Origin of the sequence: Methylococcus geothermalis (assembly GCF_012769535.1) — a bacterium.
Taxonomy (GTDB): Bacteria; Pseudomonadota; Gammaproteobacteria; order Methylococcales; family Methylococcaceae; genus Methylococcus; species Methylococcus geothermalis.
In genome coordinates this window covers 3,234,923-3,348,791 of the sequence record NZ_CP046565.1, presented here as the reverse complement: position 1 = coordinate 3,348,791, position 113,869 = coordinate 3,234,923, and the positions used below count along the sequence as shown (strand labels likewise).

Sequence of the window (113,869 nt, the reverse complement as noted above, 5' to 3'; positions counted from 1 at the left end):
CCGGCATGGTGCATCAGGCGGTGGCCATAACAGAAAAATATCTCTTTGGTGACGCTGTACATGCGGAATCTATTCGCTCTTGATCCCCTTGATGGCGCCGGCCACATGGTGGAAGCCGGGTTCCGGCGCAGGGGTGCAGCGTACCACCTCGATGTTGGCCGTCAGGGGGGGGGCGAGCCGGTCGTCCGGCTCGATGTGGATTTCCAGGGCGCGGCCCGGCTTGATGATTTCATCGGTCCGGAACAGGATGCCGGAGCCGCTGATATTGACGCATACGCCGGCGCGTTCTCCGTCCTCTCCCGCGATCTTGTATTTGATCGGATAGCTCACTGGTATGCGTCGAGAGCGGCGTCTCTCGATGAAATCCGGCATAGACTCGCCCCTCATGGTTGTCTCGGGGCGTATTCTAAACGAATGGCGCGCGGGATGGTGGTTTTGAGCCCCGGCCGCGTGTGGCGGTGCCCGGCGTTTTGTGTCATAGTGCCGCCCGCGCCGGCCGGCGCGCCGTTTCTTGCCGTTTTTTCCACCACTTCGTCCGCATGAGCACCAAATCAGTCGTCCTGACCGGCATCACCACCACCGGGACTCCCCATCTCGGCAATTACGTCGGCGCCATCCGGCCCGCCATCGAGGCGAGCCGGGATCGAAGCGTGCAGCCCTATTATTTCCTGGCCGATTATCACGCCTTGATCAAATGCCACGATCCCGAACGGGTGAGGCAATCGACCCTGGAAATCGCCGCGAGCTGGCTGGCCCTGGGGCTCGATACCCAGAACGCCGTGTTCTACCGGCAGTCGGATGTTCCCGAGATCGTCGAACTGACCTGGATGCTGGCCTGCGTGACCGCCAAGGGCCTGATGAACCGTGCCCATGCCTACAAGGCCGCGGTGCAGGCCAACCAGGAGGCGGACGAGGCCGACCTCGACAAGGGCGTCACCATGGGGCTGTTCAACTATCCCGTCCTGATGGCCGCGGACATCCTCATGTTCAACGCCCACAAGGTGCCGGTCGGACGCGACCAGGTACAGCACATCGAGATGGCCCGTGACATCGGCCAGCGCTTCAACCATATCTTCGGCGAGCATTTCGTGCTGCCGGAGGCCGTGGTCGGCGAGGAGACCGCGGTGCTCCAGGGTCTGGATGGCCGCAAGATGAGCAAGAGCTACGACAACACCATTCCGCTGTTCGCGCCGGAAAGGCAGTTGCGCAAGCTCATCATGAAAATCAAGACCAACTCCCAGCTTCCGGGCGAACCCAAGGATCCAGCCCAGTGCACGCTGTTCTCGATCTACCAGGCCTTCGCCAACAAGCACGAGGTCGAGGAAGCCCGGCGCTGGTACGCCGAGGGCATCGGCTGGGGTGACATGAAGACCAAGCTGTACGAATACTTGAACGACCACCTCGCAACGGCCCGCGAGCGCTACGAGGCGCTGCTCCAGGAACCGGAACGGATCGAACAGGAACTCCGGGCCGGCGCGGCCAAGGCGCGGGCCCATGCCGTCCCCTTCATGCAGCGGATCCGGGAGTCCGTGGGCATCCGGCCGCTGGGGCGCTGATTCTTTCGCCATGGCCGCCGGCGCCGAACGGGTGATCCGCGCCCGCGCCTGGTTCCTCGGCAGCCGCATCGACTACCGGGAGATCGAACGGGGCGGGGCGGTCGCACTGGGACCGCTGACCGTGGTGGTCGGCCGCGAAGGCTACCGGATCACTTTTCGTTTCGGCGTCGTGGTGCTGGTCGGGCTCAGCGCCGAGCAGGAAGCGGAAATCCTGCAGGGCCTGCGCGCGACCGTCCACAACCCCTTGCCGGAACCCGAGCTGGAGGAGGTCGACCTCCTGATCCACCCGGCACTGCCGGAGCGGCTGGACAGCGAAGGCCGTCTGGTTTTGCGCGAGGCTTCGGTCGCCCGCCTGCAGGTCGTCGCCCACGTCCTGGCCAAGAGCTGCGTGCTCTCCTACTACGAGCGCAACGTGGCGGAGGAGTTCGACCGCATCGAGCAGATTGCCCAGCGCCTGACCCGCGCCGCCGGCCCCCCCCGCGGCAAGCGCGAAATCCTCAATGAAATCGGCAAGGCCTTGTCCATCATGGGGCGCATGGTGGGGCGGGTCGAGGTCGCGGAAAAGCCGGAGATCGTCTGGGACGATCCCCAGCTCGACCAGCTTTACGAGCGCCTGGCGACCGAATACGAACTGCGCGACCGGGACAGGGCGCTGTCGCGCAAGCTCGAACTCATTTCGCGCACCGCCGAGACTTACCTCGATTTGGTGAACCACCGCCAGGCGCTCCGGGTCGAGTGGTACATCGTCATCCTGATCGTCGTCGAGATCGCGCTCAGCCTGTACGAAAAGCTGAGCTGAGCTTATCGGCCGGGCGTCTTCCCGAACGCCGGGACGTGGCGCCAGCGATACCGCTCGACCGGTTCGGGTGCGGACAGCCCGGCGGCCATGGCCAGCCGCGCCTGGGTGGCGACGGTTTCGGGCGGATCGTTGCCGGTGACGTGAGCGCAGATCGTGGCCATCGCTTCCGGCGAGAAGTCATGCCATTCCTTGGGAGGCGACATTGGCCCGGGCTTGGGCCAGCGCGGTTTCCGGGAGGTCGCGGACCGAGCCCGGGCCGCCGAAGCGTGCCGCGAGATACTTGCCCCCGTCGGCGGAGATTTCACGGTGAGACAGGTCGTGAGGGGAGATGACGTGGTCATGGAGCCACCCGGTGTCGATGAAAACTTCGGCGGCGTCCCGATGTCTCGTGGAAGTCGTGGCGGATTCCCTAACGGCTTTTCACGGTTCGCAGTTCCCGGAGCTTCATCAGGGCATAGACCGATTCCAGGTGCGGGATCGCCACGCCGGCCCGCTGACCGGCGCGCACCGCGTTGCCGAGGATGGCTTCCGTCTCCATCGGCTGGCCGGCTTCGAAGTCGACCAGCATGCTGGTCTTGTACGGCGGCATCTTGTAGGTGCTGGCGATGTTCTTGTCGACGATGTCCTCAGGCAGGGGATGGCCGTTGGCCGCGGCGACCGCGCGGATCTCCTGCATGATCGCCCGGACGAAACCTTCCTGGGTCGACAGGATGTCGCGGGTATCGAGGCCGCCGGAGAGCACCGACAGCGGGTTGAAGGCGGCATTCCAGACGCATTTCTGCCAGCGCGCGGTCGTGATGTTCTCGGTGGCGACGCCATTGATGCCGGCCAGTTCGAACGACGCGGCCAGCGCCTTGACGCGTTCCGATGCGCCGCCGGGGTAGTTGCCCAGCATCAGCCGGCCGTAGGCTTGGTGCCAGATTTCGCCGGGCGCGGTGCGGGTGACGCCGATGAAGGCCAAGCCGCTGACGAGTTCGTTGTCGGGGAAGGCGGCGGCGATTTCCGGCTCGATGTCGATGCCGTTGGAAATCAGCACGATGCTGGTGCCGGGACCGACGGCATCGCGCAGCAGCCCGACCCGGTCGGCGCCTTCCACCACCTTGACGCAGAGCAGCACGCCATCCGGCCTGCCATCGAGTTCGGCGGCGGAACGGACGACCGCCGCCGGCCGGAAAGTGGTGTCGCCCAGCGTTTCGCTGCGAATATGGATGCCTCTGGCCTTCACGGCCTCGTAGTCGGAGCGGGCGACCACCGCCACGCTGTGTCCGGTCTTGGCGAGCAGGGCGCCGTAGAAGCTGCCGATGGCGCCGGTGCCGATCACGAGTAGGTTCATGCGATGTCTTCCAGGTAACTCTTGACGAAAGGGATGGTGAGCCGGCGCTTGGCGGCCAGGGTGGCGCGGTCCAGTTCTTCCAGCAGCGCCTGCAGCGAGGCCATGTCGCGGCGGCAGTGCGAGAGCAGGAACCGCCCGACCTGGGGGCTCAATTCGAGCCCCAGTTCGCCGGCGCGGCGCTCGAGGGCCGCCAGCTTGTGTTCGTCGGCCAGCGGATGGAGCCGGAGAGTGAGGCCCCAGGCCAAGCGGGTCTTGAGATCGGGCAGGGCTACCGGCAGTTCCGCGGGGGGCATCGAAGCGGTCACCACCAGGGTGTTCCCGGCGTCGCGCAGGGCATTGAAAAGCCCGAAAAGCTGCCGCTCCCAGTCGTCTCGGCCGGCGATCCGTTCGATGTCGTCCAGGCAGACCAGGTTCTGGTTTTCCATGCCGTCCAGCACGGCCGGGCCGTACTCGCCGACCAGCGCCAGCGGCAGACAGGCGGCGCTGCGCCCGCTGCGGAACGCCTCCCGGCAGGCGGCGTTGATGAGGTGGGTCTTGCCCAGGCCGGTCTCGCCCCAGAGATAGAGCAGCGGTTCGCCTTCGCCCCGGGCGCAGCGCCGCGCGGCTGCCGCCGCTTCGGCGTTCGGCCCCGCGCAGTAAGCCTCGAAGGTCTGCAGCGGATCGACGGCGAAATGCAGCGGAATCTGCTGGGCCATGGGGGAGGCCGCGAATGTCCTTGGGGGCTTATTCGGCCGCGTTTTTCAGCGCCTTGGCGACCCGCGCCAAACGAGCGCCGAAAGCGCGACAGAGGGCCCGTTCCTCGTCGCTCAGCGGCGAGGCATCGCCGGTGTGGCGGCTGGGGCCGTAGGGCGTGCCGCCGCTGCGGGTCTTGTGCAGGGCGGCTTCACTGCTGGGGATGCCGACCAGGATCATGCCATGATGCAGGAGCGGCGGCAGCATGGTGAGCAGGGTCGCCTCCTGGCCACCGTGCATGGAAGCGGTGGAGGTGAACACCCCGGCCGGCTTGCCGGAGAGCGCGCCGGAAAACCACAGGGCGCTGGTGCCGTCGAGGAAATGCTTGAGCGGCGCGGCCATGTTGCCGAAATGGGTCGGGCTGCCCAGGGCCAGGCCGTCGCAGTGCTTGAGATCGTCCAGGCTGGCGTAAGGCGGCCCCTCGGCGGGAACGGCGGGCGCCGTCGCCTCACTTACGGCGGAGATTTCCGGCACGGTGCGCAGCTTGGCGACCGCGTCCGGGACTTCTTCGACCCCGCGGGCGATCATGCGCGCCATATCGGCGGTGGAGCCGTGGCGGCTGTAATAGAGGATCAGGATTTCAGCTCTGCTGCGCTTCGAGTCGGTCATGGATATCGGGGGTTGGGCAAAGGATGTCAGCCGAGGATGGCCAGCACGTTCTCCGGCGGGCGGCCCAGCGCCGCCTTGCCGTGGGCCACGACGATCGGGCGCTCGATCAGCACCGGGTGGCTGGCCATGGCCGCGATCAGCGCATCGTCGCCGAGTTCCGGATTCGCCAGCCCCAGCTCCTTGTACGGGGCCTCGCCCTTGCGCAGCAACTGGCGCGGCGTGATGCCGAGAAGGCCCAGCAGTTCGCGCAACGTCGCCGCGTCGGGCGGGGTCTTCAGGTATTCGATCACGGTGGGCTCGATACCGCGGTCTTGCAATAGTTTCAGGGTTTCCCGCGACTTGCTGCAGCGCGGATTGTGGTAGATGGTCACGGACATGATGTGGCTTCCTCCGGGGTCGTTCAAGGCGATCAGGCGTCGGGCGAACTGTGGGCGTCGAACTCGACGAGCTCCCGCAGCACCGTGGTGGCATAGGCCCCGGCGGGCAGCGAAAACGCCAGCTCGCAGGCATCGGCGCCGATCGGCGAAAATTCGAGATCCGCTACTGGCAGCCGCAGGGCCCGCCGGGCGAGTTCGAGCCCGCAGCGTTCCAGACCTTCGCGGAATGCCGCGCATTGTGCCAGGGCTTCCCGCTCCATTTCGAGCGCCGCGCCGGAAATCGCCGGGTCGCCGGTGCCCCACAGCGTGCCGCTGGGATGGATCGCGAGCGCTTCGATGCGCCGCTCGATGGCTTCGTCCAATCGGTCCGCCTTGAAGAAGCTGTTGGAGCCGGTGAACATGAAGGCGTCGCCCTCCAGCGCCCGGTTCCAGCTGCCGTTCCCGACCCGATGGGCGAGGATGCGGTTGAACAAATAGGCGCGCGCCGCCGACAGATACAGCGAGCGCTTGTTGCGGTCGATGCGCCGGCGCGGATCGGCGAACAGCCGCAGCGCCTCCTGCAGATTGCGGCCCCCGTGGCCGAAACGCTGCGGGCCGAAATAGTTCGGCACGCCGGCCGCGCGGATCGCGGCGCAGCGGGCTTCCAGGCTATCGAGCGCGCCTTCCAACTCCCGCACGACGATGCGGAAGCGGTTGCCTTCCAGGGCGCCGCGTTTGAGCTTGCGGTCGTGCCGCGCATGGCGCACTACGGCGATGCTTTCGCTTGCCAGCGCGCTCCAGTCGGGATCGGGTTTGCCGGGCAGTCCTATGCTGAACCACTGGGTGGTGACGGCGTGGCGGTCCTTGAGGCCGGCATAGCCCACGTCCATCGGCTTGACACCGGCCAGCCTGGCGATCCGTTGCGCCACGTGGTCGGTGTTCTCCCCGGTCTTGCGGATGAGCACGAAGGCATGTTCGCCCTGGCCGCTGGGCTCGAAGCCGAGGATTTCGTCGACCCGGAAGTCTTCCGGAGAGACCCGGATGCGGCCGCGGCATGTCACTTCCCCGTGTGCCCGCGGCAGCTCGTCGAGTCCGAAGCGGGAAATGGTTTCGCTCATCGGCCGACGAGCAAGGCGACCGCGTGCGCCGAAATGCCTTCGCCGCGTCCTTCGAAACCCATGCCTTCGGTGGTCGTCGCCTTGACGTTGACGCAGCCGGCGGGGATTTCCAGGTCCTGGGCGATGTTTTCGCGCATCGCCTGGATGTGCGCGGCCAGCCGTGGCGCCTGGGCGACGACGGTCAGGTCGACGTTGCCGATGCCATAGCCCTCCTCGGCCACCTTCTGTCGGACCTCGCGCAGCAGCAGGCGGCTGTCGATGCCCTTGTAGCGGCTGTCGGTGTCGGGAAAGTGGCGGCCGATGTCGCCGAGAGCGGCCGCCCCCAGCAGCGCGTCGCACAGCGCGTGCAGCGCCACGTCGCCGTCGGAATGGGCGGCGAATCCCCGGTCGAACGGGATCGTCACGCCGCACAGCACGACGTGGTCGCCCTCCTTGAAACGGTGGGCGTCGTAACCTTGGCCTATTCGAAACATTGTCGCTCCAGATAGAAGGCGGCCAGGGGGAGGTCCTCCGGCCGGGTGATTTTGATGTTGTCGGACCGTCCTTCGACCACCCTGGGGGATTGCCCGGCCAGTTCGAGGGCGCTGGCCTCATCCGTCACCGCGAGCCCGCCTTTCGCCGCCGACTCCAGCGCCTCCTTAAGAGCCCGGTAGCGGAACATCTGGGGGGTGAGGGCGCGCCAGATGCGGCTGCGGTCCGGGGAGCCCTTGATCGTGCCGTTTTCGACCTCCTTGAGGGTGTCGGTGACCGGCAGCGCCAGGATGCCGCCCACGGGGTGGTCTTCCAGGATTTCCATCAGGCGTTCCACGTCCGCGGGGGTGATGCAGGCCCGGGCGGCGTCGTGCACCAGCACCCAGTCGTCGTCCGCGGCGTGGGCGGACAGGGCGCAAAGGGCGTTCAGCACCGAGTCGGCGCGCTCCTTGCCGCCGGTCGCCGTCAGCACCCGCGGCTCGCGCGAGCAGGGCAGCTCCGGCCAGAACTCGTCGTCCGCGCCCAGCGCAACCATGACGGCGGACACGCGGTGCACTGCGAGCAGGCGTTCGACGGTGTGTTGCAGCACCGGCTTGCCGGCCACCTCCAGGTATTGCTTGGGAACGTCGGCTCCCATCCGTTTGCCCACGCCGGCGGCGGGGATCACGATCCAGAACCGCGTTTCGGCTTCGCCGCTCTTCGGGTCAGTGCTCATGTGCCGGGACTTCGATGGCGGATGGGGCCGGTGTCGCCGGCTTGCGCGGCTTACGGGAAGGCGGCGGTGTAGGCGCAGGACTGGGCGTGGGATGCGCCGCGTCGATGATCTGTACCAAGGTTTCGCCCTCCTTGATCATCCCGAGGTCCCGCCGCGCATACTCCTCGATGGCATCGGTGCCCTCCTTGAGGTCCAGCACTTCGGCTTCCAGCGCCGCGTTTCGCTGCCGCCGCTTTTCGCCTTCCTCGGTGAGTTCCACGATGCGCTCCTGCAACCGATGCATTTCCACCAGGTTGCCGTCCCCGAACCACAGCCGGTACTGGAGCAGGGCGATCAGCACCAGCAGGAATGCGATCAGTTTGTTCACCCCCGCTCCGGGCCGCCGGCCGCGGCTCAGGCCAGGTTCCTGACTACGCTGCGGCCGCCATAGCGCGCCGTCTCGCCCAGCTGTTCCTCGATCTTGAGCAGCCGGTTGTACTTGGCGATGCGGTCGGAGCGGCTGAGCGAGCCGGTCTTGATCTGGCCGGCGCAGGTGGCGACGGCGAGGTCGGCGATGGTGGCGTCCTCGGTTTCCCCGGAGCGGTGGGACACGACCGCGGTGTAGCCGGCTTCCGCGGCGATGCGGATGGCTTCCAGGGTTTCGGTCAAAGTGCCGATCTGGTTGACCTTGATTAGGATCGAGTTGGCGATCCCGGCCTCGATGCCTTGGCTGAGGATGGCCGGGTTGGTCACGAACAGGTCGTCGCCCACCAGCTGGATGCGGCGGCCCAGCTTGTCGGTATGGATGCCCCAGCCGTGCCAGTCGTTTTCCGCCATGCCGTCCTCGATGCTGACGATGGGATACTTGTCGACCCAGGCGGCCAGGTAGTCCGAGAACTCGTCGGAGGTGAAGCGCTGGCCTTCCGAAGCCAGGGTGTAGATGCCGTCGGCGTAGAACTCCGAGCTGGCGACGTCGAGGCCGAGGCAGATGTCCTCGCCAGGCCGGTAGCCGGCCTTTTCGATGGCTTCGAGGATGATCCCGATGGCGGCCTCGTTGGACGGCAGGTTCGGCGCGAAGCCGCCTTCGTCGCCCACGCCGGTGGCGAGTCCCCGCTCCGACAGCACTTTCTTCAGGGTGTGGAACACCTCTGCGCCATAGCGCAGGGCCTCGCGGAAGCTCGGCGCGCCCACCGGCAGGATCATGAATTCCTGCATGTCGATGCTGTTGTCGGCATGGGCGCCGCCGTTGATGATGTTCATCATCGGCACCGGCAACAGGAACTCGCCGCTGAGGTTGAGGTAGGCGTATAGCGGCTTTTTCGCATTAGCGCTAGCGGCACGGGCAGTAGCCAGCGACACCGCCAAAATGGCGTTGGCGCCGAGCACGCCCTTGTTGTCGCTGCCGTCGAGTTCGATCATGCGCCGGTCGATCGCCGCCTGGTCCTCTGCGTCCATGCCGGTCAGTGCGGCTTTGATCGGACCGCGCACGTTTGCGACGGCTTTGAGCACGCCTTTGCCGAGGTAGCGGGAGGTGTCGCCGTCGCGCAGCTCGATGGCCTCGCGGGCGCCGGTCGAGGCGCCGGAAGGCACCATGGCGCTGCCTTCGGCGCCGGAATCCAGGATCACTTCCGCCTGGACGGTCGGGTTGCCGCGGGAATCCAGAATCTCCCGGGCCAGGATGTCGACGATCTTGCTCATGGGATCACCAATGGGTATGCGTTGGATTGTTCGGGCCGACGACGCGAGGCTACGCGTCCCGGACGCCGATGTTAGGCGGCCTGGATTACAGCAGGGGGCTTGCCTTGACGGTGCGGTCGAGGCCAGCCAGCAGCTCCAGCAAGGCTTTCATGCGGTCCAGCGGCCAGGAATTGGGGCCGTCGCTCAGCGCGCGGTTGGGGTCGGGATGGGTTTCCATGAACAGGCCCGAGATACCCACCGCCACCGCCGCGCGCGCCAGCGCCGGCACGAATTCGCGCTGGCCGCCGGAAGCGGTGCCCTGGCCGCCCGGCAATTGCACCGAATGGGTGGCGTCGTAGACCACCGGGCACCCGGTGTCGCGCATGATGGCCAGCGAGCGCATGTCCGACACCAGGTTGTTGTAGCCGAAGGATACCCCGCGTTCGCACACCATGATGTGGCGGTTGCCGGTGGCGAGCGCCTTGGCGGAGACATGCTTCATGTCCCATGGCGCCAGGAACTGTCCCTTCTTGATGTTGACCGGCTTGCCGGCGCCGGCGACGTTCTGGATGAAGTTGGTCTGGCGGCACAGGAAGGCCGGGGTCTGCAGCACGTCCACCACCGAGGCGACTTCCTGCAGCGGCGTGTCCTCGTGGACGTCGGTCAGCACCGGCACGCCGATCTGCCGCTTCACCTCGGCCAGGATGCGCAAGCCCTCTTCCATGCCCGGGCCGCGGTAGCTCGCATGAGAGGAGCGGTTGGCCTTGTCGAAGGAGGACTTGTAGATGAACGGGATGTCCAGCGTTCCGGTGATTTCCTTGAGCGTTCCTGCGGTGTCCAGCGCCATCTGCTCGCTTTCGATGACGCAGGTGCCGGCGATCAGGAACAGAGGGTGTTCCAGGCCGACGGGGAAACCACAGAGTTCGAACGGCCGCGCCGATCCTTCGATGTTGCTCATGATGATGCCGTGTCCTCGCTATGGGCGCAGGCCGCGCGGACGAAGCCGCTGAACAGCGGGTGGCCGCCGCGCGGGGTGGAGGTGAATTCGGGGTGGAACTGGCAGGCCAGGAACCAGGGATGGCCGGGAATCTCCACCATCTCCACCAGGCGCCCGTCCAGCGACTTGCCGGAGACCCGCAGGCCTGCCGCTTCCAGGGTCTTGAGGTAGTGGTTGTTGAATTCGTAGCGGTGGCGGTGCCGCTCGGTGATGACATCTTTGCCGTAGGTTTCATGGGCCAGGGTGTCGGGTATCAGCCGGCATTTCTGTCCGCCCAGCCGCATGGTGCCGCCCAGGTCCGAATTGCCGCTGCGGTATTCGGTGCTGCCGGCCTCGGTCTTCCATTCGGTAATGAGGGCGATGACCGGGTGCGGCGAGGAGGGCAGGAACTCGGTGCTGTGCGCGCCTTCCAGCTTGGCCACGTTGCGGGCGAATTCGATCACGGCCACCTGCATGCCCAGGCAGATGCCGAGGTAGGGGATGCGGTTCTCACGGGCGTATTTCACCGTGGCGATCTTGCCTTCGATGCCGCGCTCGCCGAAGCCGCCGGGGACCAGGATGGCATCGACGCCTTCCAGGGCCTCCGTGCCGTGGTCTTCGATTTCCTCGGACTCGATGAAGCGGATGTCGACCCGGGTGCGGGTATGGATGCCGGCATGGATCAGGGCTTCGCTCAAGGACTTGTAGGCATCGGAATGGTTGACGTACTTGCCCACCATGGCGATGGTGACCGAGCGTTCCGGGTGCTTGAGCGCGTCGACCACGTGATGCCATTCGCTCAGGTCGGCGGGACCGGCGTCGAGACGGAGCTTGCGCACCACGATCTCGTCGAGCTGCTGCTCGTGCAGCAGGCTGGGGATGCGGTAGATGGTGTCGGCGTCCACCGAGGCGATAACCGCGTCTTCCTGCACATTGGTGAACAGCGCGATCTTGCGGCATTCGCTCTTCGGGATCGGCCGGTCCGAGCGGCAGATCAGGATGTCCGGCTGGATACCGATGGTGCGCAGTTCCTTGACCGAATGCTGGGTCGGTTTGGTCTTCAGCTCGCCGGCGCTGGAGATGTAGGGCACCAGGGTCAGGTGGATGAACAGCGAGCGTTCGTCGCCCAGATCGACCCGCATCTGGCGGATCGCCTCCAGGAAGGGCAGGGATTCGATGTCGCCGACCGTGCCGCCGATCTCGATCAGGGCCACGTCATACCCTTCCGCGCTGAGGCGGATGCCGCGCTTGATCTCGTCGGTGATGTGCGGGATGACCTGCACGGTAGCGCCCAGGTATTCGCCCCGGCGTTCCTTGCGGATCACGTTCTCGTAGATCTGGCCGGTGGTGAAGCTGTTCGTCTTGCTCATGGTGGTACGAACGAAGCGTTCATAATGGCCCAGGTCGAGATCGGTCTCGGCGCCGTCCTCGGTCACGAACACCTCGCCGTGCTGGAACGGGCTCATGGTGCCCGGATCGACGTTGATGTAGGGATCGAGTTTCGTCAGCGTCACTTTCAGCCCGCGCGCCTCGAGGATGGCGGCGAGGGAGGATGCGGCAATGCCTTTGCCCAGCGACGAAACGACTCCGCCGGTGATGAAGATGTATTTCGTCATGAAAACTCGAATCTGTGCGATTGAGGAGATGTCCGGGAGGGCTCGGGGGACGCCCATCGGCATGGGCTGGGCGGCACGGACAATGCCGGTATTGTAACCAAAGGCGTGGGGGGACGTCACGGGCGGGAAGGCGTTACGGCCTTCGGCAAAAGAATCGGGCAGGAAACGCTGCGCGAAGCTATTGGAGTGTGGGTTTTCGGACCCACGGCCGAAGCACTTTACTTTCGTGCGGCCCAAAGAAAGTGCTCAAAGAAAAGGCCGCCCGGCATCCGCGAAAAAGCCCTTGCGCTTCTCGCTTGCCAGGCAGGGTCGACAGAAGGGACATCCATTCCCCTCTGTCGATGCGCCGCCTCCACGCGGCACTCCTTCGGGCTGATCTGCCTGGCAAGCTGCGATGCTCGGCGCGGCGGAACGGGATTGGGGATCAAGAGCGGATCGCCACGCCACGCGCGGCCTCATGAGCCGAAATCGAAGGCGTTGCTCAAATCCCCGGCGTTCGGGCGCACGCCCGGCAGCGGTTCGAGGCCGAAGCGGCGGGTGATGAATTTGATGATCGAGGTCGTGTCGTACATCGTGTGGTCGACCTGCCCGCGCTTGGCGAACGGGGATACGATGATGGCCGGGATGCGGACGCCGGGGCCCCAGCGGTCGCCCTTGGGCGGGGCGACGTGGTCCCAGAATCCGCCGTTTTCGTCGTAGGTCACGATCACCGCGGTTGAAGACCACAGCGGGCTTGCCTGTATCTTCCGGACCAGTTCGGCGATATGGGCGTCCCCGGAGAGGACGTCGGCATAGCCCGGATGTTCGTTCAGCTTGCCCTGCGGCTTGTAGAAACTGACCTGGGGCAGGCGGCCGGCTTCGATCGCGGCCAGGAAATCCGCGCCATCCTTCAAATGCTCGGCCCGCTCCGGCGTGCCCGGCGCATAGCGGGCGAAATAGTTGAACGGCTGGTGATGGGCCTGGAAGTTGGGCGAGCCCTGTGCCTTGCCGTAGATCACCTGGCGTGGCTGCGTCCCCTGCATGCCTTCTTCGACGGCGGCGTTCCAGGCGCCGGCATACCAGGCCCAGGTCACGCCCTTGGCGCTCAGGGTGTCGCCGATGGTCTTGAAAGACTGTGGCGGCAAGGGGTGTTGGGACGGATCGGCCAGGCGGCGGTCGCCGCCGGCAGCGGGCGGGATGCCGCTGGGCTGGTAGGGCGGCTGTTCGTTGAGCACCGCGTAGCCGTCCGGCGTGATGCGGGAGGCAGTGTACCTGGCCGGTCCTTGCAGCGCGCTGGGCGGGGAGTCGGGTGCGCGGAGCAGCCGGCCGGAAGCGTCGAGCTTGGCGACCCGCTCCGCCGGCGCGTCCGGGAACACGGGGGTGCAGGCGCAGACCAGCCAGAAATGGTTGAGGAAGGAGCCGCCGAAGGCGCCCATGAAGAAATTGTCGGCCAGGGTGAATTCTTTGGCGATCTCCCACATGGGGAGTTTCGATCCGTCGTAGTAGCCCATGGCGAGTCCCCCGGCGTCGGAGACGGCGGCGAAGCGGTTCATCTTGCCGCCGTTGATCTGTTCCTGGTTCTGGTAAAAGGCGTGGATCAGGTCCCGGGTCTGCTGCGACAGCGCCATGCCTATGGGCGGCGCATCCAGCCGGAACGGGCCGTTCGATATCCGGGCAGGAAAAGCCGGATCGGGTTGGGCGCTGCCATTTCGCCACACCGGCGGCAGATGGGGCAGGACGGAGCCGTCATGGTCGACCTGACGCTTGGCTTCGTCACTGGCGTTGGCGATGCCGTTGGCGCCGGGGAAAAGTCCGTACAGGTTGTCGAAGCTGCGGTTCTCGGCGTAGATGACGATGATGTGCTCGATCCGGCCCAGCGGGCCGTCCGCGGGTGAGGCGGGTTTGGACTGTTGCGCGCCGGAACTGCAGCTGTTCAGCAGCGCGCCGATGAGGCAGGCGATAGGCCAATGCTTGAATTGCGGCATGGACATGGGGGTATCCTCTTGCAGGTCTTCCAAAGGTGTCGGCGGCGGAGCGAATCCTGAAGTAGAGCCCATTGGCCACCACAATTCAAACGCACTGGATGAACAGGAATGCATGGGCTCCGGCGGTTCGAACTTAGGAGGCAGGTTTGAGGCGTTCGAGAGTCGATTTCCCGCTCGGAGCATCGCTGCTGCTGGCATCGTGCCTATCGCCCGAGGCGGCCGGCATCGACGGCATGGCCGGTGCCTGGACGTCGCTCAGCTTGATGGGCAGCCTAGGCAGCGTTTCTCCGGACGGGCGCAAATTCAAATGGTATGTGAGAGATCAGGTCCGTCTGCGCGACGACGATCCGCCGAACGCCTGGCGCATGTACGAAGATTTGCTGTGGGTGGGGCTGGGCTATCAGATCGAGCCGCACTTCCTGGTCGGTATGGGCTACGCCCATACCTGGCTCCATCCGTTGGGTCAACCTTCGTATCAGGAAAATCGCCCCTATCTGGAAGCGGTGTTGACTCACGAAGCGGGCGGCGGAAAGCTGGTCAGCCGGACCCGGCTCGAGGAGCGGGTGCTGCAGCAGGGCGGTGAAGTCGGGGTCCGCTTCCGCGAGGCGCTGACCTGGAGCCATCCCTTGCGCTTCGTGGCGGAAGGGATCGACGTTTACGTTGGGGAGGAGCTGATGGTCTGCCCGAATTTCAGCGTATTCGGCCCGGCCGGCTTCTGCCAGAACCGTCTTCTGTCCGGACTGACCTATCGCCTGAGCCGGAGTCTTGGCTTGGATGTCGGCTATCTGGGCCAGTACATGGCGGGTACGCCGGGTACTGCCAATGTATGGACGCACAACGTCCAGTTTGACCTTCACTATGCCTTTCCGGATCACTGAACGGGAACGCTTCATCCGGTTGAACCGGGATCGGCGGCATCTGCTTCCCCGAGCCTTGCTGCTGGGCCTGCTGGCCGGGGGCACGGCGGTGGTATTCCACCTTGGGCTGGATGCCGGCGAAGCATGGCGCGCGCGCATGCTGCGCTTCGCGCACGGCTGCGATACGTCCGGGATGGCCATTCCCGTGGCGGTATCGGCCCTGTGCGTCTTTCTGGCGGCCTGGCTGGTCGAGCGGTTCGCACCGGAGGCATCGGGCAGCGGCATTCCACATGTCAAGGCCGTGCTGCTGGGCGTGCGCGGATTCCGCTGGGTCAGGGTGCTGGCGGTCAAGTTCTTGAGCGGCTTGATCGGCATCGGCGGGGGGCTCGCGCTGGGGCGGGAGGGGCCGACCGTGCAGATGGGCGCGGCGGTTGCGGCGGGATTGGCGGCGGGGTTGTCCTCCTCGCCCGATGAGCGCCGCGCCCTCGTCGCGGCCGGGCCGGGCGCCGGCCTGGCTGCCGCCTTCAACGCGCCCCTTTCGGGATTGATGTTCGTGGTGGAGGAGTTGCGCGGTCAGTGTTCCTCCCTGGAGTTTTTTGCCGCGGCGATCGCCTGCCTCGCGGCCGACATGGTCTGTCGTCTGGTCCTGGGCGAGTTGCCGGCGTTCCGGGTGATGATTTCCGCGACGCCCGCCCTCGACTTGCTGCCTGCCTTCGTGGTCCTGGGCATGTCGTCCGGCGTGCTCGGCGTCGCTTTTAACCGGGCCTTGCTGGCGGTGCAGTGCTGGCGCCCGCATCGGCCGGCATGGCGCAAAGTGGTCTGGCTGGGCTGGGGATGTTCGATCGGGGCGATCGGCTGGCAGGCGCCGGCGCTGTTGGGGGGCGGACAGGGTTTGGTCGGGAGAATCCTGGACGGTGAAGCCGGCTTGGCTTTGAACCTGATTCCCCTCTATTTTGCGGCCCGTTTCGCTCTTACCATCGGTAGCTATGGCACCGGCGCGGCGGGCGGCATCTTCGCGCCGATTCTGGTGCTGGGGGCGCTGCTCGGGTTGGCGGCAGGATCGGCGATTCAATCGTTGGCGCCGGCCTTGATTGTCGAACCCAAGGCTTTTGCAGTGGTTGGCATGGCGGCGTTTTTCACCGGCGTGGTGCGGGCACCGCTCACCGGCGTGGTGCTGATGATCGAGATGACCGGCAACTACCTGCTCATCCTGCCGTTGCTGGCAGCCTGCTTCGCGGCGCTGGTGGTCGCCGACCGCCTGCACGACCTGCCGATCTATGAAGCATTGCTGGAGCGGGAGTTGCATGGATCTAGGGCGCGGCGTTCACGTTGAAGGGATCGGCATAGATATCCTTCATCGAAGCACCCGCCAGGAAGGCGCGCTTCTTCGCCGCGCTCACCATCGCCGGGTGGCCGCACAGAAACAGCCGCTTGTCTTTGAAGTCCGGGACTTCCCGGAAAGCGACTTCGTGAGCGCGTCCTCCCGCCAAGCCGGTCGACGGTTCTTCGCCGGACACACAGGGTACGTAGTCGAAATTCGTATGGTCCCTCGCCAGCGTCCGCAGTTCATCGATCAGATAAAGGCCGGCACGGCTCCGGCTGCCGTGGAACAAGCGGATCGGCCCACGATGCCCCCGGTTCAGGGCATCGCGCAGGATGCCGTACAGGGGAGCGAGGCCGGACCCCGTGCCGATCAGCACGATTTCCTGCTCCGGCCGGCCGGGCACGTAGAAACAGTCGCCGCTGGGCCCGCGGAGGTCGACGGTTTGGCCGGGGCGCAGCTCTTCGTGTATCCAGCCGCTGACTTTGCCATCCGGCAGCCGCCGGACATGCAGGTGCAGGTGCTCGTCATGCTGCGGCACGCTGGCGAGGGAATAGCTGCGTCCCAGGGTCGGGTCGCGGAACAGGTTGATGAATTGTCCGGGCCGGTATTCCAGGGGCTCGTGACATTCGAGCGCCACGTGCATGATCTCGCCGTTGAGCGGTTTCAACGCTTTGACGGTCGCGGGAACCGAGTTCTGCGCGTCGTGCGGAAGCACCGCTTCGATATCTTCCGTCGGACGGCAGACGCAGGCGAGGAAATAGTTCTGGAGCTTCAGGGAGTCCTTCAGGCCCTGCTGTGAGGATGCCGGCGGAGTGCCGCGGACGGCACGCATCAGGCAGGTCTGGCAAACGCCGCTCCTGCAGGAAAACGGGACAGGCGCGCCGTGCTCGACGAGACAGTCGAGGACGGACTGGTCTTTGCCCAGCAGGTAAGTGTCTTTACCGTACTTGAGGTTCGTCATGCCGGCGCTCCTGTGGGTCCTTGCCGTTAGCGGCCCAGCACGTCGTTTCGGGTGCTTTCGGCGATCGCCGCCGCCTGCGCGATCAACTCCTCCGGCACGTTCAATTCCTTCAAGGTGGCGCCCAGATGTTCCATGACGGCATCGAAGTGGGAGTCGTTCAGGCCCTGTTGAACCAGGTGCGCATGTCCGCGCCTCATGTCCATCCCGGTGTAGTTGTGCGGGCCGCCGAATGCCATGGTCAGGAAAGCCTTCTGCTTGGCTGCCTGCTTCTCCATGTCCACGCCTTCGAAAAAGCGGTTGATGCGCGGGTCCGCCAAAACCTTGCGGTAGAAAATCTCCACGGCGGCGTCGACCGCCGCTTCTCCCCCGATTTGCGCATAGAGCGAAGCGTGGGATTCGGTCCACCAGTCGGCGAGCTTCTTTTCTGTCATGATCTTCTCCTAAGTCGAAATACAGTGCATGAACTGTTATAAGATGCATTGCAAATACAACTTTAGAGTCGATACCGGCGGATGTCAAGCCTCCTCTGAGAGCGTGGTATGCTATCGATCGCAGCTTTAACAGGTACCAGCCATGCAACTCACGCAGTTTACGGATTTCTCGCTGCGGGTCCTGATCTATCTGGTGCGCTCGCCGGAGCCCGGGATGGCGACGATCCCCGAGATCGCCGAGTACTATCGGATTTCGCGGAATCACCTAGTGAAAGTGGTGAACAACCTGGCGAACAGCGGCCTTCTCGTGACCATGCGCGGCAAGGGCGGGGGCCTGAGGCTGGCGCGTCCGGCCGACACGATCACCATCGCCGAGGTGGTTCGCCTGACGGAGCCGAACATGAACCTGGTCGAATGTTTCGACCCCAAGGCCAGCCACTGCCGGATCGACCGGGGCTGTTTCCTCAAGGCCATCTTGTACGAGGCGCGGAAAGATTTTCTGGCGGCGCTTGAGCGTCACACGCTGGCCGACGCCGCTCGTATGGGCTTGGGGGCGGAAGGCAAGACACGGGCCATCGGGTGATCCGCCCATGCAAGCGAAAAACGGGGCTGGGCAGTCCTTTCCAATCCAGAGATGAGCCTGAAGGAGGGTTGAGGAAGCAGCGGTTCAGGCGGCGTTGGTTTGGGATTGGTTGATGAGTTGAAAGAGTTCAGCCCGAGCCTGATTCAAGCGTTGGGCGGCTTCATTATCGCTGTATCGGTTGGCGATGGCATCCAGTGGTTGGAAGGTGATGCCGGGCTTGAGGTATTCGGAGGCTTGGGGCAAGGATTTCCATTTCTCGTAGGGCGTCATCATGTCCTGGTAGCGGTAGTGTTTGCGAAGCTTACCTTTGGCATCGACCGATTCGGTGGGGAAGTGGCAGGGCCTGTGGAAGTTGAGATACTCGGTGAGCATGCCGCTGGTGAAGCGATTGACCGCCGCGGCGAAGCGGCCGGGGATATGGCTGTAGCCGAGGTGTTTGCGGAGGGTGGAGCCGTTTTTGGATTCGACCAGGGCATTATCGTTGGTCTTTCGAGCGCGAGACTTGGTCTGTTCGATACGGAGCTTTTCGAGCAGTTTGGCGACTTTCTTGTTGATGTACTCCGAGCCGTTGTCGGTGTGAAACCCCTGGATGGTGAAGGGGAAGCTGTTGAGGAGTTGGGTGAGCACCGGCACCAGGAAGTGCTCGCTGATCTTGGCCGTGGCAAAGACGGCTTGGAACGGGGTGACTTCATCCACCGCGTGGATCAGATACAGCCCCTTGATGCCGTCCAGATCGCCCTGATGGACCGAATCGATGCGCAGATAGCCGGGCTTGCCTTGGGGTGTGGGCTTGCGCCGTTCGCCGATCTGGACATGAACCGGGCGGGTCTTGTCGAAGCTGCCGCGCTGAGTCCGGTAGGTCTTGTGCTGGCGCAGGTTGTAGAGGTGGCCGTTTGAGATTCGCGCCAACCGTTCGAAGCGGGCGTCGCCGAAGACCTGGTGCATGCGCTCGCACAGCTTGCGTATCGCGGGGCCCGAGAGCGTGCCATGCAGCGCATCCGTCTCGGCCAGCAGGCGAACATCCTCCGCCGTGTAGCGCCGCGCCAAGGGCTTGGCGGGAGCTCGGCGGCGATCCTCGATGACACCCGCGCGGCAGAACTGAGTGATGGCGCGGGTCAGCTGGGCTCGGGACAGCCCGGTCACCTTGGCCAGGTAGCGGCGCAGCAGGCCCTTATCGGTCCGTGTGCAGTGCATGTAGCGAAAGCGCTTGAGCGTGTCCGTCATCCACAGATGGGCGACGGTGCGGTCGGTGAGAGTGAAAGAAACGGGCTCATTGCCCTCCACGAAGGCGCGTACCTGCGCCAGGGTTTGAAGTCCTGCGGTCTGCAAAGTCACGATCACCTCTCCATGATCCCAACTTCGCCGCCTCCAGGCTCACCTCACACTGGAAACACGGCCCTCCCTTCAGGCTCATGTGTCATTGGACAAGGCTGTCCCGTGAGGTGATAAACCTTCTTGTGAAAGAGATCGGGGTGTGATGCTTGCCATTGTTTCAGGGCCTGGACCGGCGTTTGATGGTTGAGGGCTCGCTGCGGCATGTGGTGATTGTAGAGGTTGGCATAACGCAGCAAGGTGGTCGCCAGGTCTTCGGTCGAGTCGAAGCGATGGGTTTGCAGCACCTCGGCAATGCGGCCCTTGAACCGTTCGACCATGCCGTTGGTTGGTGGCTTTCGGGGTGGAATCAAGCGGTGTTCGATAGTGTGCTCGGCGCAGGCTTGATCGAAGAGGTGGGTGCCCGTCGGTTGCTTGGCCTTAACCAGGAAGCGGTCAGTGAACTCCGAGACGTGATCGGTCAGGCATGTCGGGATGCGGAACGGTGCCGCCTCGACCACGGCCTTCAAGAACGCCTTGGCGGAACGCGCGGTGCGGTTGGGTTTCAGAGCCACGTAGACCCACCGCGTGGCGCGATCGATGGCGGCGAACAGGAACTGGCGGGCTTCGCCCTGGATGGCGGGGAGGTACTTCACGTCGACGTGGAGGAAGCCCGGCTCATAAGCCTTGAAGGATTTGTGGGGTGTGGCGGCGGGTATCGGTTGCAAGGCCTTGAGATGAGCGACGCCATGCCGCCGCAGGCAGCGATCCAGCCCGGAGCGCGAGACGCCGGATTGAGGCATTCCCGCGTGACGGCCAGCAGGTCATCCAGCGGCAACAGCAGGTGTTGCCGCAGGTAGACGACGATGGCCTCCCGCGCCGGGGTCAACGTGGTATGCAGCATAGGCGGCCGGTGGGAGGCGTCTTCGACCGACGTCCGCCGGCGCCACTTCTGCACGGTGGCACGGGCGAGGCCCTACTGCCGGGCCAGGGCCCGCGAACCCTGGGTGGACTCCTGAAGTTCCCGCCGCACCGCGGGCGTCGTACGGGCACGGGGATGCAAACGAATCATCATCGGGACGCTCCCTTCTTCGAGGACGGACCAAACACTTCCCGGAGCAGACTTCGGGCTTCGAATAGCGCCTAACTCCTTCGAGGAAGATGATCACGCGGGACGTAACACCTACTCACCCGAACTCAATGCCATCGAAATCCTGTGGAAGAAGATCAAGTACGAGTGGCTTCCGTGGCTGGCGTACCACAGTTTCGACGCACTTCGCGCCGCCTTGCGGGACATCTTCGAAAACTTGGGCGGAAAATACCAGGTTAATTTTGGGTAGGTACTTAGGGAACCTCTGAACAAACCCGATTTGGCCGGTAAAAACACATCCCGCTGATAATCAGGCTTTGAAAATGGGTGAAGGGTACCGAAATTCCTTACTTACCGTGGCGATCCCCCCCGGATGCGCCCGTCGGGGCGGATTCCGGGCGCACCTCGCCCGTCAGGTCATCAATGCGTACCGCTTCAGGTAGAGATTGGTCAACCCTATCAGGGTAAACACCTGGGCGGCGTTCTTAGCCAGACCCCGGTAGCGCGTCTTGGTGTAGCCGAACTGCCGCTTCATCACCCGAAAAAGGTGCTCGATGCGGCTGCGCAGCGAGGACATCTTTCGATTGCGGCGTTTCTGTGCCGACCCCAGCCGCCGTTTCGGACGGGCCTTCAGGGCCACGCCCCACACGACCCCGGCCTGCCGCGCAGCGCGCTTATAGGTGTCGTTGACGTAGCCGGCATCGCCGAGGATCAGCCGGTCGTCCTCGCGCAGCAGGTTCGGCAACTGGCTGATGTCCGAGGCGTGGGCCGGTGTGACCGAGACCGTGTGGGCGACACCGGTGTGAACATCCGCTCCCACGTGCACCTTCATGCCGAAGAACCACTGATGGCCCTTCTTGGTCTGATGCATCTCCGGGTCGCGCGCTTTGGCCTTGTTCTTCGTCGATGGCGCGGCATGGATGATCGTCGCATCCACCATCGTGCCCCCCTTGAGCAGCAACCCTCGCGCTTCCAACACGTCATTGATGGCGTTCATCAACTTCGCCGTCAGCTCGTGACGTTCCAGCAGGCGCCGGAAGTTGAGGATCGTGGTTTCATCCGGCAGCGCGTCATCGGCCAACTCCAGACCCGCAAAACGCCGCATCGATTCGATCTCGTACAGGGCGTCTTCCAGGCCCGGGTCGGACAAGGCATACCATTGCTGGAGGAAGTAAAGCCTGAGCATCGTCGCCAACGGGTACGGTTGACGACCGCGCCGACCCGCTTTCGGGTAATGCGGTTCGATCACCGCCAGCAGTTCCGGCCACGGCACCGCCCGCTCCATCTCGGCCAGGAACTTCTCACGCCGGGTCTGCTTCTTCTTCCGGTCAAAGGCTAAGGAGGCGAAGGTGGTCTGTTTCATCGGGGCTCCGCGTTCAGGGGTTCTGGGCAGGAATAGCTTACCCGCAGGGTTTGTTCAGAGGTTCCTTAGCTGCAAGCTGGATGGTCAGTTTCATTACTAGAGTTGCTTCCAATGATAACCACATGATCACAAAGACATTTTTAGATTCCAAAGGCCAGCGGCAAGGCCGAAAAAGCTATCGATGAATATGTCGAGTCGGTTTCTAATCCGATGCATCAAGCAGTGAAAGGTCTTCATTCCTCCAATGGAGTGCTCGACTGAGATTCGGGTTCGTGCTTGCTTTTTATTCTCTCGTATTTGTTGAACTGTCAACGCGGCATGAGGATTGTTCTTGGATGCCCTGGGTTTCTTGTGAGGAAGGTGAATTCTGGCTTTATTCCCATCATCGGCAGTGGCACCAAAGAACCCCAAATCCAACCAGACATCGGCGCCATCAAACCACGATAATGCGGGATCGAACAGTTGCTTCATCAGCGCATAATCATGAACGCTGCCGGCCACAACACCTCCAACGAATAGAATTTGCCGCTCAAGGGTCGAAATGACTAAGGTTTTAACCGTATGTCGTTTTTTTTGCCGCTATAGCGGGCTTTTTGCTGATCGTCATCCTGTGGCCTGACGCAACCGCATTCCACTCCGTCAATGATGAGATCGCCATGTTTTTCAATCAGTTTCATCATCTCTCCCGGTGTCGTCAGCGCCCGCTCTGGCAGCAGATCGAGCTTCGCCAAGCTGCGCCGCAACACGGGCAGAAGTTGTTCCACATGTCGATGCGCATGCCCCGAACTCAAGCCAAAATGAAAGCCCAGGACATCGAAGGTACAGTAGGTTTTGAGGTAATACAAAATGAAGAACAGCTTCTTATCCATCCGATCGAGATAGCCAACATGACCTCCTTTTTGTACCCGTTTTATTTCGCCTTGCCTAACACGTTCTTGCTGAATCTCCGCATAGGCCTCTTCAAAGATAGGGTAGAGCTTGGCGAATTGAGCCTTGTTCATTCCGATCAGGGCTCTGACAGTACGTTCGCTGGTTTCTTCCATGAACTTTTCAAAAATCACTGACTGACACCATTCGATTGTTGTTAATGGGTATATTTATACCACAATAAATCCATTTTTATCATCGGAAGCAACTCTACTGAATTGAGTAAAACTTTCTGAATTCATTGGCCACCGCTTGAGACTCTTCCGGTTCGATAGGTCTGATCTTTTCGTACATTACAACACGCACGTCGTTATCAAGGTGGAAATCCCCGGGAAGCGCCTTGAACGCAGCGCCTATTGTTCTCCCCGTTTGAATGGCTTCCGCAGGAATAGCTATGACGCGTTGGTCCTCGGGGCGGAGGTGGTACTGTATTGGTGTCGCCAATATTATGTATCTGGCCGTGAAAAGCGAGGGTGATAATCCATCTCTTTTATCTACATGAGCGGATGGGGAAATACGTGCGCAGATATCTGAAGGATGGCCGAACTGGTAGCAGGCGTTACGCAGGATATCATCATTCAGAATAATCGAGCTTGCAATGACGTATGCTTGATCTTTGTTGTTGTTCAAATGGAACGCTATGGTATCTACAAGCTTCCTGAGCTCGTCAAGATCGTATCTTTGCAACGGATAATGACGCGTGCGGGAAAGAAAAGGTGCAGCAGCGGAGGCAATGTTAGCTGTGGCAGGGAAAAAAACGATAGCAAACTGGACGGCTAATGTTAGAAAATAACCTGCCGCCGCGACTCGTCTGATGGCTACGCAGTTAATGTACTGGATTGCGTCAACAACAAAAATGGAAGTCACGATAACGATGGTAGGGATAAGTAGATTCACATGGTGAGGGCCAAAGTCCTGAACCCGCGTGAACAGCAGTAGAATCACTACGAATTGTGTAGTAAGAAACAGGAAGCAGGCTCGATAACGTCGGTTGGCGAATCCATAGAATATGCCTAGAGCGAATATAAAAGAAGTCGCTGGTCCGAGGGTAGAGAATAAAAATTTGGCTGCGTTAACAAGCGCTGGGCCATTTCCCTTGTAGGCCGAATAAATCTCGGCATAGTTGGTCGTTGCCATCTGAATAGCTATCGGCGTGGCAACGGCAAAAAAGCTTGCGACCGCTGTAGCGCCGACCCCGGACAAGAATGCCGCCGACCTCCATATCGCTTTTCCATTCTCCTTAGGCAGGCAGAGAGCCAAGATGGTCTCCGTAATTACCGCCCCTCCAAAAAATCCCACGACCCAGAATGCGTACCATCGTCTAATTAATATTAGAAAGGCCAGAGATATTCCTATTATCAGGATATGTTTGAAGTTTCGTTTAGGGGGTGGGTGTCTAAAATATGAAAGAAGTGCAAAGCCTATTATGACTAATCCTGCAATATCAGGGTAACCCCATAGTACAGGCAAGAAAACCGCGGGAAGAAGAAGAAATGAAAATAGTGCAACTATGAAGGTATTGATGCGTTTGTGATGTAAATCACCGCACCTAATTTGAGTCGTGACGATTGCAATTATAACGGCAGATGGAACAAGGTAGAGTGTTGCCGTGGCTGAAATGAAAGAGACGCGATCGTCTCCAAATAGAATCGAGAAAGGAATAAGAAATGCCGCTTGAAGCAAGTTGTAATCATCGTATCGTATTGATTGAAAAATCTCAGATAGTGATGCGGAGGGTGCGTTGGTTACAGCCGCAGCGAGATGTTTAAATTTGAGCCAATAGTTTGCGTAGTCCCAGAAATAGATATAATTCTCTTGATTTACAAAATAATATACGAAAAAATTTGCGCCAACTAATGATGCCAGTGTTGCAAGCAGGTTATGATTACGGAATGACATGATTGGATGAGGGGGGCTTCGTCTGTGATATTATTCATTCAATGGGCACCTCGAATAACCCTTAATTTCCAGTGAACCTGGCCATCAAGTCATGCTTTTGACCGAATCCGGCTCAAATTCCTCAACAACCTGCCGCTTTTTCTTGCGGCCTTGCCCTGTTTTTACCCCGAGTGGGCATGGACGGCGGCCATTCGACCCATTCCAGGCTTCAAAAAGCCACGATGCCCGATCGCTGGAAGTACGCCAGCCGTTTCAGGTGGTAACAGGCAGCCCAATACCGTTAAGTTAAAGACTCGTGATAAAATGCGGTTTCTAACACATTGAAATTAAAGGATAAAATATGAAGGCCGCTTAGCAGGTTCCATGCCACTAGGGTCTCCGACATCGCCCAAACGCTCCATGATCCGGCTTTCATCGCCGCGCATCGCACCCACGAAACCGCCTTTTCCCGCCAGCGCATCCTCACCTTTCCGGTCCTGGTCGCCTTATCTGTTGTGTGCCTTCAAAGGCAGCCTGCAATCCCTGCTCGATGAGTTGTTCGCCACCCTCAACGGCTCCTTGGCCCGCGTGGCGAGCCAAAGCGCCCTGTCGCAAGCCCGACAAAAGCTGAAGGCGACCGTCTTCGATGCCTTAGAACGAGCGCCTGCCGTGTTCCCTGGCCGCCTTGCTGCCCGAACCACGCTGGCGCGGCCTGCGCCTGGTCGCCGTGGATTCCATCACCTTGCGCCTGCCGAACTGGCTAGCGAACCAAGACGCATTCGGCGTGCCGTTCGACAGCGGTGGTCAACCCTATGTCCTGGCGCGGGCCTTGGGGCTGTTCGCGACGACCTCGCGTCTGATGCTCAAGGCCACCCTGGCGCCGCTTGCCCGTGGTGAGCGCGCGCTGTTGGCCTCGCTGCTCCCGCATCTGGCCGGTGACGATCTGCTGATCATGGACCGCGGTTTTCCCGGCCTCTGGCTGTTCACCGCGCTGCAGCTGCGCGCGTGTCACTTCTTGGCTCGGAGGGACGGCACTCCGTGGCCGGCCGTCGTGCGTACTGGCCGTATCAGTCTCGATCTTGCGGATCACCTTGGACATCCGGTCGACGTTCACCGACAGCTTGGAGCCGAAGTGGCTCTTGCCGTGCCCCTTCGTCCAGGTCGCATCCAGAGCCTTCTGCCGCCGCTTGTCAGGCTTCCGGTCGGCCGGCATCGCGTCCTGCCCGATCAGTTCCTTGTCTCGCCGGCTGGTGTGCTGCCTGGCCGCCGCGTGCGATGAAATCTTATCTTGAGCAGGTGCGCCCAGGCGCCGTCGAATATCGCCTGGGCGCCGGCTTCGCCGATCCGGTCGAAGGTCCATACCGTCGTCCGGTCCGGCATGTTGCTGGCTTGAGCCGGACCGCAGAAGCGTTTGTAGCTCATCCGGTCCACTTCCGTCGCCAGGGCCGCAAAGTCGATGCTCGACTCGATCTCGGCCAGCGGATCGCCCAGCTTGTCGAGCTTCGCGCGGTGGTGGGTATCGGCGAACAGGTCGGTTTCGATGGCACTGCGTCGTGTCATCGCGGTCAGGTCAGGCTGGAGTCAGGTACGGGGAATTTTACCGGGAGCAGGCATGGCGAGGTTTTTCGAGGCGCCCCTGCGTGGCTTTCTTGTTACAAAAACCTCAATATACTCTCCATCAATACCTAAGGTTCTATCTCGAGTTACGTATGTAGTCGTAATGCCGCCTGACCATCCGCCGATTAAATCTTCGAAATCATCCCCATAATTCCAGGTAACGAGCGCCTTGCCATCTCCTACGGGACTTCCGTGATAGACGGGATCATCGAGATATACAATTTCTGAATTAACCAGTCTTGCCCTGGGGCGGCTGGCGGATAGACGTTTTTCCTTTGGAACAGTGAAGACATGAGCGCCACCGGGTTTCAGTACCCTCATAATCTCCTTGGCTGCAAGATGTGGAGAAAAAATGTGCTCAAATACATCTTGGGTTATAAATAAATCAAAACTCTCATCTGGGAACGTAAGGGACTCCAAATTTTCGCAGCGGACTCCATCAATAATTGCGCCCCTCTCTTCGGAGGCAAAATATTGAGAGAATGAGTAGGAATTGCAGTATCGAGAGATGAAATTATTTGACGGGGATGATTCATGAATCTCCTGCTGCTCCCAGCATTCGAAATGCATGTCAAGGATGTATTGAATGTGGCGCTGACGCGGAAGCGAAAGGCAATTAACGCAAACGTATTGGTCCCTTAGCCAGTCGCCGTCTAACCTAAATACCGTTTTCTGTCTGCAACAGTGGCAATATCCATCATTACTGGCTCCGGCCAATTTTTTGAAATGGTCACGCTCTGATGAGATCAATGACAATTCTTCGAGGAGACGATTATGTTCACGAGAAAGCGCACTGATCTCGGACCGGATTTGATCCCGCTCAGAGACGATTCGTCCGAGGACTGGCGTATTCGAAGCGATTTTTTTTAAAAAATGGGGGTACGTCATTTGGGTGCCGTGTCTCGAATTATCCAATCGCCGGGCTTAAAGTCGTCAAGCACATGAGGCCTCGATGTGCGAATTAAATGGCCGGATCGATCACTTTAAGGTGGGATCGATATGTTTGTCAAACATATCAAGATAAAAGTCCCCGAGCCTTTCAATGCAGAAGCGCTCTCCGGCCATGCGGGCCTGCCGCCTTGCAGAATTCATTCTTCGCTCGTCCTTTATTAACGTGCTTATGGCTTGTACCATCTCATCGACAAGTGCTTCTTCATTATGGTTCCTGGAAAGGACATAGCCGGGCATCTCTTCTTTGGTTATGCTCATTATATTTGGGATTTCTCCGATATCCGTTGCGACAACGGGAAGACCATTCTGAAGGCATTCCAAAACGAAAAGGGGGAACGATTCTCCAGGATAAGTGCTTGGAAAAACACCAATATCACATTCCTTTATGATTGGGCATGGGTTATCAAGGCGTCCGAGGAAGTACAAATAGTCCTTATCGAGATTGGCCGATCTGATCGCTTCAAAATCAGGTCCATCGCCGATGAGTAATAGTCTGCAGTCGCGTTCGATTTGGCGTCTCAATCGTCTTGTAGCTTCAATTGCTGTCTGCCACCCTTTTTCGTAGACCGCGCGCGAAGCGATGACAAGAAGAACCGTGTCCTTGTTTGCATTAAGGCTTTGTCGAATGTTGAGGTCTAAGCCGGCGTTTGGCGGACGCAAGGTAATCGCGTTAAATGACTTGGTAAAGCGCGCATGCCGCAGTCCGCGGATTTTTAGAGGTGTGGTGTTCTTGTTAGATAAATATAACCATTCGTTTACATTCTTTCCAACGTACGCCATGAAATCCTTTGTCAGAAGTTTTTCGTCCACTGATTCATAGCCGCCATGAAGAGACGCGATATAAGGGAGTTTGACATCAACGCCGGTGTGGGAAAGGCAATATTCGACACCGAAATTATGAGAATTGATAATTTCGATTCCATACTGATCCAAGAAATATTGAAAACAATGTTTGACGTCATCCCAATAGAAGACGGGAATATCGTTACGCAAGCGGTGGCGAAGTACGGGTGGGTCATCTGGAGAATTTTTTACCATCGCCAGAAATGTAATATGATGCCCGCGCGCGCGGAGTGTGTTTGCGATGTCGACAGGTACGATCTCCCCGCCTCCCACGGTAAAGCCGTAGCTCGCTATGCAGATGCGCAAGCTTTCAGTCCTTGATACGGGGACATTTTGTAAATGCGCCATATCAATCGCTGAACTATCTGATAACTCGTGTTCAAATACTTTTTGAAGTGCCTCGATGTGGTCTTGAGTAACTTCCTTTGTTATCCCATACAATTTGCGCAGATCATGAAGGATCATGCCATGTTCTAAAAGATGCCTATCAGAGAAGAATGCCTTCCTTGACGTCCCCCCGTGATTGATGCGGAAATACGACTTGGCTTCCTTGCGGAAGGCAATTGAACCTCCGCGCGCGATCAAGGCATAAAAATACCAATCACCCGCAAAAGTGTATGAAGTCAGGCGGCTCTTTTCGCTTTCTGTGAGAATCGGCTTTCGGAATACCGCGCCTGAAACATTCGGAATGATGTTCTTGATCGCGAATGCACCGGAAAATGCGCGGTAGGCGGAAACAACATGGGAGTGATCCCAATTGAGGTCGTTCAGATCGTCGTAATAGTGCCGGAGGCCGGGGTCCGGCATGCCCTTCGTGTCGATATAACTTATGTCGCCGTATGCCAGAAGAACGTCCTCTTGGTCGAATTCAGGGAGGATATTGGCGAGGAAATCGTGCGGGGCGTCGTCGTCACTTTCGGCTATCCAAATCAAGTCCCCGGTCGCATGTTCTAGTCCTTTTATCCACTGCTTGAATACATTGCCAGAATTACTGGAATTTGTAAGGATGACGTACCTTATATTTGACTTTGATAGCATCTCGCGTGCTATTGTTATGCTGTTATCAGAGGATGCGTCATCGAGAAAAATAATTTCTTCTGGTTTCTGGCTCTGCTGAATAATGGATGTGAGTCTCCGTTCAAGAAACTCCGCATGGTTGTAGTTCGGTACAATTACTGTTAGGCGTGGCTTATTGTCGGCGCAGGCGTTCAATGCTTTTTTGGTTGCTTCCAGGTATCCAAAGCCATACTTGGTATCAGGTTCCAAATATGTGCCTTCGCCCCATTCATTCCAGGCATTGATAAAGACAAGTTTTTCATTATCAGCCAATTTCGGATTTGCGGATGTGGTTTTACAGGCCGTCAGCAGCCATCGTGAATAACTGGTCAGGGAAAAATTGCGAAAGACAGTTGCACGCTTGCCGCGTCTGCCCGTGTTGTCCCATCCAAGCGTGATGCCCGGGAAAAGCTTATAGTCCGTGACCAAATTGTCACAGAAAAGGTGCGCCGTATTGTCGTAATCAACGATAGATCCTTCAAAGTCTTGCAGGAGATTGGGTGTTTGACCGTTTATCGAGGGCAAAGGGGTGGGGGAATGAGGGGGGAACTGTACCGCGGCATCGAAATGGAAGTCCCGTGGGTCCATTTGACCAAAAGTCTGTGCGGAAACCAGGTAAAGTCCCGGCCAGCCAAGTTCCATTGCTCGCCTTCGCCATAGGTCCTGAATGCGTGTGATCTCGGGAATGATTCCTGCTCTATAGACTATGAGCAAGGGTCGTCCATCGATTTTTATATATCTGTCGTCGCAGAAATAGTCGTTGACATAATTGAGAAAAGCTAGTGCATCGTTTTCACTATGCCGTTGTGCGATCAGTATCTCATCATCAAGTCCGTCCCAGCGGCGGGTCCAGTTTTCGTTGGCCCAGCAAAGGCAAAATGGTTGGTTGATCTGCGTGTTGGCGAGCATGTTACGTAAAGGCTTTTCGAGTAATGTCTTGCCTGCAAACCAGTAAAAATAAAAACAGAAGCCGTAGATGCCTGCTTTCTTCGCGAGCTTGACTTGTTCCTCATAAACGCCGACATCATCCAAACTATAATAGCCAAGATGCAATGGAACGCGTGGCTGATGGTGCCCCTCGAACAGAGGCTCTCCCCTCCTGGTATTGTTCCATTCGGTAAATCCTTTGCCCCACCATTCATCGTTTTCAGGAATGGCATGGAATTGGGGAAGGTAAAATGCAATGGCCTTGACTGGACTGTGGGCAACGGGTTCCGCTGAAAGGTCAAAGTAATACTTCTCTGGAAGTTCTAGCGACGTGGCATTTGCACTGTGTGCCGCTGTGACCTCGCGGCCGCCATGATCTTTAGGTGTTTGCGATGGCGTTACGTCAGTCAATTTGAGCCGGTGTTTCACAGTTTCGCTGAGATGGCTCGGGATTATTATTTTTATTGGTGGTGGCACATAACGCCAGAAGTAAGGAAATGCTGCACTGATTGCGCGTGTGAACTGTCCGGTACCAAGCCACCAGCTCAGCATTAGTGCGCGGCGGGTGTTCCGCAGAAGCCATCTCAAGGTGCGGGAGATGGCGCGGAGCGGTGCGGTAACGCGCCAGCTAGTGGAACCATAGAGGGCGGCGAGTAGAGTTTCAAAGTGAGCTGTTGTTTGATGAAGGGCAGCGATTTGGCTATCACGGTCGAAAAGGACTTGGTGGAGCGCCCCGATTTGGCTATCACGCTCGGAAATGAGCTGGTGGAGCGCGCTTATTTGCGCAATCTCGGAACGGCATTCCTCAAACGCCTTTTGGGCCTCTATCAGCTCCGTGACGACCTTTTGAAGGTCGAATTCGCGGATGCCTATCTGTTGCCATGATGCCTCTGTGTCCGTGAGGAGGCGGTTGACGTCGGACCGGAGGTTGTCGAGATCACAAATGCCCGTTTCAAGTCTGGCGGCGGCTGAGGTGATGGTATCGTGGTGGATCCCGCCCAGCTCAGCTATGCGTACTTCCAAGGCGGAAAAAGCTGGACCGATTTGCGCCGATATCTGGTCAAGCTGCATCTTCAGAGACGTAATGGGTGGTTCCGGCGCGGTGGGTGCCCGGTGAGCAAGCTCCAGCTCCGCCGCCCTAAGGCGATTGACTACGGCCAACAGATGTCTTGCCACGTCGGCATTGAAGAGATGGCGGTTCTTCTCGATGAGCTTATCGTAGCCGGTGATATGCAAGAGGGGCGCATGACCGGTTTGGGCAAAATGATCGTAAAAATTTTGATGATCCCTGCTCCACTGGTTGTACTGGGCGGTCACACGAGGCAGGTGATAGAAAGGATAACGGCTGCCGACGCGCAGCAGAAGGTCCCAGTCCTCGTAGATATCAAACTGGGGATCGAATCCCCCGACCTCCAGCAGCACTTGGCGATCAAAAAGCAGGGTGTTGAGCGGAATATAATTGCCGCAGAGCAATTCAGCGAGGTTGAAGTCTCTGGAGCCGAATTCCTGACGATTGACGATCTCAAACTCGCCTGCTTCTACGTTGTAAACCTGCCAGCACAGCTCTGCATCCGAATAGCAGACCCGATGCTCAATGTGCTCGAGGCAAGAGGACAGAAGCTCTATATGGTCAGGCAGGAATCGATCGTCATCATCGAGAAAACATAGATACCGCCCTGTTGCCGCTTGCAAGCCCGTATTGGCCGATTTGGCCCGGCCTTGGTTCTGCTCAAGTTGAATCAGGACAAGCTCGACATCACCGGCATGTTCCTTGAGCGTTTCCTCTGATAATGTCCATCCGCCGTCGTTGACAACGATCACCTCCAACGGCCTGTAAGTCTGCTCGCTTACGCTTCTTACCGCTTCCACAAGGCGCTTGGGGCGATCTTTCGTTCGGATCACTACTGAGACCAATGGCTTCTCAGCGCTCGGGTGAGTCGGGTCAACAGGAGTATTGTTCATTCTGCTTTTGCTGGTCGGAAATCAATATATCAAAAATAGATCGGTGTTTCGTGGATGGGATTGACGCCAATGGGCGATCCCTGATATGTCGGAGCTCTATCGTTGAGTGGCCTAGGGTGTATCGTGGCAATATTCGTCATGCCCATTGCGTAATGATTGTTACAGTTCTGGCTTTGAAGAGATAAAAAGTAATTGTTGGCTCGAAGTGATGTAAAGGCTGCCTGGAGAGGCATTGGGCATTTTTTGCAGGACATTGCTATTTATTTAATTTAAGGCGTGTCGGTGCGGAGGAGATTTTCAGCGATAGGTGTGGCAAGATTCTTGGCAAGAAGGAGAAATTTTCCGGCCGAGGAGATGATGCGGTTGTTCTGGCTTCGGTTGGGTAACAAGTGACCTAACAATAATGATGATGCGGGCGCAGAATGAACCGCGGTTCCACCGGCCAGTTGTCTTCACTAGCCAGCCTTCTGCCGTATCGGGGTCTGTCAGCATTGGACAGCCTTGTCCCGATTAGGCGCGACGGAGTTTGCATGCGTTTCAAGCCGCGGCAGTTCCGTCAGCACATCGCGGCAGGCTTTGTCATCGGTGTGCGATTCCACAGTCACGAACATGGCCAGCGGGAAGTGAGCCGGAACAGATATTTCGCCTTTTCTTTAGCGAGACCCGAGTAAGAGAAATGTCCATGAGCGGTGATGCGCCCCTGCATCTGATCATCCGGGATCGAAACGCTGTCGATGGTTGTCCGTCTCTCTCTCGGGTGATGTTCGTATGTTTCTTTCGGGGTGATGCCAAGTTCACGTCTCCAGCGTTCATAATCATCAAATCCGGCGAACATCGGTCCGAAATGACGATAGATAATGCGAATTAAAGGATCGGCTAAATGGCGTGGCAGGGTCTTGTATATTGTCCGTCCCGCCGGCCGGATGCCGTGGCGCAACGAGTCCCATGCTTTCCCGTATCGTCCTCGAACCAAGCGGGCGCCAAAGCGTAACGGTGCCGAACTGGCCCATGATGGCGATTCGTGGACAGCATCGCAGCCAAGCCGCGACCGGTTGGCTGATGTGGTGGCTGGGTTCAATTTTCCCTGAGTCTTGAGCTGAGCAGCCAGGAGCTCGTGTATCGACCGTCGCAGGCGATCGAGTTCGACGTTGCGTACTTCTCTATCAGCATTTTTTGCTTCAACCAGGGACTGGTGGTTCGCAAGCTCGGCTTCGCATTTGGACAGGCGGTCGCGAAGTCGATCGAGTTCGGCATCCCTTCCGGGCGGGTGGCTGCCGGAAAGATTCGTCGTACTTGCGTGACCGTTGAAACCATTTTCAACGGTATTCGACGATGGGACGTTTTGTGTCAACGGCATGTCCCGGGCCAATAACGTATCGGCCTCATCGATTTCCTTCCGGTCATTCTCTCTGTTGCCGAAAGCGGTCGCTGTGACTGCCTCCGAAGGACACCCGTCGGCTTTTTCTTCGAAACCGGAGCTCTTGTGATTGCGATGACGGAGACCGACTTTGTCGACATGGATAAAAGCCGTGTGCCGCATCGCCTGAAGCAAGAAATCCCAATCTTCCAGCATGTTCAAATTTTCGTCGAAACGGCATTGCAGGTCGAGCAGCGACCGATGAAACAGGATCGCGTGGAGCGGGAGGGCGTCGGGTTTCCACGGTTTTTCCGCCTGGGGCGGTTCATGGAAAACGCTTTCGCCTGGCTGGGGTTCTGTCGAAAAAAGCTCTAGCCGCGTGCCGGCGTAGGCGCAGCGGACTGCGCTCTGGCCTTGGAGGGCTTCGACTAGACAAGCGATGTGGTCTGGTTGAAAGAAGTGATCGTCGTCGAGAACAATGAGGTACTCGCCATCGGCGCGATCGAGCCCGATATTGGCGGTCCGGCTGCGTGACAGTGGGACATTCGAGGGAATGAACCGAAGAGGGAAGCGGCCGCACCACGGTGCCAGCGGAGTATGGCCGTCCCCTTTGGCATTCACCACGATGACTTCAATGCGGGGATAGGTTTGCAGTGCAACGGAGTCGAGGGCTTCTCTCAGTTGGGCTCTGTCCATGCTGCGTATGATGACGGAAACGAGGGGGCTGGCCGGTGCGGGGCCGTTTTCACCGCGCACGGCCAGACGGTCCTTGCGAGTCATAAGGCTGGGCATGCCGCCTCTGAGCTCTTCCGCGGCCAGGACGAGATAGCCTTCGGCAGCCTCGATGGTCCGAGGCAGCGTATAGGTGCGGAATCGGTTGAGCGCCGCGATCTGCTTGTCGTAATTCTGTTGCGCCAGTTGGCTGGAGAAGCAGGCCACGGCTGCGGCCTTGCGCTCGGTCAGGTCGGTGATGTCCAGAAGCGCATTGGGTTGCAACGGCACGCCAACCTCATACATGGCCAGGCGGATCGGCCGTGGGCTGCGTCGCACTGCTTCGGCAGTCGCAAGCGCCAGGACACGGTGATCGGGATGAATTTCCCACCAGGAGGGGGCGTAGACGAGTTCTGCGGCGCATGCTTCTATGCTGGCCAGAATGCGCTGGATCAGGCGTTCGCCATATTCCAGCCCCCGATCGGGGAGGTTCCAGAATTCGGGAACGCCGTATCCCAAAATCTCCGCCGCCAGGATGCTTTCCCGTTGCCGCGTCAGCGCATATTCCTCGAAATCTGCCGCGGAACCGTACGCGCCATCGGTGACAACGATGACCCGAACGGAATCGCCGGCCGAGATGTGGCGCATGATGGCGCCGCCGCAGCCAAACACCTCGTCGTCGGGGTGGGGGGCAAAAACGATGGCCGGACCTGGCCCAATGAAGGAAATTGCCGCATAGGGGAGAAAGTCTTGCTCGCTGGATTGCATGAACTAGATAGGGATGGGTTGGGATCGCATCTTAATCAGAGGGCGGGCACGCCGACACGCCGGTTCCGAGGGTCAGGGGGCATGACGCCATTCCCGTGGCGTCAACGAATGCTAGCATTTCGGACGATGTCTTGAAATTGGGTCGTTCCTCTATAGAGTATGAAAGCGGCGGACTTTCAGGCTGTTAGGGCGGTGTGCTCCGGTTGCCAGGGAGCTGAAGTCCCCGCGCCGCGAAGCGCGGCCATCGGCCCTGTCCCTATGGCGTTCATGCGCTTGACACCGCGAGTCTCTTTGACTCGCCGAGGGGCGGTGAGTCTTCCGCCCGTCACGCGGATATGGCGATCCGACGCGGCGCTTGGTGCCGTTCTTGCGGCGCACTCCTGTCGCGACATCCGGCGTTGCATCCATGAAAATCCCAACAAGGTCGACCTATTGGATGAGGCGATTTCCCGGGGCCGCCTCGACCGGCGGTCTGGCCCCCGGGGTGACGATCGGGCGGACCGCCGGGCATGGGTTCGCCATCAGAGCGTCGAATTGCCGCCTGATGCGGCGATGCCACGCCGCTCATCTCGTTTTTACAACAAAACAGTCATAGTTTAGCGACAAAAATGCTTGACACCGCTCGCGGCGCGGCTTAGCTTATCCCCCGCATGGAGCTGCGGGAATGCGTGAGCCCTTGTTGCGTTTGGCAAACAGCGGCGAAACGTTCATAATTCCCGGAGGACGTCTTGGGCGTCTGGCTTGGCCCTGGTCTCACGCAGTTTTAGGGCAAAGGATTGGGGTGCTCCATTTCCTGGGTTAACTGTCGACTTCAAAGGGAGATCTTCTCATGAGTATGAACTTCAAAAAGACCGCAATCGCAGCGGGCATGTTCACGGCTCTGGCCGCGACGAGCATGTCGGCACACGCAATTATTGAGGGCGATGCGGGCGAAGCCAACCTCGTTCCGTTTGTAATATGGGACGATCAAATCGTGGGTCCGCCTACCGATGGCCCCTTCAGCATCAACACCGTGGTGAAGATCACGGTGCCGATGTCCGTGGGCAACAAGACCATCCCGAATGTCTGGACGGCGCAGCACAGCACGCCTACCAATGGGAGCTTTCCTGCACCGGTCGGTCCAGAAGCCCCGGCGGATCCGGATATCAAGCAGATCCATTGGGCTTTCCTCAATCAGCGCAGTGTCCATAGAGCGAACGGTACCATCAATGTGACGCCCGACGATGTGGCGATCATCGATTGGGGTGACACCATTCGTAGGGGCGGTTACCAGACCGCGCTGAACGGTGTTCCCGGTTATCTTTTGCTGACCACCGAGCAAGGCTGGCTCGGCAAGGCGGCCGATTTCAGCTTTTTTGCCGAAGCTTGGCTGATCACGGGAGCTGATTTCGAGTCTCAGAACGGCGGCGGCACCATCGGTCTCCTGGATGCCAAGATCCCGGTGCTGCCGATGGCGGACGGCGCGGATTCGCCGCCCAACAAGAAGGTGTCGGTGGCCAATCAGGTCATCGAGATCGGCGTGAACGGCAATCCAATTGCATCGCCGTTGATCAGCGGCATACCGACCACTTGGTCGGACGGTTCGGTCGTTCCGGATCTTAAGATCGTCGACCTGACGCTGGGCAACCGGTCAATCACGGTGGGTAACGTCACCAATCCGTTCCAAATCCCGACTCTGTTCGTGGTATGGAACGACCGGAATGCGGACGCAGCGTGGTCGAATCTCGGTGTGGTTATCTACAACGACAACGAGGAACCCTGCTCCGATACCATCAGCCTGCCCAATCAGCTGAACGTAGTCTGGGCGCAGACGGACGTGAGTGCAGCCTACCCCGTGCCGAGTTTCATCCAGGCCTACGGTCAGGCTCGACCTTTCTGCGTCCCGCCGATCGCTAACGAACCCGGTCTGGATCCAGCGGCTATCCTGTCCAAGCTGCTCCAGGGCGGCTTCATTAAGCTGATGCTGCCAGAGCTGATTGACACCGGTATCGGTGCGCCGGAGGCTGCGATGATGGCCTTCAGCATTCCCTTGCAATACCAGGTCAACTTCGATGCCGGCGTGCCCGTCGGGGCTACCGTGATCCCGATGGAAACCGCGCTTGGGCATGATCGTGGTTCCTTCACTCCGTAATAGCGGATGCCGCTGATTCTATCGGCGGCGGGACGGCGTGGGTTGATACCCACGCCGTCTTTTCTTGCGGTGGAAGCGGTCGGTTGAATTCGGGCCGTTCTCCCAACAGGGCGCATTCGCAGTCCTGTTCCGTTCAGATGATTGAAGAATGATTTGACTGAGCCGGCTTTGCCTCCAGAGTGCTCGTGAAAAGGTTGCCGGATGAGATTTGGCCACCGCCTCACCAGCAGCAGCTACTGTGGGGGCTAAGTGATGCCCATGGCTTAGTGACTACCCTCGTTGAACCCATGAACTACTTTTATTGGATCGTGTTGGCTGCGCTGTCTTCGGTCGCGCTGGCTGCCTGTCGATCACCGTCGCCGTCCTTGCATGCATTGAGTGAGGATGTCGCATCGCTGCAACAGTCCTTGCCTTTCGATGCCCCTCCGTTTCATGTGGCGACAGATGACGTCGATGGAGACGGCAGACTCGATGTGATTGCAGTTGCTCACGGCGGAAATTACGCCCAGGCTTTCTTTCAAAAGGAGCCGCGGGTCTTTTCACCGGGCCCGACTGTCCCGGAAGTGGGTTTCCACCCGGGCGACTTCGTGCGCTTGCCTTCCAAAGAGCGCCTCTATGCGGCGGCCGCCGAAGGCGTAAATCAATTGATCGTCTTGGAACCGACGCTGGCAGGCGGATTCCGGGTGCGGAACCGAGTGCCGGAGACTGCGCCGCGTCACCTTTCGGTGTTCCGTTGGCCAGATTGGGGAACGAGCCTCGCTGTCAGCTCGTTCCACGAGGATGAGGTGTCCTTATGGAAGGGCTTCGACCCAGTCACTGGAAAAGCGGTAGGCCGTATCGCCGTGCCGCTCCGCGAGCAGCCGCAGAAAAAATCGATCCGGAGGGCGGACCGTATCGTCCCGGTGGACATCGATGGCGACGGCATCGAGGAACTCTTGTTCACGATTCAGCAGAACCATTCCCTTTGGATGATCCGTCATCCGGAAAAGATCGACGATACCGTCACACCGATCCAGGTACGTGACTTCGTCAGGGGTGCCCCGAACCAAGTTGCAGTCGCCGATCTCGACGGCAACAAGGCCCCCGATCTGCTCATCCCGAATCAGTCTCAGCCGTTTCATATCCATGTGCTTATTAACGAAGGCCAGGGTGCCTTCAAGGATGCGGCACCGCTGTCATTCCCGACCACGATGGGGATACGACAAGTAGCCGTTGGCCAAGACCGGGATGACGCGACGTGCCTCATGGCCGTGGGATACGGAGCATTGGCGATCTATCGATTCCCCCCGTCATGGGATGGCCATGCCGCAGTGCCCATGCGGTCTGTACCGATGGCGAGGAATGAGGGGAGCCAGATATTGCTCCTTCGGGATATCGACGGCGATGGTTGGCTCGATGGGGTTCTAGGGCGTGGGAAAGGCGGAAATGGGGTTTGGATCGTCTATGGTCCGTTGTGGCAGCACTTCGAAGATCTCGCCGCCGGACAATTCGTATTAAGATGAAGGAGTGGAAATGCAACAAGTGAAACGTTCTGTAGTCGCAGTGTTGGGGTTGGTCATGCTCTGCGGATTTTCCGTGGCAAGCATGGCCAAACCGGAGGCAGCGGCGAAGAAAGAATCAGCGACGGAACGACCGGTCGCAGGGGAACACGTGGCTCCAGCGCAACCTGTCAAAGTAGTTATGTTGAAAGTCGACGGCGAAGAAATCACCGTCCAGGATTACGTCAATTTTCTACAACGTAACCAATCGTATATCGCCACCTCCATGACGCCGGCCGGCCAAGCGGAGGCACTGCGTGCTATGGTCAGCAGCCAGTTGTTACGAGGCGACATGGTGCGTAAAGGACTCTTACCCAAGGATCCGGAAAAGGCCAAGGCAGCATTGAACAAGGCCTACGAAAAATTAGCCGAAGAACATTTTCCACTGCCGCCTCCTCCCGATGAGAAAGCGGCTTATCAGTTCTACCTTGATCACCAAAACGAGTACGGGATACCGGAGATGGTGCGCGTCAGCCAAATCCAGTTTCGTTTCCCTGAGAAAGCGAGCGAAGAGCAGAAGATGCAGGTTCGAAAACGCGCCGATGAAGTGCTCAAGCGCCTCGATGCGGGTGAACCCTTTGCCAAACTTGCCGGCGAACTCACGGAGAATCCGAGGGCTAAGGTTACGCAGGGGGATCTCGGTTTTATGGCACGGGAAGGCGATCCATGGCTATCGGCGGCTATCAAGAACTTGAAGGTGGGCGAACATACCCAGGTCGTTGAATCGTCCGTCGGGTTTGAAATCCTTAAGTTGACAGATATACGCCCGTCCTTGGTTTCTCCCTATCCCAATGTGCGAGAAAAGGTGATCCAGCGCATGCGGCTCGAGGGACAGGCTAAACAACGCGATGCTTACGTGCGGGAGCTGGCCAAACATGCCAAGATCGAGGTCGTGCAGGACGAGCTGAAGACCCTTTTCCCACGCGGCGTCTTTCCCTGATCGGCAAGCGGCTTGGGCTTTCGGAATGGTCCGGCTTAGCCGGCAAAATGAACGAGCGAAGGGGATGAAAATGAAGGACGCAAAGACGATATTTTGTAGCTGGGTACTCTTCGGCGAGCTAATGGCGGCTGCCGTGGCGTACGCCGGAGACCAGCGCCGAGACGAAGCTCTGCGGGAACGGGCTACTGCCTACTGGGAGGCTTGGCGTGCGAATGACCTCCATACCGTTTACCAGATGGAGACGGCCAGGGTCGAAGGCAAAATGACGCCAGATCAAATGCAGCAGGCGCGATTCCAGCGCCTTCGGGTGGTCGGCTACAAATTCAAGGAGTTCAAGATCGACGGGGATTCGGCGGAGATCATCGTGGAGACCGAACTTACCATGCCGGGTTTGCAAGGGAAGAGCTTTGGCGGACCGCCAAAGAAGGATCACTGGACTTTCGTCCAGGGGAGCTGGTACCACGGAAAAAGTGTCAAGACGGCGGGCGACGCGAAAGCGACTGACCAAGCGGAGGATGAATAAACTATGGGTCGACATTGATTGATTATCGTGTCGAATAATAGAGTTGCTTCCGATGATAAAAATGGATTTATTGTGGTATAAATATACCCATTAACAACAATCGAATGGTGTCAGTCAGTGATTTTTGGAAAGTTCATGGAAGAAACCAGCGAACGTACTGTCAGAGCCCTGATCGGAATGAACAAGGCTCAATTCGCCAAGCTCTACCCTATCTTTGAAGAGGCCTATGCGGAGATTCAGCAAGAACGTGTTAGGCAAGGCGAAATAAAACGGGTACAAAAAGGAGGTCATGTTGGCTATCTCGATCGGATGGATAAGAAGCTGTTCTTCATTTTGTATTACCTCAAGACCTACTGTACCTTCGATGTCCTGGGCTTCCATTTTGGCTTGAGTTCGGGGCATGCGCATCGACATGTGGAACAACTTCAGCCCGTGTTGCGGCGCAGCTTGGCGAAACTCGATCTGCTGCCAGAGCGGGCGCTGACGACACCGGGAGAGATGATGAAACTGATTGAAAAACATGGCGATATCATCATTGACGGAGTGGAATGCGGTTGCGTCAGGCCGCAGGATGACGATCAGCAAAAAGCCCGCTATAGCGGCAAAAAAAACGACATACGGTTAAAACCTTAGTCATTTCGACCCTTGAGCGGCAAATTCTATTCGTTGGAGGTGTTGTGGCCGGCAGCGTTCATGATGATGCGCTGATGAAGCAACTGTTCGATCCTGCATTACCGTGGTTTGACGGCGCCGATGTCTGGTTAGATTTGGGGTTCTTTGGTGCCACTGCCGATGATGGGAATAAAGCCAGAATTCACCTTCCTCACAAGAAACCCAGGGCATCCAAGAACAATCCTCATGCCGCGTTGACAGATCAACCAATACGAGAGAATAAAAAGCAAGCACGAACCCGAATCTCAGTCGAGCACTCCATTGGAGGAATGAAGACCTTTCACTGCTTGATGCATCGGATTAGAAACCGACTCGACATATTCATCTATGGGTTTTTCGGCCTTGCCGCTGGCCTTTGGAATCTAAAAATGTCTTTGTGATCATCTGGTTATCATTGGAAGCAACTCTAATACATGACATCGCGTTTTTTCCTCCGGGTAATATCCCGTTTTCCTGAAGCGTCAGCAGCTGGTTTTCTGGGGCCGCTCAGGGTATTGGTGCAAGAAAGGGAACTTCTGTATCTGCTGCTTCGCCGCGAAATCGTCGCACGCACCAGCGGCACTCTTTTGGGAGGGGTCTGGCTGCTCTTGCAGCCCGGTTTGCAAATCCTTGCGTTCTGGTTCCTGCTAGATTTCGTATTGCGAATCAAGGTCCCTGGCAAAGTGGCGTTCGTCGATTATTTCCTGACCGGCATGTTGCCGTGGTTGTTCGTGAGTGAAGTTCTGCTACGGAATCTCTCCGTGATGAACGAGTTCAATATGCTCTATAAAAAGACGGTATTTCCCCTCAAGGCGTTACCTCTTCTTCCAGCGTTGGTTGCCGGGATCGTTTACCTCCCCGTGTTTATTGTGGTGGCCGGATTCCTGATAGGCCCAGAAGGTGCGATCAAGGCGGTTGTGGTCCTGATTGCTCTATGGGTATGGTTGATTCCCTTCGGTTATTTGCTGGCGGTGCTCGGTTGTTTTTTGAAAGATTTGCGGCAGGTCTTCCCGTTTGTGTTGACAATGATTTTTTACTTGACGCCGATTTTGTATCCTCCAGAAATGCTGCCTTCAGATTTTCGATCAGCCTTGAGCTTGAATCCGGTGGCTGACGTGATGGCATTGATTCATGGGTTACTCCAAGATATGCCTATTACCACTGGAAATTTTTTGCGACCCGGGCTGTACTGGGTTTTACTATTGGCACCGGCTTGGGTTTTGTATCATCGTGCGGAACCATACATGCGTGAAGTTTTGTGATCGCGGTTGATTTACAAGACGTTGGCAAAAGCTACCGCTCGTATGGATATGCGCGGGATGTGCTATGGGAAATCATCACCAAGAAGAAGAAAGTTCGGGAGTGGATTGCCTTACACCCGTTGACATTGAAGATTCCCAACGGCCAAGTGGTCGGGATCATCGGTACAAACGGGGCAGGGAAAAGTACGTTGCTCAAGCTGATTGCCGGCACTCTAATCCCGTCGAGCGGTGAGATTCGCGTCCGTGGACAGGTTGCCGCGCTGTTGGAACTGGGCGCAGGCTTTCATCCGGATATGAGTGGGCGCGAAAACGTTTATCTGGGTGGCTCGGTGATGGGGTTGCCAGCGTCGCGGATGGAGCAGCTCTATAGTGAGATCGTCAATTTCGCCGGGCTTGAAGGCTTTATGGACCAGCCTGTTAAGACGTATTCTTCGGGTATGTATGCGCGCCTGGCATTCGCTGTTGCCACTGCTGTCGATCCGGACATCCTGATCTTGGATGAGACATTGTCGGTGGGGGACGGTGCCTTTGCCAGAAAGTCCTTCGACCGGATCACTGGATACAAGAAAGCTGGCAAGACTATCCTGTTTTGTTCGCATAACTTGTACCAAGTGGAAGCAATTTGCAATCGCGTCATCTGGTTGGATCGGGGGCGACTCATCATGGATGGGGAACCGGCTCGTGTGACCGCTGCCTACGTGGAGTTTCTGAAATCGATCGAATGCGACATTGGCGACGGGGGGGGGCGGGTGTCGCCGTTTTCGCTGATAGAGGGTTCGGGGAGGCTGACTAAGGTAGAGGTGAGCGCAGACGGTATTGCCGGGCATGAGTTGAGCATTGAAACCGGCGGTACTGATTTGGGTATCGGTGTCAGTTTTGAGTCGGACCCGGCACTCCCGCCGCCAAACGTGGCCGTGACGATCCTCGACGCCAACGGGTGGGCGGTGACCAGCGCCTCCACGGAGAACGATCGAGTGATACCCGAAAGGAACGAATACGGCCAGGGGGAAGTCTGCTTGACATTTCCCCGCCTGCCGCTGCTTAAGGGAAATTATTGGGTAAACGTTTTCCTGCTTTGCGAGAACAGTATTCATATTTACGATCGTGCTGAACGCGTGGCCGAACTCCGGGTGGTGCAAAAGGGACTGGAGCGGGGCGTGGTAACTCTCCCACGGGAGTGGTCGTTTGCCAAACCGAAACGGGATTTTTCCCAGATCAGCCAGCAGATGTGAAGGATCGACGTCGATCGGAAGTCGGGATCGCAACGCCCCCCGTTCGCGACTGATTTCTTCGTGCTCTAGCGGGGACTCTATGTGCGAATGCGTATGGGTAGGCCATGGCTCCCTATGTCTAGTTGGTGCCGAGGGAGAGTGGGGGTTTCTTGGGGAACGGATCGCAGACTATGTCGCCATTCATTTTTCCCTGGAGGAGTTCCTCGCCCAAGCCCCGCGCGACGATGGTTCATTTGTCGGCCCAGCTTCGGCCATCCTTGTTACGTTTGAGTGGGCGATGGTTCAGCCATCCCTTCTCTTCGATCGGGCACACCAGTTCCTCAGCGAAGGTGGTTTCCTAGCCATCTCGATCGCGCGGGATGTGAATGAAGAACTTCGCATGCGCAAGATGTTCTACTTGCGGTCGCTGGCCGAGCACCATGGATTCCGCGTTTGCGACCCGACGTGCTTAGGGTTTCCACGCCGCATCGTAGCGTTCCGGAAGTCCGGTGCTTCACGCTGGCGGTTGGTCCCCCTCAATGTGACTCACACCGAAGGATGCTTGTCCCTGTTTCATAAGGTCTTCGGTACCGAGATGAGCCGCGAACTCTGGGCCTGGAAGTATGGGGACGGGCGTGGAAGAGCCATGATTGCTTGCCGCGGCAAGGAAGTGGTGGCTCACTATGGCGCAACGACCCGACGCATATCCTTCCTAGGACAAGAAACGCAGGCTTTGCAGATATGTGATGTCATGGTTGACCCGAAGGAGCGCGGGGTGATGACCCGAAGGGGGGTATTTTTCCAAGTGGCCAGCGCTTTTCTGGAATCGTATTTCGGCTACGAGAACGACCATCTTCTCGCTTATGGTTTCCCTAATGAGAGAGCAATGCGGGTCGCTGAAAAACTTCAACTATATGCTGAGGTGGGCCGCGTAGTGGAGATTCGTTGGCCAGCGCTCCCGTACCGTCCCCATGTTGCCACTGTGCTGCGGCGGCTTTGGCGCGTTCGAGAGGAAGAACGTTCTCTTGGTGACCTTTGGTCCAAAATGAAGCGAGATTTGGCCGCTGGAATCCTCGTGATGAGAGATTCGAATTATTTGCACTATCGTTATTTCGAGCACCCTTGTTTCGATTACGTTGTACTGGTGGTCGCGAACCGTCTGGGAGGACGTCTCCGCGGTCTGATCGTACTGCGTCGGGAAAGAGATGAGTGCAAGCTAGTGGACTTGGTGGCGCCCCTCAGGGAGATTCCGTTGTTGATCGATCATGCGCGCCGCCAAGTGACGCGCTGGGGATTGCCGGTGCTTACCGCTTGGGTTTCGGCCACCTATGCCGGCTTTTTCCGCAGTCCTGGCGTCTACAAGACGGGTACCGAGATTCCGATTCCGACTAATGTGTGGACCGAAGGGCCACGTTTCGAAGAACTTCAGGATCGCTGGTGGTTCATGATGGGAGATACCGATTTCCTATGAAGGTTAAAACTCCGGAGAAAAAACCGAGGTTACTGGTCGTCCTACCCGCAAATGTGATCGGTGGAGCTGAAACCCGTACCTATAATCTCTTGAAAGGATTACGTGCGTTCGACCGCGCTCTCTTGACACATGCGTCCATCAGTGGCTTTTATGATAATTTATCTATACCAATCCATTGTTTCGACGAGTTTGGTGCTTCGAGTCCTTACGAGTTCACATATCGCAACATCGTACGCTATGCGTGGGCCGTGAGAACCGTCGCCCGGCGGGAAAAGAGCCAACTTGTCCTTGCCTTAATGCATAATGGAACGCTATTTGCGTCGATGGCGAAAGATATTTTCTTTCTCGGCGTGCCGGTCGTCGGGACGATACTCGGGAATGTATCCGCATATTTTGCCGCTTTGGACCGCGCGCCGTTTTTGCGGGAGCGCTGGATTGTGCGCCGTTGCTTGCGGAGTCCGAGCGGTGTCATCACGCCATCTTGCGGTGTTAGGGATGATCTCATCAAAAACCACGGCGCTTTGGAAGAAAAGCTTCGAGTCATTCATAACGGCGTGGATATCGATCGCTGCCGACGGATGGCACGAGAGGATATTTTGCTCCCTGCCGTCAAGGATCTTCCGTGGATCGTCTCTGCTTGTCGGTTCAGCATGCAGAAGGATTTCCGCACGCTGTTGGCAGCCTTCAAGGTGATCCTTTCCGTAAAGCCAGCCAAACTTATTCTGGTAGGAGATGGGGAGCTCCGTGACGAAGTAACGAAAATGGCTTCGGACTTGGGAATCCTAGGTAATATCGTCCTGACCGGCTTTCAGGAGAATCCCTTTCCTTATCTAGTTCAAGCTGATGTGTTTGTGCTGTCATCCTTTTTCGAAGGTTTCGGCAATGTTATTGTGGAGGCGATGGCGCTCGGAGTTCCAGTGGTTGCTTCCGATTGCCCGTCCGGGCCGGGGGAGATCATCGTCGACGGAGAAAGCGGTTTTCTCGTTCCTGTCGGTGACTGGGGCGCGATGGCGGATCGCTGTCTAGTTCTTCTCGGTGATCGCGAGCGTCGAGAGTCATTGATTCAGGCTGGTCTGCATCGGGCGGAGGTCTTTGGGGCCGATGCCATGGTGGCGGCCTTCGAAGACTATCTGATGAGGACATTGAAACCGAAGGACGAGCTGGAATGGGGGCGTAATCGGCCGTCGCAGAAGTCATCGGTGGGCGAAAAGGAAGAATTTTCTTGCAGTGGAATCGGGACGCACCATGAGTAGCTATGTAGTATTCAGACGGGGGAAGTTTAGCGTAGATCAGGGGCAGAGGCCAGCCACTCTTCTCACCAACGAGATTATATTGCGGAAGTTGATCCAGTTTCTTCACGAAAACTTCAAAAAAGGTAGTGGAAGGTTGTTGGATGTGGGCTCAGGATCCCTCCCCTATTTCCCAGTTTACAGAAACTACTTTTCATCGACTTACAGCGTGGATGTTCCATGGTCGCCCCACGATATTACCTCCGTTGATGTGACCGCGTCCATCCTGCAGCTCCCCTTCCGCGATGGCTTTTTCGACTGTGTGCTGTTGACAGAGGTTCTGGAACATATCCCCGAGCCAGTTCAAGCACTCGAGGAATGCCGACGGGTCCTGAAGGAGAACGGCAAGCTGTTCCTGACCACGCCTTTGCTAGTTCCCTTGCACGAGATTCCTCATGACTACTTCCGCTATACTCCATTCGCCCTTCGCTACATGGGACAGCGCGTTGGCTTGCGTGTCGAATCCATCGCCCCTAAGGGTGGATTCTGGGCTTTTGCACTGTTGTTCATGCAGTTTCCGTGGGTACGGCTTTGGCAATGGCTCGCTGGAAGGTTACGTCTGCCATTGTTACATCCCTACAATCCTGTCGTTTATTTGACGATCATTCTCCCGCAGCTGTTTTATATCGCCCTCTGGTCTCGGAGGATGCAGCATGGAGGCGGCGAGGGTGACGAAGAGTCCACGGTGACGCTGGGATATGTGACAGTGCTCAGCAGGTCGTGATGGTGGGGTGATCTTGCAACCTTTTTGTGAACCCCGTCCCCGCGAAGTGGCCATCCGAGCTTTAAACCCAAATAATCCATTAGCCATTTTTCCTGATTTTGATGCAAGCTATTGGCGGGCGTATCGGCGTTTGGGCGAGACGGTTTCTAATGGCGGTCATTAGAGAAATCTTTTGTGGATCATTGGGATAGGGGGTGCGCATGGCAGGTTCTGTGCTACAGGGAGAGGGATTTTCGGTCAGTTTCAGCCACCGTGAGGTGACGGCCTGGGGTGGTTTGGCGCTGTTCAAGCAGATGCTTGACAGCATGGGATTTCGGGAAGCAGCGGCGCGCTGGGGATTGCCCGAGCCGAAGTCGAACCGGGGCTATGCGCCGCTGCAACTGATCGAGCAGTTCATCGTCTCGATCTGGTGCGGCGCCTGCCGCTTCGCGCATGCCGAAACGGTGCGCATGGACAGCACGCTGGTGCGGCTGTTTGGCTGGGCACGTGCTGCTGGCCACAAGGCCATCATGCGCCTGTTTGGCCGCTTTGACATGCTCACCAACGAACGGGTGCAGGCCGAGGCCTACCGCTGGTTCTTTGGCAAGATCAGCGCCTTGAAGCAGGTGACGCTCGACGTGGATTCGACGGTCATCACCCGCAACGGCGAGCAGGAAGGGGCGGCGCGTGGCTACAATCCCAACCGGCACGGTCGGGCCAGCCATCACCCGCTGCTGGCCTTTGTTGCCGAAGCGCGCATGGTGGCCAACTTCTGGCTGCGGCCGGGCAATGCGCACAGCGCCAACAACATCCTGCCATTTCTCGAATCGACCCTGCACCATCTGGGCGACAAGGCCGTTGGCCTGCTGCGTGCCGATAGCGGCTTCTTCGACGAGGCCATCCTGTCGGCCCTGGAAGGCAAACGGATTCCCTACATCATCGCAGCCCGGCTGACCCAGCCGCTGCAACGGACGATCTATCAGGCCACCGGCTGGTGGGCGCTGGAAACGGGGCTGGAACTGACCGAACTGCGCTACCACGCGGCAGGCTGGCAGAGTGAACGGCGCTTGATCGTGGTGCGTCAATCGGTCAAGCGCAAAACGGCGCCGGGCAAGACGCTGTCGTTGTTCGCCGACGATCCGGACATTCAGGGCTGGCGCTATGGAGCCTTCGTGACCACGCTTGATCTGCCGATGGTGGAGGTCTGGCGCACCTATCGGGGACGAGCTGACTGTGACCAGCCCGTAGGGCGCAGGACGCCACGCCGTGGCGGTCCCGAGCGTAGCGAGGGATGCGGCGCAGCCGCACAGAACCGGATCAAGGAACTGAAAACCGACTTCGGACTGGATGCGTTCAACATGCGCGACTTTTGGGCCACGGAAGCCGCACTGGGCTTTGCCATGCTCGCCTACAACCTGATGAGCCTGTTTCGACAGGCCGTCTTGCGCTCCCGGATTCAGCACACACTGTCCACCCTGCATGGCCTGGTGCTGGCCATCGGTGGCGCGTGGCATCACGATACCAGCCAGCATCGTTTGATGCTGTCCGTGCCACGTAAAAAACGCGCCTGGTTCGCCGGCCTCTGGGCCAATGCCTCCGCTCCCCCCTTCATCCCGGGGCTGCAAAATGGCTAATGGACAATTTGGGTTAAAGTCACAGGGTGACAGGGGGTTGAGCGTCTAATGCCGCCGTTTCCGGTTGTAGTAAGACTTGAGGTACCCGGCCACATCGGCCTTCGTCGCCTGCCCGGTGGCGTAGCAGGTTCCGTGAATCTGCTCGACCTTCAGCGAGTAAAAAAAACTCTCCACCCCGCGACCCGCATAAAATCGTTACTCCTAGTGTAACGTCCCCAACGTCACTTTAGCTTTGGCGACTTTTGCCAAAATCGCGTCGGGCTTAGCAGTCCAATGGTACGGCTTTGGATTGGCATTGTGGTGCTCCAAGTACTCCATGATGGCGGTCTTCAGTTCCTCAACGCTACGAAAGACGCCACGACGGATGCGTTCCTCGGTGAGGTCGCGGAAGAAACGCTCCACCCCACCAGATTCACCCAGGATGCTGACGTCGGCGTAAAGTGCAGATGAAAACGTGGATGCTTGCCTAGCCCATCTCTCACGTTGGGATGTTTATGGGAGTCCTTTCCAATCCAGAGATGAGCCTGAAGGAGGGTTGAGGAAGCAGCGGTTCAGGCGGCGTTGGTTTGGGATTGGTTGATGAGTTGAAAGAGTTCAGCCCGAGCCTGATTCAAGCGTTGGGCGGCTTCATTATCGCTGTATTGGTTGGCGATGGCATCCAGGTGGTTGGAAGGTGATGCCGGGCTTGAGGTATTCGGAGGCTTGGGGCAAGGATTTCCATTTCTCGTAGGGCGTCATCATGTCCTGGTAGCGGTAGTGTTTGCGAAGCTTAGCTTTGGCATCGACCGATTCGGTGGGGAAGTGGCAGGGCCTGTGGAAGTTGAGATACTCGGTGAGCATGCCGCTGGTGAAGCGATTGACCGCCTCGGCGAAGCGGCCGGGGATATGGCTGTAGCCGAGGTGTTTGCGGAGGGTGGAGCCGTTTTTGGATTCGACCAGGGCATTATCGTTGGTCTTTCGAGCGCGGGACTTGGTCTGTTCGATACGGAGCTTTTCGAGCAGTTTGGCGACTTTCTTGTTGATGTACTCCGAGCCGTTGTCGGTGTGGAACCCCTGGATGGTGAAGGGGAAGCTGTTGAGGAGTTGGGTGAGCACCGGCACCAGGAAGTGCTCGCTGATCTTGGCCGTGGCAAAGACGGCCGGGAACGGGGTGACTTCATCCACCGCGTGGATCAGATACAGCCCCTTGATGCCGTCCAGATCGCCCTGATGGACCGAATCGATGCGCAGATAGCCGGGCTTGCCTTGGGGTGTGGGCTTGCGCCGTTCGCCGATCTGGACATGAACCGGGCGGGTCTTGTCGAAGCTGCCGCGCTGAGTCCGGTAGGTCTTGTGCTGGCGCAGGTTGTAGAGGTGGCCGTTTGAGATTCGCGCCAACCGTTCGAAGCGGGCGTCGCCGAAGACCTGGTGCATGCGCTCGCACAGCTTGCGTGTCGCGGGGCCCGAGAGCGTGCCATGCAGCGCATCCGTCTCGGCCAGCAGGCGAATATCGTCCGCCGTGTAGCGCCGCGCAAAGGGCTTGGCGGGAGCTCGGCGGCGATCCTCGATGACACCCGCGCGGCAGAACAGAGTGATGGCGCGGGTCAGCTGGGCTCGGGACAGCCCGGTCACCTTGGCCAGGTAGCGGCGCAGCAGGCCCTTATCGGTCCGTGTGCAGTGCATGTAGCGAAAGCGCTTGAGCGTGTCCGTCATCCACAGATGGGCGACGGTGCGGTCGGTGAGAGTGAAAGAAACGGGCTCATTGCCCTCCACGAAGGCGCGTACCTGCGCCAGGGTTTGAAGTCCTGCGGTCTGCAAAGTCACGATCACCTCTCCATGATCCCAACTTCGCCGCCTCCAGGCTCACCTCACACTGGAAACACGGCCCTCCCTTCAGGCTCATGTGTCATTGGACAAGGCTTGGGCTTGCAAATCTGGAAATCGAGGTTATAATTTCCGCTCTCAATCGCGGGGTGGAGCAGTCCGGTAGCTCGTCGGGCTCATAACCCGAAGGTCGTAGGTTCAAATCCTGCCCCCGCCACCAATCAACCATCCAGCAACAACCGATATAGCCCACGAAGCCCGCGCCACGCGGGCTTTTTCGTTTATACTCCGTCCAGTGTTGTCGCATACCGTCCCGCAACATCTACCGTCAAAAGACAGTAACTTCGACAGTAGCCACACCAACAGCCATAGGTGTTACTGCCATGCCGCTGACCGATGCCGTAATCCGCAACGCCAAACCCAGAGGCGACAAGAATTCCAGGCTATCCGACGAAAAAGGTCTGTACCTGCTCATCGTGCCTTCTGGAGGTAAGTGGTGGAGGCTGGATTACCGGTTTGACGGCAAGCGCAAGACTCTTTCTATGGGAACTTACCCTGAAGTGAGCCTGAAGGATGCCCGCGAACGGCGCGACCAAGCCCGGAGGCAAATCGCCCAAGGCGTCGACCCCGGCGAGAGCCGCAAGGCGATGAAGGCGGCGCAAGCCGACCGATCCGCGAACAGCTTTGAAGTGGTGGCGCGGGAGTGGTACGCCAAGCAAGCACCTTCCTGGGCAGGGAGCCACGGCGACCGGATTATTCGCCGGCTGGAGCGGGATATTTTCCCCTGGCTGGGCGGGCGGCCAATCGCCGAAATCAACGCCACCGAATTGTTGGCGGCGCTGCGGCGAATCGAAGCGCGTGGCGCGGTGGAAACGGCGCACCGGGCATTGCAGAACTGCGGCCAGATTTTCCGCTATGCCGTGGCGACCGGAAGGGCGGACCGTGATCCTTCCGGCGATCTGAAAGGGGCGCTTCCGCCGGTGAAGGGCGGGAATTTCGCGGCCATGACCGAACCATCACGCGCGGCGGAATTGCTGCGAGCGATTGACGCCTACCAGGGAACGTTCACTGTGCAATGCGCCTTGAAGCTGGCCCCGCTGGTGTTTGTGCGCCCTGGCGAGCTACGGAAAGCGGAATGGGCACATATCGACCTGAACGCGGCAGAATGGCGCTACACCGTGACCAAGACCGGCACGCCGCACATCGTTCCCCTGGCAACCCAAGCCGTGGACATCCTGCGTGCGCTTTATGCGCTGACCGGACGCGGGCGCTATGTGTTCCCTTCCGCGAGAACACCGAACGGTTCCCGGCCCATGTCTGACGTGGCCCTGCTGGCCGCACTGCGGCGCATGGGGTTCGGCAAGGACGAAATGACCGTTCACGGCTTCCGGGCGCTGGCGCGTACCGTGCTGGATGAAGTACTTGGATTCCGGCCCGATTACATCGAGCATCAGTTAGCGCATGCCGTGCGCGATCCCAACGGGCGAGCCTATAACCGCACGGCGCACCTGCCCGAACGCCGGAAGATGATGCAGGCATGGGCAGATTACCTGGACGGGCTGAAAAAGGACGCGGGCCGCCTCGCGGTACTCGCCCCGCGAGCGGCGTGATTTCATTTCATCCGGCTGTGGCCGCGACGTGCAGATACCTATAAAGAGTAGCCTCCCCAATCCCGACCGCCCTTGCCGTCGTCCTCTTACTGGCCCCGGACGCCAAAAGCGCGTCGATCTTCGCGCACAGCTCCGGGGTCAGCTTGGCCGGCGCCCCGAACTTCCGACCCCGCGCCCGTGCCGCCGCCACGCCTTCGCGCCGCCGCTCGTTGATCAGCTCCCGCTCGAACTGGCCGAACGCGGCTAGCATGCTCAGCATCAGATTCTTGAACGGGTCATCGTCGGACCCTGAAAAGGTGAGGTTCTCCTTCAGAAACCGGACCGTCACGCCCTTACCCGTGATCTCCCGGACCAAGCCCAACAGCTCCGCCGTGTTCCGCGCCAGCCGGTCCAATGAATGGCAGACCAGCGTATCCCCGGCCCGCACGTAGGCCAGGCATTCCGCCAGCACGGGCCGGGCCGTGACGGTCTTCGCGCTCGCCTTCTCCTCGAAGACCCGATCCAGCGCCACGCCCGCCAATTGCCGGTCCGTGTTCTGTCCTACCGAGCTGACCCGGATGTAACCCACCACCTGGTGCTTCATGATGACGACCTCCCAAAAATGACGAATGGAACACGATCATAAGTCTATCATAAGTCTTAAAAGAGTTTCCATCTGTCTATCAAAAGTCGAAAAACAAACTTTTGATCGACGGTGAAATGCGGCTTCCAGCCCGGTCTATCACGTCTATCATGTGTATACAAAATGATAGACTCGGGAAAGGATCGGCGAAGGCCTCGGGGCCCGGCACGGCCTGGAGGTCGGCCACCGCCTCGGGGCCCGGCACGGCCTGGGGGTCGGCCACCGCCTCGGGGCCCGGCACGGCCTGGAGGTCGGCCACCGCCTCGGGGCCCGGCACGGCCTGGAGGTCGGCCACCGCCTCGGGGCCCGGCACGGGCTGGAGGTCGGCCACCGCCTCGGGGCCCGGCACGGCCTGGAGGTCGGCCACCGCCTCGGGGCCCGGCACGGGTTGGAGGTCGGCCAAGGCCTCGGGGCCCGGCACGGCCTGGAGGTCGGCCAAGGCCTCGGGGCCCGGCACGGGCTGGAGGTCGGCCAAGGCTGGAGGTCCAGCCCGCCGCCAGCGCCGGCACCGTCGAATGATTGGACCGTTTGAGGTGTGGCGCCTAATGGGTAAAATGAAATCACGCCACTCGCGGGGCGAGTACTGCGAGAGGATCAGGCACGGCCTGGATGTCGGCCACGGCTGGAGGTCCAGCCCACCGCCGGCCTGCATCGCGTCACGGCCACAGCCGGGTGATTGGACCGTTTGGGGTGTGGCGCCCTATGGGTAAAATGTCGGCACGCCACTCGCGGGGCGAGTACTGCGAGCGAAGACCCCACAAGGAGATGGAGTCCTTTCCGAAGCCGACGAAGAGGGCCAAACACCGCCGAAGAGTGCCAAGCAAATGTTTGGCACCCTTCGGGATATTTGGCACCCTTCGAAGAGTGCCAAGTCTTGGCCCCCTTTGGGTTACAGAGCCCAGACCCAGCCGCCCTCCATGCCTGTTTTGGTCACGGTCAGCGCCAGTTTCTTCCTTGCTCGTTTCAGCGTCCTTTCCGAAACACCCGCCGCCTCGGCCTCCATCTTCACTTCCGCCGCCGCCACAGGCCCAGCCGCCAACAGCTCCTGAAGAAACGCGCAGGCTTCGTCCAGCGCCGACATGGCTTCCGGATCACACGCGGCCTCCGCACGCGCCAGCAGCGCCCTTGCCGAACCGGCTACCGCCGTGCCCCAGTCGACCCGTGTCGCCGTCACGCCTGGGTGCTCGGCCAGCGCATCGAGAACCAGCTCGTAGAGAAAGCCGCCCTCGTCCGGCCCGAGGTTCGACTTCACCCGCGCCAGGCAGCGACCGCCGCCGTCCTCCTCCGAGCGCTTGAAGGCCGCGAACACGATCCGGGCCAGCGCCCCGAACGCCAGCGAACCGGTCACCCGCTCCAGCGGATCACGGCCCGCCGAGCCCTTGGAGAAGTGCGAGATGCCCAGCAAGGCGCAATCAAGACGCTCGGCCAGCGTCACCAGCGGGGCCAGCCCGCGCCGCACCTCGGCGTTCTTGTGGCTGTCCGCCGCCACCGCCGACACGATCGGATCGACCAGCAGCAACCGCACCTCGCCCACCTCCCGCGCCGCACGCAGCAGGGCGGGCATGTCGCGGGCTGGGTCGAACGGGCGCCGCCCGTCTTCGGCCTGCACGTCGGTGATGAAGAAGCAGCGTTTCGGATCCGCCCCGCAGGACAGAAGGCGCGGCATCAGGGTATCCCTCACGTCGTCCTCGCCGGACCAGATCAGCACGTTGCCCGGCGCCGCCGGCGTGCCGTCCGGCCAGCGTCCGCCCGCCGTCAGCGTCGCCGCTAGGGAAAGCGCAAGACTGGTCTTGCCCGTGCCGGGCTGCCCGGCGATGACGTGCAGCTTGCCTTTCGCCAGCCAGCCCGGCCACAGCCAGCGGACCGGCTCAGGCTGCACGCTGGCGCCCTGCAACAGGTTCACCCCCAGCGTCACCCGGCCACACTGCGCCACCGAAGAAGCCGAAGGCCTGGGCGGCACGGGTGAAGCCGAAGGCCTCGGCGTCACCGGCGGAGCCGAAGGCCTCGGCGCCTCCCGTGCCCGCGCCGCCATCTCGGCCACCCGCAGCGCGAGGTTCCCCACCGCCACCGGCCTACCGCTGCGCCGGGTCACGCGCCGTCTCCTCGGCCTGGGTGCGTAGCATGTGCATGGCCATATCCAGCACCTCGGCCACCTCCATGACCGATTGCTCCAGACTCCAGCAGAACGCCTCGTACTCATCGTCGTTCAGCCCAGGGTCTTCGCTGCGGTTCATACGCAGCAGCACCAGCCCCGCCGCCACCGATCGGGCCGCCATGCCTGCCGTTTGCAGTGCCCCGTTCATCCGTTCAACCGCGTTCGCGTCTTTCATAGTCCACCTCCCGCCAGCCAGCCGGCCAGCATGTTTGCAATGGAAAAAATCACGTCGGCCATGCCCAGCGCCGCCAGGGTCGTTTTGATTTGCTCAATCATGGCTGGGCTCCTCCTGGTCGCCGGTGACCGTGGCCGAACCTTCCTCCGCGTGCGCCTCGATCCAGACTTGTCTGGCCGGGTTCTTGGCCTTGGACATGGCCCGGCTGGCGGCCCGGACGCAGCGGGCGACTTCACGCAGCGCTTCGGTTTTGTGGCACTGGTTTACCCAGTCATCGCAAATCAGTGCCAGGTGTTCCAGCTCATCGGCAAGCCGTCGCACATCGCCATCGAGCCGATGCGCATGGGATAGGGAAATGATCGGGCGGTGTGCGCCCGTGGTAGGGGATGTCATGGTGTTGGCTCCTTTGTGTTGCTTGGAAACCGTCACCAGCACTTTCCACAGTGCAAGGGTGACGGACGATGCGAGGGTGGAAAACCGGCACAAAGGAACCGGCCACGGACGTACCGTGCCTCGCACCGCCCGTCATGGGAAGCCGACCGGCATAAAAAAGCGCCGGTCAGGGCGCGAGGGTGCGCCTTTGTGCTATCGGGTTTCCACGCCCGGCCCCGGAACCGTCCGGGGACAGTTGAAAGTGTAGCACAGCCCGCCGGCGTATGGTTACAATAAGGTCACGCCACTCGCGGGGCGAGTACTGCGAGCTGTTTTACGGCTTGGTCGAGAACGGTCGAACAAGCGCCACTCGCGGGGCGAGTACTGCGAGGAAACAAACGCCACTCGCGGGGCACGTACCGCGAGGATCTGGGAAGGACGTCGGATTCATGCCGGCGTCCGCCATACCTCCCGCCGCCACTCGCGGGGCGAGTACCGCGAGATCACCGCATCCCGCTGGCCAGGCCCGAACCCAGGCTACCGCCCAAGGCCGCCCCGGTCGCCCCTGCCGACGCCAAGGCCGCGCCCGTCAGACTGAAGCCCAGCCCGCCGGTCATCAGCCCCAGCGCCGCGCCGCCCACCATACCGGCCATCTTGCCGATGCCCTTGGCGTTGTCCGCCTCCATCTCGCTCGCCAACGCCGCCCGGTTGCGCTCCCAGTCGCTGGATTTCCTGGAAAGGTTGGAGAACGTATCCACCGCCGATCCCAGCCGCTGCCGCCCGGCGCCGATGGCCGCGTTCATCAGCCCGAGCCGCGCATCCAGATTGCCCATGCGCCCCTGCATCGCCCCGCGTGCCCGTGCCTGCGCGTTGGCCTGGTCCAACTGCGTCTCGGTGGCCAGGAACCGCCCACTGCCCGGCGCCGCACCGCTGGCCATCGTCTGGTACATCGTCTGCTGCCGCAGCGGGTCCCACTGCTGCAAGGCCGAACTCAGCCCCAGGCCGCCCGCCGCGTCGTAGGCCAGAGGCGTGTTCATCGCCTTCATGTTGCGGACCGCGAACTTCTCCACCGGCGCCGTCAGCGCGTTCGACGACTGCAGCACATTCTGCAGCACATTCGCGTATTCCAGCTCCTGCGCCGTAATCTGAGGGGTCAAAGACCCGCCACCACCGCCCATCGTGTTATCTCCATCATGGTTTGTTAGATCAATCAGCTATATGAGTGCCCGTTACGGCCCTCGCCAGGCATATCAAACCCGTTGGCGTCCAGCCTGTGCGCTTCGCCGCATGGCATATATCCCTTTCGGTGCAGGCTGCAAGAAGCCACGCCGCCTCCCGCCGCGCCGCCTGCGCCGCCTGGTCGAGTTGCTTTGAGTGTTTGAGCAGCCGGATAGCCTCAATAACCTCTGTCTTCATGCCAGCCTCGCCATCGGGAAGCCCTGCCCGCCGGATCGGGCAGGGTGTGTGGGTAGAATCAAGCCGCCCGGATCGGACGGCCGTACATCGTCGTTTCGCGCTGGCTCAGGACATGCGCCGGCGCCAGGTTACGACGGGCTTTGAGGTCCGCCGCTCGATCCTCGTACCTAGACCGGAATAGCTCCGTGCGGGCGGCCCATTTTTCATGCTCCGTCAGCACACGGCCAATGAATTCGGGGCTCCAGTCTTGGATGAACCTGATTTCCTCACTCAGGGCCTCGATTTCATGCTTCATCGCCTCGTCGCCGGACTCAAAGTATTTGAACAGCAGCTCACCCCGCCGCCGCCGCGCCACGGACAGCCGATGCTGTATGCCGTCGGCGGTGTGAAGGCACGGGCTCAGCGCCGCCGCCCATTGCCGCACCCGCTCACCCCGCTCCGCCAGTTCGGCGGTAGCATCTTCGATACGCTCCTGCAGGTCGGCCAGGTCGGCCTCGATCAGCTCTTCGTTGTAAACGATTGAATCATCAGACATTTTTTCACCTTATGGTTGCCGGAAGGGAACCCCCCTCCGCAAAACTAGGAAATGTTACGTTATAACATCACTGCTTTTTATTACCACCCGTTATATCGGACAGCTCGGCCTCAAGTTCGGCGACACGGGTTTTAAGTTTGCCAATGTCTTCGAGGAGGACGTGAAGATACATTTCCTTCGTTTCGATGGCCATGACGAGGACCCATTTAGGCGACCTCATGAGCCACTCGTGGTGTGTCTCGTCGCCCCTGCAATGCTCCGGTATATGATTTCTGTCACTCATTGTTTTCGCTCCATCGCGATTGTTGTGCCTCCCGGCACGATCTCGCCCGGCCATATGGCCGGACGCCAAGGCCGGACTACGCCGGCCAATCTCAAAAATCAAACTTCACCCCCAGGACATGGGACAAAATGACAAAATTCGCCGCCACGCTTTTTGAATTTTGGCATTTTGTCCCACGATTTCCGGCCCGGATGCGCATTTTGCATGTATGTATATGATTTTTAAGGTTAAAAAAACCTTTAGGACGAAAATGACGGTGTGACAAAATTCGCCCGATTGTTGTTCGATCGTGTGCAAATCGCCGGAATTTTGTCCCAAACCCTTGGTGACAGAATGGGACAAAATTAAAAATCCGCCGAATTTTGGCATTTTGTCCCATTGTGTCCGCCCGCCTGTGGGACAAAATTCCGGCTCAGGCTGCATCAAAAATCCGCTCATTTACGATGTACGTGGTTGTGGGCCTGCCAGCCCCTCCACCCGCCACCGTCTGCCGGGCACCCACCACCACTTTCCAATCGCCGAGAAACGCAAGGGCCTGGTCGAGCTTTGGGCGAGATGGGAAGCGAACACGCATCGCTCTCTGAGCTTCACGGGCGGTGAACGTCAGCCGCCGCCCGGCTCGAATCCACGCCAACAGCGCATGCGCGTCGTCCTCAACCGGCGCCCGCCCCATCAGCCCAAACGCGGCGAGAGCGTGAGGAATAAGAAGCTTGCCTAGCTCAACCGCCCGCTCGACCGCATCGCGCCCGATCACCTCCACCGCGCCGCCGCGCGTGGCAAGGTGCAGCAAGCCTGCAATCCTAGCCACGGCGCCAGGAAGCTTGGCCGACCAGTCGGCCACATGTCCCAGCGGCCCGCCGTCGCCTTGCTTACGCTCGATCTCAGCCGAGAAATTTAGCCAACACTCACGCGCCTCTGGCCCAAAAATCAACGTCCTCGGCGCCTCCACCGGCTCAAGGCGACCATCCAGAAGCCGAAATAACCCGGCCTCCCAGTCCTCTTTGATGTACTCCGGCACGTCGAGGTGTTGTCTAACATCGCGCGCGCCAACGTTGCTCTTGGGCACAACAAAGAGGCACCGGCCAAGCAATCCCGAGTCCCTGAATCTTTTGTTTTTGCCTACCTCGGCCAGAACGCCCGGCTGCATCATCAGGCCCAAACTTAGCGCCGGCCGATCTATGTGGGCACACCGCCCGCCACGGTCTACTCGCATGGCTGAGCCCGCGTGCCCTTGCAAAAACACATCCAAATTAGCCATCCCGCCGGAATATGCTCCCGACAAAACTTGGAAGATGCCGCCTTCGTCGCTCAGCACTGACATCGCCTCCCCGTGCTCCACAAGAAGCCCCTGCAACCTCTCCGGCGTGCAGTCTCCGGTGAATAGGCGCGGGGGGATCAGCTCCGCCGGCATAAATTCAGACTCCGACTGGATCGCCGCGACCAACTCGGCCCGCGACTCAGCGTCCTCCACCCGCAGCGCCCGCTTTTTCAAGCCCTCGATCCTTTTGGCCGCAACTTCTCGCGCCGCTGTCCGCCGGGCGATTTCGGGGCGAAGCCGATCCCTCTGAAGTTTTTCCCACCGGATCAACGGCGCGGCCAAAGCCGCAAGCACGGCGCTTTTGCGGCTGCCCGGCGGCATCGCGGTTATAGTCCATAATGCGAGGGGCTCCACATATCCAGACGCGTGCGGCGCCACCTGCCACCGCCTCTGACAGCAAGTCGCCAACGCCGCCAGCGCCACGGCGACGGCAGCCGCGCTCGGCGTCTGACAACTGACCGAGACCGCCTCGGCCATCGCGCCGACCCAGCCCGGTAAAACAATGTCCGGAATATTCGGAACGTCCACGCCCTCCGGTATCATCGGCTCCGGCCATCCCGCGCCTCCGACTTCAACCGCCGGAACGGCCTGCACCTCTTCGCGCTTGCCAGCCGCCGCCGGCCCGCCGGCCTCGGCCAAGGATTGCGCCGCCAGCCTCTCCCTCACCGCCCGCTCCTTCGCTGGGTTAGTCCACCCGCGTCGCGCGGCCTCGGCAAAGACAGCCCGATGATCTGCCGCCGCGCCCGCGAAGCTCTCCCATTTTCTTGCGGCTGCCGCCGGCTCGAACTTGCTCGAAGTGGCAGACCAGGCAAGCCAAAGCGCCCGCCCGGCATCGCCCAGCCCGGCCAAGGCAAGGCCGATCTTGATCCAGGTGTCATATGCATCCGCTGGTATAAAAAAAAGCGCCTCACGCAGGTCGGCAAGCTGCCCGGCATCCAGCACCGCCGCCGCCGCCTCGGCCTTCGCGACCTCATCCGGCCTGTGCGAAGGCGCCGCCAGCTCGTCCCACACTTTGAGCAGCGCCGCCGGCATGTCGGGCAGCCGCCACCACCTGCCTGAGCCGCCCCAGGCGTAGGGGTTACCCGTGTCTGGATGGACCGAAGGAGGCAAAACATCCTGTACGCTAAGTCCTCCAGCCGCGCCGCATCGCAGCTCCAAGACCACTTGGCCCGCATCGTCTACCACTTTTACACTTGGCCTCGGCTCTGCCAGCCGGTAGAGAAGTTTCGCCTTGCCGGGTCGGCCAGAGGTGATCTGAACTGCATCACCCGAGCCCAGCAACGCGGACAAATTGATCCCGCGTGCCTCAAGCCATCGGTCCGCCTCCTCAAAGTCATCCACGTCGAGGGCCGCCGTGCCTGACCAAGCGTGCAGCAGTCCAGCCGCCTCAAGCCGCCCAGCCCGCGCCGGATCGTCGATCGCAGCCTCCCTCCGGTTCCAGCCTTTTCCAGCCGGCGCCTTGGTGCCAGGTTTAATCTCACACAAACGCCACCCGCCATAGCGGACATACGCCTCAAATGGGCTGCGGTACTGTTTAACCCTCCACCGTGGCTTCACCCACCGCCCGGCCTTCACCGTCGCCACCGCCTGATTCATGCTGACTCCCCGCGCCGGATGCGGTTTACCAGCTCCCGGATGTCTTCTACGGTCCAGACGGTGGTGCGCGGCCCAATCTTTATAGGCTTGGGGTATCTACCGTCTTTGACGCCCGCCCACCAGGTTGAGCGGGAGACAGGAATGATAGGGGGAATGGGAGGGTTGGCTTTTCGATCTCCTACGATCTGATGGATGCGCAGAAAGCCGGTTTCGGTAAGTTGATGCATTCGGGCAACTCCATACGTTGTTGGACGTTGCCATGCTCAAATAATCCTCGCTATATCTCGCATCGCTTTGCTTAGTCAGTAGGCAGCACTACTCCCATGACAGTAACTTTGTCAGTAACTCATCCTGCATCCAGCCGACAACCCGAGTAACTGCGCCATTTACGCCGTGTTGTTCGGTAGATGCCCCCGCTACCATTCTAGATACGGCTCGGCATGCGCGTGAGAATGTGCATGCCGGGTTCGTCCCTTTCGGCATAGATCGCGTCCCCTTCGGGAACGATCCCAATCCCTCCCAAGATTTCCGCCAGCGCCGCGCGGTCGATGTCCTGCTTCAGCGAGTCTTTCAGGTTCGACAGATGACGCTTGTAACGCGGCAGAATGTCGTCGATCGCGGCCATGCGGGGCTGGCCTTGGGATGCCTGGGCTTGTAGGCGGGCGCAGACGGCGGGGGGCGTGGTCTTTGCGGTTCACGCAGCCGTACCGCTGAGCATTGACGGCGATGAGGGGGCCGATTTGCCATTTCTTTGAGACCGTCGAGGTGGAAATAAGTATCCCGTATTTGCGACATGCCTCGCTTGAAGCGCGGAGTGGAATCTACACAACTTGGTTTCCGAAACCGGCATCGGCATCCAGGCCGCCGTTTACCGCGTATCAACGATGGATGGCACCTCCATGAACAGAACAGACGGCGGCGACGCGGACGAAGTGCCGACATCGGCGGTTGAAAGTCCCGACCGAATGGAACCGGGCGGGGTATCGGATGACGTTGCTGCGGACGCCGCTCTTTGTCCGCCGAGCCAAAGCGGGCGCTCCGCCCCCGACGAACGCCAACTGGGGGATTGGATCGCCCGTGTGGTGGACCGCGATGCGAATGCGCTGGCCGCGCTGTACGATGCGCTGGTCGGACGGGTCTACGGCTTGGCCTTACGGATCACACAGCGCGCCCCGCTGGCCGAAGAGGTGGCTCAGGACACCTTCTGGCAAATCTGGCGTCAGGCCCCCCGGTTCGACCCGGAAAGAGGTACTGCCCTGGCCTGGATCATGACCATCGCCCGCAGCCGGGCGCTGGACGCCCTTCGCCGAATCGAGACGAACGAATGCGAACTCGACCCGGAAATACTGGACCGGTTGGAATGCCCCGGCGAGGATGCTCCCCCGGACTTGCTGGCGGCGGTCCAGGATGGGCATGTCCTGCACGCCGCCCTGGCGAGCCTGGATCCGGTGCCGCGACAGCTGGTGTCCTTGGCATTCTTCCGCGGGCTCAGCCACGACGAGATTGCCGGGTATGCCGGCCTGCCTCTGGGCACGGTCAAATCCCATATCCGGCGAGCGTTGATCGCGTTGCGGCAAAGACTGGCTCCCGATGCCAATTCAAGGCTTTGAAAATATGAGCACCCGACCAGAATTCCCGAATCTTCCCGCAGAATCGGAGCAAACCGAGCTGAACGAGCTTTTGGCGGAAAATCTGGCTCCGATAGAACTCTCCTCCGGAACGAGGGCAGCCTTGCGGGCTGGCCTGATGGAACGAATCGCTCGCAGTGTCGCCGAACACGCGGGATTGTTGACTGTGCGGCTCAAGGACGGCGCGTGGCAAACCCTCAGGAGAGGCGTCCGTTTCAAGCCGCTGTGGACCGGACCGGCGGGGAGTTCGGTATTGATCGAATTTGCCCCAGGCGCGTCGCTGCCGGCGCATCGGCACAACTGGATGGAGGAGGGCATCGTGTTGCGGGGTGGCCTGCAGATGGGTTCATTGGACCTGGGACCGCTCGACTATCACGTATCCCCCGCCGGCAGTCGCCACGAATCCATTCGTTCCCGCCAAGGTGCGCTGGCGTATCTGCGCGGAACCTCCCTTGGCAGCAAATCATCGGTCCTGCGCGAATTGATGGGAGGATGGCTGCCTTTCGCCGGCCCGGCGTCGGCAACGGTTTTTGCCGGCAAAAAGGACGATTGGGTCGAAGTGGGGGAGGGGGTGATGAAAAAGGAGCTATGCTCCGACGGGACGTTGGCATCCCGTTTCTACCGGCTGGAGCCTGGGGCCAAGGTTCCCGGCCATTCTCACCTGCAAGACGAGGAGTGCATGATGCTGGAGGGTGAGGTATTTTTGGGAGATATCCTGTTGCGCGCCGGGGAGTACCAACTGGCTCCGGTCGGCAGTCGGCACGGTGAAGTTTATAGCGATGTCGGTGCCACCCTATTCGTGCGCGGGGCCCGGGATGACTGAGGCTGAATCAAGTGCGGCGGTTCCACACACCGGTAGCCATTGGCATGGCCCCGTCCGGACCTAAGTGGATCGGGTGGCAAGTCCGTTTGGCCTTGACCAGCAACGCCGTTCCTGGATCGGTCTCGACAAAATCGATCTGCTCGCCGCCATCCGTGATCGCGGCCTTGAAGGTGAAGCCCACTTCGAAAGACATGTTCAGCCGGCAGTCGGCCTCGACCGAATAGATGAAGCTTCGGCGGTGGGGGATCCACGCTTCAAACACCTGCCAAACGCAGTATGAGCCAACCCAAACCCGCCGCCATGACGCTAAGGGAAGCCGCGATTTCCGCCCGATGCGCCCAGGCGAAACGTTCGGAGAAGCGCAACAAGGGGAAAGCAAGACTGACCAGGAGCAATTGCAATGTTTCTATGCCCAAATTGAAACTGGCAAGATTCAGTAGCCAGTTACCGCCGCCATCGGAGCGGGAGGCGAGACTCTCGGAAAGGGCTCCAGCAAAGCCGAACCCGTGCACCAGACCGAAGCCGAAGGCCAGCCACACGCCATGCCCGAGGTGTCGACGCCAGGCACCGAGCGCTCCGACGTAGACTATGGTCAAGGCGATCGCCGGTTCGATCACCTCGCCGGGCGCCGTCACCCAGCCATGGGCGGCCAAGCCCAGCGTGGCGCTGTGGGCGAGGGTGAAGGCGGTGACTACCTTGACCACATCCCCAAGGCGAGAGGATAACAGCAGCAGCCCGAACAGGAAGGCCAGATGGTCGAACCCCATGGCAATATGGTGCATGCCCAGCCTAAAGAATGCCCAGGCCTCCCGCCATCCACCGTTCCGAACGGCATGGAAAGTTCCGTCGGATGCCGCGGGAAATCCAGCGGAATTTTCCCCAGCAAGCGGATCTTGCCCAGGGCCCGCCGTCCCGGCGGAAAAGATCAGTTCGGCCGAGGCGGAAAGCTCCTGCGGCGCGCTTAAACCGAACGGAAGCCCGAAGTCGGTGAGGCTCCGGCTGCGGTCTCTGTCCGGTACGTTGGAAGCGGTGACAACCACGCCCTCCAGCCCGGAGAGGCAGATTTCTTTCCAGCCCGGTCGGGCGGTTTCGTAGCGATCCTGATACCTGAAACTGACCCGCATTGGCGGCGCCGCCGGGGAAGCGGCGTAGCGTATGCGCATGCGCAGGATGGGCAGCCCCGCATCGCCGGGCGCAAGATGCCACGCCAGCCCGTCCACTCGCAGAGCCAATGCCTGATCACCGAGCTTCAGATCGAGCAGTGGCCTGATGTCCTCTGCCCTGCGCCGGGCCCAGCCGTCCCATTCGGCATCGGAGGTCTGGCCGTCGCGATCGGCGTCCGCGGCGATGCCCTCGGCCAGGGTGGGGATCTCGGCCAGATCCAAGTGGTAAGTAACTCTCGTTTCTTCCGGAGAAATGGCAATCACCGCTTGGCGGTTGACCGTGTTGTTGCCGAGGGGATGGGCGACGGCCGCCTCGGCGACGACTACGAGCAGACCCAGGAAAAGCCGGAATCGACTCATGGCGCCTCCTCGGGATTGAACGGAGCAATGCCGTCGTCGTCCGCGATGGAACGCTTCGCCGCCACGGTGGGCGTCCTTGCTGCCCGTGGTGGTCGGGCCCACCGTTCGAGGCGCCTGTCCGCCGTACCCAGCCTGAGCGCGGTTTGGCCATGCCGGTCCGCCTCTCGATGCTTTCCCGCCTGCCTCAGCACAAAGGCGAGCAGCGCATGACCGTAGATATCCGGCCGCCTCAGGCATTCCTCGCGGGCGAGACGTTCCGCCTCGCCGTAGCGGTGGCCTTGAAGTGCGTAGTATTCGGCAAAGGCGCGGCGAAACAGCTTGTCTCCGGCTTCGTCCAGCCGTGCCATGCCGTCCAGCAGCAGCGCCAACCGGCGCATGGCCTCATGATCGCCCACGGAGCGCGCCAGCCGCCAAGCCATGACGGCGTCGTCGGGGCTGGGGTATTGATCCAGCGCTTCCCGGAGCAGCGCCAGCGCTTCCTCCCGCTTACCCTGTGCTTCCCGCACGCGGGCCCGGAGGGCCGGGTAGTCCGGCCGGCCGGGAAAAAGAGTTTCCGCCCTGGCCAGTGCGTTTTCTGCTCGCTCGAACTGCCCACCATTCAGGTGGAGTTCGGCCAGTTGCACAAATGCCCAGGCATGAGCCTCGGAACCCGGCGGCGCCACGGCGAGACTCTCGTTGAGAAGACCGACGGCGCCCTCTATATCGCCATGGAGAAAACGCAGATGAGCGGCGCGGGAATAGGCAGGAAGGCCGGGAAAGGCATCCAGCAGCTTTTGTGTCACCGCCAGCGCATCCTCGTAACGGCCTAGTTCGACCAGGGCGTCCGACTCCAGCCCTAGCGTCATGGCCGAAGGAACGCCCAGACCATGGGCCTGACGGACGGAAACCAGGGCTTCCCGAAAGCGGTGCCGGTTCATCTCGTCCCATGCCTTGAGCGCCCAAGCGCGCGAGTCACGGGGCGCCAGAGTCAGCGCCCGCTGGATCAAGGCCTCCGCACGGGCGGCCTCCCCCGCATCGCGGCTGGCACGCAGACCTTGTAGCAAGGCTTGTGCAAGGTTCAGCATGGGACGCGGATCGTCCGGGCGAGCGAGGAGAGAACTTGCCAGGCTCCGAACCGTTTCGTCCGCGACCTTGGATTCTTCCGCGCAAACTCCCGTAGCCACCATCAGGAGCCAGGCAGCCGCCAAAATCCGGTCTGTTACGCGTCCCGAGCCAAACATGCCGTCGTCCTCTAGCTGCGGCCGGGATAGGGCGTGGGCAGGAAAGGAAACTCGCTCGCGATGCCGGTCGCGGTGGTGCCCAGGTGATTTCCCGGGCCCTGCGGTAGGCCCGCGCCCGGCGCTCCCTCAAGGAAGTTCACGCCGTCCCCTGCCTTGATGGCGACGTAGTCCGCCCCGCCCACCACCCGGATGGCGATGTCCGTCACATCGTCGTTGGGACGGCGGCCGTTGGGAAAACCGGCCGGATCGCCGCCCAGCGCGGCGCCCAGCCGGCGTTGCCCGAGCGGAGGGGTGGGCGGCACGGACAAATCGAGGCGCAGCAGTTCGGAGCAGGGGCTGCCGCAATCGTTGCCGGCCACGGCTTGGCCGGGATATTTGAGAAACACTTGCAGCAGGTCCACGCGTGGCGTGGCCGGCGCTTTGACACCGAAGCTGCCGAATACCAGGTCGAAAGCGGCAGCGACGACAGGCGCTTTGTAGAACTCCTGGAACTGGACTTCCTTTTCCGGCTCCTGGGCATTCCAGAAATCCTTGGCCGGCGTGTTGATGATCAGTTCGTTGATCAAGGGATTGGCGAGCCTGGCCACTTGCACCTGGTCGCCGGAATTCCTGGGCATTCCCCGGCTGCGCAGGACACGCGTCTTTTGCCGGCTGGTGCTGGCGTAGAGTCCCAGGTACTTGTTGGCATCGTTCGCAGCCTGCCCGTCGCTGGTAATGCGGCTGATCGGCACTTCCAGGGCGATGGTGCTGATATTGGCGCCGGCAAAGCGATTGATCCCGAAGGGGTTGACGTTATCGCCGTCATCGGTCCCCGGCAGCACGGGCGGAGAGCGGCGCAGATTCAAAGTGTCGAAGGTGGCGCCAAGATCGATATAGAACGTTTCCGCCCGCTGGCCGGCGAACACCCGGATGCCCTTCCCGGCATCCGTATACATCCCCTGAGCGGCCAGGCTCTCATAATCGGGCATGGTGGCAGGGCCCGCGTTGGACGGTACAGCAACCAGCCCCCGAAACAGGACCGTTTTCCTCCCCCTGCGATTTTCCGTGACGGTGTAGGTCTGACGCCGGGTGAGCCCTTCCGAGCCGGGGCCGTCCAGGGCCGTGATGCCTTGCAAAGGCAGGGCGGCAGATATCGCTGGATTGCCCAGATAAGGAACGGGGGATGTCAGCCCCCCCTTCCCTCCGATGGGTCTGTCCTCCGTCTTGAAGCGAAATTCATAAACGATGTCCCCCGCTTTGCCGTCCCGATCGTTGTCGAGGTTGAAGCGATAGGTCACGTCATCGGCAAAATTGAAATAGTTGGGCCCGTCGGCCGGATTCTGGCCGGGATTGACATTCATGATGAAGGTCACGCGCCGATCCTGGGGCGCACGATTCATATTGGCCGGATCGTAACTAACGAAGGCATAGACATCGGTCAGGTCGGCAGCGGGATCCAGGGCGATCAGCGGAGCCTCTCGGTGGCTGGCCGCCTGGGCGCCGGAGCCGATCCCTCCCACAAGGCAGGCCGCAAGGGCAAACTCAAATCGGATGGTCATAGGTCGTTCCTCATAACGCTGAATTGGTGAATCGAAGCCGTCTCGCATAGGCTCGGCCACATTCGGATCCTGCGCCGGAAGCCGTGCTTGACCTTTATTACGCAGCTAAGCGGCAAACGGATGCAGCGAAACGGATGGACTCGCCGGAGGCCCTGGACTGTCTCCGAAAACGAGGCCGTGCAGATAGCGTGCGTCAAAGGATGGAAGGCAGGAAACTGCCGAAATGTCCGCAGACACAAAGAGCAACATGCGAGGCGAAGTACCCGACGAACTCCAGGCCGGCTTGCTTGCCAACAACAAGCCTCCCGGAAAGGGGCACGGCATGGGTTCGTTCGGAGAGACGCACTCCGCCTGCTGACTCTTCCCTATTACGAAATCTTGACTACGCTTTTGGACTCAGGACATCGATGGGATGTCTTGGCTTATAGCGATGAGCCGAGGAACGACATGAGCGGAGAAGAGTTTGCCCGCGCCTTGAAAGTTGAGAAGTTAGCCGGTGGCGTGCGCGTCGAGTTCCCTAACGGCAGTTCGTATGAGGCACCGCGTGACGACTGGGCGATGGATCTCACCGATGCGGGACACCGGCTGAGCTTGGAAGCTCAAGACTTCTGGGCGTTTTCTTTGGCACGCATCAAGATATTGCAATGCACCAGATGAGCCCGTCGGAGGCTGTTTTGGAAAGCTTCCAGATGAACGAACGTGATGGCCGCTCCGTGTGGCATCGCCGCTTCCGCCCACCTCATCGGCTATCCGCCTAGCCGCAGATCTTCAACTTCAAACGCATTGGCTTCGATGATGTGATGCTGAGCGAACGAAGTCGGATCTAGCGCCTTGCCCTCCTTGGTGGCTACAACGGGCAGCCCCTAGGGCGATCTCTCAAATGTTGTGGTCAGAGAGAGCATGAACTCGTCCCCTGTGATGGTGTTTCGAGTCAACATCTCGGCACCTCCAAATTCCCCTTTGTGATTTTAGGCACATCTCGTGCCGACGGGCGATTTCTGGCTGATCAAGCGACATCGGGAATTTTGGCCGGTTTCCGCTGTGCTCCGGTGGAGGCGGAAATTGTGGCTCGGCGTCTGCAAGAGCGGGAGGCCGGAGGAGAACCGTGAGCGATTGCTGGCCTCGTTGTCATGGTTGCCGAGTCTCCCTCTCGCCGGCGATGGCGCCGATCATGTCGGCAAGATACGCGCTTTCCTGGCGAGCCAAGGCACGCCGATCGGTCCGTACGATCTGCAAATCGACGCCCTTGCCCGGCCTCACGGTATGGCACCGGGGAATTCGCCCGCATCCCCGGTTTGACGCTGGACGATGGGCTGGCATGACCGCAGCCGTTTCTTGACCGCCGGGATGCCGCGATCACGCTAACTCAATGTGTCGCAACACTTCACTGATTCGGCGCCTGCTCGCGTTTTTGGCAAGGGTCCGGCAGACGCTGCGGTCTCGGCATTCAGTGTTACCGAAGATACAGGGCTGACCGCTTCCGTCAGATCGGACAAAGAATCTTCGATCACCCGAGACAGGCTGGTGTCGCCGAAAGCGGTTGCGCCGGGGAGGGCCGAAGGGGCATTTGCCGCATGGGGATCGGGGGGAAGACCGCGGCTTTTCTTCCGGTTTATGACGTAACTTGCTGTTTTGATTGTGTCCATATTACACCTTTGCTTGACGATCCGGATGTCCGGTATCGACATGAACAAGCAGGATGTATGCCGTCTTGGCTCTATCCGAGGGTTGCCGCCCCGGATCGGAATAGCCGACAATCGAATACGGAAGCAGGGGCAGGTGAGATCATGGCCAGCGGCCCGGTGCTCGACGTCCGAGCAGTTTCACGACAGCAATTCAGCGAGGAGCAAACATGTCCATCGGTCAGTTCTGCATTCGAGATACCGTGATCGTCGGGAAGGGTGACACGATCGTGGAAGCCGCCAAGGTGATGCGCCAGCATCATGTCGGCAGTGTCGTGGTGGTGGAAGAGTCCGAGCACGGCTGCAAGCCTGTCGGGATCTTGACCGACCGGGATCTGGTGGTCGAGATCCTGGCGAAGGAAGTAGCCCCCGAAGCGGTGACGGTCGGCGATGTCATGAGCTTCGAACTCGTGACCGCGCGCGAACAGGACGGGTTGTGGGAAACGCTGCAACGCATGCGCGTGAACGGGGTTCGGCGGATTCCCGTCGTCGATGATCGGGGCGTTTTGGTCGGAATCGTCAGCGCCGACGACTATCTGGAAATCCTTTCCACCGAACTGGGAGAGCTGGCCAAGTTGCTCGGCCGGGAAAAGGGGCGGGAAGAGCGGACACGCGGCTCCTGACCGCGTGCCGGAGTTCGGGCTCGACACGTGAAATACCCGCTCGCCTTGACTCTGGCCTGTCTGCCATTGCCAGCGGAGGTCGGCGGCAATGGCTGGCGAGACGTCGATTGGCTCGCCGTGGCGAACGGTTCCATCCGGCGCCATACGAAGGAATACGCCGACAGCGATCCCGGTCGTTGCCCCAGCAGCAACGGTGCTGTCCGGCGGGTGCTGAAGGGGAACCGGTTGAAGGAAACGACATAGGATGCGCGCCGTCGGGTCCAAGTTCGCGAAGCCCATGACTTACTGTTTGTTCGACACGGCTTTCGGCGTCTGCGGGATCGCTTGGCGCGAGGCCGATGGTGCCGATGCGGTGCCTGCCGTCACCCGGTTTCAGCTTCCGGAGGCCACGGCGGCGGAGACCGAGTCAACCCTTGCCGAGCTGACAAGGGCGGAGGGAGCGGCCGCCCCGCCGCCGGTGATCGCGGAGGTGATCGAGAAGATCAGGCGACATTTCCGGGGCGATCTGCAGGATTTCAGCGAGGTTCGGGTGGAGCCGGAAGGCGCGGGGCCGTTTGCCCTGGCCGTTTACGCGGCTGCCCGGAACATCCCTGCCGGCCAGGTCCGCAGTTACGGCGAATTGGCTCGTGTCTTGAAACGGCCTGCGGCGGCCCGTGCCGTGGGCCAGGCGCTGGGACGCAACCCTGTCCCGCTCATCATTCCCTGCCACAGGATTCTGGGGGCGAGCGGGAAGCTCGGCGGATTTTCCGCTCACGGCGGCATCGCGACCAAGGCCAGGATGCTCCAAATCGAAGGTGTCGTCCCAGGAGCATCGGGAAGCTAGCCGCGCGAACACGACCAAGGGGGTGTCGGCCGAATCGGCCTCCTTGTCCGGTTTAGGACAAGATATCGCTGTGAATTCCCCGCAAAATCAATGGGCAAGGGGCGCTTTTCCCTTGGCACGCAAATCGCTTCAGAGGTGTCATCCCGTCCACCATTTCCGGAAGCGAATACTCGATGAGCGTGACCGCAATCGCCTGGGGCGCCCACCCCGACTTTCCCCTGGCGTTGATCGCCAATCGCGACGAGCGGTATGACCGCCCCACCTCGGCGGCCGGCTGGTGGACGCGCGAGCCGGAGTGTCTGGCCGGCGAAGACCAGGTGCACGGCGGTACCTGGTTGGCGGTCACGCGCGAGGGACGTTTCTCTCTGGTGACCGGATACCGTGACGGTTCGTCGCCGGCACCCGGCGCGCCTTCACGCGGCCGGCTGCCGCTGGATTATCTTGAATCCGGCGAAGATCCCACGGTGCATGCGCGGCGCTTCATCCGCTCCAAGGGCGATCACGCGCCTTACAACCTGCTGCTGGGTTCGCCCCGCCAAGTGTTCTATGCCGGTACCCGCTCGCGCCTGCCGATCGCTCTCACGCCGGGCATCCACACCTTGTCCAACGGACTGCTCGACGAGCCCTGGCCCAAGTGTACTTGGCTCAATACCTTGTTCGGCGGCTACATCCTGAGTCATGGCGGTTTCAAGATGTTGCTCGATGGCCACACCGAGCTGGCCAAGATCAAGGCGCATGGCGCCGCCGAGCTGCCGAGGCCGGCCGGCTCTTGCCTGAGCGCCGAGGATTTCGCCGCTGCCGGTTTCGCGTTGCTGGCCGATCGCACCACGTATAGCCGAGGTTTACCGGACACCGGCATCGGGCCGGAAGAGGAGGAACGTCTCTCTGCCTGCTTCGTGGCGGGCGGAGAGTATGGCACGCGCTCCAGCACGGTGCTGGTGATGGGGCGTGACGGCCATGTCCGCTTCGAGGAGCGCAGCTTCGACGGCGGCGGTGCCGAAACGGGCCGAGTCCTCGAGGAATGGGACATGGACCCCGCGGTTTTTTCCGGCGGCGCGGAGGGCTGATCTCATGTCCGCCATGATGCAGCCGCCGCAATCTCGTCCGTTGGAGCCCGCCGACCTGCCGCTCGCGCCCGCCTATGCGCGGCTCGGGGCGCCTTTCCACCAGCCGGTGGCGGCCACGCCCCTGCCCGAGCCGAGAATGGTTCATTTCAATGCCGCTTTGGCCAGCGAACTGGGTGTCGATTCGGAATGCGGTCTCGAATTCGTCGAGATTCTGGCCGGCAGTCAGCCTTGGCCGGGATATGCGTCTTCGGCTTCCGTCTACGCCGGCCATCAGTTCGGTCACTGGGTGCCGCAACTGGGCGACGGTCGCGCACTGCTGATCGCCGAGGTGCGGACGCCGGCCGGGCAGCGCATCGAGCTGCAACTCAAAGGCGCGGGGCCGACGCCGTATTCGCGGGGGCTGGACGGCCGCGCCGTATTGCGTTCGTCGATCCGCGAATACCTGGGGTCGGAGGCCATGCACGCGCTCGGGGTGCCGACCACCCGCTGCCTCAGCTTGGTCGCATCGTCCCAGCCGGTCGTGCGTGAAACCGTGGAGAATGCCGCCGTGGTGTGCCGGACTGCGGCCAGCTTCGTGCGTTTCGGGCAGTTCGAATATTTTGCCGGCCAAGGCCGGACAGGGCCGATGGCGCGGCTGGCGGACCACGTGATCTCCGAGCATTTTCCGCATCTGCAGGGCCGGCCGGACCGCTACGCCGCCTGGCTGGGGGAAGTGGTCGAGCGCACGGCGCGGCTGATCGCGCAATGGCAGTTGCTGGGCTTTTGCCACGGGGTGATGAACACCGACAATTTTTCCGTGCTCGGGTTGACCCTGGATTACGGCCCATTCGGCTTCATGGATCGGTTCCGCCAATACCACGTCTGCAACCATTCCGATTACGAAGGGCGCTACGCCTACAGCGCCCAGCCCGAGATCGGCCGCTGGAACTGCGAACGCTTGCTGCAGGCCGTATCGCCGCTGCTGGCGGATGGCCCGGAACAGGCCGCCGAGATCGGAAAGGATATCCTCCAGCGCTACGCGCCGGCTTATCACCAGTCGGTGATGCGCGGCTGGGCGGATAAGCTCGGGCTCAGGGAGCTACGCGAAGCCGACGGCAAACTGGTCAACGAATTCTTGGGGTTGCTGCAGAGAAGCCGGGGCGATTTCACCCGCGGCTTCCGGTTGCTCGCCCGCATCCGCACCAGCAGCGATGCGCCCGCCAAAGGCGTGCGGGAGGAGTTCGCCGACATCCAGTCCTTCGATGCCTGGGCCGCCGATTACCGTGCCCGGCTACGGAGCGAGCAGAACACGGACGACGAGGCGCGGGCCAGGCGCATGAACCGGATCAATCCGAAATACGTGCTGCGCAACCACTTGGCGCAGATCGCGATAGACAAGGCTCAACTGGGCGACTACTCGGAGGTCGCTACCCTGGCAGAGCTGCTGCGCCGGCCCTACGACGAGCAGCCGGAAAAGGAAAGCTATGCCACCGAGCCGCCGGATTACATGCGCAACATCGAGGTGAGCTGTTCCTCATGAGAGGGCGCCCCGAGCGCATCGAAACGCTGCTGGATCTGCTGCGCGTCGCTCCAACCTCGGCGGACTCCCCTCCGGGGCCTGGCTCATCGAAGCGCCGGCTCGCGCCGTGGCCGTCGCCCTGCGAAGCGAAGCCCGGAAATTGACCCAGGCAAATGAGAGACAAACGCAATGGCATTCGAAGACGTCTGCAAACAAAGCCTGCTCGGCGAGGGCGAACTGGTGCCCTTGACCGTGGGCAAGAAGGAAATCGTCATTCTGTGGCCCGACGGCGGGGAACCGAAGGCTTACGATGCCCGCTGCCCCCACGAGGGAGTGTCGCTGGGGCGCGGGGACTTCAACGGCCGGATTCTTGACTGCATCGCCCACGGCTGGGTTTTCGACGGCCGTAGCGGCCAGAGCCTGCAGCCTGCCGGCTGGTGCATGAAGGAATATCCCATGCGGATCGAGAACGGCATGGTGCAGGTGGATGTGTCGGGAGGGTGAGCAGCAACCGCCCCCTCCTGGTCCTGCATCGGCGGGCATTTGACCGAACCGTAGGAACAGAATACGCAGCAATCCTCCGGTTCCGGGCGGAGCACTGTCGCGCGGCCGGCGCATGCGTAGACGTCCAGGCAGGCATCGGTCGGCATGGTTTCGAGTTTGGCAAAGCCGCACCGCGGGCAGGTCAGGAGGGATTCGAGAGTCATGGGTGCTGACGCTTAGAACGATACGATGGCCTCCAGGAAACCGTAATTGCCCTGTTTGCCGTCGTACTGGTTGTTGATGATGCTCTGGCCGAAAGCATGGCCGTAAAACAGGTTGAAGGCCAGATGGTCGATCGGCTTCATGTTGATCATCACGTGGGTGAGATAGGCCAGGTTGCTGGCACCGCCCGTCGGCGTGCCCACATAGCCGAAAACGGTGTCGTTGGTCGCGCCCGAGCCTGAATACACGAAGTCTTGGGCAGCGTTGACCCGCAAGGCGTGGAAATCCAGCCTCAGGCTGAGCTTGGGGTCGGGCGTCAGGATGCCCTGCACGAAGACGTCCTGGTTGTTCATCATGTTGTAGAACGGGAACTGGGCGTACAGCCAGGCCGTGGGCAGCATCTGGAAGAAGGTGCCGTGGGTATTGTCGTTCGGGTTGTCGTCGCCCGAGCCGCTGTTGATGCCAGCCCGCAGCCAGGGGGCGGCCCAGACCTCCCTGAACTGGTAGCCGGCCTCGACCCCGAAGGCCCACGCCGCCTGATTCTGGTTCTGCCAGTTGCCGACCTGGCCGAAGGCGTAGACCGTCCCGTCCGCCACGCCGGGGCCGATGTCCTCGACATGTGCCAAGTGCCCGCCGATGGTGTGGATCGCCGAGCCTTGGCCCACCGCTTTTTTGCGCGCCGCGAGGGGGCGGTTGTCGACGAACAGGATGTCCCGGTCGTCCGAGTAGTAGTACCAGGACAGGCGCCCGATGGTATGGCCGACGTTTTCCGAATCCCGGAGGCTGAGGCTCGCGCCCGCCACGTTGACCTTGCCGATCGTCGGCATGCCGTTGGATTCGAAGCCGCCGAAGGTGGGCATGAAGCCGAAGCCGACCGCCTCCAGGTCGTCCGTCAGGTAGCCGACGCTGCCACCGTCGAAGCTGCGGCCGGCGTGGGTGTACTCGAACGGGCCGATAAGACGCTGGGCGATGCGGTAGTCCTGGATCCAGCGCAGGTTTTTGTGGCGGGCGAGGCCCTGCTGGCCGTCGGAAAACAGTTGGCGGCCGCCGTTGAGATACAGGCCGTTGACGCCGAACATGTCCTTCAGCCGCAGCCAGCCCTGCCGCAGGAAGGCACCGTTCTGGGTGCTCAACGGCGTGCTGGCATAGTAGGCGGCGCCTATGCCGACGCCATTGGTCGGCAGTCCGCCAATGTAAGTGTCCTGGAACTGGGCGAAGGCCTCGAAGGGCTCTCCGCTCACCCGCAGGCCCAACTGGAACTTGTTGCCCACGAAGCTGTAGTTGTAGTCCTTGGGCACCGGCTTTCCCTTGACCAGGGGATTGCCGAACCAGTCGGCGAATTCGCCACGGGCGCGGTCGAACACTTCCAGTTTGATCCTGGTGTCCGCCGGCCCGGCCCATTCTGTGGGCAAGGCGCTCGAGGGCTTGGTCTGTTTGTCCGCCTCCGCTCCCCAAGCGGCCTCGGACAAAGCCAGCAAGGTACTGAAAAGGACCGTGCCGGCGGTCTTCGACCGGCGGGCGATGGCGCCGGAAGATAGGGGCGCTGCCTTGGTCTGGTCCTGGTTCGCATTCATCTGAGCCATTTTCGTGTCCCCCCGGACTGGTTGCTTTACGTTCGCGCAAAAAATAAGGCGTCCGCGCTTTCCGGAACATTCCGAAAACCACGAGACGCCTTTGTCTCAAAGGTCCGCGCCGCCGTTGGCGCGGGATACCGCTTTATCCAGTCATTACCAAAGCACTATCGATGCCAATGGAGTCGACGAGATGCAAGTATCTGTTTCTTAAGGACCGAGAGTGGCGGGACGGCATCGCGGTGCGTGATCGGAGCACGATATCGGGGCGTCGCGCCGCCATTTGTGGCGATCACCGTCCCCAGAACAGGGAATGGTCTCTTGTTGCTGGCGGTTCCGCGCAGGTGGAAGCGGAAGCGGAAGCTCAGAGGGGATATCCCCGCTAGGGGGTTGGCAGATGGGTGAGAAACCATTCCATCAGCCGGATCAATCCCACCACGGCACCGACGGAACCGACTACCCACAGCGTCTGGCGATGGATGGCCTGCGTCAGACGCACTTCCACCTCCTTGATCTCCTTCTGCAGCCGCAATTCGGTTTCACGCACCTGTCCCTGGGTCGCCACGTCCTTCAACGGGGGATAGCGGTCCTCCAGATGCTCGAAGGCTTCCGCGATCAGTTTCGCGCGTGTCTTATCCTCGATCCTCGCCCGCCTCGGTCAGTTGTTCGTAAAGTCTTAGCGCTACGCTCATGGTCGTGCCCGGGAATTCGGAAACCGCAGTTTAGCATGGGGCGGTTCCGGGGCCGACCGCCGGGCACGCGAGCGGCCGTAGGTGTCAGAGAAAATCTTCCAGCGCCAGCAAAGTGCGGGCGACGTCGGCGATACGCTGGTTCCTCGCCATCGCGGTCTTGCGCAGCGACTGGTAGGCCTCGTCTTCGCTGAGCCCGCGATGCTTCATCAGCAGGCCCTTGGCTTTCTCCACCAGCTTGCGGTCGGCGAGCTGGGCGCGGGTGTCTTCGAGTTCCCGCCGGAGCACCTGGAACTCGCTGAAGCGGGCCATGGCGACCTCGACGATGGGGAGTATCCGTTCCCGGCTCAGTCCGTCGACGACGTAGGCGCTGACGCCCGCTTGTACCGCCTGGCGGATGTATTCGCTGTCGCGGTTGTTGGAAAACAGCACGATAGGCTTGGGGTTGTCCCGGCTGACCTCGCGCATCTGTTCCAGGGTGTCGCGGCCGGGGGCTTCCATGTCGATGATCACCATGTCCGGTTTGTGTTCGCCGACCGCGAGCGCAAGGTTCTGCTCGTTTCGCAAGCGTGCCACGACGCGGTAGCCTGCTTCGGCCAGCGCCTGCTGCAGGACGGCGCTGCGGTCGTCGTCCTCGTCGACCAGCATGATGCGAAAGCTCACGGCGAGTTCCCCGCTCGTGCGAGATCGTCGAGCTTCACCCGCCTGTGGTGGAGTTCGAAGCCGGCGAGATAGGCGATGGGATCGGCCGGGTCGAAGGCGGTTCCATCGAAGAACAGGTCCGGCCCCATGACCAAGGGCGAGGCGCCGGTATCCAGCGTCCATGGCCGGGCATGGACGCCCTCGCCCTTGTGATCGCCGGACGGGCAGGGCATCCCGAGGGCAGCCGAGGCTTCCCGCCACAGGTCGGGACGGTACACCTGTTCCGCGACCGCATGCAGGTCGACGGGTTCGGCGATCTGCCCCCAGCGCAGCATCTGGGTCAGGAACCACAGGGCGTGGGAGCGCCAGGGGAAGGTCGCGGCATAGCGGTGGAATACGTTGAAGTCGGGCAGGGACACGGCCGCTTCGTCCGCCGCATATTGAAACGAACCCGTCATGGACATCTGGAGGATGTCCGCCGGAACGCCGACATAGTCGGGACTCGCGAGGAGGGCGGCGGCTTCCATGCGGTTCCCGGGCTGGTCGAGCCATTGCGCGGCCTCCAGCAAGGCCATCAGGAGGGCCCGCAGGGTATTGGGATGGCGTTCGGCCCAGTCCAGGTTGACGCCCAAAACCTTCTCGGGACTGTTGTTCCAGATTTCATAATCGGTGATCAGGACCCGCCCGATCCCGTGCGCCACCGCATAGGCATTCCAGGGTTCGCCGGCGCAGTAGCCGGAAATTTCCCCAGCCGCCAGGCAACGGGGCATCTGCGGCGGCGGAATGACCGTCATGCCGATGTGGCGGTCCGGGTCCACGCCGGCGGCCGCCAGCCAGTAGCGCAGCAGGTAGTTGTGCGAGGAGAAGGGGAATACCGTGGCGAACCGCACGGCTTCGCCGCCGGCGTCCAGTTCCAGCAACCGCCGAAGGCTGCGGGCCGAGACCGGCCGCTGTGACGGTTCTGCGGCGGCCACGGCCGTAAGCCGCCGGTACAGGGCGTTGGATACCGTCACGGCATTGCCGTTGAGATCGAGCGACATCGGCGCGATGGTAGCCTTGCGCACGCCGCCCAGGCCGAGAGTGGTGGCGATCGGCATCGGCGCCAGCATGTGGGCGCCGTCCAGCATGCCGGCCGCGACCTTGTCGCGGATGGCTGCCCAGGACGGCTGGCGCGACAGCGCGACGTCCAGACCGTGCCGGCGGAAGTGGCCCTTTTCCAGGGCGATGACGAAAGGGGCGCAGTCCGTGAGCGGAATGAAGCCCAGTGTCAGCCGGGGTTTCTCGATGAGGTTGCCGGCGGCCGTTTCTTGAGAGTGGTCCATACGATTCGATCGAAGCGATAGCCGCGGATATCCTGCCCGTCAGCGCCGTGTTTCCGCAAGGAGGGTGCGGATTTCCGGCACGCAGGAGCCGCAGTTGGTGCCGGCTTTCAGGCGGGTTCCGACCTGTTCCGCCGTCGTCATGCCTTCTGCATCGATGGCGCGACGGAGCGTTTTTTCGCCGACGGCGAAACAGGCGCAGACGATCCTGCCCTGATCATCTTCGGCGGAAAGCGGCCGTCCCGCCAACAGGCTGGCGCGCGCCGCATCGGACAATGCATCCTGGGCGAACAGGCCCGCGAGCCAGTCGCGTGGCGGCAGTTCGTGGCTGGGGCTCACGAACAAGGCGAACTCGATCCGCTCCCCTGCGATCCACGCGCAACGGTAGCGGCCGGCACGCGGGTCGGCGAATTCCAGCCAGCCATCCAGGGAGTCACCGTCAAGGCCAGCCTTTTGCCGTGCCCATTGGCGCCAGTCCTCGCGGGGCGATTCGCCGGCCAGCTCGTAGCGCCAGCAGCCCCCACCCGGAACCAAGACTCGGTAGGCCGCATCGGGAAATGCGAGCCGCCGCCGAGCGATGGCGAATCCATACCATGTTGGCCTATAGGGCGCAACCCGCACCGGCGTGTGTTTGAATTCGGGTTCGCCGGATACCGGGTCGACCGCCGGATTGACCAGGGCGTTCGCCAAGCCCTGCCGACTGTTGCCCTCGCTCCAGTGCATGGGGACGAACACCGTGCCCGGCCGCTGGCCGGCGCTGAACCGGACCCGGGCCAGGGCGCTGCCATAGCGGCTGTCGAGCCGGGCCAGGGCACCATCGGCGAGTGCCAGGCGTTCGCCGTCGGCGGGGTGGATCTCGGCGAAGGGCTCGGGAATGTGCGCGGTGAGGCGCGGGGTCTTGCCGGTCCGGGTCATGGTGTGCCATTGGTCGCGAATGCGGCCGGTGTTGAGGATCAGCGGATAGTCGGCGTCGGGTGCGTTGACCGGGAGGCGGGGACGGACGGCGACGAATTTCAGCTTGCCGCTCCCGCCGTCGAAGGCGAGCCGTGGCGTGCCTTGCGGATGCCCGGCGTTGACCGGCCACTGGGTCGGCGTCAAATCATCGTATGCGGTTTGAAGCCCGGACAGGTCGAAGCGGCGTTTTTCGGCGCCGGCGATTCCGGAGAGCGCAACGTGTTCGGCGAAGATTTCCGCCGGGCTCCGGTAGCCGAACGCGGCGCCGAAGCCCATGCGGCGGGCTACTTCGGCGATGATCCACCAGTCCGGCCGGGCCTCGCCGGGCGCACCGAGAAAGGCGCGCTGGCGCGAGATGCGCCGTTCCGAATTGGTCACGGTGCCGTCCTTCTCGCCCCAGGCCAGCGCGGGAAGCTGGACATGGGCGAAGCGGGCCAGATCGGTGTCGCGCTCGCAGTCGGACACCACGACGAAGGGGCAAGCGCTCAAGGCGCTGCGCACGGCGTTGGCGTCGGGGAGGCTTACCGCGGGGTTGGTCGCCATGATCCAGACCGCGCGTATCTTGCCTTCGCCGATGGCCCGGAACAGGTCGACGGCCAGGTGGCCGGGCCGGTCGGCGATGCGGGGGGAGCGCCAGAATGCCTGGACTTGCCGGCGATGGCGGGGGTCGTCGAGGTCGAGATGGGCGGCGAGCTGATTGGCCAGTCCGCCGACCTCGCGGCCGCCCATGGCGTTGGGCTGGCCGGTCAGCGAGAACGGGCCGGCTCCGGGCTTGCCGATGCGACCGGTGGCGAGATGCGCGTTGAGGATGGCGTTGACCTTGTCGGTGCCGCTGGTCGACTGGTTGACGCCCTGCGACCACAGGGTCACCGTCCGTTCGGTCGCGGCGAACAGCCGGTAGAACTGGGCCACGTCGCTTTCCGCAAGCCCGCAGCCGGCGGCCACGGCCGGAAGGGTGGGCGCGGTTTCCCTCGCCGTGCCCAACGCTGCGGCGTAGCCTTCGGTATGCCGTTCGATGAAGTCGAAGTCGAGGCGGTCGTTGTGCCGCAGATAGTGCAGCAATCCGTTGAACAGCAGCACGTCGCTGCCCGGCCGGATCGCTAGGTGCAGGTCGGCGGACTCGGCGGTCGCCGTCCGGCGCGGGTCGATGCAGACGATGCGGCGTTTGGGGTCGGCGCGGCGCGCCGCCAGGAGGCGCTGGAACAGCACGGGGTGGCACCAGGCCGTGTTCGAGCCGACCAGCACCACGAGATCGGCCCGTTCGAGGTCCTCGTAGCAGCCCGGCACCAGGTCCTCGCCGAAGGCGCGCTTGTGGCCCGCGACGGTGGAGGACATGCACAGCCGGGAGTTGGTGTCGATGTTGGCCGAGCCGATGAAGCCCTTCATCAGCTTGTTGGCCACGTAATAGTCTTCGGTCAGCAACTGGCCGGACACGTAGAAGGCGACCGAATCGGGGCCGTGCCGCTCGATGGTCTCGCGGAAGCGGCCGGCGACCGTGTCCAGGGCTTCGTCCCAGCTCGCCCGGATTCCGCCGATTTCGGGATGCAGCAGGCGGCTGTCGAGCGAGAGGGTTTCCCCCAGAGCGGAGCCTTTCGAGCACAGCCGGCCGAAGTTGGCCGGATGGTCCGGATCGCCCTGGATCGCCACGCCCGCATCCGTGACCGTGGCCAGCACGCCGCAACCCACGCCGCAGTAGGGACAGGTGGTACGGACGGTCCGCTGCACGATGGGACTCATGTCAGCGTCCTGTCGGTCCGCCCGCCAGGGCGATGGCGACCATGCCATCCTCCAGGCGCACGTCGAAACGGCGGACGCAGCCTTCGTCGGGTGCGACCGCCTGGCCCGAATCCAGCTCGATCACCCAGTTGTGCAATGGGCAGGCGACGCGCGCGCCGTGAACGATGCCCTCGGACAGCGGTCCGCCCTTGTGCGGACAGCGGTCGAGCAGGGCAAAAACCCGGTCGTCGACGGTGCGGAAGACGGCGACCTTGCCTTGCGGCGACGCGACGACGCGGGCGCCCTGGCGCGGAATGTCTTCCAGGCGGGCGATGGGGGTCCAGTGGCTCATGGCGTTTTCCTCAGGCGATGCAGGCATGCGCTTTCCGCTCCGCGGGCGTCAACGGTTCGAACTCGTGTTTTTCCGCCCCTTGCGCGCGTTCGGCCCAGGGATCGATCTGCGCCTTGCGCTGCGACTCCAGGAAGCGCGCGCAGAGCGCCCTGCGGCCAGCGGCATCGTCGACGATGCGGCTTTGCAGGTACGGCAGTCCGACCCGTTCGATCCAGTGCGCGGTGCGTTCCAGGTAGCGGGCCTCCTCGCGGTAGAGCTGCATGTAGGCCGCGGCGTATTCCATGACTTCCTCATCCGTCTGCACCTTGCAAAGAAAGTCGGTCGCGCGCACCTTCACGCCGCCGTTGCCACCGACGTGCAGTTCCCAGCCGGAATCCACGGCCACCACCCCGAAATCCTTGATCGTGGCTTCGGCGCAATTGCGCGGGCAGCCGGACACCGCCATCTTGACCTTGGCCGGCGTCCACGAGCCCCAGGTCATCTTCTCCAGCTCGATGCCCAGGGTGGTCGAATCCTGCGTGCCGAAGCGGCACCATTCCTTGCCGACACAGGTCTTCACCGTCCGCAGCGACTTGCCGTAGGCATGGCCGGACATGAGGCCGTGCTTGCCCAGCTCCGCCCAGATGGCCGGCAGCTGCGCCTTGGGCACGCCCAGGAGGTCGATGCGCTGGCCGCCGGTGATCTTGACGCAGGGGACCTGGAACTTTTCCGCCACGTCGGCGATCGCCCGCAGTTCGCGCGGATTGGTCACGCCGCCCCAGATGCGGGGAACCACGGAATAGGTGCCGTCCTTCTGGATGTTGGCATGAACCCGCTCGTTGATGAAGCGGGATTGCGGGTCGTCCCGGTACTCGTTCGGCCATTGGCACAGCAGGTAGTAATTGAGCGCCGGGCGGCAGGCATGGCAGCCGTCCGGCGTTCGCCAGCCCAGCGAACCCATGAGTTCCGGAATGGTTTTCAAGCCCTGGATGCGGACGGCTTCCCGCACCTCTTCGTGGGTGAGGTCCGTGCATTTGCACAGAGGCTTTTTGGCCGGACTGACCGAGTAATCGCTGCCCAGGGTGCTCTGCAGTATCTGTTCGACCAGGCCGGTGCAGGAACCGCAGGAGGCCGAGGCCTTGGTGTGGGCGCGCACTTCGTCCAGCGTGAAGAGCTTCTTCTGGACGATGGCATCGACGATGGTTTTCTTGCAGACGCCGTTGCAGCCGCAGACCTCGGCGTCTTCCGGCAGCCGGGCGGCGTGGCTTTCGGCACCGTGGCCGGAATCGCCCATGTGGGCCTGGCCGAACAGGATGTTCTCGCGGAAGGCGGAGATGTCGGTGCCGTCCCGCATCATCTGGAAATACCAGGCGCCGTCCACGGTGTCGCCGTACAGCACCGCGCCGGCGACCTTGTTGTCGCGGACCACCAGTTTCTTGTAGACGCCGCGCGAGGGGTCCTGGAACAGCAGTTCCTCGCAGCCGGCGCCGCCCTGGTATTCCCCGGCGGAGAAGAGGTCGATGCCGGTGACCTTGAGCTTGGTCGAGGTGACCGATCCTTCGTAGCGGGCGATGCCGAATTCCGCCAGGTGGTTGGCGCAGACTTTAGCCTGCTCGAACAGCGGTGCGACCAGGCCGAACAGCTCGCCGCGGTGCTGCACGCATTCGCCGACCGCGTAGACCTGGGGATCGAAGGTCTGCATCGTGTCGCTGACCAGGATGCCGCGCTCGCAATGGATGCCGGATGCCTTGGCCAGCTCGATGTTGGGGCGGATGCCCACCGCCATGACCACCAGGTCGGCGGGTACTTCCGAGCCGTCCTTGAAGCGGACCGCGCGGACCCGGCCTTCGCCCAGCAGCGCCTCGGTCTGGGCTTCCAGCTTGAAGTCCAGGCCGCTGTCTTCCAGGGCCCGTTGCAGCAGGGCCGCGGCCGGTTTGTCGAGCTGCCGTTCCATCAGGGTGTCGAGCAGGTGCACCACGGTGACGTCCATGCCGCGCTTCTTGAGGCCGTTGGCGGCTTCGAGCCCCAGCAGGCCGCCGCCGATGACGACGGCGTGACGGTGCTTTTCCGAGGCTTCCAGCATCAGCTCGACGTCGCGGATATCGCGGAAGCCGACCACGCCTTCCAGGTCCTTGCCCGGCACCGGCAGGATGAAGGGCGCCGAGCCGGTCGCCAGCAGCAGCCGGTCGTAGCCAGCTTCAGTCCCGTCTTCGGTGCGGACGCAGCGGCGGACGCGGTCGATGGCGACGACTTTTTTGCCCTTGTGCAAGGTGATGCCGTGTTCGGCGTACCACGCCTCGTCGTTGAGGATGATGTCTTCCAGTTTCTTCTCGCCGGCGAGGACCGGCGAGAGCAGGATGCGGTTGTAGTTGGGATGGGGTTCGGCGCCGAACACGGTGATGTCGTACTTGCCGGGCGCCAGCTTCAGCAGCTCCTCCAGCGTGCGGACGCCGGCCATGCCGTTGCCGATGAGGACGAGTTTGGGTTTGCTCATCGCGAGTCTCCGTTATCGTGAATCAAGGGGTTGTTGCGGGATGCCGCTTCCGAAGGCGGGCAGGAGGGCGCCGGCAGGCGTAGGCCGGCCACGGCCAGGAGGCCCAGCAGCAGCGCCGCGACGGCCTTCCAGAACAGCAGGGGATTGCGCTCGTACAGCGGCGGGGGCCGGCGCGGCGTGCGCCTGCCCCCGCCTTTTTCCAGTCCGGCCTCCAGTTCGTAAGCCAGTTCCACGGCATCGGCCGGGCGCTGTGCCGGATCGGCCGCGATGGCGCGGGCCAGCACCGCGTCCAGCCAAGCCGGGAGGTCCGGGCGGTGGGCGGTCAGCGGTTTCGGGCTGCCGAAGCGCGGCGTGCAGAACGGCTCGATCTCGCCATAGGGGTAGGCGCCGCCGGCGAACATCCGGTACAGGGTCACGCCGAGCGCGAACACGTCGGTGGCGATGCTGCCGCGTTCGCCCTGGAACATTTCCGGCGCCATGTAGCTGGGGGTGCCGGGGATGGGATCGGCCCGATCCTCGTCCCAGGCCGGCAGCCGGGCGATGCCGAGGTCCAGCAGCTTGAGGCCGCCTTCCGGGTCCAGCAGGACGTTGTCCGGCTTGATGTCGCGGTGGACGATCTGCTGGCGGTGCAGCGCATGCACCGCCTTGCACAGCTTCAAGGCGAGATCGATGCCGGCTTCCAGGGCGATGAGCGGCCGGCGCGCCAGCTCGTGCTCCAGGGAGGCGCCGGGATAGAAAGGCATGACCGAATAGAGCCGGCTCTGGCGTCCGGGAGCCTGTTCGAGGATCTCGCCGACCCAGGGGCTTTTCACCCGCGCGCCGATCCAGGCCTCGCGCACGAAGGCATCGTAGTATTCCCGTTCGCTGGCGACGCGAGGATGCGGAAACTTCACCACCACCGGCTTGTCCTGCCCCAGAGTGTCGGCCGCGAGGAACAGCGCGCTGTAGCGCCCCGAGGACAGCAGGCGTTCCAGCCTGAAACCGTCCACCTCGTCGCCCACCTCCGGCAGATCCAGCAGCGGCAGGGCTTCGATGGCGAGGCGCAGCGACTGCTTCTCCGCGGGCGGGAGGGCGATGACGTCCACCACCAAGGCGGTGATATTGTCCTGGCTGCCCTGCTCGAATGCCCGGAGCGCCAGCGCCTCGGCCGTGGTTTCGGGGGTGGCCCGTTCCTGCAGGATCTCCCTGATCTGTTCCTGTTCGAGGCTGCCGTGCAGGCCGTCGCTGCAGAGCAGAAAACGGTCGTGCGGTTCCAGCGGATACACGCTGTAATCGATCCGGAGGCCGGGATCGAGTCCGACCGCGCGGTACAGGACATGATCCAGCCCCGGCCCACTCAGGGTGTGATCCGAGGTCAGCAGCTCCGGTTCGTCGCCGCGCAGGCGGTAAATCCGGGAATCGCCCACATGCACCAGATAGACGCGGCGGCCCCGGAAGATCAATCCGCTGAAGGTGGTGCCCATGTGCGCCAGCTCGGGATCGCGTCGGCCCATGGCGTGCACCCAGCGGTTGACCGAGCCCAGGCAACGGTCCAGCAGCTGTTCCATGCCTAAGGTTTCGGACAGGCCGTAGTAGGCTTCCATGAAGCTGCGCACCGACACTTCCGCCGCGACCCGGCCGCCACGGGCGCCGCCGATGCCATCGGCCACGGCCGCCACGAAGCCGCGCGCGGCGGCATCCCGCGGCGGCGGCTCGGCGACGCCGGCGAAGTCCTGGTTGTCTTCGCGCCGCCCCTGCAGGGAGACGAAGGCGGCGCGGAGGACGGGTTGGCCGGGAACGGTCATGGCGCTATCGGGAGGCGGATCGCGGTCAGACCTGTGCTCCGGAAACCGCGCCCCAGGTCGTGCGCCAGCGTTTCCTCACCATCACCAGCCCGCCTAGGCCGAGCAGCGGGAGGACGGCGAACACGCTGAACCCGAGCGCGAAGCCGTGCTGTATTTCCCACGACAGCCCCAGGGTCTTCGCCAGGAAGAAGCCGCCCACGCCGCCGGCGCAACCCACCAGGCCGGTGACCACCCCGATTTCCTTGCGGAAGCGCAGCGGCACCAGCTGGAACACCGAACCGTTGCCCATGCCCAGCGCCAGGGTGCCGGCGAAGAAGATGGCGACCGCACCCCAGCCTTCCGCCGGCAGTTCCCACAGGCCCCAGCCGGCCACCTTGGCGTTGCCCAGCCCTTGCGGCACCGGGCCTTCCGGCATGAACGAGATCGCCAGATAGGACAGGGACACCACCACGAACAGGACCTGGAGGGCGCGGATGCCGCCGATGCGGTCGGCCAGGTAGCCGCCGACCGGGCGGAACATCGAGCCGGCGAACACCACGATGGCGACCATCATGCCGGCCGCGATGCCGGAGACGTGATACCAGTTGGTGAAGTACAGCGGCAGGGCATTGCCGAGACCGACGAAGCCTCCGAAGGTGATGGAATAGAAGAACATGAACCACCAGGCGTCCGGGTCTTTCATCACTGCGGCATAGTTCGCCAGGGTGACCGGCGTGCGCTTGTCCGGGGCATCCTTCACCAGCACCGCGTAGACGATCAGGACGATCACCAATGGGATGAGCAGGAAGCCAAACACCGCCTGCCAGCCGAACTTCTCGGCCAGCCAGGGCACGATCATGGAATCCAGTACCACGCCCATGTTGCCGGCGCCGGCGATGCCCATCACCACGCCCTGGAACTTGGGCGGATACCAGCGGCTGGCCTGCGGCAAGGCCACGGCGAAGCTGGCGCCGGCCACGCCCAGCAGCAGCCCCAGGATTTCGACCTCCAGCTTGGAGTGCAGGCCGAACACGAACACATAGGCGAGGCCCAGGATCACCAGCAGCTGGGCCAGGATGCCGGTCAGCTTGGGGCCGATATGGTCGGCCATGGAACCCAGGATGATGCGGAACACCGCGCCGGAGAGGATGGGTATGGCGACGATGGTGAACTTCTCCTCGAGCGGCAGCGCCAGGTCCTTGGTGATATAGAGGGAAAGCGGTCCGAGCATCACCCAGACCATGAAGGACACGTCGAAATAGAGAAAGGCGGAAAGCAGGGTCGGCCAATGTCCGGCCTGCTTGAATTCTTTTAAGTTCATGACTGTTGCTCCGGGTTTGGGGTCTTGCCTTGCCACGTCGGGGTTGGTCTTGAAGCAAAAAAAAGCGTCTTAGGCTTCGCGGAAGCTAGTCCACAAAGCCCAAGACGCCTTTGTCCTGGTGCCGCGCCGCCGTTGGCGCAGGTTTCAGAAGGATTCAAGCATTACCTATGCCAAGGGTGTCTAGCATGCATAGGCTATTGATTTCAAATTGGCGGTGAGTCGAAGGAGGCGCGGAGCAGAAGCGCTTCTGACGGGAGGAAGTGCAATTGTGGAACACGGCGCATCGAAATGAGGCAGAAGATACGGTTCGCTGGCATGAAGTGGTAGTCCGTTGTCCCTTCATGCCGGGCTATTCGGCCCGGCCCCTTGCGCCGCGTCCCGCGAGGTCATACGAAACCAAGCGGCCCGCAAGCCGGTTTGCCCCCTCCGCGGAGCCGCAACCCCGTCGTTTACGCCGAGTTGTCGATCGCGTTCCATCGCATCGAGGAACTGGAAGCCATGCTGGCCGAAGCCAGTTTGATCGTCGAGTCGATCCCGCGGGAAGCCCTGTTCCTGGCGGGAAAGGCCTTTCTCCAATATCGCCGGCAAAAAGGCACCAAGCAGGGCGTCCTGCCGGACTTCTTTATCGGGGCACACGCGGCTATTCTCGGAATCCCTTTGTTGAGGCGTGACGCCGAATGTTTTTACGAGGACGGTCGCTGCCCCCAACAAGCCGTTTGTATCCCGGGAGGCGGTCATTGAAGTAAGATCGGCCTTTCCGGCTCGTCAGGGGGGCAAATGAAAAGCATTGCGGGTTTGTTGGCGCTCGGCCTGGTCCCGGCTGTTTCACACGCAGCGGCCAGCCACTGTACCGCCGAGGAGAAAACGGTGTTCTCTTGCAGTGTGGGCGAGAAGATCGTGTCGGTCTGCGCGTCGAAGGAGCTGTCGCCGACGGCGGGTTCCATCCAGTATCGGTTCGGCCCGGAAGGCCATCCGGAAATCAAGTTGCCCGATCCGGCCGCCCATCCGGCGAATTCCGTCAAGGGCGAAACCCTGATGTATTCCGGTGGCGGCGGCGCCTTTCTGCGCTTCAGCAAGGGCGAGTACAACTACGTGGTCTATACCGGCAGCGGCAAGGGCTGGAAAAAGGACGGCGTCGTCGTCGACAAGGGCGGCAAGCTCATCGCGAATTTCCGCTGCAAGGGCGCTCCGGTTTCCGAACTCGGTCCGGACTTCTTTCAAGGGTCCGGCACGCCGGAGGATGAGCGGGAGTTTGACATTCCCTGAGGACTCGCCGTTTAGGCAGCGCCTTGGGTTTGCCCATCGGGCGGGAGAGAAGGCATGAACGGTCGATCTCGGAGATCTTTCTTTCAGCGGCTGGAGCGACGGCTGGTCGGGCTGGTCATGGCCATCATGGCTTACGGGCTCGAGAAATCCATCCTGCGTTCGATCCGCAGCGGCGGTGCCAAGAGCCCGTCCTGCGACGCATCAGAACTTTGAACCGGCCGGTTTGGGCAAACCGATCCGGTGCATCATGATCGCTCCTCGGGACTCAGCGCCGGCGCATCGCATCGGCGATCAAACCGAGGGTCAGCACAGCGCCGCTGACGCCAAAGCCCGCGGATATCCATTCAGCGACCGCCGCCGAGCCGGCCGTGAGTCCGGCGGCAAGCACGCTGGCGGCGGCCGTCAGCCCCAAGGCCACGCGGTGCCCGGTTCGGCGCACGGCGTCTTCGAGCGTGTTGGCGCGGAATTTCACCTCGAGCTTGGGTCCCGGCCGGGCGCCGACCAGGCGTTCCAGCGCGTCGATCACCCGTGTGGCCCGCACCTGCAGCTTCTGGGATTGGTAAATCAGAGCCTTCGGATCGAGCCGGGAACGCATGCCCTTGAACATCGACCGCATCAGGAAATGGCCGGCGATGTCGAAAGGATCGAGCGTGGGGTCCAGCCGCGCCGTGGCCATCTGGACCTGGGCCAGCGCCTTGCCGATCAGCGTCAGTGAAGCCGGCATGGGGACCTCGTAACGCAGCGCGATCTCGCACATTTCCTGGAGAATCACGCCGATCTGCATGTCCGCCAGCGCCGCGGTCCGGTATTTCGCCATCAGCTCGCCGATTTCGGCCTGGAAGCGGGCGATGTCCAGATCGCTTCGGTCGGTGGCGCCAGCCAGCATCAGCGTGACTTCGCTGAGGAACACGGCATCGCCCTGCCAGAACGCCATCAGCAGCAGCATGAGATTTTCGCGGACCTCGGGGCCGACGTCCCCGACCATCCCGAAATCGAGAAAATAGATCCGCTCGTTCCACCATTTCAGGTTGCCGGGGTGCGGGTCGGCGTGGAAGAAGCCGTCGACGAGAATCTGCTTGTAATAGCTTTCCAGCAGTTGCCGGGCGGCCTTCGACCGCTCGGGGCCTTCCGGCGCTTCCACCACCGGCACGCCCTGGATTTCTTCCATCACCAGGATGCGCGAGGTCGACAAGTCGTTATAGATCGCGGGGACGCTGAGACGGTCGTAGCCCATGAGGACCTCCCGCATCCGCGCGATGTTCTCGGCCTCCTGCCGGAAGTCGAGTTCGCGGTGCAGCGATGAGGAGAGGTGCTTGAAGACCGCCTCCATGTCGATGACTTTCTTCAGGGCCGGGCGCTCCCCGACCTTTTCGGCGAACACCTCCAGCAGGGCGAGGTCCTGTTCGATCTCCTCCCGGGCGTTGGGCCGCTGCACCTTGACCACGATCCGGCTTCCCCCCACCAGCGTGGCGCGGTGAACCTGGGCGATGGTGCCGGCAGCCAGCGGTTTCGGCTCGATCGACTCGAACACGTCCTCCCAGGGCACGCCGAGTTCCCGCTCGAACACCCCGACGACTTCCCGCTCGGTCAGCGGCGGCACGTGGTCCTGCAGCTTCTCCAGTTCCTCGATGTACTCGGGGGGCAGCAGGTCGGGCCGAGTCGACAGGATTTGGCCGAGCTTGGAAAAGGTGGGGCCGAGTTCCTCGAGCGCCGAGCGCAGCCGTTTGGCCTGCCGCCGCCGGCCGGTCGATCCTTCCTCGTCCGGGCGTCCGAACAGTTCCTTCAATCCGTGCTTTGCCATCACTGCCGCGATCTGGCCGCCCCGCGCCATCAGACGGGGCTCGGTGGGCGCCGGCTCTCTGCCTCGGACGAAAGTCTGGGAGGGTTTGGATGGCTGGTCACCGGTCGGCATGGTATTCACGATCACCACCGTGCAGCGGGCGTTGTGGCTGATGCGGTTCGGCACGTTGCCCAGCAGGAATTCCTTCCGACCGGCCATGCCCAGGTTGCCGACGACGAGCACGTCGATATTCTCCTGCTCGGCCGCGCGGACGATCGCCGCGGCGGGATCCGGGTCGATGAGGACCACTCCGTGGCCGCGCGCACCGGCGAGCTGGCGGGCGTAGGCAGCGAGTTCGTCGCCCGCCAGCGCGGCCTGGGTTCGTTCGGCGGCGCCGTATTCCGTGGACGCCGGATTCCTGGGCGAAATCACCTGCGCCACGAAGAGTTCGGCGCCGTACCGTTCGGCGAACGATGCGGCCCATCGGACCGCCTGATCCGCCGTTTCGGACCTGTCGGTCCCGACCATGACGCGCTGGGTGTCGATATGTTCCGCTGGGCTTTTCATCTGCTCTTCTCGGCTGCTCTGGGTGGATGCGTTCGAGGCATTCTTTTGCTTGAGATCCGCCGGCTCCGGAGGCCAGACGGTTACGCCGATGCCGTCGATTCGCTTCAGTTTTCGGCGGCTTCGATCATCGTTTCCGCGATCATGCCGTATACGGTTCTCCAGGCATGCTGGACTTCCGGCGTGAATTCCTCGGCGAGGAATTCCTCCAGGGTTCCGATCAGCACGCGCAACAACTTGTCGTAATCGATACGGCTGACGCCGTATCCCTGCTGGCTGACCACGCTGTCGCTGAGCAGGATCGGGGTCGCAAACTCTTTGGTCATGCTCTCGATCCGGCTCGCCGTGTTGACCGTATCGCCGATCACCGTGATCTGCCGCTTGCCGGGGTGGCCGATGCGGCCCAGGATGACGGTTCCGAAATGGATGCCGATGCCGATATGCAAGGGAACATGGAACTGCTGTTCGAGCGTCGGGGCAAGCCGGCGTGCGGCCTCCAGCATTCCAAGCGCTGCGCGGACCGCATTCCGGCAGGCGGTTTCCGGGGATTCGTCGCGGGTGCCGAACGCCGCCAGGATGCCGTCTCCGATGTACTTGTCGATAAAGCCGTTGTTGTTGAGCACCGGTTCGGCCGCCGCGGTGAAATAGCGGTTCAGCATATGCACGATGTCGTAGGGCAGGTTTTGTTCGCTGTGGGTCGTAAAGTCCCGAATGTCGGAGAAAAGCACGGCCAAATCGAGTTCCTTGCCTTCGCCGGCGCTTCCCCCGTGAAGTTCTTCCAGGTCGAGCACGATGATGTCCTGGGAGTTGTCGAGCAGCCGCCGAACGACCACATCCCCGTGCACATGGGTCTGACAGGCCAGCCGGGTGAATTCGTCCCACCCGCGTTCGGACGCCACTTTTTTCTCCAGAGGGCTGGGCGGCGAGACATTGGAAAGTCCATCGAGAATCTGAATTCGGCAAGTGGTGCAGCGCGCCTGGCCGCCGCACTGGTGAAGATGGGGAATCCTGTGATGGATCGAAACATCGAGCAAGGTCTGTCCTTCCGGGATGTCCTCGAAAGTGATTTCATGAAAATACGTGACCTTAGGCATACGGGTTCACTCGTCTTTGGGGCACCGGCCGATAGGCTGAAGGAAGGCGTTCTTCATGAGGTAAGGAGATAAGCCTTCATCGGGCCTTTACCCCGGATGTCGATGGTGCCGCGTTCTTCGAACTCGAAACGGCCGCGGAGCAGTCCGTAGGTGCTGGCGGCGACCTGCGTACGGCCGGGCAGGCCGTGCGACTCCATGCGGCTCGCCGTGTTGACGGTATCGCCCCAGAGGTCGTAAATAAACTTCTTCTGGCCGATCGTGCCGGCGATGACGGGACCGGTGCAGATGCCGATCCGCATTTTCAGTTCGGCCGGGCACTGGGCGCCGATCCGGTCGATGGTCCGGTGCATGTCCAAGGCCATGCGGGCGGCGGCGGCCGCGTGGTCCTGGTGCGGGAACGGCAGGCCGGCGGCAGCCATGTAGGCGTCGCCGATGGTCTTGATCTTCTCCAGGCCGTGCCGGTCCGCCAGTTCGTCGAAGGCTGAAAAAATCCGGTCGAGCAGGCGCACCAGCTGGGTGGGCGGCATCGCCGCGGACAAGGCGGTGAAGCCCGCCAGATCCGCGAACATCACCGTGACCTCGTCGAAGGTGTTCACGATATGGCCTTCGCCCTTTTTCAGCCGGTCGGCGATGGGCTGAGGGAGGATGTTCAGCAGCAGCCGGTCGGAACGCGCCCGTTCCCCGTCGATCTGCTTCAGGTAAACCTGCTCGAGGTCGCGCAGCCGCTTTTTCTCCAGCACGGCGCCGATGCGCGCGCGCAGGACGATCGGATTGAAGGGCTTGGCGAGGTAGTCTTCCGCACCGAGCTCGATGCAATGGGCGATGCCCTCCACCTGGTCCAACGCCGAGATCATGATGACTGGCACGTGGCTCAGGGTTTCGTCGGATTTGATGCGGACCAGGACTTCGTCGCCATTGAGTTCGGGCATCAGCATGTCCAGCAGCACCAAGTCCGGCAGGGTGTCGCGGACCAGCGCCAGCGCTTCCCGGCCGTCCCCGCACGTCGTGATGCGGTAGCCCAGCTTTTCCAGCCTTCTGCGCAGCAGGTCGCGATTGGGTTCGTCGTCGTCCGCCAGCAATAGATGACCGGTGCAAAGGTTGCGGGAGGGGGCTTCGGTGGGAGGGATGCTGACCCAGTGGTCCCGCAGGCTCGGGGAATTCGCGGCCGGAGGTGGTGGGTTCGAGGGTGGTTCGGGAGGCGGATTCGAATGCTTGCCGAAATGTTCCTCCATCATCTCCAGCCAGGTGTGGGCGGCGGAAACGATCCGGGCGAGGTCGGGCTTGAGTTCCGGTTGACCCAGTTCGTCGCACTGTTCGGCCAGCAGTTCGCCGTAGCCGATGATGTGATTCACCGGGGTGCGAAGCTCATGGCTGAGGGCGTGGATATCGGGTTCCGCGTTGGGCGTGCAGTCCTCGCCCAGATGCCGGTTGATCAGCGCCAGCAGGATGTAGCCGCTGCTGTGGATCTTTTCCAGGTCTGTGACGAAAGCGGCGGGCAGGGTGTCGGCGGCTTCCTCCCGGAGGATTTCGGCATAGCCGATGATATGGTTGATGGGCGTCCGCAGGCCATGGCGGATCTTGGCCAGGCCGAGTTTCCCCCGGTTGTCGGGAGACGTCGCCGTCGTGCCGGTCATGGCGCGGGCGGCCGATGAATCGGCGTCGAGTCCGTGTGGTCCATGGTGCCTCGCAAAGACTTGAGGGTCGGCTTCGAAAATCCATGCCCGCTCAGGCTTCGAAGGGGTTTCGAGCGACCTCATTGCCGTCCGGCGCAGGTCGGATATCCCTACCGATTCCGCCAGACTGGTCTCTGGAAGGCGCCTTGACATTCCACCGATTTCCGTAAACGCTGTCAACAGGGGCAGGCCGCCGGGCTCTGTGCGCCGTGCCCCGGTCAATGCCCATCGGAGAGCTGATCATGTCAAGTCGAGAGATTTCCCCGGCAAGTCCGCCCAATCCGGAGAGTATCGAGCAGGTCTCGCAGCTGCGCTGGTTCTCCTACGGGCTCGTGCTCGTGGCGATAGCCGCAATGGTGTTGTTTTCCTGGCCGAAACTGGCGGCGAACCTGTTTGCGACCGGCGTCAGCGGCCAGTCCTTCATGCCGCACGGCATGTGCTACCTTTGGGTGCCGCAACTGTGGTGGCTGCATCTGAGCACCGATCTCCTGATCGGGCTTTCCTACGTCTGCATCTCGGCGACCCTGGTCTATCTCATCCATCGGGCCCGCCGCGACATACCGTTTTCCTGGATATTCCTGGCCTTCGGACTGTTCATCATCGCCTGCGCGGTCACCCATTTCATGGGGGCATGGACGATCTGGAATGCGAGCTACTGGCTGTCCGGATACACCAAGCTCCTGACTGCCGTGGTATCGGTCGCTACCGCGCTGGTGTTGCCCTTGCAGGTTCCCAAGGTCCTGAGCCTCGTCGAGGCGGTGAAACTGTCGGAACAGCGGAAGTCGCAACTGGAGGCCGCCCACATCGAGCTGGCGGAAGCGCGCGATGCCGCCCTCGAAGCGACGCGGCTCAAATCGGAATTCCTCGCCAACATGTCGCATGAGCTGCGCACGCCGCTCAACGCCATCATCGGCTACAGCGAGATCCTGGCGGAAGATGCCGAGGATGCGGGGCGCGAAGAGGAACTGGCCGACCTGAACAAGATCCGCGCGTCCGGCAAGCATCTGCTGGCCCTGATCAACGACGTGCTGGATCTTTCGAAGATCGAAGCGGGAAAAATGGAGGTCTACCTGGAGACCTTCGAGGTGGTTCCCATGCTCGACGACGTGGTGGCGACCATTGCGCCGGTGGTCGCCAAGAACAACAACCGCCTCGAGGTCCAGTACGCCAAAGGCACGGGCTCGATCCGGGCCGATTTGACCAAGGTGCGGCAGGCTCTGTTCAACCTGCTGAGCAATGCCTCCAAATTCACCCGCGACGGTGTCATCACCCTGGCCGTCGACAGGGAAAGCGTCGCTGGAAGGGACTGGCTGCATTTCGCGGTCCGCGACACCGGGATCGGCATCACCCCGGAACAGATGACTCGCCTCTTCCAGGCGTTTTCGCAGGCCGATGCGTCGACCACGCGGAATTTCGGCGGCACCGGCCTGGGGCTGGTCCTGAGCCGCCGTTTCTGCCAGATGATGGGCGGGGACATCACCGTGGAGAGCGAGGCGGGGATCGGCTCGACCTTCACGATTCACCTGCCCGTCGACGGCGGCGTGCCGGAAAAGGGGCCGGCCGCGGAGCCTGGATCGGCTTTGGCCAAGGGGATTCCCACCGTGCTGGTGATCGACGACGATCCGGCGGCGCGCGACCTGATGCGGCGCTTCCTGGATCGGCAGGGCCTGCGCACGGCGGAGGCGGACAGCGGTCAGAAAGGGCTGAAACTCGCCAGGGAACTGAGGCCGGGGGCGATCATTCTCGACGTCATGATGCCGGGAATGGACGGCTGGGCGGTATTGACGGCGCTGAAGGCCGATCCGGAACTGGCGCCGATTCCGGTTATCATGGCCACCTTTCTGGACGAGAGGAATCTGGGATTCGCCCTCGGCGCCACCGATTTTCTGACCAAGCCCATCGACCGGGACTACCTGGCCAAGGTGTTGCAGAAGTATCGCTGCGCCGATCCGCCTTGTCCCGTGCTGCTGGTGGAAGACCATGCCGACCTCCGGGAGCTGATGCGGCGCATGCTGGAGCACGAGGGCTGGGTGGTCGAGGAAGCCGAAAACGGGCTGGTGGCGCTCGAACGGGTGGCGGAAAACCGTCCCGAACTGATCGTCCTGGACCTGATGATGCCGGAAATGGATGGCTTCAGTTTCCTGGAGGAATTGCGCCAGCAGGAAGCCTGGCGCTCGATACCCGTGATCGTCGTCACCGCCAAGGATCTCACCGCCGAAGATCGCCAGCGCCTGAACGGCTACGTAGAATACGTGGTCAACAAAGGGACGCGGGGAAGGGAGGAGCTGCTGCAGGAGCTCGGCGACCGGGTCAGTGCGTGCCTTGGGATCACAGCCTAGGAGAATCGGCCATGGCGAAGATATTGCTGGTGGAAGACAACGAGATGAATCGGGACATGCTCAGCCGGCGTCTGCTGCGGCGCGGCTACGAGCTGGTCATTGCGGTCGATGGCGCGGAAGGCGTGGCGGTGGCCCAGGCCGAAATGCCGGATGTCGTCCTGATGGACATGAGCCTGCCGGTCATGGACGGATGGGAGGCGACCAGGAAACTGAAGGCCGAAGAAGCGACCCGCGGCATTCCGGTCATCGCACTGACCGCCCACGCCATGTCCGGCGACCGCGACAAGGCCATTGAAGCCGGTTGCGACGATTACGACACCAAGCCGGTCGAATTCGACCGCCTGCTGGCCAAGATCGAAGCCCTGCTCGTTCCGCGGACCTGACCGTCACCCGGCTTTTGGAGTTCAGAACTCGAAAACCTGCCCCTGCCGGACGAAGCCGTGGAAACCCGCGCCGGCCGCGTCGGGCAGGGGCCCGTCTTGGTAGTGGTATAGCCACATTTTTTTCCGGATCGGCGCCGGAAGTCCGCAAAGCTGATCGTAGTGCGCGTGGATGCCGGATCGCCGCGGTGCCGTCTCGCAGTCCTGGAAAATGACGTCCGCGCTGTCGTAGAGTCCGGCGAGGCGGTCGGGGCAAAACTGGGTGTCGGTCGTCAGCATGATGCTGCAACGAGGCTCGGCCCTTTCCGGCGCGACGCCTTCCGGATGAACGTCGATCACCAGACCGTAGCTCGGAGCGAGCTCACGGCAGTCGAAATAATGCAGCGTCGAGAAAAGACGTAAGCCAAGGCTCCCAAACCGGAATGCCCCGCCGGGGGACAGGCGGTGGACCGTAGAGAAGAAGTCGTCCAGACGCATCGACCGTCCCTGCACGGAGGCCATGCCCCCCCGCAGCGATCGCTCCCAGAGATGCTCCGCCAGCCGCTTCTCGATGAAGAGTTCCGGCCGCATTCCGCCGGAAAAATAACGCGAAAAGCCCAGCCATTCGATGCCGCCGATATGATCGGCATGCAGATGACTGACGTAAAGGGCATCGATGTCTTCCGCCCCGAGTCCCAGCCGGTGCAGGGCAAGGCGCGCATCGCTGCCGCAATCGATCAGGAGTTTCCTGCCCTGGCTCTCGATCAGGACATTCGACTGGTAGTTTTGCAGGGCAAAGGCAGAACCGACACCGATGAACGTCAGCTTCATGAAATAACCCCCGAGCGGCCTGGTCCGTTGGGGTTAGTGTATGACGCTCCTTACGCCTATTGTCAAAAAATCGGCGGTTTGGAAAGGGAGAGGCCGCCGCCCCGTGAGGAGCGGCGGGCGGGGGCGTTTAGAGTACGTCGAGGATGGCGCGCTTGACCGAATCCAGCTCGGCTTCGATGGTGAGCGGCTTCTGGGTGCACTGGGCGATGGCGGTGTCGGGATCCTTCAGGCCGTTGCCGGTCAAGGTCAGCACCACCGTGCTGCCTTCGGGGATCTTGCCGCTCCGGATGTCGCGCAGGGCGCCGGCCAGGGAGGTGGCGGAGGCCGGCTCGCAGAAGATGCCTTCGTTTTCCGTGAGCAGCTTCTGCGCGGCCAGGATTTCCTCGTCGCTGCATTCGTCGAACCAGCCGCCGGATTCGCGGTTGACCTGCCAGGCCTGGTCCCAGCTTTGCGGATGGCCGATGCGGATGGCGGTCGCCACCGTTTCCGGATGGTCCACCATGTGGCCGCGCAGGAAGGGGGCCGAGCCGCTGGCCTGATAGCCGACCATCTTCGGTCGGTTGGTCGACACCGGGCCGCCGCTTACGAAGCGGCAATCGCCGCTGCAGAAGGCGCAGGACTCGGTCACGCAGTCGCGGCCGCCGCAGGCGTATTCGCTGTAGCCGATCCAGTGCGCCGTGATGTTGCCGGCATTGCCGACCGGCAGGCAGTGGTAGTCCGGCGCCCGGCCGAGCTCGTCGACGATCTCGAAGGCCGCGGTCTTCTGGCCCTGCAGCCGGTAGGGATTGATCGAGTTGACGATGGTCACCGGCGCTTCTCCTGCCACTTCCTTGACCAGCCGCATGCCGTCGTCGAAATTGCCCTTGATCTGGATCACCACCGAGCCGTACATCATGGCCTGGGCCAGCTTGCCCATGGCGATCTTGCCGTCCGGGATCAGCACGAAGGCGGTGATGCCGGCGCGCGCGGCATAGGCGGCCGCGGCGGCGCTGGTGTTGCCGGTGGAGGCGCAGATGATGGCCCGGCTGCCTTCCTCGACGGCGCGGGTCACCGCCATGGTCATGCCGCGGTCCTTGAACGAGCCGGTGGGATTGAGCCCTTCGTATTTCACATAGAGTTCGACACGCTTGCCCAGGAGGCGGGGGAGGTTTTCCAGCCGGATCAGCGGGGTGTTGCCTTCGCCCAGGCTGATGATGCGGGTGTCGGCGCTGACTGGCAGGCGGTCGCGGTAGCGTTCGATGAGGCCGGTGTAGCGTGTCGTCGTAGTCATGGTTTTTCTAACCCAGGGTTTCGAGCCGGATGCGTTTCACTGCGCCCTTGATGGTCGGAAGGGCTTCGATTTCCCGCAGGGCGGCGTTCAGCTCGCGTTCGGCGACCTTCTGCGTCAGCATGATGACAGGCAGATGGCTTTCGCCGTCCGGCATTTCCTTCTGCAACACGGCCTCGATGCTGATGTGGTGGCTGGCGAGGATGCGGGTCACGTCGGCCAGTACGCCGGGCTTGTCCTCGGCGGAGAGCCGCAGGTAATAGGCGGTTTCGACCTCTTCGATCGGCAGGATCGGAATTTCGGAAATCGCGGCGGGCTGGAAGGCCAGGTGCGGCACCCGGTTCTCCGGATCGGAGGTCAGGGTGCGGACCACGTCGACGATGTCGGCGACCACGGCGGAGGCGGTCGGCTCCGCCCCGGCGCCGGCGCCGTAATGCAGCGTGGGTCCCACCGCGTCGCCCTTGACCAGCACCGCGTTCATCACGCCGTTGACGTTGGCGATCAGCCTCCGCGCCGGAATCAGGGTGGGGTGGACCCGTAGTTCGATGCCCTTGGGGGTGCGGCGGGCGATCCCCAGCAGCTTGATGCGGTAACCCAGGGCTTCGGCGTATTTGACGTCGGCCGCGGTGATCCCGGTGATGCCCTCGATGTAGACCTTGCCGAACTGGAGCGGGATGCCGAAGGCGATCGAGGCCAGGATGGTCAGCTTGTGGGCGGCGTCCACCCCTTCGATGTCGAAGGTCGGATCGGCTTCGGCGTAGCCCAGTGCCTGGGCCTCCTTCAGCACGTCGGCGAAATCGCGGCCTTTTTCCCACATCTCGGTGAGGATGAAGTTGCTGGTGCCGTTGATGATGCCGGCCAGCCATTCGACCTTGTTGCCGGCCAAGCCTTCGCGGATGGTCTTGATGATGGGGATGCCCCCGGCCACGGCGGCTTCGAAGGCGACCATCAGGCCGCGTTCGCGGGCGGCGGCGAAGATCTCGTTGCCGTGCAGGGCGATCAGCATCTTGTTGGCGGTGACGACGTGCTTGCCGTTTTCCAGCGCCTTCATGACCAGGTCCCGCGCCGGGAACTCGCCGCCGATGGTCTCGACCACGATCTGGATGTCGGGATCGGAGACGATCTCGTCGGGGTCGGAGGTCAGGGCGATGCCGGTGGTGTCGCAGATGCGGGAGCGCGACAGGTCGCGGGTGGAGGCTCGGCAAACCTGGATCTCGCGGCCGGCGCGGCGGGTGATTTCGTCGGCGTTGCGGCGCAGCACGTTGACCGTGCCGCCGCCCACCGTGCCGAGGCCGAGGATGCCAATTTTTACGGGATTCAAGCTGCGTTCCTCAAGACGTGGGGAAACCGGGAATTATACGGCGTTGTCCTTGCGCATCATATCGCGGATGCCGCGGATGGCTTGGCGGGTGCGGTGCTCGTTCTCGATCAGGCCGAAGCGCACATGGTCGTCGCCGAACTCACCGAAGCCGATACCGGGGGACACCGCGACATGGGCGTCGAGCAGCATTTTTTTGGCGAATTCCAGCGAGCCCAGGCTCTGGTACTGCTCGGGAATCCTGGCCCAGACGAACATGGTGCCCTTGGGTTTTTCCACCGGCCAGCCGATGTCGTTGAGGCCTTTGCACAGCACATCGCGGCGGCTCTGGTACATCAGCCGGATTTCCTCCACGCAGTCCTGCGGGCCTTCCAGCGCCGTGATCGCCGCGACCTGGATCGGCGTGAAGGTGCCGTAGTCCAGGTAAGACTTGATGCGCCCCAGTGCCGATACCAGTTCGCGGTTGCCGCACATGAAGCCCACCCGCCAGCCGGGCATGTTGTAACTCTTGGACAGCGTGAAGAACTCCACGGCGATGTCTTCCGCGCCCGGTACCTGCAGGATCGAGGGGGCGACGTAGCCGTCGAACACCAGGTCGGCATAGGCCAGGTCGTGCACCACCCAGATCTTGTACTCTCGGGCGATTTCGACGACTTTCTCGAAGAATTCCAGCTCCACGCATTGCGCCGTGGGATTGGCCGGGAAATTCAGGATCAGCATCTTGGGTTTGGGCCAGGACGTCTTGATCGCCATTTCCAGTTCGGCAAAGAAATCGACCCCGGGCACCAGCGGCACGTGGCGGACATCGGCGCCGGCCAGGACGAAGCCGTAAGGGTGGATCGGGTAGGCCGGGTTCGGCACCAGGATGGCATCGCCCGGTCCCACGGTGGCGAGCGCAAGATGCGCCAGGCCTTCCTTTGAGCCAATCGTCACGATGGCCTGGGACTCGGGGTCGAGTTCGACGCCATAGCGTGCCCGGTACCAGTTGCAGATGGCCCGGCGCAAGCGGGGGATGCCCTTGGACACCGAATAGCGATGGGTGGCGCCCTTGCGCGCGGACTCGATCAGTTTGTCGACGATGTGCTGCGGCGTCGGCTGATCGGGGTTGCCCATGCCGAAGTCGATGACGTCTTTGCCCTGCGCCCGCTCCTTCGCCTTGAGCTCGTTGACGATGTTGAAAACGTAAGGGGGCAGGCGTTTGATGCGCTGAAATTCTTCCATCCTGGGGGGCCTGGCTGGGGAGTTGTGCCTCAAATCGGGACCGGTGGTCGCGGCCGGGGCCGGAATCCGGAAAAAATATCCAACGTTACCGGCCGAGACGGCGCATGTCAAACAAGCTGCCGGTAGGCGGCGTCTGTGCCCCGCGGCGGCCATGGAGCCAGCGGTCGTAAGCCTCGAGGCGGTCCGCCGTACCGATGTCCAGCCAGAAGCCGGGGTGAAGTTCGCCGGTGATCCGGCCGCCCGCCATGGCCTGCCGGAGCAACGGCGCCAGAGGCGCCCGTCCCGTCGGGAGCGGAGCGAACAGCTCCGGCCGGTACAGACCGATCCCGGCGAAGGTATAGACGGAGATTCCGTCGGGAGAGGGCGTCACCCGGTCGCCGTCCAGCCGGAAGTCGCCTTGCGGATGATGCGGGGGATTGGGCGCGAGCACCAGGTGGGCATCGCCGGCCGGTTCGCGGCGCAGGCGGGCGAAGTCGTAGTCGGTGCCGATGTCGCCGTTCACGACGACGAAAGGCCCCGGGCCGAGCAGGTCCAGGGCCTGGCGGATGCCGCCGGCGGTTTCGAGCGCATGATCGCCCTCGTCGGAATACCGGATTCGGGCGCCGAAGCCCCCGCCGTCGCCCAGCCGCGCGCGGATCTGTTCCCCGAGATGGGCGATGTTGATGACGATGTCGGTGAATCCCGCCCGCACCAGCGCTTCCAAAGTGTGTTCGATCAGCGGGCGCCCGCCTGCCGGCAGGAGGGGCTTGGGGGTGTGATCGGTCAGCGGACGCAGGCGCTCGCCCCGGCCCGCGGCGAGGATCATGGCTTTCACGCGGCGGCGGCCTCGTCCATGGCCGCGCAGACGCGCAGGTCGAGAAAACGATGGAATTCCCCCAATTCCGGGTATCTGCCGGCGACATCCAGGATGTAACGCAGGGTACGGGGAATGTCGGGCAGATAGCCGTCCTTGCCGTCGCGCAGATGGAGCCGGGCGAAGATGCCCACGGCCTTGAGATGGCGCTGCAGACCCATGAAGTCGAACCAGCGCTGGAAGGTTTCGCTATCGGCTACGGCTCGCGATCCGCTGTCGGCGAGGCGTTGGCGGTAATCGTCCATCCAGCGCTTGACGCGGGCCTCGGGCCAGGCGATGTAGCAGTCCCGCAGCAGGGAGACCAGATCGTAGGTGATGGGGCCCACGACGGCGTCCTGGAAATCGAGCACGCCGGGATTGCGTTCTTGGGTGACCATGAGGTTGCGGGAATGGAAGTCGCGATGGACGACGACGACGGGTTGCCGCACCGCCGATTCGATCAGGTGCAGGGAGAGCCGCCGGTAAAGCGCTTCCTCTGCGGTGCCGAGTTCCAGGCCCAGCAGTCCGCCGAGGAACCAATCGGGAAACAGTTCCAGTTCCCGCAGCAGCAGGTCTTCATCATAGGCGGGAAGGCCACAGTCGGCGGCATCGATGCGGAGTTGCACGCGCGTCAGCGTTTCCAGCGCATCGGCGTACAGGAGGTCGGCGTCTCCGCACGCCAGTTGCTGCAGGTAGTTGGTGTCGCCGAGATCGGACATCAGCAGGAAGCCTTGTTCCTCGTCGGCGGCGAAGATGCGGGGAATGTGTACTCCCGCGTTCTCCATGAGGCCGGCGGCGTGAACGAAGGGCCGCAGTCTTTCCCGTGCCGGCGGGGCGTCCATCGCGATATGGCTGGCATCGCCCGTCCGGATCCGGAAATAACGGCGAAAGCTGGCGTCGCCCGATATCGGTCGGATGTCGTCGGGGCACCGTCCCAGGGCGACTGGAAGCCAGCGCAGAAGCGCTTCGAAGCGGTTGTCGGTAGCGATGCCGGGGGAGTTAATCAAATGTGCAAACCTTGGGTTACAATGATCCGATTTTCCATGGTTCTTAATGATATAGGATTTGCGCGCTGCATGGCTGTCCGTTCTGTCGAGCTTGGTACAAGCATATCCTGGACCACTCTTTCAAGGCTTCTTGCGCTTCGATGATCCGGTGGTTCTCCATCGCTGCCCGCGCTCCTTGGTCCGGCCCCGCCGGAGGAGTGTCGGTTTGATCTTGGGCGGGCCGGAACCGGTTCCCTCGAATGCGGAAGCGGTGTCGGGTGCCGCCTGCGTTTCTCGCCCGCTGAGGACCGCGGTACTCATGACGTTGGCCGCAGCCTGGCATCAACCGGTGTTGGCGGCGGGCAACTGGAACTGTGCGCGCAGTACCGACGACAAACAATGGGAATGCGTGGCCAAGAAAAAGGACGGCGGCGCGGAAGCGCCTGTCGAGCCCGAGCGCAAGGCCCAGCCCGCCAGGCCGGGGGAGGCGGCTTTGCCGGCGTCCCGCCCTCCGGCTCGTCTTGCCGAACCGCGCATCGCCGAGCCGCCGCCGCAAGGCCGGTTCGTCGCGGGTCCTGCCGACGACGAAGAGGAAGAAACCGAGGCGGCGGAGACGGAAAAGGAGGTGCCCGCAGAAACGCCAGAGGTGGCCGAAGGCGAAACTGCCGAGGAGTCGGAAACGCCGCCCTCCGCCAGGGCGCCCCGTCCGGAAACGCCGCTCGCCGCCTCGCGTTTCGTACCCTCGGGGACCGTGTCGGTGCAGCGGGAAGCGGCCGCTCCCCAGGCCGTCGCCGTCAATGCCCCGAGCGCGCCGACCGGCTGGACCTGCAGGCCGCAGAAGGAGAGCCGGAGCTGGGACTGCAACCTGGTGGGGCCTGATCCACGGGGCGTCGCGCGGCCGGTCGGCGCCGCCGGCGAACCGCCCGCAGACTGGGCTCAGGCGACGACGATCACGGAATACGATGAGCAGCGCTTCGATCGCCTGCTCGGCATGATGCCAAGCAATCCGTGGGCGGGAACCTGCGCCCGCGGAAAGCGCGAGTCCGATGCGGCCAAGGATTTCCTCCTCACCTCGAAGGACCGGCTCGCCCGCAAACGGGCGCCGGTGGAAGTCCACGGGGATTACGGCGAAATGGACGACCAGGAGGTCGCGACCTTCACCGGCAATGCCGAGGTGACGCGTTACGATCAGCACGTGAGGGGTGATTTCCTGAGCCTCAATACCGAGGCCGACACGGTGAATGCCCGCGGCAGCGTGTTCTACCGCGAAAAAGGCTTGGCCTTTTCGAGCGACACCGCCTTCATGCGGATGGAAGAAGACAAGGGCGTGCTGCGCAACAGCCAGTTCATCGTCGAAACGATGCCATCGCGCGGGGTCGCCCGAGTAGCCCACATGGACAGCGACACCCGGTCACGCTACGAAACCGCCACCTACACCACCTGCCCGCCGGGTAATACGGACTGGCTGCTGCATGCCGACGAAGTCACCATCGACAAGGAGACGGGGCGAGGGGACGCCACCCATGCCTGGATGGAGTTCAAGGGGGTGCCGATGTTCTACACCCCGTACATGGATTTCCCGGTGGACGACCGGCGGCAATCCGGCTTCCTGTCGCCGACGTTCGGCCAGTCCAAGGTCAACGGCTTCAATGTATCCGTCCCGTACTATTTCAATCTCGCGCCCGATTACGACCTGACGGTGCAGGCGAGGGAGATGACCAGCCGCGGGCCGCTGTTCGGGGGGGACTTCCGCTGGCTGACGGAACACCAGCGCGTTCGCCTCCTGGGGGAAATCATCCCGGAAGACAGCCAGGAGAAGAAAGCCCGAGGACAGGCCGGCTTCGACGCGATGGGGCGGTGGACCGACAATCTTTTCACCCTGGTCGATTTGAACTACGTTTCCGATAGCCAGTATCTGAACCAGTTGAACAATACGCTGGGTCTGGTGTCCAACACCTTCGTCCAGAGCCAGGCGTATGCCGATTACACGTATTCGAACGGTTCGGTGAGGCTGCTGAGCGACTATTACCAGAACATCGATCCGTCGATTCCGGTTGAGCAGACCCCTTATTACCGCCTTCCGAGTCTCAGGGGAAATTACAACGAGCAGATCGGCGATACAGGGTTTCGCTTCCAGACCAATGCGGAGGTCGTGAATTTCGGGCATGGCGGCAGCAATGTCAAAGGCCAGCGGCTGAACGTCCGGCCGCAGATCTCCTATCCCATCCAGTCGCCGGGCAGTTTCCTCATTCCCAGCGTCGCTTTGCAAAACACGACCTATATGCTCCAAAACCAGGCGGCGGGGACCGCCAACAGCCTGAATCGTGTCGCTCCCATCTTTTCGGTGGACAGCGGCCTGGTTTTCGACCGGGATTTCGAGCTGGGGTCCGCATCGCTGCGGCAGACGCTGGAACCCCGCGTGTTCTATACCTATGTGCCGAAGATCAACCAGAACGACTATCCGATCTTCGACAGCAACTATTACGACTTCACGTATTACCAGTTGTTCCGCACCAACCGCTTCGCGGGTGCCGACCGCCTGGCGGACATGAATCAGGTGACGGTGGCGCTGACGTCCCGCTTCATCGACCAGGAAACCGGGTGGGAGCGTCTGACGGCGAGTCTGGGCAAGGTATTTTTCGTCACCGATCCTTCGGTGACACTGGTCAATCCTTACGGCAGCAACCCGCTGGGGGTGGTGTTGGGGCCGGATCAAGGACAGTTGACCTACGATAACTACAACAAGAGTTACGCCAACGTGATCGGGAAAGTGGATACCCGGCTGACGGAAACCTTTTCCCTCGGCGGGGAGACCCAGATATCGCCCTATACCGGCCGTTTCGAGCGAGGTTCGGCAGGGTTGCAATACAATGACCGGCAGAACAATCTGTTGAATTTGAGCTACCGTTACCGTGTGCCGCTTCCCAACCAGCCGGCGATAGAACAGACTGCGACGATAGGTCAGAACACGACTGCCCTCAATAATACGGACGTATCCTTCCGTATCCCTTTCCTGAAGGATTGGCATCTGATCGGCCGTTGGCAGTATTCGCTGCTCTACAATCGAACGCTTGAGAGTTTGGTCGGGTTGGAGCATGAAACCTGTTGTTGGCGCTTCACCGTGCTGGGCCGTGAATATCTCAACGGCGTCAATCAATCCAATGATCCCACGACCAACACCGCCATTTTCGTCCAGATGGAACTCAAGGGTTTGACCCGCTTGGGAGATCAGGTCGACCGCTTCCTCTATCGCGCCATCAATGGTTACCGGATGCCGAATGAAGATTTCTAGTTTCAAAAAGGCGGCCCGGCTGGCCTGCCTCGCTTTGTTCGCAATGGCGAGTCTGTCACCGGCGGAGGCTGCCGTCGATCGCATCGTGGCCGTGGTGGACGATGGCGTCATTCTGGAAAGCGAGCTCGTCCGCAAGGTCGACGAGATCAAGCGCAGCCTTCGCGCCAGCCGTACTTCGCTGCCACCGGATGCGATTCTGGTCAGGCAGGTGCTGGAGCGCATGATCGTCGACAAGATCCAGATCCAGATGGCCGAAAAAATGGGCATTCAGGTGGACGACGATACCTTGCGCATGGCGGTGGGCCAGATCGCCCAGCGCAACAACCTCACGCCCGATCAGTTCCGCCGCTCGCTCGCCCAGGAAGGGCTCGATTACGGCGATTTTCTGGAGCAGGTGCGCAGCGAGATCGCCATGGGCCGTCTGCGCGCCAGCCAGGTCAACAATCAGATCAAGATCAGCGACCGCGAGATCCAGCACTACCTGGAGGTCCAGGGCAGTACCGGGGCGGTTGCGGACCGGGAATACCGGCTGGGCCACATTCTCATCGCCACCCCGCGCGAGGCCTCGCCTGACGAAGTGAAGAAGGCCAGGGAGCGTGCCGACAGGCTGGTGAAGGAGTTGAAGTCCGGCCTCGATTTCAAGGACGCCTCGATCCGCTACTCGGACGACCCGCAGGCGCTGGAAGGCGGCGATCTCGGCTGGCGCAAGCTCAGCGAGATTCCCAGCCATATCGCCGAGGTGGTGGCCGGGATGAAGGACGGGGAGGTGAGCGACCCCATCCGCAGCCCCGGCGGCTATCATGTCGTCAAGCTGCTGGCCATGAGAGGCGCGGGCGAGGCCAAGCTGACCAAGACCCACGTCCGGCACATCCTGATCAAGCCGAACGAAGTGCAGTCCGACGAGGATGCCAAGAACAAGCTGCTGGCCTTGAAAACCCGGATCGAAAACGGTGACGACTTCGGAGAGCTCGCGCGCGGCCATTCCGACGACAAGGGTTCGGCGATCAAGGGCGGGGATCTGGGCTGGGTCAAGCCGGGCGCCCTGGTGCCGCCGTTCGAGGAGGCGATGAACGCGCTGGACGAAAACCAGCTCAGCGATCCCGTCCAGACCCAGTTCGGCTGGCATCTGATCCAGGTGCTGGAGCGGCAGGAGTCGAGCGACACCAATGAAGTGCTGAAAAACCGGGCGCGGGAGGAACTGTTCAAGCGCAAGGTGGAAGAGGAAACCGAGCTGTGGCTGCGGAAGATCCGCGACGAGGCTTATGTCGAAATCCGCCTCGACGAGACTCCGGCCTCTTCGGGCGAAGATGCGCCGTCCGACGAGGGCTCGCCGGAAACCTTCATGCGCTGAACGGATGTTTCCCGTCCATCCCCGTTTGCTGCTGACCAGCGGAGAGCCGGCCGGAATCGGCCCGGATCTGTGCGTGCTGCTGGCGCGGCGGTCCGCTCCCTGCAGCATCACGGTGCTGGGTGATCCCGATCTGTTGGAAAGCCGGGCACGCTTGCTGCGCGTTCCAATCGAACTGCGCCCGGTCGCGTCCGGCGATGCCGTGCCTCCGCATGAACGGGGCGTGCTGCACGTCCTGCCGACCCGCCAGCGGCCAGGAGCGGCGCCGGGAAAGCTCGATCCTGCCCATGCCGCCTATGTGCTAGAAACCATCTCCGAAGGCGCGCGCGCCTGTCTGGCGGGGCATTATGATGCCCTGGTGACGGCCCCGGTGCAGAAATCCGTCATCAACGATGCCGGCATCGCCTTCACCGGCCACACCGAGTTCATCGCGGAGATCACGGGCGGCTGGCCGGTGATGATGTTGGCGACCAAGGGTCTGAGGGTCGCCCTGGCCACCACCCATCTGCCCCTGGCCGAGGTGAGCCGGGCCATCACCGAGGAACGACTTCTGCGGACGCTGCGGGTCCTCCACGACGATCTGGTCCGCCGCTTCGGCCTCCCCAGGCCGCGCATCCTGGTCTGCGGGCTCAATCCGCATGCCGGCGAGGGCGGGCATCTGGGAAGAGAGGAGATCACCGTGATCGAACCCGTGCTTGCGCGGCTGCGGCAGGAGGGTATGGACCTGACCGGTCCGCTGCCGGCCGACACCCTGTTTCTTCCCCGCAATCTCGAGCATGCCGACGCGGTGCTGGCGATGTATCACGACCAGGGTCTTCCGGTGCTGAAATACGCAGGATTCGGCCGGGCGGTGAACATTACCCTGGGGCTTCCCATCATCCGCACGTCGGTGGACCACGGCACGGCGCTGGCACTGGCCGGCACCGGCCGGATCGACACCGGCAGTTTGGAAGAGGCGATCCAGATTGCGATGGACATGGCCGAAATCCGGCCGGCAGCGCTGGCATGACGCACATTCCGCGCAAGCGCTTCGGCCAGAATTTCCTGCGCGATCCCGGCGTGATCCGCGAGATCGTCGCGGCCATCAGCCCCAAGTCATCGGACCGGCTGCTGGAAATCGGCCCCGGTGAAGGGGTGCTGACCCGCGAGCTGCTGCAGTCCGGGGCGCACCTGGATGTGGTCGAGCTGGACCGCGATCTGGTCGCGGCGCTGAAGCAGCGGTTTGCCGGCGTAGAACGGTTGCGAATTCACGAAGGCGATGCACTGAAATTCGACCTCCGTACCATCGCCCGGGAGGGCCGGCTCCGGGTCGTGGGCAATCTGCCCTACAACATCTCCACCCCGCTGATGTTCCGTCTGTTCGATCAGCTCGATGCGGTCGAAGACATGCATTTCATGCTGCAGAAAGAAGTAGTCGATCGCATTTGCGCCGGCCCTGGCGATGGAAGTTACGGACGCTTGAGCGTCATGGCCTCGCTCTATTGCGAGGCTCGGCATGTGTTCGATGTGGGACCGGAGTGTTTCTACCCGCAGCCCAAGGTCGTATCGGCAGTGGTGCGCCTGGTGCCGCACGCCGCGCCCCCGGATCCCGAGCTGGTCAGGAGGGTGGGAGCCGTTGTCACCGCTGCGTTCGGCCAGCGCCGGAAAACGCTGCGGAACGCGCTCAAGGGTGTGCTGGACGAAACCGCGATAGACCGCGCCGGAATCGATCCGGGTGTGCGTGCGGAGGAACTGTCGCTGGAGGACTATCTCGGATTGGCCCGGCAGTGGAACCCGGCGAAGGATTAGGGCCTGTCCTCGGACGGGAAGGCGGCCGATTTTTACAGGCATAATAAAACCCCGGCAGCAGATACCGCCGGGGTTTTATTCGATCGTATGTCTTCAGGACATCGATGATTATTTCATCATCGTCTTCTTGAACATGCGGTCCAGCTTGCTGTTGGTTTCTTCGGCTGCGGCTGCAGCGCGGCGAGCAGCGGCTTCTGCTGCACCGGCCTTGGATTCAGCTGCCTGAGCAGCGGAAAGAGCCTCGTCAGCCGTGCTCTTGATGGAAGCCTGCTCAGCCTTCAGACCGTCAATCTGGGTCTGCAGGTTGGTGATGTCAGACTTCGAAGCGCACCCGACGGTCAGACCGGCGGCCATCAGAACCACTGCGAACTTGGTTGCTTTCATCATGTCGCTTTCCTTCTTTTGCGGTGAACGAAATTTACTACACGAGTATCCATTCCGGAGGGAGTGATCCCGCGGCGTAGTTTGCCGCGAAATCGCAAGCCTTTCCAGTGTTTTTTGAATTTCCGGGTCTTTTGATCGCATCAGCGGATGACCACGAGGGTTCCTTTCCTGACCCAGGGGGTAAGCTGGTCGATTTGCTCGTTGGTCAAGGCGATGCAGCCGTGGGTCCAGTCGAACATCTCATGCACCGCCCGGTTGCCGGCACCGACACCGTGTATGCCGATCTGTCCGCCCAGCGGGGTGTCTTGCGGCGGCGTCGCTTCCACCAGATGGGCGCGGAGGATGTGGCGCACCAGATGTTCGTCGATGAGGCCGCGGATGAAGCCGCGCTTGGCGATGTCGGGATTCGGATAGGTCAGGCCGAAGAATCGGTGGAACTTGCTGTTCTCGTTGATCCAGCCGATGCGGTATTCGCCCAGCGGGGTCTTGTTGTCGTTGCGGCGTTTTTCGACACCGGCGCCGTGCTGTCCGATGGCGATCTTGGTGAACACTTCCAGCGGCGTGTCGCCCTGCATCACTTTCAGGACGTGGGGCTTGGTTTCCACCAGCAGCCACGGCTCGGAGTTCCCGGTCTGCGCCGCGTTCGCGGCCATTGGCAACAACAGGAAAAGCATCGATGGGTGAAAGCGCTTTAACACCTTTTCTGTTCTCCTAAGTGAAGCAAACGGTAAAATACTATCGAAAAAGCCCAGAAATCGAAATGTATCTCGAGCTTCCGCGGAACGCTTTGGGCCCGGCAATAACAACAATCAGATTCCCGAATTCAGGGGTAAGACAAGACGATGTCAGTGGAAATTCGCAAAACGACGCCTTATCAGGACCAGAAACCCGGCACCTCGGGCTTGCGCAAGAAGGTGAAGGTTTTTCTCCAGGAAAACTATCTCGAAAATTTCGTGCAGTCGGTGTTCGACACCCTCGATGCGGCGGACGGCGCGACCCTCGTGCTAGGCGGCGACGGCCGCTATTTTAACCGCCAAGCGATCCAGGTCATCCTGCGCATGGCCGCCGCCAACGGGGTGGGTCGGGTGCTGGTGGGGCAGGGGGGGTTGCTGTCGACGCCGGCGGCTTCCTGCGTGATCCGGAAGTACGGGGCGCTCGGCGGCTTCGTGCTCTCGGCCAGCCACAACCCCGGCGGTCCGGACGAGGACTTCGGCATCAAGTTCAACGTCGCCAATGGCGGACCCGCGCCGGAGAGCTTCACCAACCGGGTTTACGAGCGCAGCCGGGGCATCGATGCCTACCGCATCCTCGCCGCGCCCGATCTGGATATCGATACCCTGGGCCGTTCCCGGGTCGGCGCGATGGACGTGGAGGTCATCGACCCGGTGGCCGATTATGCCGAGCTGATGGAGCATCTGTTCGATTTCGGGCTGATCCGTTCGGGTTTCCGTTCGGGCGCCCTGACGCTGCGGTTCGACGCCATGCATGCGATCACCGGGCCTTACGCCAAGCGCATTCTGGAAGAAGCCCTGAGTGCGGCGCCGGGGTCCGTGGTCAATGCCGTGCCGCTGGAAGACTTCGGCGGTGGACATCCCGATCCGAACCTGGTGCATGCCCACGAGCTGGCGGCGGCCATGTACAGCGGCCGGCCGCCGACCCTGGGGGCGGCTTCCGACGGCGACGGCGACCGCAACATGATCATGGGCGCCAACTGTTTCGTGACGCCGAGCGACAGCCTGGCGATCCTTGCCGCCAACGCCCATCTGGTGCCGGGCTACAAGGACGGCTTGCGCGGGGTGGCGCGGTCGATGCCGACGGGTCGTGCCGTCGACCGGGTGGCCACGGCGATGGGGATCGACTGCTACGAGACGCCGACCGGCTGGAAGTTTTTCGGCAACCTGCTCGATGCCCGCAAGATTACGCTGTGCGGCGAGGAGAGCTTCGGCACGGGTTCCGACCATGTCCGGGAAAAGGACGGGCTGTGGGCCGTACTGTTCTGGCTGAACCTGGTGGCTTTGCGCAAGCAGTCGGTGGCCGCGATCGTGGCGGACCACTGGCGGCGGTTCGGGCGTGACTATTATTCGCGGCATGACTACGAGGGCATCGAGGTGTCTGCGGCCGAAGGGATCATGGCGCGTCTGCAGGACTTGCTGGCCGAGCTTCCGGGCCGCAGTTTCGGCGAATACCGGGTCGCCCTGGCCGACGATTTCCGCTACGTCGATCCGGTCGACGGCAGCGTCAGCGAGCACCAGGGCATCCGGATCGGCTTCGACAACTCGTCCCGCATCGTCTTCCGTCTCTCCGGCACCGGCACGGAAGGCGCGACCCTCCGCATCTATATGGAGCGCTACGAGCGCGATCCGAACCTGCATGACCTGCCGACCCAACAGGTGCTGGCGGACTTGATCGCGATCGCCGAGGAGCTGTGCCAGGTCAGGCAGCGCACGGGGATGAGCCAGCCCAGCGTCATGACCTGAGCCCGGTGGATCAGGTCGCGATCAGAGCCACTGCCAGTGCTCGAACATCGCCGCCTGTCCGCAGGGGCTGCCGAGCTCGTCGAACAGATTCCACACCACGGCGTTTTCGATCCGGAACTTGCGTCCCTGGCGGCTGATCCGGATTCCCGAGTAGTCATCGATATGGCCCTGGGCCGCTACTTTGGCCAGCAGCGCGTCCCTCGCCTCCCGGTCGACGGGTTCGGCGGAGAGCCGCGAAGGCAGGGCGGTGATTTCCTCCCAGCTCATGCCGAACAGTTCCATCGCCGTCTCGTTGGCGTAATTGAAGATGGGATCCGGCGAGGTGTCGTGCGACAGCAGCGCCAGCGGGGCCCGGAACAGGTAACGGCCGGCCTCCGGGTCGGTCATGCGCGCCGGCACCAGCTCGCGGCCGGTGAAGTGGCGGAAGCTGCGGCGCAGCACGGCGATGTGGGGGGCAAGAAATCCGTTGTCTTCGCTGGGGCGGGCGGGGGCGGCCATTGTGCGGAAAACTCCTGGGGTTGAGGCGGGCGGTTATACTATGGGGTCTTTCCTCATCCGCGCAATCGCGTCGCCCCGCCATGCCTCTCGTTCGACTTTCAGAAATCGGTGTCGCCTTCGGTGCCAAGCCCTTGCTGGAATCCGCCAGCTTTCAGGTCGATCCGGGCGAGCGGGTCGGCATCATCGGCCGCAACGGGGAGGGCAAGTCGACCCTGCTGAAGATCCTGGCGGGCCAGATGACGCCCGACGGTGGCGAAGTCTGGCATCAGCCGGCATTGCGCATCGGTTTTCTGGAGCAGATGCCCGCGCTGCCGGCCTCGGCGACGATCTACGATGCCGTGGCCCACGGCCTGGGCGAAATCGGCCGGCAGATCGCCGAATATCACCATTGGTCCGAGAAGATCGCCGACGGCGATATGTCCTGCCTGGACCGGCTCGGCACCTTGCAGCAGGCGCTGGAAGCGGCCGACGGCTGGCGCCTGCAGCAGCGGGTGGAGCGGGTGCTCGACCGCCTCGACCTGCCGGCGGAGAAACCGGTCCAGGGCTTGTCCGGCGGCTGGCAGCGGCGGGTTGCGCTGGCCCGCGCCCTGGTCATCGAACCGGATCTGCTGCTCTTGGACGAGCCCACCAACCACCTCGACCTCGAAACCATCGTCTGGCTGGAACACCAGTTGCTCCAGTTCCCCGGGGCGGCCGTGCTGATCACCCACGACCGCGCCTTCCTGCAGCGGGTCGCCACCCGCATCGTCGACCTGGACCGCGGCAGGCTCACTTCCTGGCCCGGCGACTACCGGGATTACCTGGCCAAGAAGGCGGCCTCGCTGGAGGAGGAGGAGAAGCGTAACGCCGAATTCGACCGCAAGCTGGCGATCGAGGAAACCTGGATCCGTCAGGGCATCAAGGCCAGACGGACCCGCAACGAGGGTCGGGTGCGGGCGCTGAAGCGGATGCGCAGCGAGCGCGCCGAGCGCAGGGCGCGGCAGGGCGTCGCCAAGCTGGAGCTGGAGCAGGCCGAGCGCACCGGCAAGCTGGTGTTCCAAGCCGAGCACTTGTCCCTCGCCTTCGGCGGCGGCGCGCCGGTGGTGCGGGATTTCTCCGCCTTGGTGCTGCGCGGCGACCGGGTCGGGCTGATCGGTCCCAATGGCGCCGGCAAGTCGACCCTGCTGCGGCTGCTGCTCGGCGAGCTGCAGCCCGATTCCGGACGGCTCAAGACCGGGACCAATCTCAAAGTCGCCTATTTCGACCAGCTGCGCGCGCAGCTCGATCCCGACCGGACCATCCTCGAGGCGGTGGGCGATGGCAAGGAGTGGATCAGCCTGAATGGCCAGCAGATCCACGTCATGTCCTATCTCGGCAATTTCCTGTTTTCCCCGGAGCGCGCCCGCACGCCGGTGCGCAGCCTGTCCGGCGGCGAGAAGAACCGGGTACTGCTGGCGCGTCTGTTCAGCCAGCCCTGCAACGTCCTGGTGCTGGACGAGCCCACCAACGACCTCGACCTGGAAACCCTGGAACTGCTGGAGGAGTTGCTGGGCGAGTTCGACGGCACGGTGCTCCTGGTCAGTCATGACCGGGCCTTCGTCGACAACGTGGCGACCAGCGTCTGGGTGTTCGAAGGCGATGGCGTCATCGCCGAATACGTCGGGGGTTATTCCGACTGGCTGTCGCAGCGGCCCGCCGCCGGCGAGCGGACGTCACCGCCGGCGCAGCCTGTCGCGCCCAAGCCGGAGGCGCCGAAGCCGGCCGGTTCGCGCGCCAAGCTCAGCTACAAGGAGCTGCGGGAGCTGGAGAGCCTGCCGGGCGCGATCGAAGCCTGGGAAAGCCGCCAAACGGAATTGAATGCCCTGGTGAACGCCCCGGATTTCTATCGCCGCGATGCCGGCGAAGTCAAACGGACTCTGGAGGAGCTGGAAGCCGTCCAGTCTTCGCTGGAGGACGGCTACCGGCGCTGGGCTGACTTGGAAGCGCGGGTGGCGGAGGCTTCGTAAGTCCGCCGCTCAGATCAGGTGGCTCACCATGGCGCGCTCTTCCAGGAGTTCCGCCTCGGTGAGCCGTAACCGCTCGCGGCTGAAGGCATTGAGCGGCAAGTCCTGCACGATCCGGAAACGGCCGTTTTCGACGGCGACCGGGAACGAGAACATCAGACCTTCGGCAATCCCATAGCTGCCGTCACTGGCGACGGCCATGCTGACCCAGTCGTCCTTGGGCGTGCCCAGAAACCAGCTCCGCATGTGGTCCAGCGCCGCGTTGGCCGCCGATGCCGCGCTGGATTTCCCGCGGATCGCGATGACCGAGGCGCCCCGCTGCTGCACCGTGGGGATGAATTCATCGACATACCAGGCCGGATCCACCTGTTCCAGCGCCGGCCTGCCCTTGACCAGGGCGTGATGGAGGTCGGGATACTGGCTGGGAGAGTGGTTTCCCCAGATGGCGACCCGGGCGATGTCCGCCACGTTGCAGCCGCAATGCCGGGCCAGCAGCCCGATGGCGCGGTTGTGGTCCAGCCGGGTCATGGCGGAAAAGCATTCGGGGGCGAGGCCCGGCGCGTTGCGCTGGGCGATCAGGGCAT

General features: G+C 61.8%; 104 protein-coding genes, 1 tRNA gene and 5 pseudogenes (2 of these 110 cut by a window edge). 41 read left to right on the top strand and 69 right to left on the bottom strand.

Annotated features, from left to right (window positions below; all coding sequences use genetic code 11):
* On the bottom strand, window positions 1–62 hold the 5' portion of the coding sequence (locus GNH96_RS15705; protein WP_169604496.1) for a 6-pyruvoyl trahydropterin synthase family protein. The gene continues 352 nt to the left of window position 1, outside the view; the window shows 62 of its 414 coding nt (coding positions 1–62); its start codon is at window positions 60–62; its stop codon lies off the left edge, out of view.
* Window positions 63–69: 7 nt separating this feature from the next.
* Window positions 70–330 (bottom strand): PilZ domain-containing protein, encoded by a 261-nt coding sequence (locus GNH96_RS15700; protein WP_169604495.1) that lies wholly within the window; start codon window positions 328–330, stop codon window positions 70–72.
* 209 nt (window positions 331–539) lie between these two features.
* Between GNH96_RS15700 and GNH96_RS15695 the strand changes: the two genes are divergently transcribed.
* A complete protein-coding gene (locus GNH96_RS15695; RefSeq protein ID WP_169604494.1) occupies window positions 540–1,556 on the top strand; it encodes a tryptophan--tRNA ligase in 1,017 nt (338 codons plus the stop codon).
* Window positions 1,557–1,566: 10 nt separating this feature from the next.
* On the top strand, window positions 1,567–2,355 hold the full coding sequence (locus GNH96_RS15690; RefSeq protein WP_169604493.1) for an RMD1 family protein: 789 nt from the start codon (window positions 1,567–1,569) through the stop codon (window positions 2,353–2,355).
* Between the two features lie 2 nt (window positions 2,356–2,357).
* Here GNH96_RS15690 and GNH96_RS15685 read toward each other — a convergent pair whose 3' ends face one another.
* From GNH96_RS15685 to acpA, 13 genes are all read right to left on the bottom strand, one after another.
* A complete protein-coding gene (locus GNH96_RS15685; RefSeq protein ID WP_169604492.1) occupies window positions 2,358–2,558 on the bottom strand; it encodes a hypothetical protein in 201 nt (66 codons plus the stop codon).
* 206 nt (window positions 2,559–2,764) lie between these two features.
* The gene (locus GNH96_RS15680) at window positions 2,765–3,688 is read right to left on the bottom strand and encodes a ketopantoate reductase family protein (protein ID WP_169604491.1); all 924 of its coding nucleotides are present in this window, start codon (window positions 3,686–3,688) and stop codon (window positions 2,765–2,767) included.
* Window positions 3,685–4,383, bottom strand: coding sequence for a DnaA regulatory inactivator Hda (gene hda, locus GNH96_RS15675; protein WP_169604490.1), 699 nt, complete (start codon window positions 4,381–4,383; stop codon window positions 3,685–3,687). Before hda ends, GNH96_RS15680 begins: the two co-directional genes overlap by 4 nt.
* Window positions 4,384–4,411: 28 nt before the next feature.
* A complete protein-coding gene (gene wrbA, locus GNH96_RS15670) occupies window positions 4,412–5,029 on the bottom strand; it encodes an NAD(P)H:quinone oxidoreductase (RefSeq protein ID WP_169604489.1) in 618 nt (205 codons plus the stop codon).
* Window positions 5,030–5,055: 26 nt separating this feature from the next.
* Window positions 5,056–5,406: an arsenate reductase (glutaredoxin) gene (gene arsC / locus GNH96_RS15665; protein ID WP_169604488.1), complete on the bottom strand. Its 351-nt coding sequence runs from the start codon at window positions 5,404–5,406 to the stop codon at window positions 5,056–5,058.
* Window positions 5,407–5,438: 32 nt separating this feature from the next.
* Entirely contained in the window at window positions 5,439–6,503 is a 1,065-nt protein-coding gene (gene truD / locus GNH96_RS15660) for a tRNA pseudouridine(13) synthase TruD (protein ID WP_169604487.1), read from the bottom strand.
* Window positions 6,500–6,976 (bottom strand): 2-C-methyl-D-erythritol 2,4-cyclodiphosphate synthase, encoded by a 477-nt coding sequence (ispF, locus tag GNH96_RS15655; protein ID WP_169604486.1) that lies wholly within the window; start codon window positions 6,974–6,976, stop codon window positions 6,500–6,502. Before ispF ends, truD begins: the two co-directional genes overlap by 4 nt.
* A complete protein-coding gene (gene ispD / locus GNH96_RS15650) occupies window positions 6,964–7,689 on the bottom strand; it encodes a 2-C-methyl-D-erythritol 4-phosphate cytidylyltransferase (protein WP_169604485.1) in 726 nt (241 codons plus the stop codon). The genes ispF and ispD overlap by 13 nt, the downstream gene beginning before the upstream one ends.
* Window positions 7,679–8,056 carry a cell division protein FtsB gene (ftsB, locus tag GNH96_RS15645; RefSeq protein ID WP_169604484.1) on the bottom strand — a complete coding sequence of 126 codons (378 nt, stop codon included), beginning with the start codon at window positions 8,054–8,056 and terminating at the stop codon, window positions 7,679–7,681. Before ftsB ends, ispD begins: the two co-directional genes overlap by 11 nt.
* A gap of 26 nt (window positions 8,057–8,082) precedes the next feature.
* Complete coding sequence (gene eno / locus GNH96_RS15640; protein ID WP_169604483.1) at window positions 8,083–9,366, bottom strand: phosphopyruvate hydratase; 1,284 nt, start codon at window positions 9,364–9,366, stop codon at window positions 8,083–8,085.
* 85 nt (window positions 9,367–9,451) lie between these two features.
* Entirely contained in the window at window positions 9,452–10,303 is an 852-nt protein-coding gene (gene kdsA, locus GNH96_RS15635) for a 3-deoxy-8-phosphooctulonate synthase (protein WP_169604482.1), read from the bottom strand.
* Window positions 10,300–11,937, bottom strand: coding sequence for a CTP synthase (locus GNH96_RS15630; RefSeq protein WP_169604481.1), 1,638 nt, complete (start codon window positions 11,935–11,937; stop codon window positions 10,300–10,302). The genes kdsA and GNH96_RS15630 overlap by 4 nt, the downstream gene beginning before the upstream one ends.
* Before the next feature lie 455 nt (window positions 11,938–12,392).
* The gene (gene acpA / locus GNH96_RS15625; RefSeq protein WP_169604480.1) at window positions 12,393–13,907 is read right to left on the bottom strand and encodes an acid phosphatase; all 1,515 of its coding nucleotides are present in this window, start codon (window positions 13,905–13,907) and stop codon (window positions 12,393–12,395) included.
* A gap of 140 nt (window positions 13,908–14,047) precedes the next feature.
* Between acpA and GNH96_RS15620 the strand changes: the two genes are divergently transcribed.
* A complete protein-coding gene (locus GNH96_RS15620; RefSeq protein WP_169604479.1) occupies window positions 14,048–14,779 on the top strand; it encodes a DUF2490 domain-containing protein in 732 nt (243 codons plus the stop codon).
* The gene (gene clcA, locus GNH96_RS15615; RefSeq protein ID WP_228719918.1) at window positions 14,760–16,091 is read left to right on the top strand and encodes a H(+)/Cl(-) exchange transporter ClcA; all 1,332 of its coding nucleotides are present in this window, start codon (window positions 14,760–14,762) and stop codon (window positions 16,089–16,091) included. Before GNH96_RS15620 ends, clcA begins: the two co-directional genes overlap by 20 nt.
* Here clcA and GNH96_RS15610 read toward each other — a convergent pair.
* Window positions 16,069–17,043, bottom strand: coding sequence for a 2Fe-2S iron-sulfur cluster-binding protein (locus GNH96_RS15610; RefSeq protein ID WP_169604477.1), 975 nt, complete (start codon window positions 17,041–17,043; stop codon window positions 16,069–16,071). The two genes, clcA and GNH96_RS15610, sit on opposite strands and share 23 nt — an antisense overlap.
* Before the next feature lie 26 nt (window positions 17,044–17,069).
* The gene (locus GNH96_RS15605) at window positions 17,070–17,474 is read right to left on the bottom strand and encodes a group I truncated hemoglobin (protein WP_169604476.1); all 405 of its coding nucleotides are present in this window, start codon (window positions 17,472–17,474) and stop codon (window positions 17,070–17,072) included.
* A gap of 142 nt (window positions 17,475–17,616) precedes the next feature.
* On the opposite strand from GNH96_RS15605, the gene GNH96_RS15600 reads away from it, so the two are divergent.
* Window positions 17,617–18,057 (top strand): Rrf2 family transcriptional regulator, encoded by a 441-nt coding sequence (locus GNH96_RS15600; protein ID WP_169604475.1) that lies wholly within the window; start codon window positions 17,617–17,619, stop codon window positions 18,055–18,057.
* A gap of 84 nt (window positions 18,058–18,141) precedes the next feature.
* On the opposite strand, the gene GNH96_RS15595 is transcribed toward GNH96_RS15600, so the two are convergent.
* Both GNH96_RS15595 and GNH96_RS15590 read right to left on the bottom strand, forming a co-directional pair.
* Complete coding sequence (locus GNH96_RS15595; protein ID WP_223163446.1) at window positions 18,142–19,392, bottom strand: integrase catalytic domain-containing protein; 1,251 nt, start codon at window positions 19,390–19,392, stop codon at window positions 18,142–18,144.
* 44 nt (window positions 19,393–19,436) lie between these two features.
* Window positions 19,437–20,443 (bottom strand): annotated as a pseudogene (locus GNH96_RS15590) (IS481 family transposase).
* A gap of 109 nt (window positions 20,444–20,552) precedes the next feature.
* Here GNH96_RS15590 and GNH96_RS16140 point away from each other — a divergent pair.
* Window positions 20,553–20,708, top strand: a pseudogene (locus GNH96_RS16140) (IS630-like element ISVsa8 family transposase); the annotation flags it as partial.
* A gap of 162 nt (window positions 20,709–20,870) precedes the next feature.
* Here GNH96_RS16140 and GNH96_RS15585 read toward each other — a convergent pair.
* The 8 genes and pseudogenes from GNH96_RS15585 to GNH96_RS15550 all read right to left on the bottom strand — a co-directional run bounded on the left by GNH96_RS15585 (window position 20,871) and on the right by GNH96_RS15550 (window position 34,818).
* Window positions 20,871–21,821 carry an IS5 family transposase gene (locus tag GNH96_RS15585; protein WP_169604473.1) on the bottom strand — a complete coding sequence of 317 codons (951 nt, stop codon included), beginning with the start codon at window positions 21,819–21,821 and terminating at the stop codon, window positions 20,871–20,873.
* Between the two features lie 126 nt (window positions 21,822–21,947).
* Window positions 21,948–22,343: a transposase family protein gene (locus tag GNH96_RS15580; RefSeq protein ID WP_267313409.1), complete on the bottom strand. Its 396-nt coding sequence runs from the start codon at window positions 22,341–22,343 to the stop codon at window positions 21,948–21,950.
* A gap of 23 nt (window positions 22,344–22,366) precedes the next feature.
* Window positions 22,367–22,864 (bottom strand): helix-turn-helix domain-containing protein, encoded by a 498-nt coding sequence (locus tag GNH96_RS15575; RefSeq protein WP_169603871.1) that lies wholly within the window; start codon window positions 22,862–22,864, stop codon window positions 22,367–22,369.
* Between the two features lie 94 nt (window positions 22,865–22,958).
* Window positions 22,959–24,647: a hypothetical protein gene (locus GNH96_RS15570; RefSeq protein ID WP_169604472.1), complete on the bottom strand. Its 1,689-nt coding sequence runs from the start codon at window positions 24,645–24,647 to the stop codon at window positions 22,959–22,961.
* A gap of 1,021 nt (window positions 24,648–25,668) precedes the next feature.
* A pseudogene (locus GNH96_RS15565) lies at window positions 25,669–26,186 on the bottom strand (IS5/IS1182 family transposase); the annotation flags it as partial.
* Between the two features lie 21 nt (window positions 26,187–26,207).
* Window positions 26,208–27,131: a class I SAM-dependent methyltransferase gene (locus GNH96_RS16135; protein ID WP_228719916.1), complete on the bottom strand. Its 924-nt coding sequence runs from the start codon at window positions 27,129–27,131 to the stop codon at window positions 26,208–26,210.
* A gap of 90 nt (window positions 27,132–27,221) precedes the next feature.
* Window positions 27,222–31,982 carry a glycoside hydrolase family 99-like domain-containing protein gene (locus GNH96_RS15555; protein WP_169604471.1) on the bottom strand — a complete coding sequence of 1,587 codons (4,761 nt, stop codon included), beginning with the start codon at window positions 31,980–31,982 and terminating at the stop codon, window positions 27,222–27,224.
* Between the two features lie 601 nt (window positions 31,983–32,583).
* A complete protein-coding gene (locus tag GNH96_RS15550) occupies window positions 32,584–34,818 on the bottom strand; it encodes a PIG-L family deacetylase (RefSeq protein WP_169604470.1) in 2,235 nt (744 codons plus the stop codon).
* 829 nt (window positions 34,819–35,647) lie between these two features.
* Between GNH96_RS15550 and GNH96_RS15545 the strand changes: the two genes are divergently transcribed.
* The 12 genes from GNH96_RS15545 (at window position 35,648) to GNH96_RS15925 (ending at window position 48,171) form a co-directional block, all read left to right on the top strand.
* Window positions 35,648–36,949, top strand: coding sequence for a hypothetical protein (locus GNH96_RS15545; protein ID WP_169604469.1), 1,302 nt, complete (start codon window positions 35,648–35,650; stop codon window positions 36,947–36,949).
* Window positions 36,950–37,236: 287 nt separating this feature from the next.
* Window positions 37,237–38,451, top strand: coding sequence for an FG-GAP repeat domain-containing protein (locus tag GNH96_RS15540; protein ID WP_169604468.1), 1,215 nt, complete (start codon window positions 37,237–37,239; stop codon window positions 38,449–38,451).
* Window positions 38,452–38,461: 10 nt separating this feature from the next.
* Window positions 38,462–39,427, top strand: coding sequence for a peptidylprolyl isomerase (locus GNH96_RS15535; RefSeq protein ID WP_169604467.1), 966 nt, complete (start codon window positions 38,462–38,464; stop codon window positions 39,425–39,427).
* A 64-nt stretch (window positions 39,428–39,491) separates the two neighbouring features.
* Window positions 39,492–39,950 carry a hypothetical protein gene (locus GNH96_RS15530; protein ID WP_169604466.1) on the top strand — a complete coding sequence of 153 codons (459 nt, stop codon included), beginning with the start codon at window positions 39,492–39,494 and terminating at the stop codon, window positions 39,948–39,950.
* A gap of 135 nt (window positions 39,951–40,085) precedes the next feature.
* On the top strand, window positions 40,086–40,583 hold the full coding sequence (locus tag GNH96_RS15525; protein WP_169604465.1) for a helix-turn-helix domain-containing protein: 498 nt from the start codon (window positions 40,086–40,088) through the stop codon (window positions 40,581–40,583).
* A gap of 2 nt (window positions 40,584–40,585) precedes the next feature.
* Window positions 40,586–41,002, top strand: coding sequence for a transposase family protein (locus tag GNH96_RS15520; RefSeq protein ID WP_169604765.1), 417 nt, complete (start codon window positions 40,586–40,588; stop codon window positions 41,000–41,002).
* Window positions 41,003–41,035: 33 nt separating this feature from the next.
* On the top strand, window positions 41,036–41,863 hold the full coding sequence (locus tag GNH96_RS15515) for an ABC transporter permease (RefSeq protein ID WP_169604464.1): 828 nt from the start codon (window positions 41,036–41,038) through the stop codon (window positions 41,861–41,863).
* Window positions 41,860–43,095, top strand: a complete 1,236-nt coding sequence (locus GNH96_RS15510; RefSeq protein ID WP_169604463.1) for an ABC transporter ATP-binding protein — start codon at window positions 41,860–41,862, stop codon at window positions 43,093–43,095. Before GNH96_RS15515 ends, GNH96_RS15510 begins: the two co-directional genes overlap by 4 nt.
* 79 nt (window positions 43,096–43,174) lie before the next feature.
* A complete protein-coding gene (locus GNH96_RS15505; protein ID WP_228719914.1) occupies window positions 43,175–44,545 on the top strand; it encodes a GNAT family N-acetyltransferase in 1,371 nt (456 codons plus the stop codon).
* On the top strand, window positions 44,542–45,798 hold the full coding sequence (locus GNH96_RS15500) for a glycosyltransferase (RefSeq protein WP_169604462.1): 1,257 nt from the start codon (window positions 44,542–44,544) through the stop codon (window positions 45,796–45,798). Before GNH96_RS15505 ends, GNH96_RS15500 begins: the two co-directional genes overlap by 4 nt.
* Window positions 45,799–45,877: 79 nt before the next feature.
* On the top strand, window positions 45,878–46,558 hold the full coding sequence (locus tag GNH96_RS15495) for a class I SAM-dependent methyltransferase (RefSeq protein ID WP_228719913.1): 681 nt from the start codon (window positions 45,878–45,880) through the stop codon (window positions 46,556–46,558).
* 200 nt (window positions 46,559–46,758) lie between these two features.
* On the top strand, window positions 46,759–48,171 hold the full coding sequence (locus GNH96_RS15925; RefSeq protein ID WP_223163445.1) for an IS1380 family transposase: 1,413 nt from the start codon (window positions 46,759–46,761) through the stop codon (window positions 48,169–48,171).
* A 45-nt stretch (window positions 48,172–48,216) separates the two neighbouring features.
* Here GNH96_RS15925 and GNH96_RS16415 read toward each other — a convergent pair whose 3' ends face one another.
* The 3 genes and pseudogenes from GNH96_RS16415 to GNH96_RS15480 all read right to left on the bottom strand — a co-directional run bounded on the left by GNH96_RS16415 (window position 48,217) and on the right by GNH96_RS15480 (window position 49,974).
* On the bottom strand, window positions 48,217–48,345 hold the full coding sequence (locus tag GNH96_RS16415) for an IS3 family transposase (RefSeq protein ID WP_169604460.1): 129 nt from the start codon (window positions 48,343–48,345) through the stop codon (window positions 48,217–48,219).
* A gap of 27 nt (window positions 48,346–48,372) precedes the next feature.
* Window positions 48,373–48,671, bottom strand: a pseudogene (locus GNH96_RS16130) (IS630 family transposase); the annotation flags it as partial.
* 130 nt (window positions 48,672–48,801) lie between these two features.
* Entirely contained in the window at window positions 48,802–49,974 is a 1,173-nt protein-coding gene (locus GNH96_RS15480; protein WP_223163426.1) for an integrase catalytic domain-containing protein, read from the bottom strand.
* Window positions 49,975–50,117: 143 nt separating this feature from the next.
* Between GNH96_RS15480 and GNH96_RS15475 the strand changes: the two genes are divergently transcribed.
* Window positions 50,118–50,194: transfer RNA gene (locus GNH96_RS15475), tRNA-Met, on the top strand.
* Window positions 50,195–50,357: 163 nt separating this feature from the next.
* Window positions 50,358–51,584, top strand: coding sequence for a tyrosine-type recombinase/integrase (locus GNH96_RS15470; RefSeq protein WP_169604459.1), 1,227 nt, complete (start codon window positions 50,358–50,360; stop codon window positions 51,582–51,584).
* Window positions 51,585–51,591: 7 nt separating this feature from the next.
* On the opposite strand, the gene GNH96_RS15465 is transcribed toward GNH96_RS15470, so the two are convergent.
* From GNH96_RS15465 to GNH96_RS15415, 12 genes are all read right to left on the bottom strand, one after another.
* Window positions 51,592–52,167 (bottom strand): recombinase family protein, encoded by a 576-nt coding sequence (locus tag GNH96_RS15465; RefSeq protein WP_169604458.1) that lies wholly within the window; start codon window positions 52,165–52,167, stop codon window positions 51,592–51,594.
* Window positions 52,168–52,246: 79 nt separating this feature from the next.
* A complete protein-coding gene (locus tag GNH96_RS15460) occupies window positions 52,247–52,663 on the bottom strand; it encodes a hypothetical protein (RefSeq protein ID WP_169604457.1) in 417 nt (138 codons plus the stop codon).
* 432 nt (window positions 52,664–53,095) lie between these two features.
* The gene (locus GNH96_RS15455) at window positions 53,096–54,298 is read right to left on the bottom strand and encodes an AAA family ATPase (RefSeq protein ID WP_169604456.1); all 1,203 of its coding nucleotides are present in this window, start codon (window positions 54,296–54,298) and stop codon (window positions 53,096–53,098) included.
* A complete protein-coding gene (locus GNH96_RS15450; RefSeq protein WP_169604455.1) occupies window positions 54,279–54,536 on the bottom strand; it encodes a hypothetical protein in 258 nt (85 codons plus the stop codon). The genes GNH96_RS15455 and GNH96_RS15450 overlap by 20 nt, the downstream gene beginning before the upstream one ends.
* 93 nt (window positions 54,537–54,629) lie before the next feature.
* A complete protein-coding gene (locus GNH96_RS15445) occupies window positions 54,630–54,929 on the bottom strand; it encodes a hypothetical protein (protein ID WP_169604454.1) in 300 nt (99 codons plus the stop codon).
* A 482-nt stretch (window positions 54,930–55,411) separates the two neighbouring features.
* Window positions 55,412–56,065, bottom strand: coding sequence for a hypothetical protein (locus GNH96_RS15440; RefSeq protein ID WP_169604453.1), 654 nt, complete (start codon window positions 56,063–56,065; stop codon window positions 55,412–55,414).
* Between the two features lie 317 nt (window positions 56,066–56,382).
* On the bottom strand, window positions 56,383–56,859 hold the full coding sequence (locus tag GNH96_RS15435; protein ID WP_169604452.1) for a hypothetical protein: 477 nt from the start codon (window positions 56,857–56,859) through the stop codon (window positions 56,383–56,385).
* Between the two features lie 67 nt (window positions 56,860–56,926).
* Window positions 56,927–57,052, bottom strand: coding sequence for a hypothetical protein (locus tag GNH96_RS16205; RefSeq protein WP_267313381.1), 126 nt, complete (start codon window positions 57,050–57,052; stop codon window positions 56,927–56,929).
* A gap of 195 nt (window positions 57,053–57,247) precedes the next feature.
* Window positions 57,248–57,565: a hypothetical protein gene (locus GNH96_RS15430; RefSeq protein WP_169604451.1), complete on the bottom strand. Its 318-nt coding sequence runs from the start codon at window positions 57,563–57,565 to the stop codon at window positions 57,248–57,250.
* Window positions 57,555–60,056 carry a DUF3987 domain-containing protein gene (locus GNH96_RS15425; RefSeq protein ID WP_169604450.1) on the bottom strand — a complete coding sequence of 834 codons (2,502 nt, stop codon included), beginning with the start codon at window positions 60,054–60,056 and terminating at the stop codon, window positions 57,555–57,557. Before GNH96_RS15425 ends, GNH96_RS15430 begins: the two co-directional genes overlap by 11 nt.
* On the bottom strand, window positions 60,053–60,283 hold the full coding sequence (locus tag GNH96_RS15420) for a helix-turn-helix transcriptional regulator (RefSeq protein ID WP_169604449.1): 231 nt from the start codon (window positions 60,281–60,283) through the stop codon (window positions 60,053–60,055). Before GNH96_RS15420 ends, GNH96_RS15425 begins: the two co-directional genes overlap by 4 nt.
* 197 nt (window positions 60,284–60,480) lie before the next feature.
* Window positions 60,481–60,681, bottom strand: coding sequence for a hypothetical protein (locus GNH96_RS15415; protein WP_169604448.1), 201 nt, complete (start codon window positions 60,679–60,681; stop codon window positions 60,481–60,483).
* A gap of 274 nt (window positions 60,682–60,955) precedes the next feature.
* On the opposite strand from GNH96_RS15415, the gene GNH96_RS15410 reads away from it, so the two are divergent.
* Together GNH96_RS15410 and GNH96_RS15405 are read left to right on the top strand one after the other, a co-directional pair.
* Complete coding sequence (locus tag GNH96_RS15410; protein ID WP_228719912.1) at window positions 60,956–61,666, top strand: sigma-70 family RNA polymerase sigma factor; 711 nt, start codon at window positions 60,956–60,958, stop codon at window positions 61,664–61,666.
* The gene (locus GNH96_RS15405; protein ID WP_228719911.1) at window positions 61,647–62,507 is read left to right on the top strand and encodes a cupin domain-containing protein; all 861 of its coding nucleotides are present in this window, start codon (window positions 61,647–61,649) and stop codon (window positions 62,505–62,507) included. The genes GNH96_RS15410 and GNH96_RS15405 overlap by 20 nt, the downstream gene beginning before the upstream one ends.
* Window positions 62,508–62,514: 7 nt before the next feature.
* On the opposite strand, the gene GNH96_RS15400 is transcribed toward GNH96_RS15405, so the two are convergent.
* The 4 genes from GNH96_RS15400 to GNH96_RS15385 form a co-directional block, all read right to left on the bottom strand.
* Entirely contained in the window at window positions 62,515–62,769 is a 255-nt protein-coding gene (locus tag GNH96_RS15400) for a hypothetical protein (protein WP_169604447.1), read from the bottom strand.
* Window positions 62,762–64,030 carry a HupE/UreJ family protein gene (locus GNH96_RS15395; RefSeq protein ID WP_169604446.1) on the bottom strand — a complete coding sequence of 423 codons (1,269 nt, stop codon included), beginning with the start codon at window positions 64,028–64,030 and terminating at the stop codon, window positions 62,762–62,764. The genes GNH96_RS15400 and GNH96_RS15395 overlap by 8 nt, the downstream gene beginning before the upstream one ends.
* Complete coding sequence (locus GNH96_RS15390; RefSeq protein WP_169604445.1) at window positions 64,027–65,094, bottom strand: tetratricopeptide repeat protein; 1,068 nt, start codon at window positions 65,092–65,094, stop codon at window positions 64,027–64,029. Before GNH96_RS15390 ends, GNH96_RS15395 begins: the two co-directional genes overlap by 4 nt.
* A 167-nt stretch (window positions 65,095–65,261) precedes the next feature.
* Window positions 65,262–66,788, bottom strand: coding sequence for a DUF4331 domain-containing protein (locus GNH96_RS15385; protein WP_169604444.1), 1,527 nt, complete (start codon window positions 66,786–66,788; stop codon window positions 65,262–65,264).
* A 223-nt stretch (window positions 66,789–67,011) separates the two neighbouring features.
* On the opposite strand from GNH96_RS15385, the gene GNH96_RS16200 reads away from it, so the two are divergent.
* The 8 genes from GNH96_RS16200 to GNH96_RS15350 all read left to right on the top strand — a co-directional run bounded on the left by GNH96_RS16200 (window position 67,012) and on the right by GNH96_RS15350 (window position 72,985).
* Entirely contained in the window at window positions 67,012–67,146 is a 135-nt protein-coding gene (locus tag GNH96_RS16200; RefSeq protein ID WP_267313380.1) for a hypothetical protein, read from the top strand.
* An 89-nt stretch (window positions 67,147–67,235) separates the two neighbouring features.
* On the top strand, window positions 67,236–67,445 hold the full coding sequence (locus GNH96_RS15380) for a hypothetical protein (RefSeq protein ID WP_169604443.1): 210 nt from the start codon (window positions 67,236–67,238) through the stop codon (window positions 67,443–67,445).
* 1,195 nt (window positions 67,446–68,640) lie between these two features.
* Complete coding sequence (locus GNH96_RS15375; protein WP_169604442.1) at window positions 68,641–69,093, top strand: CBS domain-containing protein; 453 nt, start codon at window positions 68,641–68,643, stop codon at window positions 69,091–69,093.
* 27 nt (window positions 69,094–69,120) lie between these two features.
* Window positions 69,121–69,336, top strand: coding sequence for a hypothetical protein (locus GNH96_RS15370; protein ID WP_169604441.1), 216 nt, complete (start codon window positions 69,121–69,123; stop codon window positions 69,334–69,336).
* Window positions 69,337–69,370: 34 nt separating this feature from the next.
* A complete protein-coding gene (locus tag GNH96_RS15365; protein ID WP_228719910.1) occupies window positions 69,371–69,916 on the top strand; it encodes a methylated-DNA--[protein]-cysteine S-methyltransferase in 546 nt (181 codons plus the stop codon).
* A 173-nt stretch (window positions 69,917–70,089) separates the two neighbouring features.
* Window positions 70,090–70,983, top strand: a complete 894-nt coding sequence (locus tag GNH96_RS15360; protein WP_169604439.1) for an NRDE family protein — start codon at window positions 70,090–70,092, stop codon at window positions 70,981–70,983.
* A 4-nt stretch (window positions 70,984–70,987) separates the two neighbouring features.
* A complete protein-coding gene (locus GNH96_RS15355) occupies window positions 70,988–72,502 on the top strand; it encodes a protein adenylyltransferase SelO (protein ID WP_169604438.1) in 1,515 nt (504 codons plus the stop codon).
* Between the two features lie 168 nt (window positions 72,503–72,670).
* Window positions 72,671–72,985: a Rieske (2Fe-2S) protein gene (locus tag GNH96_RS15350; protein ID WP_169604437.1), complete on the top strand. Its 315-nt coding sequence runs from the start codon at window positions 72,671–72,673 to the stop codon at window positions 72,983–72,985.
* A gap of 35 nt (window positions 72,986–73,020) precedes the next feature.
* On the opposite strand, the pseudogene GNH96_RS16195 reads toward GNH96_RS15350, so the two are convergent.
* The 10 genes and pseudogenes from GNH96_RS16195 to GNH96_RS15300 all read right to left on the bottom strand — a co-directional run.
* A pseudogene (locus GNH96_RS16195) lies at window positions 73,021–73,188 on the bottom strand (GDCCVxC domain-containing (seleno)protein); the annotation flags it as partial.
* A 12-nt stretch (window positions 73,189–73,200) separates the two neighbouring features.
* Window positions 73,201–74,769: an alginate export family protein gene (locus GNH96_RS15340; protein WP_169604436.1), complete on the bottom strand. Its 1,569-nt coding sequence runs from the start codon at window positions 74,767–74,769 to the stop codon at window positions 73,201–73,203.
* 370 nt (window positions 74,770–75,139) lie between these two features.
* Entirely contained in the window at window positions 75,140–75,331 is a 192-nt protein-coding gene (locus tag GNH96_RS15835; protein WP_188114783.1) for a hypothetical protein, read from the bottom strand.
* A 202-nt stretch (window positions 75,332–75,533) separates the two neighbouring features.
* Window positions 75,534–76,109: an ANTAR domain-containing response regulator gene (locus GNH96_RS15330; RefSeq protein ID WP_169604435.1), complete on the bottom strand. Its 576-nt coding sequence runs from the start codon at window positions 76,107–76,109 to the stop codon at window positions 75,534–75,536.
* Window positions 76,106–77,410, bottom strand: coding sequence for a CmpA/NrtA family ABC transporter substrate-binding protein (locus GNH96_RS15325; RefSeq protein ID WP_169604434.1), 1,305 nt, complete (start codon window positions 77,408–77,410; stop codon window positions 76,106–76,108). Before GNH96_RS15325 ends, GNH96_RS15330 begins: the two co-directional genes overlap by 4 nt.
* A 39-nt stretch (window positions 77,411–77,449) precedes the next feature.
* Window positions 77,450–80,098: a nitrate reductase gene (locus tag GNH96_RS15320; protein ID WP_169604433.1), complete on the bottom strand. Its 2,649-nt coding sequence runs from the start codon at window positions 80,096–80,098 to the stop codon at window positions 77,450–77,452.
* Between the two features lies 1 nt (window position 80,099).
* A complete protein-coding gene (nirD, locus tag GNH96_RS15315; protein ID WP_169604432.1) occupies window positions 80,100–80,429 on the bottom strand; it encodes a nitrite reductase small subunit NirD in 330 nt (109 codons plus the stop codon).
* A gap of 10 nt (window positions 80,430–80,439) precedes the next feature.
* Window positions 80,440–82,902 (bottom strand): nitrite reductase large subunit NirB, encoded by a 2,463-nt coding sequence (nirB, locus tag GNH96_RS15310; RefSeq protein ID WP_169604431.1) that lies wholly within the window; start codon window positions 82,900–82,902, stop codon window positions 80,440–80,442.
* The gene (locus tag GNH96_RS15305; RefSeq protein ID WP_169604430.1) at window positions 82,899–84,686 is read right to left on the bottom strand and encodes a bifunctional protein-serine/threonine kinase/phosphatase; all 1,788 of its coding nucleotides are present in this window, start codon (window positions 84,684–84,686) and stop codon (window positions 82,899–82,901) included. The genes nirB and GNH96_RS15305 overlap by 4 nt, the downstream gene beginning before the upstream one ends.
* A 25-nt stretch (window positions 84,687–84,711) precedes the next feature.
* Window positions 84,712–85,986 carry a nitrate/nitrite transporter gene (locus GNH96_RS15300; RefSeq protein ID WP_169604429.1) on the bottom strand — a complete coding sequence of 425 codons (1,275 nt, stop codon included), beginning with the start codon at window positions 85,984–85,986 and terminating at the stop codon, window positions 84,712–84,714.
* Between the two features lie 498 nt (window positions 85,987–86,484).
* Between GNH96_RS15300 and GNH96_RS15295 the strand changes: the two genes are divergently transcribed.
* From GNH96_RS15295 to GNH96_RS15285, 3 genes are read left to right on the top strand one after another with little or no spacing between them, the layout of a single operon-like run.
* Entirely contained in the window at window positions 86,485–86,727 is a 243-nt protein-coding gene (locus GNH96_RS15295) for a type II toxin-antitoxin system VapC family toxin (RefSeq protein ID WP_169604428.1), read from the top strand.
* A 36-nt stretch (window positions 86,728–86,763) separates the two neighbouring features.
* Window positions 86,764–87,252, top strand: a complete 489-nt coding sequence (locus tag GNH96_RS15290; RefSeq protein WP_169604427.1) for a hypothetical protein — start codon at window positions 86,764–86,766, stop codon at window positions 87,250–87,252.
* A 54-nt stretch (window positions 87,253–87,306) separates the two neighbouring features.
* Window positions 87,307–87,465, top strand: coding sequence for a hypothetical protein (locus tag GNH96_RS15285; RefSeq protein ID WP_169604426.1), 159 nt, complete (start codon window positions 87,307–87,309; stop codon window positions 87,463–87,465).
* Window positions 87,466–87,517: 52 nt separating this feature from the next.
* Here GNH96_RS15285 and GNH96_RS15280 read toward each other — a convergent pair whose 3' ends face one another.
* From GNH96_RS15280 to GNH96_RS15270, 3 genes are all read right to left on the bottom strand, one after another.
* On the bottom strand, window positions 87,518–89,599 hold the full coding sequence (locus GNH96_RS15280; protein WP_169604425.1) for an AarF/UbiB family protein: 2,082 nt from the start codon (window positions 89,597–89,599) through the stop codon (window positions 87,518–87,520).
* Between the two features lie 104 nt (window positions 89,600–89,703).
* The gene (locus tag GNH96_RS15275; protein ID WP_169604424.1) at window positions 89,704–90,690 is read right to left on the bottom strand and encodes an adenylate/guanylate cyclase domain-containing protein; all 987 of its coding nucleotides are present in this window, start codon (window positions 90,688–90,690) and stop codon (window positions 89,704–89,706) included.
* Window positions 90,691–90,743: 53 nt separating this feature from the next.
* Complete coding sequence (locus GNH96_RS15270) at window positions 90,744–92,324, bottom strand: adenylate/guanylate cyclase domain-containing protein (protein WP_169604423.1); 1,581 nt, start codon at window positions 92,322–92,324, stop codon at window positions 90,744–90,746.
* A 281-nt stretch (window positions 92,325–92,605) separates the two neighbouring features.
* Here GNH96_RS15270 and GNH96_RS15265 point away from each other — a divergent pair, with 281 nt between their 5' ends.
* Window positions 92,606–94,702: an ATP-binding response regulator gene (locus GNH96_RS15265; protein WP_223163444.1), complete on the top strand. Its 2,097-nt coding sequence runs from the start codon at window positions 92,606–92,608 to the stop codon at window positions 94,700–94,702.
* A gap of 11 nt (window positions 94,703–94,713) precedes the next feature.
* On the top strand, window positions 94,714–95,085 hold the full coding sequence (locus GNH96_RS15260) for a response regulator (protein ID WP_169604422.1): 372 nt from the start codon (window positions 94,714–94,716) through the stop codon (window positions 95,083–95,085).
* Between the two features lie 21 nt (window positions 95,086–95,106).
* On the opposite strand, the gene GNH96_RS15255 is transcribed toward GNH96_RS15260, so the two are convergent.
* The 6 genes from GNH96_RS15255 to GNH96_RS15230 all read right to left on the bottom strand — a co-directional run bounded on the left by GNH96_RS15255 (window position 95,107) and on the right by GNH96_RS15230 (window position 101,537).
* Window positions 95,107–95,892 (bottom strand): MBL fold metallo-hydrolase, encoded by a 786-nt coding sequence (locus GNH96_RS15255; protein WP_169604421.1) that lies wholly within the window; start codon window positions 95,890–95,892, stop codon window positions 95,107–95,109.
* A gap of 127 nt (window positions 95,893–96,019) precedes the next feature.
* Complete coding sequence (gene thrC / locus GNH96_RS15250; RefSeq protein ID WP_169604420.1) at window positions 96,020–97,162, bottom strand: threonine synthase; 1,143 nt, start codon at window positions 97,160–97,162, stop codon at window positions 96,020–96,022.
* 7 nt (window positions 97,163–97,169) lie between these two features.
* A complete protein-coding gene (locus GNH96_RS15245) occupies window positions 97,170–98,480 on the bottom strand; it encodes a homoserine dehydrogenase (RefSeq protein WP_169604419.1) in 1,311 nt (436 codons plus the stop codon).
* A 33-nt stretch (window positions 98,481–98,513) separates the two neighbouring features.
* On the bottom strand, window positions 98,514–99,698 hold the full coding sequence (gene alaC, locus GNH96_RS15240; RefSeq protein WP_169604418.1) for an alanine transaminase: 1,185 nt from the start codon (window positions 99,696–99,698) through the stop codon (window positions 98,514–98,516).
* 85 nt (window positions 99,699–99,783) lie between these two features.
* Window positions 99,784–100,512: an N-acetylmuramate alpha-1-phosphate uridylyltransferase MurU gene (gene murU, locus GNH96_RS15235; protein WP_169604417.1), complete on the bottom strand. Its 729-nt coding sequence runs from the start codon at window positions 100,510–100,512 to the stop codon at window positions 99,784–99,786.
* A complete protein-coding gene (locus GNH96_RS15230; RefSeq protein WP_169604416.1) occupies window positions 100,509–101,537 on the bottom strand; it encodes an aminoglycoside phosphotransferase family protein in 1,029 nt (342 codons plus the stop codon). The genes murU and GNH96_RS15230 overlap by 4 nt, the downstream gene beginning before the upstream one ends.
* A 298-nt stretch (window positions 101,538–101,835) precedes the next feature.
* Here GNH96_RS15230 and lptD point away from each other — a divergent pair, with 298 nt between their 5' ends.
* The 4 genes from lptD to rsmA are packed head-to-tail and all read left to right on the top strand — an operon-like array spanning window position 101,836 to window position 107,944.
* The gene (gene lptD / locus GNH96_RS15225; RefSeq protein ID WP_228719908.1) at window positions 101,836–104,808 is read left to right on the top strand and encodes an LPS assembly protein LptD; all 2,973 of its coding nucleotides are present in this window, start codon (window positions 101,836–101,838) and stop codon (window positions 104,806–104,808) included.
* Window positions 104,795–106,159 (top strand): peptidylprolyl isomerase, encoded by a 1,365-nt coding sequence (locus tag GNH96_RS15220; RefSeq protein WP_169604414.1) that lies wholly within the window; start codon window positions 104,795–104,797, stop codon window positions 106,157–106,159. Before lptD ends, GNH96_RS15220 begins: the two co-directional genes overlap by 14 nt.
* A 4-nt stretch (window positions 106,160–106,163) precedes the next feature.
* Window positions 106,164–107,165 (top strand): 4-hydroxythreonine-4-phosphate dehydrogenase PdxA, encoded by a 1,002-nt coding sequence (pdxA, locus tag GNH96_RS15215; RefSeq protein ID WP_169604413.1) that lies wholly within the window; start codon window positions 106,164–106,166, stop codon window positions 107,163–107,165.
* The gene (gene rsmA / locus GNH96_RS15210) at window positions 107,162–107,944 is read left to right on the top strand and encodes a 16S rRNA (adenine(1518)-N(6)/adenine(1519)-N(6))-dimethyltransferase RsmA (protein WP_169604412.1); all 783 of its coding nucleotides are present in this window, start codon (window positions 107,162–107,164) and stop codon (window positions 107,942–107,944) included. The genes pdxA and rsmA overlap by 4 nt, the downstream gene beginning before the upstream one ends.
* A gap of 108 nt (window positions 107,945–108,052) precedes the next feature.
* Here rsmA and GNH96_RS15205 read toward each other — a convergent pair whose 3' ends face one another.
* Both GNH96_RS15205 and GNH96_RS15200 read right to left on the bottom strand, forming a co-directional pair.
* Complete coding sequence (locus GNH96_RS15205; protein ID WP_169604411.1) at window positions 108,053–108,331, bottom strand: Lpp/OprI family alanine-zipper lipoprotein; 279 nt, start codon at window positions 108,329–108,331, stop codon at window positions 108,053–108,055.
* Between the two features lie 137 nt (window positions 108,332–108,468).
* Window positions 108,469–108,981 carry a L,D-transpeptidase family protein gene (locus tag GNH96_RS15200; RefSeq protein ID WP_228719907.1) on the bottom strand — a complete coding sequence of 171 codons (513 nt, stop codon included), beginning with the start codon at window positions 108,979–108,981 and terminating at the stop codon, window positions 108,469–108,471.
* 189 nt (window positions 108,982–109,170) lie between these two features.
* Between GNH96_RS15200 and GNH96_RS15195 the strand changes: the two genes are divergently transcribed.
* Complete coding sequence (locus GNH96_RS15195; RefSeq protein ID WP_169604410.1) at window positions 109,171–110,805, top strand: alpha-D-glucose phosphate-specific phosphoglucomutase; 1,635 nt, start codon at window positions 109,171–109,173, stop codon at window positions 110,803–110,805.
* Between the two features lie 21 nt (window positions 110,806–110,826).
* Here GNH96_RS15195 and GNH96_RS15190 read toward each other — a convergent pair whose 3' ends face one another.
* Window positions 110,827–111,303, bottom strand: coding sequence for an MEKHLA domain-containing protein (locus GNH96_RS15190; RefSeq protein WP_169604409.1), 477 nt, complete (start codon window positions 111,301–111,303; stop codon window positions 110,827–110,829).
* An 80-nt stretch (window positions 111,304–111,383) separates the two neighbouring features.
* Here GNH96_RS15190 and GNH96_RS15185 point away from each other — a divergent pair, with 80 nt between their 5' ends.
* A complete protein-coding gene (locus GNH96_RS15185; protein ID WP_169604408.1) occupies window positions 111,384–113,288 on the top strand; it encodes an ATP-binding cassette domain-containing protein in 1,905 nt (634 codons plus the stop codon).
* A gap of 9 nt (window positions 113,289–113,297) precedes the next feature.
* Here the strand turns inward: GNH96_RS15185 and GNH96_RS15180 are convergent, their stop codons facing one another.
* Window positions 113,298–113,869, bottom strand: the 3' portion of a protein-coding gene (locus GNH96_RS15180; RefSeq protein WP_169604407.1) for a malate dehydrogenase. Its footprint extends 406 nt past the window's final position; the window shows 572 of its 978 coding nt (coding positions 407–978); its start codon lies beyond the right edge, outside the window; the stop codon is at window positions 113,298–113,300.

Excerpts from the sequence above, each read along its gene's own strand:
- GNH96_RS15695 (WP_169604494.1), top strand. The coding sequence starts at position 540 with ATGAGCACCAAATCAGTCGTCCTGACCGGCATCACCACCACCGGGACT.
- GNH96_RS15690 (WP_169604493.1), top strand. The coding sequence starts at position 1,567 with ATGGCCGCCGGCGCCGAACGGGTGATCCGCGCCCGCGCCTGGTTCCTC.
- GNH96_RS15685 (WP_169604492.1), bottom strand. The coding sequence starts at position 2,558 with ATGTCGCCTCCCAAGGAATGGCATGACTTCTCGCCGGAAGCGATGGCC.
- GNH96_RS15680 (WP_169604491.1), bottom strand. The coding sequence starts at position 3,688 with ATGAACCTACTCGTGATCGGCACCGGCGCCATCGGCAGCTTCTACGGC.
- hda (WP_169604490.1), bottom strand. The coding sequence starts at position 4,383 with ATGGCCCAGCAGATTCCGCTGCATTTCGCCGTCGATCCGCTGCAGACC.
- wrbA (WP_169604489.1), bottom strand. The coding sequence starts at position 5,029 with ATGACCGACTCGAAGCGCAGCAGAGCTGAAATCCTGATCCTCTATTAC.
- arsC (WP_169604488.1), bottom strand. The coding sequence starts at position 5,406 with ATGTCCGTGACCATCTACCACAATCCGCGCTGCAGCAAGTCGCGGGAA.
- truD (WP_169604487.1), bottom strand. The coding sequence starts at position 6,503 with ATGAGCGAAACCATTTCCCGCTTCGGACTCGACGAGCTGCCGCGGGCA.
- ispF (WP_169604486.1), bottom strand. The coding sequence starts at position 6,976 with ATGTTTCGAATAGGCCAAGGTTACGACGCCCACCGTTTCAAGGAGGGC.
- ispD (WP_169604485.1), bottom strand. The coding sequence starts at position 7,689 with ATGAGCACTGACCCGAAGAGCGGCGAAGCCGAAACGCGGTTCTGGATC.
- eno (WP_169604483.1), bottom strand. The coding sequence starts at position 9,366 with ATGAGCAAGATCGTCGACATCCTGGCCCGGGAGATTCTGGATTCCCGC.
- kdsA (WP_169604482.1), bottom strand. The coding sequence starts at position 10,303 with ATGAGCAACATCGAAGGATCGGCGCGGCCGTTCGAACTCTGTGGTTTC.
- GNH96_RS15630 (WP_169604481.1), bottom strand. The coding sequence starts at position 11,937 with ATGACGAAATACATCTTCATCACCGGCGGAGTCGTTTCGTCGCTGGGC.
- acpA (WP_169604480.1), bottom strand. The coding sequence starts at position 13,907 with ATGTCCATGCCGCAATTCAAGCATTGGCCTATCGCCTGCCTCATCGGC.
- clcA (WP_228719918.1), top strand. The coding sequence starts at position 14,760 with ATGCCTTTCCGGATCACTGAACGGGAACGCTTCATCCGGTTGAACCGG.
- GNH96_RS15610 (WP_169604477.1), bottom strand. The coding sequence starts at position 17,043 with ATGACGAACCTCAAGTACGGTAAAGACACTTACCTGCTGGGCAAAGAC.
- GNH96_RS15605 (WP_169604476.1), bottom strand. The coding sequence starts at position 17,474 with ATGACAGAAAAGAAGCTCGCCGACTGGTGGACCGAATCCCACGCTTCG.
- GNH96_RS15600 (WP_169604475.1), top strand. The coding sequence starts at position 17,617 with ATGCAACTCACGCAGTTTACGGATTTCTCGCTGCGGGTCCTGATCTAT.
- GNH96_RS15585 (WP_169604473.1), bottom strand. The coding sequence starts at position 21,821 with ATGAAACAGACCACCTTCGCCTCCTTAGCCTTTGACCGGAAGAAGAAG.
- GNH96_RS15575 (WP_169603871.1), bottom strand. The coding sequence starts at position 22,864 with ATGGAAGAAACCAGCGAACGTACTGTCAGAGCCCTGATCGGAATGAAC.
- GNH96_RS15570 (WP_169604472.1), bottom strand. The coding sequence starts at position 24,647 with ATGTCATTCCGTAATCATAACCTGCTTGCAACACTGGCATCATTAGTT.
- GNH96_RS16135 (WP_228719916.1), bottom strand. The coding sequence starts at position 27,131 with ATGACGTACCCCCATTTTTTAAAAAAAATCGCTTCGAATACGCCAGTC.
- GNH96_RS15555 (WP_169604471.1), bottom strand. The coding sequence starts at position 31,982 with ATGAACAATACTCCTGTTGACCCGACTCACCCGAGCGCTGAGAAGCCA.
- GNH96_RS15550 (WP_169604470.1), bottom strand. The coding sequence starts at position 34,818 with ATGCAATCCAGCGAGCAAGACTTTCTCCCCTATGCGGCAATTTCCTTC.
- GNH96_RS15545 (WP_169604469.1), top strand. The coding sequence starts at position 35,648 with ATGAGTATGAACTTCAAAAAGACCGCAATCGCAGCGGGCATGTTCACG.
- GNH96_RS15540 (WP_169604468.1), top strand. The coding sequence starts at position 37,237 with ATGAACTACTTTTATTGGATCGTGTTGGCTGCGCTGTCTTCGGTCGCG.
- GNH96_RS15535 (WP_169604467.1), top strand. The coding sequence starts at position 38,462 with ATGCAACAAGTGAAACGTTCTGTAGTCGCAGTGTTGGGGTTGGTCATG.
- GNH96_RS15530 (WP_169604466.1), top strand. The coding sequence starts at position 39,492 with ATGAAAATGAAGGACGCAAAGACGATATTTTGTAGCTGGGTACTCTTC.
- GNH96_RS15525 (WP_169604465.1), top strand. The coding sequence starts at position 40,086 with ATGGAAGAAACCAGCGAACGTACTGTCAGAGCCCTGATCGGAATGAAC.
- GNH96_RS15515 (WP_169604464.1), top strand. The coding sequence starts at position 41,036 with ATGACATCGCGTTTTTTCCTCCGGGTAATATCCCGTTTTCCTGAAGCG.
- GNH96_RS15505 (WP_228719914.1), top strand. The coding sequence starts at position 43,175 with ATGTGCGAATGCGTATGGGTAGGCCATGGCTCCCTATGTCTAGTTGGT.
- GNH96_RS15500 (WP_169604462.1), top strand. The coding sequence starts at position 44,542 with ATGAAGGTTAAAACTCCGGAGAAAAAACCGAGGTTACTGGTCGTCCTA.
- GNH96_RS15925 (WP_223163445.1), top strand. The coding sequence starts at position 46,759 with ATGGCAGGTTCTGTGCTACAGGGAGAGGGATTTTCGGTCAGTTTCAGC.
- GNH96_RS15470 (WP_169604459.1), top strand. The coding sequence starts at position 50,358 with ATGCCGCTGACCGATGCCGTAATCCGCAACGCCAAACCCAGAGGCGAC.
- GNH96_RS15465 (WP_169604458.1), bottom strand. The coding sequence starts at position 52,167 with ATGAAGCACCAGGTGGTGGGTTACATCCGGGTCAGCTCGGTAGGACAG.
- GNH96_RS15450 (WP_169604455.1), bottom strand. The coding sequence starts at position 54,536 with ATGAAAGACGCGAACGCGGTTGAACGGATGAACGGGGCACTGCAAACG.
- GNH96_RS15445 (WP_169604454.1), bottom strand. The coding sequence starts at position 54,929 with ATGACATCCCCTACCACGGGCGCACACCGCCCGATCATTTCCCTATCC.
- GNH96_RS15435 (WP_169604452.1), bottom strand. The coding sequence starts at position 56,859 with ATGTCTGATGATTCAATCGTTTACAACGAAGAGCTGATCGAGGCCGAC.
- GNH96_RS16205 (WP_267313381.1), bottom strand. The coding sequence starts at position 57,052 with ATGGCCATCGAAACGAAGGAAATGTATCTTCACGTCCTCCTCGAAGAC.
- GNH96_RS15430 (WP_169604451.1), bottom strand. The coding sequence starts at position 57,565 with ATGCAGCCTGAGCCGGAATTTTGTCCCACAGGCGGGCGGACACAATGG.
- GNH96_RS15425 (WP_169604450.1), bottom strand. The coding sequence starts at position 60,056 with ATGAATCAGGCGGTGGCGACGGTGAAGGCCGGGCGGTGGGTGAAGCCA.
- GNH96_RS15420 (WP_169604449.1), bottom strand. The coding sequence starts at position 60,283 with ATGCATCAACTTACCGAAACCGGCTTTCTGCGCATCCATCAGATCGTA.
- GNH96_RS15415 (WP_169604448.1), bottom strand. The coding sequence starts at position 60,681 with ATGGCCGCGATCGACGACATTCTGCCGCGTTACAAGCGTCATCTGTCG.
- GNH96_RS15410 (WP_228719912.1), top strand. The coding sequence starts at position 60,956 with ATGAACAGAACAGACGGCGGCGACGCGGACGAAGTGCCGACATCGGCG.
- GNH96_RS15405 (WP_228719911.1), top strand. The coding sequence starts at position 61,647 with ATGCCAATTCAAGGCTTTGAAAATATGAGCACCCGACCAGAATTCCCG.
- GNH96_RS15395 (WP_169604446.1), bottom strand. The coding sequence starts at position 64,030 with ATGAGTCGATTCCGGCTTTTCCTGGGTCTGCTCGTAGTCGTCGCCGAG.
- GNH96_RS15390 (WP_169604445.1), bottom strand. The coding sequence starts at position 65,094 with ATGCTGAACCTTGCACAAGCCTTGCTACAAGGTCTGCGTGCCAGCCGC.
- GNH96_RS15385 (WP_169604444.1), bottom strand. The coding sequence starts at position 66,788 with ATGACCATCCGATTTGAGTTTGCCCTTGCGGCCTGCCTTGTGGGAGGG.
- GNH96_RS16200 (WP_267313380.1), top strand. The coding sequence starts at position 67,012 with ATGTCCGCAGACACAAAGAGCAACATGCGAGGCGAAGTACCCGACGAA.
- GNH96_RS15380 (WP_169604443.1), top strand. The coding sequence starts at position 67,236 with ATGAGCGGAGAAGAGTTTGCCCGCGCCTTGAAAGTTGAGAAGTTAGCC.
- GNH96_RS15375 (WP_169604442.1), top strand. The coding sequence starts at position 68,641 with ATGTCCATCGGTCAGTTCTGCATTCGAGATACCGTGATCGTCGGGAAG.
- GNH96_RS15365 (WP_228719910.1), top strand. The coding sequence starts at position 69,371 with ATGACTTACTGTTTGTTCGACACGGCTTTCGGCGTCTGCGGGATCGCT.
- GNH96_RS15360 (WP_169604439.1), top strand. The coding sequence starts at position 70,090 with ATGAGCGTGACCGCAATCGCCTGGGGCGCCCACCCCGACTTTCCCCTG.
- GNH96_RS15355 (WP_169604438.1), top strand. The coding sequence starts at position 70,988 with ATGTCCGCCATGATGCAGCCGCCGCAATCTCGTCCGTTGGAGCCCGCC.
- GNH96_RS15350 (WP_169604437.1), top strand. The coding sequence starts at position 72,671 with ATGGCATTCGAAGACGTCTGCAAACAAAGCCTGCTCGGCGAGGGCGAA.
- GNH96_RS15340 (WP_169604436.1), bottom strand. The coding sequence starts at position 74,769 with ATGGCTCAGATGAATGCGAACCAGGACCAGACCAAGGCAGCGCCCCTA.
- GNH96_RS15325 (WP_169604434.1), bottom strand. The coding sequence starts at position 77,410 with ATGGACCACTCTCAAGAAACGGCCGCCGGCAACCTCATCGAGAAACCC.
- GNH96_RS15320 (WP_169604433.1), bottom strand. The coding sequence starts at position 80,098 with ATGAGTCCCATCGTGCAGCGGACCGTCCGTACCACCTGTCCCTACTGC.
- nirD (WP_169604432.1), bottom strand. The coding sequence starts at position 80,429 with ATGAGCCACTGGACCCCCATCGCCCGCCTGGAAGACATTCCGCGCCAG.
- nirB (WP_169604431.1), bottom strand. The coding sequence starts at position 82,902 with ATGAGCAAACCCAAACTCGTCCTCATCGGCAACGGCATGGCCGGCGTC.
- GNH96_RS15305 (WP_169604430.1), bottom strand. The coding sequence starts at position 84,686 with ATGACCGTTCCCGGCCAACCCGTCCTCCGCGCCGCCTTCGTCTCCCTG.
- GNH96_RS15300 (WP_169604429.1), bottom strand. The coding sequence starts at position 85,986 with ATGAACTTAAAAGAATTCAAGCAGGCCGGACATTGGCCGACCCTGCTT.
- GNH96_RS15295 (WP_169604428.1), top strand. The coding sequence starts at position 86,485 with ATGCTGGCCGAAGCCAGTTTGATCGTCGAGTCGATCCCGCGGGAAGCC.
- GNH96_RS15290 (WP_169604427.1), top strand. The coding sequence starts at position 86,764 with ATGAAAAGCATTGCGGGTTTGTTGGCGCTCGGCCTGGTCCCGGCTGTT.
- GNH96_RS15285 (WP_169604426.1), top strand. The coding sequence starts at position 87,307 with ATGAACGGTCGATCTCGGAGATCTTTCTTTCAGCGGCTGGAGCGACGG.
- GNH96_RS15280 (WP_169604425.1), bottom strand. The coding sequence starts at position 89,599 with ATGAAAAGCCCAGCGGAACATATCGACACCCAGCGCGTCATGGTCGGG.
- GNH96_RS15275 (WP_169604424.1), bottom strand. The coding sequence starts at position 90,690 with ATGCCTAAGGTCACGTATTTTCATGAAATCACTTTCGAGGACATCCCG.
- GNH96_RS15270 (WP_169604423.1), bottom strand. The coding sequence starts at position 92,324 with ATGACCGGCACGACGGCGACGTCTCCCGACAACCGGGGGAAACTCGGC.
- GNH96_RS15265 (WP_223163444.1), top strand. The coding sequence starts at position 92,606 with ATGTCAAGTCGAGAGATTTCCCCGGCAAGTCCGCCCAATCCGGAGAGT.
- GNH96_RS15260 (WP_169604422.1), top strand. The coding sequence starts at position 94,714 with ATGGCGAAGATATTGCTGGTGGAAGACAACGAGATGAATCGGGACATG.
- GNH96_RS15255 (WP_169604421.1), bottom strand. The coding sequence starts at position 95,892 with ATGAAGCTGACGTTCATCGGTGTCGGTTCTGCCTTTGCCCTGCAAAAC.
- thrC (WP_169604420.1), bottom strand. The coding sequence starts at position 97,162 with ATGACTACGACGACACGCTACACCGGCCTCATCGAACGCTACCGCGAC.
- alaC (WP_169604418.1), bottom strand. The coding sequence starts at position 99,698 with ATGGAAGAATTTCAGCGCATCAAACGCCTGCCCCCTTACGTTTTCAAC.
- lptD (WP_228719908.1), top strand. The coding sequence starts at position 101,836 with ATGACGTTGGCCGCAGCCTGGCATCAACCGGTGTTGGCGGCGGGCAAC.
- GNH96_RS15220 (WP_169604414.1), top strand. The coding sequence starts at position 104,795 with ATGAAGATTTCTAGTTTCAAAAAGGCGGCCCGGCTGGCCTGCCTCGCT.
- pdxA (WP_169604413.1), top strand. The coding sequence starts at position 106,164 with ATGTTTCCCGTCCATCCCCGTTTGCTGCTGACCAGCGGAGAGCCGGCC.
- rsmA (WP_169604412.1), top strand. The coding sequence starts at position 107,162 with ATGACGCACATTCCGCGCAAGCGCTTCGGCCAGAATTTCCTGCGCGAT.
- GNH96_RS15205 (WP_169604411.1), bottom strand. The coding sequence starts at position 108,331 with ATGATGAAAGCAACCAAGTTCGCAGTGGTTCTGATGGCCGCCGGTCTG.
- GNH96_RS15200 (WP_228719907.1), bottom strand. The coding sequence starts at position 108,981 with ATGGCCGCGAACGCGGCGCAGACCGGGAACTCCGAGCCGTGGCTGCTG.
- GNH96_RS15195 (WP_169604410.1), top strand. The coding sequence starts at position 109,171 with ATGTCAGTGGAAATTCGCAAAACGACGCCTTATCAGGACCAGAAACCC.
- GNH96_RS15190 (WP_169604409.1), bottom strand. The coding sequence starts at position 111,303 with ATGGCCGCCCCCGCCCGCCCCAGCGAAGACAACGGATTTCTTGCCCCC.
- GNH96_RS15185 (WP_169604408.1), top strand. The coding sequence starts at position 111,384 with ATGCCTCTCGTTCGACTTTCAGAAATCGGTGTCGCCTTCGGTGCCAAG.